The organism is Kineococcus xinjiangensis, from assembly GCF_002934625.1.
Lineage (GTDB): Bacteria > Actinomycetota > Actinomycetes > Actinomycetales > Kineococcaceae > Kineococcus_A > Kineococcus_A xinjiangensis.
The window spans coordinates 226,947-342,289 of the sequence record NZ_PTJD01000001.1; the positions used below are offsets into that span (position 1 = coordinate 226,947).

Below are 115,343 nucleotides of genomic sequence, written 5' to 3' on the forward strand. Positions count from 1 at the left end.
GTCGGTGCGGCGGCCGCTGCGCTGGGCCCACGCCGTGAAGGTCCGCGCCGCCGCCGAGCGCCGCGCCAGGGTGGAGCGGGCCAGTCCCCGCCGGGAGCCCTCGGCCAGCCAGGCGCGGAGGACGGCGAGGTCCAGCCGCGCCAGCGCCTCCGCGGACCCCTGAGCGCCGCCGGCCGCCCGCGCGGCGTGCCCGAGCAGGTCGCCCACGTCCCCGAGGTAGGCGCGCACGGTGTGCTCCGAGCGCCCCCGCTCGGCGCGCAGGTGCTGCGCGAACGCCTCCAGCAGCTCGTCCTGCGCTTCGGGGCTCCGCTCGGGCATGGCTGCACAGTAGGCACCGGCGCCCGCAGGCAGGGCGCAGCGGCCCTCCCGGCGAGCCCCGCGCTCCCTCCGCAGGCGGTGGCGGCCCGCCCCGGTCACGGCCGCCGCTGCGGCGCGGACCGCCGCCACGCTCCGTCGACCGGGGCGGCGATCCCGGCGAGGTGCAGCCGTCCCAGTGCCGCCTGCACGCAGGCCACGTCCAGTCCCGCCGAGGCCGCCAGCGCCTCCGTCGACGCGGCCGCCCGCGACGGCAGCACCTCCGCGACCCGGCGGTCGGCCGGGGACAGCCCGTCGAGGTCGTCCTGCCGTCCCGTCCGCGGCGGCGGCAGGTGCTCCCCCACCGGCCCGAGCAGCTCCGCCGCCTCCGCCGCGTCGGTGACGCAGACCGCCCCGCGCTCCCTCAGCAGCCGGTGGCAGCCCGCCGAGGCCGCCGAGGTGACCGGCCCGGGCACCGCGCCGACCGGGCGCAGCAGCCGCTCCGCGCGGTCGGCGGTCGCCAGCGCGCCGGAGCGCCACGCCGCCTCGACGACGACGGTGCCGCGGGTGGCCGCTGCGATGAGGCGGTTGCGCTCCAGGAAGCGCCACCGGGTGGGGGCGCTGCCGGGAGGGACCTCGCTCACGAGCGCCCCCGTCTCGGCGATCCGTTCGAGCAGCGCGGTGTTGCCGCGGGGGTAGAGCCGGTCCACCCCACCCGCCAGCACCGCGACGGTCGGGCCGCCCGTGGCCGCGGAGGCGCGGTGGGCGGCGGCGTCGATGCCGTAGGCGCCGCCGCTCCAGACGGCGAAGCCGCGCTCCCCCAACCCCGCCGACAGCTCCGCGGCCACGTGCTCGCCGTAGGCGGTGGCCGCGCGGCTGCCGACGAGCGCCGCCCCGGTGGTGGCGGCCGCCGCGAGCTCCAGGGGCCCGCGCACCCACAGGCACAGCGGCTGGCCCAGCGGTCTGCCGTCGGTGGCGGTCGCGGTGTCGAGGTCGGCCAGGCCCCGCGGCCACTCGGGGTCATCGGGGACGAGCAACCTGCCCCCGAGGCGGCGCAGCAGGCGCAGGTCCGCACCGGGATCGGCGCCCTCCAGCCGCAGCCGCCAGCGCTGCGCCCCGTGCCCGGCCAGCACCGCCTCCAGCGCGGCGACCGCCCCGCACTCGGCCACCAGCCGCGACGCCTGCGCGTCCCCGGGCTCCGCGAGCCTGCTCCACGCCGCCCGGGCCGTGCGCTCGTCGTCCAGGGCGACGCGCAGCGGACCGGGGACCTGCCGCAGCGGGCGCACCGGGGCACGCGGGCCGGCCGGCACGGTGGCGCCCGGGCTCACCGCACACCGCCCTCGGCGCCGCGCAGGGCGAGGGCACGCCCGAGGTCGTCCCCGTGCGGTGCGCTGCGGCCCGCGAGGTCGGCCAGCGTCCACGCGACCCGCAGCACCCGGTCGTAGCCGCGGACGGTGAGCGCTCCGCGGTCCAGGGCCCGGTCGAGGTCCGCCGTCACCGCGGGCGCCAGCCGCAGCCGGCCGCGCAGCTCCGCCCCGCGCAGCTGCCCGTTGGCGGTGCTGCCGGTCCCGGCGAGACGGGCGGCGGCAGCGGCCCGGGCTGCCGCCACCCGCGCCGCGACGACCGCGGTGGGCTCCCCCGCCGCGCCGCCCACCTGCGCCCTGGTCACCGGCCGCACCGCCACCCGCAGGTCCACCCGGTCCAGCAGCGGCCCGGACAGCCGCGCGGCGTAGCGGCGCCGGGCGTCGGGCGTGCAGGTGCAGTCCAGCCCCTTCCCGCCGGCGCGGCCGCACGGGCAGGGGTTGGCCGCCAGCACGAGCTGGAACCGGGCGGGGAAGCGGGCGGTGCCGCGGGAGCGGTGCAGGACGAGCTCGCCGTGCTCCAGGGGCTGCCGCAGCGACTCCAGCACGCGACGGTCGAACTCCGGCGCCTCGTCGAGGAAGAGCACGCCCCGGTGTGCGCGCGAGGCGGCACCGGGGCGGGGCAGGCCGCTGCCCCCGCCGATGACCGCGGCCACCGACGCCGTGTGGTGCGGGTCCTCGAAGGGGGGCCGGTGCACGAGGGTGGCCGCGGCGGGCAGCGTGCCGGCCACGGAGTGCACGGCGGTGACCTCGAGGGCGTCGGCCTCGGCGAGGTCGGGCAGCAGGCCCGGCAGGCGGGCGGCGAGCATGGTCTTGCCGACCCCGGGCGGCCCGGTGAGCAGGAGGTGGTGGCCCCCCGCGGCCGCCACCTCCAGGGCGAGGCGGCCCTCGGCCTGCCCGACCACCTCGCTGAGGTCCGCGACGACGCGCCCGGGGGCCGCGTGGTCGTTCCCGGCCGCGCGGGGGGCGCTCTCGTCGGCGGGCTCGGGCGGCGGGTCCCCCCGGTGCTCGGCCACGAGGTCGGCGAGGCGGCGCACGGGCAGCACCCGCACGCCCGGCACGAGGGCGGCCTCGTCGGCGTTGTCGTGCGGCACGACGACCCGCTCGCAGCCGGCGCGCGCCGCGGCGAGGACGGCGGGCAGGACCCCGCGGACCGCCCGCACGCTGCCGTCGAGGCCGAGCTCGCCCAGGTGCACGACGCCGGAGACGGCGGCGGGCGGCACGGTCCCCGCGGCGGCCAGCACCGCCACCGCCACCGCGAGGTCGAAGCCGGAGCCCCGCTTGGGGAGGGTGGCCGGCGAGAGGTTGACGGTGATGCGCCGCGGCGGCAGCGTGCAGCCGGAGTTGGCGGTCGCGGCGCGGACGCGGTCGCGGGCCTCCATCAGCGAGGCGTCGGGCAGGCCGACGAGCACGAAGGCGGGCAGGCCCTGGGCGATGTCCGCCTCGACGTCGACGACGTGGCCCTGCACGCCGACGAGGGCGACCCCGAGGGTCCGGGCGAGGGCCACGTCAGCCCACCGCCCGCAGGTGCTCCACGACGGCGGGACCGCGCAGCGGGCGCAGCACCGCGACGACGTCGAGGCGGACGTCGCGGGGACGGACGCCGTGGGCGCTCATCCACGCCGCGGCGAGCCGGCGCAGGCGGGCCACCTTGACGGGGGTCACCGCCTCGAGGGGGTGGCCGGAGGCGAGGCTCCGGCGGGTCTTGACCTCGCACACGACCAGGCAGTCGCCGTCACGGGCGACGATGTCCAGCTCCCCGTGCTCGCAGCGCCAGTTGCGCGCCAGCACCGTCATGCCCGCCTGCTGCAGGTGCCGCACGGCGACCCTCTCGCCGTACCCGCCCACCGCGTCCTTCGCGCCCACGCGCACCACCTCCGCGAGGAGGCTGCCGCCGCGGGGCGGGCACCGGGCCGCCGCGCACGTCCGCTGTGGACGCAGTGCGCGGCGGCGCGGGCTGTGGAGCAGTGGGTGCCGGCGGCCGGGCGCGGGCGGCGGTGCCCGCTCCCCGGGGTCAGTGACCGCGCAGCGGCGGTTCGGGCACCTCGATCTCGCTCTTGGACAGCTCCTCGACGTTGACGTCCTTGAACGTCACCACCCGCACGTTCTTCACGAAGCGCGCGGGGCGGTAGACGTCCCAGACCCAGGCGTCGGCGAGCCGCAGCTCGAAGTAGGTCTCCCCGTCGGCGGTGCGGACCTGCAGGTCCACCTGGTTGGCCAGGTAGAAGCGCCGCTCCGTCTCCACGACGTAGGCGAAGAGACCGACGACGTCGCGGTACTCGCGGTAGAGCTGCAGCTCCATCTCGGTCTCGTAGTTCTCGAGGTCCTCTGCGCTCACCCGGCCATCATGCCTGCCGGGCAGGCCCCGTGCCCAACCCCTCCCCGGACGTCTCGCCCGCCGCCGCCCGGACGGTGGCTGCGCGCGGAACGGCGGCGCGGGGTCCGGGCAGCCGCCAGCTGCGCCGGTGCAGGTCGCAGGGGCCGTGCTCGGCCAGGGCGGCGAGGTGCCCGGGAGCGCTGTAGCCCTTGTTGCCGTCCCAGCCGTAGCGGGGCTCGGCCAGGGCGTGGCGGACCATGATCTCGTCGCGGGTGGTCTTGGCGAGCACGCTGGCCGCGGCGACGGAGGCGCACGCGAGGTCGGCCTTCACCCGCGTCACCACGGCCGGGCCCGGTTCCTCCCCCGCGCAGGCGTCGAGGAGGGTGGGCTGCCCCGGCGGGCTGAGCCAGTCGTGGGAGCCGTCGAGCAGCACCACGTCGGGCCGGCGCGGCAGCTGGGCCAGCGCCCGCCGCCCGGCCAGCCGCAGCGCCGCGATGATGCCGACCGCGTCGATCTCGGCCGCCTCCGCGTGCCCGACGGCCCAGGCCGCGCCCCAGCGGCGCAGCGCGGGGACGAGGGCCTCCCGCGCCTGCGGTGCCAGCAGCTTGGAGTCGCGCAGGCCCACGGGCGCGCTGCGGGTGCCGGCGTCGACGAGGACGACCCCGACGGTGACCGGGCCGGCGAGGGCACCGCGCCCGACCTCGTCCATGCCGGCGACGAGCAGCGACCCGGCGCGCAGCAGGCGCCGCTCCTCGCGCAGGGAGGGCACCACGGAGCGGGGGCCGGAGGTGTTCACCGGACCCCCTGCGTCCCCCCGACCTCGGCGAAGACGTCCTCCTGCCCGCCCAGCCACGCCCAGTGGTCGACGGGCCAGATGACGGTGAAGGCGCGCCCCGTCACGGCGTCCACGGGGATGGTGCCGCCGCCCTCGAGGTCGGGGTGGAAGCGGGAGTCCTCGGAGCGCTCGCGGTGGTCGCCCATGACCCACAGGCGTCCCTCGGGGACCTCCACCTCGAAGGTCCGGCTGCTCGCCGGGTCGCCGGGGTGGACGTAGGGCTCCTCGACGGGGACGCCGTTGACGGTCATGCGGGCCTGGTCGTCGCAGCACATGATGCGGTCGCCGGGCAGGCCGACCACGCGCTTGATGAGGTGCTCGTTGGAGTCCTCGGGCAGCAGGCCGATGAAGGTCAGCGCCCGCGCGAGCGGCCCGCGGTCGCTGGGCGGGGCCGGGTCGAGCCACCCTCCGGGGTCCTCGAAGACGACGATGTCGCCACGGTGCAGCTCGAAGGGACCGGGGGTCAGCTTGCTCACGATGACCCGGTCACCGATCTGCAGGGTGTCCTCCATCGACTCCGACGGGATGTAGAACGCCTGCAGCAGGAAGGTCTTCACGAGCAGGGACACGACCAGCGCCACGACGACCACGAAGACGGTCTCGCGCAGCGCGGTGACGATCCCGCTGTGCCGGGGGCCCTCCTGCTCCGGGGCCGGGGTCGCTCCCGCAGCGGCGGGCTGCGGCTGCACGGGGCCGGGCTCCTCGTTCACCGGCCGCTCCCGCCGTCGACGGTGCGCACGTCGCCCAGCGGCCAGGTGACGAGCACCACGCGGCCGATGACGTCGTCGACGGAGACGGTGCCGCCGCCGGGACGGCCCAGGTGGGCGCGGGAGTCGGCGGAGGCGCTGCGGTGGTCACCCATGAGCCACAGCCTGCCGGGTGGCACCACGACGTCGAACGGCGACTCGCTGGGCGACTCCCCCGCGGACAGGTACGGCTCCTGCAGCGGGCGCCCGTCCACGGTGATGCGGCCGTCGTCGTCGCAGCAGACGACGTGCTCTCCGGGCAGCCCGACGACGCGCTTGACGAAGGCGACCTCGCCGGGGCGGAAGCCGAGCAGGGCACCCGCCCCGGCGCCGACGCGGGCGAGGCCGGTGGGCTCGCCGGGCGACGGGGCGAACGTGCCGGCGCCGTCGAAGACGACGACGTCACCGCGGCGCACGTCCCCGCCGCGGGTGTCGATCCGGGAGACCAGGACCCGCTCGCCTGACTGGAGGGTGGGCGACATCGACCCGGAGGGGATGGAGAACGCCTGCACCGCGACGGAGCGCACGACGAGGGAGAGCAGCAGCCCGACGAACAGCACCGCGATGATCCGCCGCGCGGTGGGCGTCCAGTCGACGGAGGTCTCCTCGGAGCGCACCACGGACAGCGGCGGCTCCGCGGTGCTGGTGCGGCCCGGGTCTGCGGCCTCTGACGTCACGGGACTCCTGCTGCGTGCTCGGCGCCCGGCCGGGAGGCGGGACGTGGACGGGCGGGGCGGGGCACTCGGGGCACGGGACGGCGACGGGCCGCAGTCCGCGCTCTCGCGCGTCCTGCGGCCCGGCCGGTGGTCCGCTCCTGCGGTCAGCGGCCCGCGGGAGTGGTCCGCTTCTCCTTGATCTTGGCGGCCTTGCCGCGCAGGTCACGCAGGTAGTACAGCTTCGCGCGGCGCACGTCGCCGCGGGTGAGGATCTCGACCTTCTCGATGATCGGCGTGTGCACCGGGAAGGTGCGCTCCACGCCGACGCCGAAGCTCACCTTGCGGACGGTGAAGGTCTCCTGCACGCCACCGCCGGTGCGGCGGATCACGACGCCCTGGAAGACCTGGACGCGGGAGCGGTTGCCCTCGACGACCTTCACGTGCACCTTCACGGTGTCACCGGGACGGAAGTCGGGAACGTCGCTCCGCAGGCTGGCGGCGTCGATGCTGTCGAGGGTGTGCATGCTCGCTTCTCCCCCGCGGGCGCCACAGGTCCCCCGCGTTCGTCGTCTGGTCACGTCGGCTGTTCCGGTGCAGCGCACACCCCCCGTGGCAGGGGCGCACCCCCGCAGGGCGCGGGGACCGGATCGACGCGGTGTCGGTGTAGATCGCTGCGCCGGGCGCAGCGAAGGCGTTCGACGGATCAGTCTGCCACAGCGGGGGGATGCTCCCGGAACCCTCCGCCCGCATCCGGGGAGAAGCCCTCCTCGGCGAGGACCCGCAGGTCCGCGGCGTCGCAGCGGGCCGCGTCCAGCGCGGCCACGATGTCGGGGCGGCGCCGCGCGGTCCGGCGCAGGGCCTCGTCGCGCCGCCAGCGGGCGACGAGGCCGTGGTGGCCGGAGGTGAGGACGGCCGGCACGTCCAGGCCCCGCCAGGTCGCGGGCTTGGTGTAGGCCGGGTGCTCCAGGAGGCCGGAGTGCGCGGCGGCGTGGCTCTCCTCCTCGACGCTGGCGGCGTTGCCGACCACCCCGGGCAGGAGCCGCGCGACCGCCTCCACGATCACGAGGACGGCCACCTCGCCCCCGTTGAGGACGTAGTCGCCGAGGGAGACCTCGCGCACGCGCACCCCGCGGGAGGCGTAGTGCTCCACGACGCGGGCGTCGATGCCCTCGTAGCGCCCGCACGCGAACACCAGCCAGGGCTCCGCGGCCAGCTCCACGGCGGTGGCCTGGCGGAACACCTCTCCCGCCGGGCTGGGCACGAGCAGGACCGGGCCCTCGGGGCGGGCGTCGCCGGGCGGGTCGGCGAGGACGGCGTCGAGAGCCTCGCCCCAGGGCTCCGGGCGCATCAGCATGCCCGCGCCGCCGCCGTACGGGGTGTCGTCGACGGTGCGGTGCCGGTCGTGGGTGTGCTCGCGCAGGTCCCGCACCCGCAGGTCCAGCAGGCCCTCCTCCCGGGCGCGGCCGATGAGGGACAGCGACAGCGGCTGGAGGTACTCGCCGAAGATGGTGACGACGTCGACGCGCACGCGGCTCAGGCGTCCTCTCCCGCTGCCGGCTGCCCGTCCGGGTCCGGGTCCGGGAAGAGGCCACCGGGAGGGTCGAGGACGACCCGGCCCCCGGCGACGTCGACCTCGGGGACGAGGGCGCGCACGAACGGGACGAGGACGTCGTCCCCGCCGCCGCCGGGCCGCACGACCAGCAGGTCCTGGGCGGAGCCGGTGAGCAGGTCGCGGACGGTCCCGAGGGAGCGCCCGGCCGTGTCGACGGCGCTGAGGCCCGCGAGCTGGTGGGGGTACCAGGCGTCCTCCTCCGCCTCGTCCTCGGCCTCGTCGGCGCCGACGAGGAGGAGGACGTTGCGCAGGCTCTCCGCCCCGCTGCGGTCCTCGTGCCCGGCGAAGCCCACCAGCAGGGTGCCCTGGTGGTCGCGCAGCGAGGTCACGGTGAGGGGCCCGGCTCCGGCCGGGTCCGTGCGCAGGGTGCTGCCCGGCGCGAGACGGCGCGCGGGGTCGTCGGTGCGGAGCTCGACGGTCACCTCGCCGCGGATGCCGTGCGGCCTGCCGATCCGCGCGACGACGTAGTCCACGGCCTCTCTCCTCCTGCTCGTCCCGGCACCGGGTCCCGGTACCGGGGGTGGTCGATCTCGGTCCCGGTCGGCCCGCACGCGGCGCCGGACCCGGACGCGGCACGCGCCAGGGTCCTGCCGTTGCCGGCGGGACCCTGGCGCGTGCGGTGGCCCCGTGGGGGCCGGTGCGGCTCAGCGGCGGCGGTCGACGTCCACGAGGTCGACGCGCACGGGCTCACCGTCGGCGAGGGCGGTGACCACCGTGCGCAGCGCTTTGGCCGTGCGGCCGGAGCGCCCGATGACGCGCCCGAGGTCCTCGGGATGGACGCGGACCTCGAGCAGGGCACCGCGACGCAACGCCTTCGACGTCACGCGGACGTCGTCGGGGTGCCCGACGATGCCCCGCACCAGGTGCTCCAGGGCGTCGGCGAGCACGGGCTCAGCTCTCGGAGGTCGCGGCGTCGCCGGCGGGGGCCTCGGCCGCCTCGGCGGGCGCGGCTGCGGCCGGGGCGGCGTCCGGGGCGGTGGGGCGGGTGCGCGGCACGGGAGCGCGGTAGGTGCCCTCGGCGCCCGGCAGGCCCTTGAACTTCTGCCAGTCGCCGGTGACCTTCAGGATCGCGAGGACCTGCTCGGTGGGCTGCGCACCCACGCCGAGCCAGTACTGCACGCGGTCGGACTTGACCTCCATGAGGGAGGGCTCGCTCGTCGGGTGGTACTTGCCGATCTCCTCGATGGCGCGACCGTCGCGCTTGGTGCGGGAGTCGGCGACGACGATGCGGTAGTACGGCGCGCGGATCTTGCCCATGCGCTTGAGGCGGATCTTGACAGCCACGGTGGGGGGATTCTCCCGGTTCTGGTCTGGGGTGAGCGTCGCCGTCCAGGGTGGGGACTCCGGGCGGGTGGCTCTCGGACGCGACCACCAGGGTGAGAGGGTCCCCGGCGCTCGAGTGCTCCAGCATTGTGCCAGACACGGCGCAACCTGGGCTGCACGGGCGCCCGCTCAGGGTCCGGGGTGCACCCGTCCGCGCAGGACGACCGCCACCGGCCGGCGCAGCGCGCCCACGTCGAGGCGGGGATCGGCCGGGCAGACGACGAGGTCGGCGCTCGCGCCCTCCGTCAGCGACTCCGCGCCGAGCCACTCCCGCGCCGCCCAGGTCGCGGCGTCGAGGGCGGCCACGGTCGGCAGGCCGGCGGCGACCAGCTCGGCGACCTCGTCGACGATCAGCCCGTGCGGCAGGACGCTGCCGGCGTCGGTGCCCGCCCGCACCGGCACCCCTGCCTCCCAGGCGTCGCGCACCGTGGCGTAGCGGCGGGCGTGCAGGTCGCGCATGTGGGCCGCGTAGCGCGGGAACTTCGCCTCCCCCCGCTCGGCGATGCCGGGGAAGGTGGCGATGTTGACCAGCGTGGGCACGACGGCCACACCCGCGGCGGCCGCCCGCTCGATGGTGGCGGCGGTCAGGCCCGTGGCGTGCTCGATGCCGTCGAAGCCCGCGTCGAGCAGCTCCTCGACGCCCTCCTCGCCGAACTGGTGGGCGGTGATCCGCGCCCCCTCGGCGTGGGCGGCCTCCGCGGCGGCGCGCAGGGTCGCGGCGGGCCAGCAGGGGGCGAGGTCACCGGTGTCGCGGTCGATCCAGTCGCCGACCACCTTGACCCAGCCGTCGCCGTAGCGGGCCTGCTCGCGCACGGCGGCGGGCAGCTCCTCCGGCTCGAGCTCGTGCGCCAGCCCCCGCAGGTAGCGGCGGGTGCGGGCGAGGTGCCGCCCGGCGCGCACGATGCGGGGCAGGTCCTCGCGGGCGTCCATCCAGCGGGTGTCGGCGGCGGAGCCCGCGTCGCGCAGCAGCAGGGCCCCGGTGTCGCGCTCGGTGACCGCCTGCGCCTCGGCACTCGCGTCGTCCAGCGCGCCGTCGGGGCCGAGGCCGACGTGGCAGTGCGCGTCGACCAGTCCGGGCAGGACCCATCCGCGCAGCTCGGTGACGTCCAGGCCGGGCGCGGTGGGCCGGGTGAAGGTCAGCCGCCCGCCGACGACCCACGCCTCCGCGCGCTCGTCCTGCGGGGAGACGAGCACGGGTCCGCGCAGGTGCAGGACGTCCACGCCGGCCCTCCGCTCAGCGCCCGCCGAGGAACTTGTCGAAGCCCGGCGGCAGCTGCAGCCCGGACAGGTCGGGCACCTGGTCCTCCGCGTCCTGCTGCGGCAGGCCGAACGCGCTGGTGGCGGCCGCGGTTGTGGCGGCGTGCCGGGCGGCGTCGTCGCGGGCGGCGGCGCTGCGCTCCTGCTCGGCGCGCTTGGCGGGGTTGCCGGACTTGCCCTTGCGGCCCTTCGCGGCGGCCGCGGCGGCGCGCGCCTTCTGCTTCTTGCCGCCGCTGCCGGGGACGCCCGGCATGCCGGGGATGCCCGGCAGGCCGCCGCCGAGGCCCTTGCGCATCTGCCGCATCATCTTCTGCGCCTGGCCGAAGCGCTCCAGCATGTCGTTGACCGCGGAGACGCTCTGCCCGCAGCCGGCGGCGATGCGGGCCCGGCGGGAGCCGTTGATGAGGCGCGGCTGGCGCCGCTCCAGCGGCGTCATGGACCGCACCATGGCCTCGATGCGGTCGAACTCGCGCTCGTCGAAGGCCTCGAGCTGCTGGCGGACCTGCTGCATGCCGGGCAGCATCCCGAGCATCTTCTTGATCGAGCCCATGTTGCGCACGGCCTGCAGCTGCTGCATGAAGTCTTCGAGGGTGAAGTCCTCGTCGTTGGCGAACTTCTCCGCCATCTTCTGCGCCTGGTCGGCGTCGAAGGCCCGCTCGGCCTGCTCGATGAGGGTGAGGACGTCACCCAGGTCGAGGATGCGCGAGGCCATCCGGTCGGGGTGGAACAGCTCGAAGTCGTCGAGCTTCTCCCCGGTGGAGGCGAACATCACCGGCTGGCCGGTGACGGAGCGCACCGAGAGTGCCGCGCCACCGCGGGCGTCGCCGTCGAGCTTGGTCAGCACGACACCGGTGAAGCCGACGCCGTCGCGGAACGCCTCGGCGGTCTGCACGGCGTCCTGGCCGATCATGGCGTCGAGGACGAAGAGGATCTCGTCGGGGTTCGTCGCCGTCCTGATGTCCGCGGCCTGCTGCATCATCTCGGCGTCGATGCCGAGGCGGCCTGCCGTGTCGAGGACGACCACGTCGTAGCCCTGGGAGCGGGCGTGCTCGACCCCGGCGCGCGCCACGGCCACGGGGTCGCCGACGCCGTTGCCGGGCTCCGGCGCGTAGACGTCGACGCCGGCGCGCTCGCCGGTGATCTGCAGCTGGTTGACCGCGTTGGGGCGCTGCAGGTCGCAGGCGACGAGCAGCGGGCGGTGGTTGAGGTTGCGCAGGTGCCGGGCGAGCTTGCCGGCGAGGGTGGTCTTCCCCGCGCCCTGCAGGCCGGCCAGCATGATCACGGTGGGCGGGGTCTTCGCCAGCCGCAGCCGGCGGGTCTCCCCGCCGAGGATGGAGATCAGCTCGTCGTTGACGATCTTGACGACCTGCTGGGCCGGGTTGAGCGCCTGGGAGACCTCCTCGCCGAGGGCGCGCTCGCGCACGGCGGTGGTGAACTGGCGCACCACCGGCAGGGCGACGTCGGCTTCCAGCAGCGCCCGGCGGATCTCCCGGACGGTGGTGTCGACGTCCTCCGGGGACAGCCGCCCCTTCCCGCGCAGGGAGCGGAACGTGGCGGTGAGGCGGTCGGAGAGCGAGGAGAACACGGAGGTGAGCCTATCCGCCCGCACCAGCGAGCGACCGGCCGCGCGGCCGGTCGCTCCTTCCGGGCTCAGCCGCGGCTGCTCTCCCCCGGCCGCTCGGCGGCGTCGGAGAGGGCCGCCACCACCCGCGCCACCCGCGGCGGCGACAGCCGCGAACCGTCCGGCTCGGCCAGGTACAGCACGTCCACCGCCTGCGCGGCGTAGGTGGCCACGTGCGCGGAGCGGATGTCGACACCCTCCTGCGCCAGCGCCCGGCCCAGCGCGTGCAGCAGGCCCGGCCGGTCCCCCGCGCGCACCTCGATCACGGTGGCCCGCTCCGAGGCGCCCGGCAGGATGACGACACGGGGGTGGGCCGCCGGCGCACGCGCGCCCTGCAGCGGCGGGCGGCTCTGCGCGTCGCGGCGCACCAGCCGGTCCAGCAGCGTCACGTCCCCGGCCTCGATCCGGTCCAGGCCCCGCTGCAGCGCCTCCGCCGACGGCGGGTCGCCGCCGGGGGACTCCACCCACCAGGTGTCCACCGCCACCGCCGGCCCGCCCGCGGGGCGCACCGTGCGCACCAGCGCCGAGCGCACCAGCAACCGCTGCCCGGCCAGCAGCCCGGCGAGGTCCGCGAAGAGCCCCGTGCGGTCCGGGGCGACGACGGTGACGACGGAGAAGCCGTCCACCTCCTGCACCCGCACCTGCGTGCCGGCGCCGGCCGCGACCCGCGCAGCCAGCTCGTCCTCCTCCGGCGTGGACGGCGCGGGAGGAGGGGCCGCCTGCCCGCGCAGCTGCGCCCGCGCCCGCGCCACGAGGTCGTCGACGAGGCGCGCCCGCCACGGCGACCACGCCGCCGGTCCCGCGGCCAGGGCATCGGCCTCCGTGAGCGCCCGCAGCAGGGCGAGGACGTCGGCGCGGGAGTCCACGGCGGCGACGAGCTCCTCGACCGTGCGCGGGTCGTCGGGGTCGCGCCGGGTGGACAGCTCGATCAGGGTCAGGTGCTCGCGCACGAGCCGCTCCACGACCGCCACGTCGGGCGCGGGCAGGCCGATGCGCTCGCAGACGCGCCGGGCGAGCGGGGCGCCGGCGGCGGAGTGGTCGTGCTCCCCCGGGCGCTTGCCGATGTCGTGCAGCAGCGCGGCGAGCACCAGCAGGTCGGGGCGGGGAGCGTCACGCAGGAACGGCTGCGCGCGCACCGCCGTCTCCACCAGGTGCCGGTCGACGGTGAAGCGGTGCACCGCGTTGCGCTGCGGCCGGTTGCGCACCGCCGTCCACTCCGGGATCCAGCGCTCCACGAGGCCGGCGAGGTCGAGGGCGTCCCAGGCCGGCGCCAGGGCTGGACCGGAGGCCAGCAGCTCCAGCAGCGACTCGCGCGCCGCCGCGGGCCACGGCTGCGGCAGGGCGGGGGCCGCCTCGACGAGGTGGCGCAGGGTGACCGGCGACAGCGGCAGCCCGGCCCGCACGGCCGCGACCGCGGCCCGCAGCGGCAGCACGGGATCCTCCGCCGGGGAGACCCGCCCGCCGAGGACCACCTCCCCGTCGTGCTCGACGAGGCCGTGCTCCAGGGCGCGCAGCCGCGGCTTGCGCGGCCCGGGGCGGAACCTGCGCGGGGGCAGGGCCTGGCGCGCGCGGCGCGCCGTGGTGTCCAGCGCCTGGGAGACCACCCTCGCGGCCTGCGCGACGGCGGCGAGCAGGGCGTCGGCGTCGGCGTAGCCGCAGACGACGGCGGTGGCGTCCTGCTCGGCCAGGAGGAGGCGGTCACCGGGACGGCCGGAGCAGACCTGCAGGCCGTCGCGCACGTCGAGGAGCAGCTCGTGGGCCTCGTCGACGTCGCCGTGGGGACGGTCGGTGAGCCAGCTCGCCACGAGGGCGCGCAGGACCACGGCGTCGCGCAGGCCGCCGCGGGCCTCCTTCAGGTCCGGTTCGAGCAGGTGCGCCAGTTCGCCGTGCCGGGCGGCGCGCTCGGCGAGGGAGCCGAGCAGCTCGGGCAGCCGGCGCCGCATGCCCGCCCGCCAGTCGTCGAGCAGCGCGGCGCGGGTTCGGGCGACGAGGGCCGCGTCACCGGCGACGACCCGCAGGTCCAGCAGGCCGACGGCCGCGGCGAGGTCGTCGCGGGCCACGTCCCGGCACTGCGTGGCGGTGCGCACCGAGTGGTCCAGCCGCAGGCCGGCGTCCCACAGCGGGTACCAGAGGCTCTCGGCGAGGGCGGCGATGTCGGCGTCGGAGCAGCGCCGCCCGTCGTGCAGGAGGACGAGGTCGACGTCGCTGGCGGGGCCGCAGTCGCGGCGGGCCAGGGAGCCGACCGCGGCCAGCGCCACCCCGGCGGGGTCTCCGGCCAGGGTGGGCAGCGCGCCGGCGCCCTCCACCCACACCTCGCGCAGGCGGCGCTCCACCAGCTCCACGAGCTCGAGCCGCCGCTGCGGGCCCGGCCTGCCGGCGCGCACGGCGAGGCTGAGGCGCTCGGTGCGCAGGTCGATGCTCAGGACGGCTCCCCCGTTCCGCTCAGGACGCCTCAGAGGGCGTCGGGACCGCGCTCGCCGGTGCGCACGCGCACGACGTCCTCGACCGCCACCGTCCACACCTTGCCGTCGCCGATGCGGCCGGTCTGGGCGCTCTTGACCACCGCGGCGACGACGTCGGGCGCGTCGAGGTCCTCGACGAGGACCTCCACCCGCACCTTCGGGACCATGTCGACGACGTACTCGGCGCCGCGGTAGACCTCGGTGTGCCCGCGCTGGCGGCCGTAGCCGCTGGCCTCGGAGACCGTCATCCCCTGGATGCCGAACGCCTCCAGCGCGCTCTTCACGTCGTCGAGCTTGTGCGGCTTGATGATCGCGGTGACGAGCCTCATGGGGTGACCTCCGTGTCGTGGGTCGGGGTGCGGGTGGGACTCGTGGTGCCGGCGGGGCGGCTGCCGGGCATGCGGGCCCCGGCGCCGGTGGTGGCGAGGTCGTAGGCGGTCTCGGCGTGCTCGACCTGGTCGATGCCGGCGAGCTCGTCGTCGGGGTGGATGCGGAAGCCGATCGTCTTCTCCAGGAGCAGGCCGAGGGCGAGGGTGACGACGAAGGAGTACCCCAGCACCGCGACGGCCGCCAGCAGCTGCTTGCCGAGCTGGCCGAACCCGCCGCCGAAGAGGAGGCCGTCCACCCCCGCGGGGGCGTCGGCGGTGGCGAGGAGCCCGATGGCGATCGTCCCCCACAGGCCGCCGACGAGGTGCACGCCGACGACGTCGAGGGAGTCGTCGTAGCCGAAGCGGTGCTTCAGCCCGATCGCCGCGGCGCAGAGCGCACCGGCGACGAGGCCGAGGACCATCGCCCCGACGGGGTTGAGCGCCGAGCAGGCCGGGGTGACGGCGACCAGCCCGGCCACGGCACCGGAGGCCGCGCCGAGGGAGGTGGCGTGCCCGTCGCGCAGGCGCTCCACGAGCAGCCACCCGAACACGGCCGTCGCCCCCGCGACCATCGTGTTGATCCACGCCACCGCCGCGACGCCGTTGGCGCCCAGTGCCGAGCCGGCGTTGAAGCCGAACCAGCCGAACCACAGCAGCCCCGCGCCCAGCATCACCAGCGGCAGGTTGTGCGGGCGCATGGGGTCGCGCCCGAAGCCGAGGCGGCGCCCGAGCACCAGCGCCAGCGCCAGGCCCGCGGCACCGGAGTTGATCTCGACGACGGTCCCGCCGGCGAAGTCGACGACGCCCAGCCCGGCCAGCCAGCCGCCCTCCTCGGCGACGAGGCCGTCGAAGGCGAAGGACCAGTGCGCCACGGGCGCGTAGACCAGCGTCATCCAGAGACCGGCGAAGACCAGCCACGCACCGAACCTGGCCCGGTCGGCGATCGCGCCGGAGACGAGGGCGACGGTGACCATGGCGAAGGTCCCCTGGAAGCCCGCGAAGACCACGGCAGGGACGGTGCCGACGAGGTGCTCGGCCTCCCCGGCCGCGTGCCCGGGGGTCGTGCCGTCGTGGACGCCGATGAGTCCGTTCAGGCCCGCGAACTGCAGGGGATCGCCCACCAGGCCGCCGACGAGGTCGTCGCCGAAGGCGATGGAGTAGCCCCACAGCACCCAGAGGACCCCGACGACGGCGAGGGCGCCGAAGCTCATCATCATCATGTTGAGGACGCTCTTGGCGCGGACCATGCCGCCGTAGAAGAGCGCGAGTCCGGGCGTCATCAGCAGCACCAGGGCGGCGCTGGCGAGCACCCAGGCGGTGTCTCCGGTGTCCATCGGTGGGGGCCGACCTTCCGCGGGACCGGCCACGGGCCGGTGGTGTGGAGTCGCTGCGCTGGGGGCGCGGCGCGAGGAGGCCCCACGGTGACGCCGCCGTGTTACCCCGGGCGGGCCGTCGTGTTTCGCGGCGGTGACACGGGGGGCCCTTGCGTGAACTCCGTGTGAACCGCCCCGTCGCCGGCCGGCCCGCCGGGTGGTGCGCTCTGCGGCACCACCCGGCGGGGCTGCGCTCAGAGGGCGTCGGCCCCGTGCTCGCCGGTGCGCACGCGCACCACGTCCTCGACGGGGACCGTCCAGACCTTGCCGTCGCCGATGCGGCCGGTCTGGGCGCTCTTGACGACGACCTCGACGACGTCGGGGGCGTCGAGGTCCTCGACGAGGACCTCGACGCGCACCTTCGGGACCATGTCGACGGTGTACTCGGCGCCGCGGTAGACCTCGGTGTGCCCGCGCTGGCGGCCGTAGCCGCTGGCCTCGGAGACCGTCATCCCCTGGACGCCGTACGCCTCGAGGGCGTTGCGGACGTCGTCGAGCTTGTGCGGCTTGACGACGGCGGTGACGAGCCTCATGCGGACACCTCCGTGCCGTGGGTCGGGGCGCCCTGGGCGGGCGCGGTGCCGGGCCGGGCGGGCCCGCCGGTGCGGCCGCCGCCGAGCGCGGCCAGGTCGTAGCCGGTCTCGGCGTGCTCGGTCTGGTCGATGCCGGCGACCTCGTCGTCGGCATCGATGCGGAACCCGATCGTCTTCTGCAGGACGATGCCGATCACGAGGGTGAGGACGAAGGAGAACGCCAGGACGGCCAGCGCCCCGACCGCCTGCCGCCAGAGCAGGTCCACACCGCCGCCGTGGAAGAGGCCCGCGACCCCGGCCGGTGCGTCGGCGGTGGCGAGGAAGCCGATGGCGATGGTGCCCCACAGGCCGCCGACGAGGTGCACGCCGACGACGTCGAGGGAGTCGTCGTAGCCGAAGCGGTACTTCAGCCCGACGGCCAGGGCGCACAGCACCCCGGCGACGAGGCCGATCGCGATCGCCCCGAGCGGGCTGACCGAGGAGCAGGCGGGGGTGATGGCGACCAGGCCGGCCACCGCACCGGAGGCCGCGCCGAGGGAGGTGGCGTGCCCGTCGCGCAGGCGCTCGGTGAGCAGCCAGCCGAGGACCGCGGCGCTGGTGGCGACGAGGGTGTTCACCCACACGACCGAGGCGGTGTTGTCCGCGGCGAGGGCGGAACCGGCGTTGAAGCCGAACCAGCCGAACCACAGCAGCCCCGCGCCCAGCATCACCAGCGGCAGGTTGTGCGGGCGCATCGGCTCGCGGCCGAACCCACGGCGCTTGCCGAGGACGAGGGCGAGGGCCAGACCGGCGGCGCCGGCGTTGATGTGCACGGCGGTGCCGCCGGCGAAGTCGACGGCCTCGATGCCGTTGGCGATCCAGCCGCCGGTGACGGAACCGTCCTCGGAGTCGAACGCGAACACCCAGTGCGCGACGGGGAAGTAGACGAGGGTGGCCCAGATGCCGGCGAAGACCATCCAGGTGCCGAACCTCGCCCGGTCGGCGATGGCACCCGAGATCAGGGCGACGGTGATGATGGCGAAGACCGCCTGGAACCCGACGAACGCCATCGCGGGCAGGCCGCCGGCCTCCGAGGTGGTGTCCTCCATCAGGCCCCGCAGGCCGAGGAACTCCGTCGGGTTGCCGAGCAGGCCGCCGCCGACGTCGTTGCCGAAGGCGACGGAGTAGCCGTAGAGCACCCAGAGCACGCCGATGAGGGCCATCGCTCCGAAGCTCATCATCATCATGTTGAGGACGCTCTTGGCGCGGACCATGCCGCCGTAGAAGAGCGCGAGTCCGGGTGTCATCAGCAGCACGAGCGAGGCGCTGATGAGGACCCAGGCGGTGGCACCGGTATCCATGGGCGAGGACGACCTTCCACGAGGCCGGCGCGCAGCCGGCGGGGTGAGGGGTCGCGGCGCAACGAGCGCGGCGCGGGGACGGGGAAAAGGTGACGGGCGGTTGTTGCGCCCGGTTCCGCGTCCGGTTTCGCACCGGTGACGAACGACGGCGGCGTGTGAAATCCGCGTTTCGCGGTTCTCACACGCCGCCGTTCCCGTGCCCCGTCGGGGCGCGCCTCAGCTCACGATCGCGTCGACGAACGCCTCCACCTCGAACGGGGCCAGGTCGTCCACGCCCTCCCCGAGGCCGATCAGCTTGACCGGCACGCCCAGCGCCCGCTGCACGGCCACGACGATGCCGCCCTTGGCGGTGCCGTCGAGCTTCGTCAGCACGATGCCCGTGACGTGGACGACCTCGGAGAACACCCGGGCCTGCTGCATGCCGTTCTGGCCGGTGGTGGCGTCCAGGACGAGCAGGACCTCGTCGACCGGCCCGTGCTTCTCCACGACCCGCTTCACCTTGCCGAGCTCGTCCATCAGCCCCGCCTTGTTCTGCAGCCGCCCGGCGGTGTCGACGAGGACGACGTCGGCCTCCATCTCGATCCCGGTCTTCACGGCGTCGAACGCGACGGCGGCGGGGTCGGCGCCGTCGCGGTCGGAGCGCACCGTCGGCACGCCGACCCGATCGCCCCACGTCTGCAGCTGGTCCGCGGCGGCTGCGCGGAAGGTGTCGGCGGCGCCGAGCACCACGTCCTTGTCCTGGGCCACGAGCACGCGGGCGAGCTTGCCGACGGTGGTGGTCTTGCCGGTGCCGTTGACGCCGACCACGAGGACGACGGCCGGGCGCTCCCCGTGCCGCTCCACCTTCAGGCTGCGGTCCATGCCGGGGTCGACGACGCGGATGAGCTCCTCGCGCAGCATCTCCCGCAGCCGCTCCGGCTCCCGGGTGCCGAGGACGCGGACCCGCTCGCGCAGGGAGTCGACGATCTCCGTGGCCGGATCCACACCGATGTCGGCGAGCAGGAGGGTGTCCTCGACCTCCTCCCAGGTGCCCTCGTCGAGGGTGTCGCGGCTCAGCAGCGCCAGCAGCCCCTTGCCGAGGGCGGAGTTGGAGCGGGCCAGCCGCTCCCGCAGCCGAACGAGGCGGCCGGCCGCGGGTTCGGGGCGGTCCAGCGCCGGCTCCAGGACCACCGGCTCGTCGGTGACGGTGTCGGGCAGCTCCACCACGTCGACGGTGCGGGTGGGGCTGTCCCGGGGGACCTCCGCGTCGTCACCGACGCCCGGCAGGTGGCCGGGGGCAGTCGGCGGCGCCGGCGGCAGGGTGCGGCGACCACGTCCCCGCGTGAGGAGGGCGGCGCCGACGCCCACGACGGCGACCGCGAGGAGGACGACTAGGGCGATGATCGGATCGAGGAGCTCCACGTCGGCAGATCCTCGCAGACGCGCCGGCCGGTGTGACCCGCCGCGCCGGGCCCGGACCTCCTCCGCCGCGGCGCGCGATCACCGCCCCGCGTCCGCGGCGGGCGGGTCGGCTCAGCCGGGCAGGTGCGCGGAGCCGGGCTCCTCGGCGGCGGGCCGGCGCGCCTGCACGTGGTGGCGCGCCGTCTCCAGGACGCGCTCAGCGGCGGGCCGGCGCGCCTGCAGCTGGTGGCGCAGCGCGTGCAGGACGCGCCCGGCCAGGGGCCGCGCGAACTCCTCGATCCGTTGCACCGCAGCGTCGATGCGCTCGGCGAGACGGTTCGCGAGTTCGTTCCCGCTGGCCCGCAGGTGCGGCGCGGCGACGACGTAGAGGACTGCCAGCGCGAGGCCGAGGCAGAGCAACAGCGACACGACGAGAGTCCCGATCAGCACCCCCCCAATGTGCAGCGCGGACGGGGCGGAAGCCACTCGACTCGCACGGCGCCGCGGCGCCGTGACCACTTCGTTGCGCAGCGTGTCGACGGCGCCTCCCCCGCAGCCGCCGGCCGGACCGGGGACCCTCAGGCGGGGCTGGCCTCGCGCAGCCGCTGGCTCACCACCGTCGTCACCCCGTCGCCGCGCATCGTCACGCCGTAGAGGGCGTCGGCGACCTCCATCGTGCGCTTCTGGTGGGTGATGACGATGAGCTGGCTGGACTCCCGCAGCTCCTCGAGAAGCGTCAGGAGCCGGCCGAGGTTGGTGTCGTCGAGTGCGGCCTCCACCTCGTCCAGCACGTAGAAGGGGCTGGGGCGCGCCCGGAAGATGGACACCAGCATCGCCACCGCCGTCAGCGAGCGCTCCCCGCCGGAGAGCAGGGACAGCCGCTTCACCTTCTTCCCCGCCGGGCGCGCCTCGACCTCGATGCCCGTGGTCAGCATGTCCGAGGGATCGGTGAGCACCAGGCGGCCCTCCCCGCCGGGGAACAGCCGGGAGAACACCTGCTCGAACTGCTCCGCGACGTCGGCGAAGGCCGCGGAGAACACCTGCTCCACCCGTTCGTCCACCTCGCGCACGATGTCGAGGAGGTCCTTGCGGGAGGAGCGCAGGTCCTCGCTCTGGGCGACGAGGAAGGCGTGCCGCTCCTCCAGCGCCGCGAACTCCTCCAGCGCCAGGGGGTTGACCGTCCCGAGCTGCGCCAGGGCCCGCTCGGCGGCGCGGCGCCGCTTCTCCTGCTCCGCGCGCACGTAGGGCCGCGGCTGCGCGTCGTCCGCCGCGTCGTCGCCCACGACGGGCACCGGCCGGTCGGGACCGAACTCCGCGACGAGCACGTCCGGCTCGATGCCGAGCTCCTCCACCGTCCGCGCCTGCAGCTGCTCGATGCGCCAGCGCTGCTGGGCGCGCGCGACCTCGTCGCGGTGGCGGGAGTCCTCCAGGCGCTGGCGCTCCTCCCGCAGCGACTGCACGTGCTTGCGGGCGGCGCCGACCTCGGCCTCCAGCCCGGCGCGCGCCTGCTCCGCCGCCGTCCGCAGCGTCGAGGCCTCCGCCAGGGACAGGGCGACCGCCGCCAGCGTCCGCTCGGCGCCCGCGCGCACCTCCGCCGCGACCTGCGCCTGGGCCGCGCGGCGCTGCCGCTGCAGCGCCGCCCGCTCCCGCGCGCGCCGCTCCTCCGCCGCCGCCCGTTCCAGGCTCTCGGCGCGCCCGGCCAGGGCGCGCACGCGCTCCTCGGCGGTGCGCAGGGCCAGGCGGGCGTCGGTCTCGGCGCGGCCGGCGGCGCGGGCCGCCTCGGCGAGGCGGTCGCGCTCCTCCGTGCCCACGTCGGCGGGCTCGTCGCCGGCCTCCCCGGCGGCGCGCAGGCGCTCCTCCAGCTCCACGAGGGCGTGGCGGTCGGTGACGAGGCGCTCCTGCACGCCCGCGAGCGTGCCGCGGGCGCGCTCGGCCTCCGCGGCCGCCGAGCGCACCGAGGCGGCGAGCTGGGCGAGCTGCTCGGCGACCGCCGCCATCCTGGCGTCGGACTGGTGCAGCTGCTCCAGGGCGGCCTCCACCCGCTGGGCGGCGCCTGCCTGCTCCTCCTGCGCCGTCCGCACCGCGGCGCGGGCGCCCTCGTGCCGGCGCGCGGCGGCGGCCAGGGCGTCGGCGGCCTCGTCGACGGCCGCCTGCACCTGCAGCAGGCTGGGTGCGGAGGACGAGCCGCCCTCCGCGACGTTGGCGCCGAGGAGGTCGCCCTCGCGGGTGACGGCGACGAGCTGCGGGGAGTCCGCCACGAGCGCCCGGGCCGCGGCGAGGTCGTCGACGACCACGACGTGCCCGAGCAGGCGGGTGAGGGCCGCGCGCAGCTGCGCGGGCGCCTCCACCAGGTCCAGCGCCGCCCGGGCGCCGGCGGGCGGCACGGCGCGCGGGGCGTCGGCGTCGCCCGCGACGAGCATCCGCGCCCGCCCGGCGTCGCCCGCCCTGAGGTGGTCGATGGCGGCGGTGGCGTCCTCGGGAGAGGCCACCGCCACCGCATCGGCCGTGGCGCCGAGCGCCGCGGACACGGCCCGCTCGTAGCCGGGGCGCACGCTGAGCAGGGCGGCCACCGACCCCAGGACCCCGGACAGGCGCTCGCCGGCCGCCAGCAGCGCCCCGGCGCCGTCCTTGCGCGCCAGACCGATCTCCAGCGCCTCCTTGCGGGCGGCCCAGGTGGCGCGCTCGCGCTCGGCGGTGGCCTCCTCCGCCCGCGCTGCCCGCAGGGCCTCCTGCGCCCGCCGCAGCGCCTCCTCCGCGGCCTCATGCTCGGCGTCGAGGCCTTCCTCGCCCTCCTCGACGCCCGCGACCTGCTCCTGCAGCGCCGCCAGCCCGGCCTCGGCCTCCCGGCGCCGCTCCTCCGCCCCGGCCACGGCCGCGAGCAGGCGCTCCACCTCCGCCTCACCGGCCTCCACGCGGCTGCGGCGGGCCGCGACCTGCCCGCCGAGGCGCGCCAGGCCCTCCCTGCGGTCGGCGGCGGCGCGCAGGGCGGTGGCGACGCGCCGGTCCTCCTCCGCGGCGGCGCGGTCCGCCTCGGCGCGGGTGGCCAGCGCGACGTCGAGGGCCTCGCGGGCGGAGCGGGCGGTGGCGGCGAGCTCCGCCTCCTCCGCCCGCACGCGCTGCGCGGACGCCAGCAGCTCCTCGGGGTCGCGGCGGGCGACGTGCTCCTCCGGGGCCTGCGAGAGCAGCCGCAGGCGCTCCGCGGCGAGGGCGCGCACGCCCTCCAGGCGCTCGGCGAGGCCGCCGAGGCGGTGGAAGGTGTCCACGGCCCGCGCCAGCTCGGGCGCCGCGGCGACCGCCTGCTCCTCGGCCGCCGCCAGCCGGGCACCGGCCTCCGCCAGTTCCCCCTCCACCGCGTCGCGGCGGGCCAGCAGCGCGGCCTCGTCGGCCTCCTCCCGCTGCAGCCCGGACACCGCCTGCACGAGGTCGTCGGCGAGGAGGCGGGCGCGGGCGTCGCGCAGGTCGGCCTGCACGACCTGCGCGCGGCGGGCGGCCTCGGCCTGCCGGCCCAGGGGCTTGAGCTGGCGGCGGATCTCACCGACGAGGTCGCCGACGCGCTGGAGGTTGGCCTCCATCGCGTCGAGCTTGCGCAGCGCCTTCTCCTTGCGCCGCCGGTGCTTGAGGACCCCGGCGGCCTCCTCGATGAACGCGCGGCGCTCCTCCGGGGAGGCGTGCAGGACGGCGTCGATCTGCCCCTGGCCGACGATGACGTGCATCTCGCGGCCGATGCCGGAGTCCGACAGCAGCTCCTGCACGTCGAGGAGGCGGCAGGTGGAGCCGTTGATGGCGTACTCGCTGCCACCGGTGCGGAACATCGTCCGGGTGACGGTCACCTCGGAGTAGTCGATGGGCAGCCGGCCGTCGGAGTTGTCGATGGTGAGGCTGACCTCGGCGCGACCCAGGGCGGCGCGCCCGCCGGGGCCCGTGGTGCCGGCGAAGATGACGTCCTCCATCTTCCCGCCGCGCAGCGACTTCGCGCTGTGCTCCCCCATCACCCACGCCAGGGCGTCCACCACGTTGGACTTGCCGGAGCCGTTGGGCCCGACCACGCAGGTGATGCCCGGCTCGAGGCGCAGCGTCGTCGCCGAGGCGAACGACTTGAACCCCTTGAGGGTGAGGGTCTTCAGGTGCACGGGGATCGAGGGTAGTTCCCGCGGCGGACCCTGCCGGACAGCGCGCGCAGCACCGGGCGCGTTCCGCTCGCTCGCGCGGGGTGGGTCAGCGGGGTGGGTCAGCGCTCCACGAACCCGCGGACGCCGCGGGGGCCGTCCCAACGCTCCACCACGCCCTCCACCCGCCCGGGCCTGTCGCCGGCGGCGTCGGGGTGCAGGCGCCGCAGGAGCTCCTCGCACGCGGCCCGCGGGCCCTCGGCGACGACCTCGACGCGGCCGTCGGGGCGGTTGGACGCGGAGCCCGCCAGCCCGAGGGCGAGGGCCTGCGAGCGCGTCCACCAGCGGAACCCGACGCCCTGGACCTGCCCCCGCACCCACGCGGTCAGGCGCACGGCCTCGATCGCCTCCTGCGGGTCGGCCTCCTGCGGGTCGGCCTCCTGCGGGTCGACCTCCAGCGGGGTCGGCTGCTGCGGGGGCGGGGACTCGCTCACCCGGCCAGGCTAGGCGGGGACGTTGCGCAGCCGACACGCCGGTGTCGCGCAGCCGGACGTCCCCGCCCACCGGCAGGCACCCGGGCACGGGGACGTTGCGCAGCCGACACGCCGGTGTCGCGCGGCCGGACGTCCCCGCCCACGCCCACTTGTGCTCCCGCCGGGGGCCCCGCCCGCCCGGACCGCGCCTCACCAGTGCGCGTTGCGGGGCACCGGCTGGCAGCGGGGGCAGGTGAAGGAGGAGCGGTTCATGAAGGCGTCGCGGCGCACCGGCTCCTCGCAGCGCCGGCAGGGGCCACCCGCCCGGCCGTAGACGGCCAGGGAGCGCTCGAAGTAGCCGCTGGCGCCGTTGACGTTGACGTAGAGGGAGTCGAAGCTCGTCCCGCCCGCCGCCAGGGCCGCCGTCATCACCTCGCGCAGCCCTGCCAGCACGTCGGCGACCTGCGCTCGGGTCAGGGACGCGGTGCGCCGGGCGTAGTGCAGGCCCGCCCGCCACAGCGCCTCGTCGGCGTAGATGTTGCCGACGCCGGAGACGAGGGTCTGGTCCAGCAGCGCCCGCTTCAGCCCGGTGGCCCTGCGCCGAAGCCGCAGCGCGAACGCGTCGTCGTCGAAGGCCGGGTCGAGGGGGTCGCGGGCGATGTGCGCCACCGGGGCGGGCAGCGTCCGCGCCCACTCGGCGTCCGGGTGCTCGCCGGCTCCCCCGGCCCCGCCGTCGGGGGCCGGCACCAGGGGGACCACCGCGATGCCGCCGAAGGTGCGCTGGTCGACGAAGCGCAGCTCGTGCCCGCCGTCGGTGAAGCGCCAGCGGGCGCGCAGGTGCTTCTCCTCGGGCGCCGCGGGCTCCTCGACCAGCAGCTGACCGCTCATGCCCAGGTGCACGACGAGGGCCTCGGCGACCCGGTGCTCGCGGTGCAGCGGCAACCACAGGTACTTCCCGCGGCGCGCTGCGTCGGCGACGTCGGCACCGGTCATCCGCAGCACCGCGTCGGCGGCCCCGGCGGCGTGACGTCGCACCGCCCGCTCGTGCAGGACCTCCGCCTCCGCCACGCCGCGGCCGACGACCCAGCGGGCCAGGCCGCGGCGGACGACCTCCACCTCGGGCAGCTCGGGCACGGACGCCTCCCGGGGGGTCGATCAGCCGTCGACGCGGGAGGTGGTGCGCACCTCGGAGGCGGCCTGGGCCTCGCGCAGGGCCTCCACGGCGGCCGCGGCGGCCCGCTGCTCGGCCTCCTTCTTGCTGCGGCCGCTGCCGGAGCCGAGGACGGTGCCCGCCACGACGGCGTCGGCGTCGAAGTGCTTGGCGTGGTCGGGCCCCTCGTCGCGCACGGCGTAGGCGGGCACGCCCAGGCCGGCGGAGGCGGTGAGCTCCTGCAGGGTCGTCTTCCAGTCGTTGCCGGCGCCGAGGCGCTCGGCCGCGTCGATCAGCGGCGTGACGAGGCGCAGCACGAGGGCGCGGGCGGCGTCGAGGCCGCTGGCCAGGTACGCCGCTCCGATGACCGCCTCGAGGGTGTCGGCGAGGATGGAGGACTTGTCCCGGCCGCCGGTGGTCTCCTCGCCCTTGCCCAGGCGGACGTGGTCGCCGAGGTCCAGCTGGCGGGCGACGTCGGCGAGGGCGCGCATGTTGACCACGGCCGCGCGCAGCTTCGCCAGCTGCCCCTCGGGAACGCTGGGGTGGCGGTGGTACAGGGTGTCGGTGACGACGAGGCCGAGCACTGAGTCACCGAGGAACTCCAGGCGCTCGTTCGTCGGCAGCCCGCCGTTCTCGTACGCGTAGGAGCGGTGCGTCAGCGCCTGCACCAGCAGGGCCGCACCGATCCGCAGGCCGAGGCGCTCCTCCAGGCGGGCGAGGTCGTCCCCGCCCGCCTGGGAGTGCCCGGCGTTCGTGCCGACCAGCTCAGAGGTCCTTGACCTTGCGGCCCTTGTACTCGAGGTACAGCGGGGTGCCCGCCGAGTCGGTGACCACGCGGGCCTGGTGCGGGCGGGCGTGCACGACCTGGCCGCGCTCGACCGTGGTGGTCAGGGTGGGCTCCGACGCCTTCCACTGCGCGCGACGGGACCGGGTGTTGCTGCGGGACATCTTCCGCTTCGGAACGGCCACGGTCAGCTCTTCTCTCTCGGGTCGGACGGGTTCTGGGCGTCGTCCCCGGACGGGACGAGCCCCTGCAACGCGGCCCAGCGCGGGTCGGCGTTCTGGTGGGAGTGGTCGGGGTCCTCCGCGAGGTGGGCGCCGCAGTCGACGCACAGTCCCGGGCAGTCGTCCTCGCACACGGGCTGGAACGGCAGGGCGAGCACGACCGCGTCGCGCACCACCGGCTCCAGGTCCAGCAGGTCGCCGTCGAGGCAGTGCAGCTCGTCGTCGTCCTCGGTGCTGGCCCGCTGCTCGTACGTGTAGAGCTCCTGCAGCTCCACCCGGACGTCGCGCTCGAGGTCGTCGAGGCAGCGCACGCACTCGCCCCTGACGCGGCCGGAGGCCGTGCCCGAGACGAGGACGCCCTCCATGACGGCCTCGAGGCGGAGCTCGAGGACGAGGTCGCTGCCCTCGGGGACGGCGATGACCTCGGTGCCGAGGTCGGCCGGGGCGGGCACGGTGCGCTCGACCTTGCGCATCGAGCCCGGGCGGCGGCCCAGCTCGTGCGTGGACAGCACGAGCGGCGCCTTCGGGTCGAGGTGACCCGCCTGCTCCCTCACGAACGCTCCCTCATCGGTGATCCCCCGGTGCGCGGATCGCGGAGACCGCGGAACCGCACCGGCGCTGGACGGCCCCGACACCCGTGGTCGGCTCCACCCGGAGGGGTGGCGCCGCTCACCAGCGTCGAGGCCAACCACCAGCCTAGCCGAGCGGAACGACCTCTCCCAAACCGCAGGCCGGGCGGGTGGCCGGACTCAGGAGCCGCCGTCGCCGGAGCGCGCCGCGGGCTCCTCGGCGGCGGGTGCCTCCGCCTCGTCCCCGCCTGCCTCGGCGCGGCGGCTGCGCAGCCGCTCGCGCCCGCGGGCGGCCTGCTGCAGCAGCCGCTGGACCTCCGACTCGAAGTCGGCGAGCTTGCCGTCGCACCAGTCGTCGGCGTCGCTGCGCAGCCGCGCCGCCTCCTCCCGCGCGCTGGCGACGATGTGCTCGGCGCGCTCGCGGGCGGCCCGCATGACGGCCTGCTGCTCCACCAGTTCGTCGGCGCGGGCGCGGGCGTCGGCGACGACGTGCTCCGCCTCGGCGCGGGCGGCGGTGAGGACGTCGTCGCGGGCGGCGAGGACGTCACCGGCCTGCTGGACCTCCACCGGCAGCAGTCGCCGGATGTCGGAGACGAGCCGCAGCACGTCCTCGCGGTCGACGACGCAGGACGTGGACATGGGGATGCCTCGCGCCCCCGTCACGACCGCCGCGAGCTGGCCGAGCTTCTCGTGGACCTCCACGACTACCTGCCTTCCTCTGGCTGGACTGCCTCTGCTGCCGCTTGCCGCTGCCCGTCGGTCCCGCCGTGGCGCCCCTGCGCCGCGCGCCGCTGCTCCAACCGCTCCAACAGCGCGGGCAGCACGGTGGCCGGGACGAGCCCGGCGACGTCGCCGCCGTGACCGGCGACCTCCTTCACCAGGCTGGAGGAGATGTGCTCGTAGCGGGGGTCGCCCGCGAGGAACACGGTCTCCACCTCCTGGAGGTGGCGGTTCATCAGGGCCATCGGCAGCTCGTAGGCGAAGTCGGTGCCGCCGCGCAGGCCCTTGACCACCACGGGGGCGTCGAGCTCGCGGCAGTGGTCGACGAGCAGGCCGGTGGGCAGCGCGTGGACCACGACCCGCTGCGCCTCGGGGGTGCCGGCGACGGACTCACGGACCATCGCGACGCGCTCGTCGAGGGTGAAGAGGGGGTCCTTGGCGGGGTTGGCCGCGACGGAGACGACGACCTCGTCGAAGAGGCGCGCGGCGCGGAGGATCACGTCGACGTGGCCGACGGTCACGGGGTCGAAGCTGCCCGGGCACACGCAGCGGCGGGCGGGGACCTCGGGCACGGGCAGAACCTAGCAGCGCCGGACCACGCCGCCGCGCTCCGCGGCCCCCGCCCCCACCCGTGCGGGCGCCCCCGCCAGTTCCGGACGGCCGGTTCAGGACGGCCCGGCGGACCACAGCGCCGTCTCCCCGTAGCGGCGGCTGTCCTCGACCTCCCAGCCGGCGGGCCAGGTGGGCTCGGGGCTGCGGCTGCTGCGCTCGACGACGACGAGGGCCCGGGGGGCCAGCGCCGGGGCCAGGGCGGCGAGGACGGCGGCCAGGTCCTGCTCGCCGAGGGGGTACGGCGGGTCGGCGAAGACGAGGTCGAAGCCCGCCGGCGAGGCGGCGGCGAGGTAGCGCTCCACCCTGTCCGCCACGACCCGCACCTCCGGCAGCCCGAGGGCGGCGGCGTTGGCGCGGGCGACGGCCGCCGCGGCGCGGGCGGACTCCACGAGCACCGCGGAGGCGGCCCCCCGGCTGACGGCCTCCAGCCCGAGGGCGCCGGAGCCCGCGTAGAGGTCGAGCACGCGCGCCCCGTCGACCACGTCGAGGGCCTCCAGGCGGGAGAAGAGCGCCTCCCGGACGCGGTCGCTGGTGGGGCGGGTGCCTGCCCCGGGTGGCACCCGCAGGGTCCGTCCGCCGGCGGCCCCGGCCACGATGCGGGTCACGCGCGCTCCAGGAAGCGCCGCTGCTCCGCGCCGACCCGGTCGGCGATCGCGGCGGCCAGGCCGGGGTGCCCGCGCAGCTCGGGGTCCTGCGCGACGACGGCCGTGGCGTCCGCCCGCGCCCGGGTGATGAGGTCGACGTCGTCGAGGACGCTGAGCACCCGCAGGGAGGACCGGCGCCCGGACTGGGCCGCGCCGAGCACGTCGCCCTCCCGGCGCTGCTCGAGGTCCACGCGGGCCAGCTCGAAGCCGTCGGTGGTGGCCTCCACGGCCCGCAGCCGCTCCACCACCCGCGACGCACCGGCGGCCTCGGTGACGAGCAGGCAGGTGCCGGGCAGGCCGCCGCGGCCGACGCGGCCGCGCAGCTGGTGCAGCTGGGAGATGCCGAACCGCTCGGCATCCATGATCACCATCAGGGTGGCGGTGGGGACGTCCACGCCGACCTCGACGACCGTGGTGGCGACGACGACGTCGAGCTCGCGCGCGGCGAAGCGGCGGACGACGTCCTCCTTCTCCTCGGTGGCGAGCCTGCCGTGCAGGACCTCGGTGCGCAGGGCGGCCGTGGCGGGGTGGGCGCGGACCTGCGCGACGACGTCCTCCACCGCCAGCGGCGGCCGCTTGCCGTCCTCGCCCGGGGCGGCGGGGGCGTCCTCGCCGCCGATGCGGGGGCAGACCACGTAGACCTGGTGCCCGTCGGCGGCCTCCTCGGCGATCCGGGCGAAGACCCGGTCGATCCACTCGGGCCGCTGCGCCAGCGGCACGACGTGGGTGCTGATGGGCGCCCGGCCGGGGGGCAGCTCGCGCAGGGTGGACGTCTCCAGGTCGCCGAAGACGGTCATCGCGACGGTGCGCGGGATCGGGGTCGCCGTCATCACGAGCACGTGCGGGGAGGTGGCGGCCTTGGAGCGCAGGGCGTCGCGCTGCTCCACGCCGAAGCGGTGCTGCTCGTCCACGACGACGAGGCCGAGGTCGGCGAACTGCACGTGCTCCTCCAGCAGTGCGTGGGTGCCGATGACGATGCCCGCCTCCCCGCTCGCCGCGGCCAGCAGGGCACGCCGCCGCGCCGCGGCGGGCATCGAACCGGTCAGGAGGACCACCTGGGTGGCCTGCTCCGCCGCCCCGAGCTGCCCGCCGAGCGCGAGGTCGCCGAGCATGGCGGTGATGGAGCGCAGGTGCTGGCCCGCGAGGACCTCGGTGGGGGCGAGCAGCGCCGCCTGCCCGCCCGCGTCGACGACGGTGAGCATGGCGCGCAGCGCCACGAGGGTCTTGCCGGAACCCACCTCCCCCTGCAGCAGCCGCTGCATCGGGCTGGTGGCGGCCAGGTCGGCCGCGATCGCCTCCCCCACGCCGCGCTGGCCGGCGGTCAGCTCGAACGGGAGGCGGGCGTCCAGGGCGGCGAGGAGCCCGTCGAGGCGCGCCGGGCGGGGCGTGGCGGTCTCCCGCGCGGCGGCGTGGCGGCGCTGGGCGAGGGAGGCCTGCAGCACGAAGGCCTCCTCGTAGCGGAAGCGCTCCAGGCCGCGCTGCCACTCCTCCTTCGTGCGCGGCTGGTGCACCCAGCGCAGCGCGTCGGCGGCCGAGGGCAGCCCCTCGCGCTCGGCGATCCCGGGCGGCACCGCGTCGTCGACGTCGCCGAGGGAGGTCAGGACCACCGACAGGGCGGCGGCGACGTCCCAGCTGCGCACCTTCGCCGTGGCGGGGTAGATGGGCATCGGCTGGGCCGCGAACTGCTCCCCCACCGCGTCGGGGGCGTCCTCGGGCAGGGGGCGGTGCTCGGGGTGCACGAGCTGCAGGACCCGCTGGGCGCCGCGCCGGTAGGTCTGCACCTTGCCGGCGAAGAGGGCGCGCGTGCCCACGGGCAGCTGCCGGGCGTGGTGGTTGAGCGGGCCGAGGCCCTTGGCGAAGAACGTCAGCAGCAGTTCCGTGCGCCCGTCGCCGACCCAGACCTCCAGCATCGCCCCGCGCCGGCTCTTCATCTGGCGCGGCCCGGAGACGCGCTGGACCTGCGCCACCACGGTGACGTCGTCGCCCTCGGCGAGGCTGGAGACGGGGGTGAGCTGGCCGCGCTCGGCGTAGCGGCGGGGCAGGTGCCACAGCAGGTCGCGCACGGTGCGCAGGTCGAGCTCCGCCTCGAGCTTGGCCGCGGTCGTGCCGCCCACCCGCGCGGACAGGGGCGCGTCGAGGTCCTCGACCAGCGCGCCGGTTCCCGCTGCCGCCACCGCGTCCTCCACTCCTCCGCGCGAGCCGCCCACCACCCGAGCCCGTCCTCGCCGGGCAGGCTACTGCCGCCCTCCGACCGGGCGCCGCGACGCGAGCGGCGGGGTGATTTTGAGCGCCGTCGGACGCTGGGATACCGTGGACAACCGTGCCCGGTCCGTCCGGGTCGACGCGTGCCCCGGTCCCCCGGTCGGCACGACCCCGTGCTTCCGACCGACATCAGGAGATCCCCGTGGCTGCCACCTGCGACGTCTGCGCCAAGCGTCCGAGCTTCGGCCACTCCATCTCGCACTCGCACCGCCTCACCAAGCGCCGCTGGAACCCGAACATCCAGACCGTGCGCACCGTCGTGGGCGGCACGCCGAAGCGGCTGAACGTCTGCACCTCCTGCATCAAGGCGGGCAAGGTCACCCGCTGACCCCAGACAGCAGCCACGTCGGGGCCGGTCCGCAGCGGACCGGCCCCGACGTGCGTCCGGAGGTCTCGCCGCCCTGACGCCCGAGGCCCGGGAGGCGCCCCGCCCCCCGGGCCTCAGCGCGCGAAGTGGTCCCAGCCCTGCCCGAGGTCGTGCACCGGGCTGGAGTCGACGAGCACCCCGGCCTCCGCGCCGGCCCGCACCTCGCCGATGACGTCGAAGCCGACGGGCAGCGCGGCCTCCGGCGGGAAGCAGGCCAGCAGCGCGTGGTCCTCGCCCCCGGTGAGGACCCAGCGGCGGGCGTCCTCGGCGCCGCAGAACCCGCTGAGCGAGCCGCAGCGGGCGAGCAGGTCGTCCTGCCAGAGCGCCAGGGCGCCCGTCGTGCCGTGCAGGTCGAGGACGACACCGCTGGCGCGGGCGATGCGCCCGGCATCGCGCAGCAGGCCGTCGCTGACGTCCATCAGCGCACTGGCCCCTGCCCGGGCGGCGGCCGGCCCGGCGGCCAGCGCCGGGCGGGGGCGGCGGTGCGCCTCCACGAGCGCGGCGGCGTGCGGGTCGAGCCCCGCGCCGGTCAGCCCGGCCTCCAGCAGCGCCAGACCCGCGGCGGAGAAGCCGATGCGCCCGGCCACCGCGACCCGGTCGCCCGGGCGGGCCCCGGAGCGCAGCACGGGCGCCACGCCGCCGAGGTCGCCGAGGGCGGTGACGGACAGGACCACCTCGCTCGCGGAGGAGAGGTCGCCGCCGACGACCGCGGCCCCGGTGCCCTCGCAGGCGGCCGCCAGCCCGCGGGCGAGGTCGAGGACCCAGCCGACCCGCACGTCCCGGGGCAGGCCCAGCGCCACCAGCAGCGCCGTCGGGCAGGCCCCCATGGCGGCGACGTCCGCGAGGTTCTGCGCGGCCGCCTTCCAGCCGACGTCCATGCCGCTGGACCAGTCGCGCCGGAAGTCACGTCCCTCCACGAGCATGTCCGTGGTGGCCACCACCCGGCGGTCCGGCGCGGCCAGCACGGCGGCGTCGTCGCCGGGGCCGGTGAGGGTGGTGGGGGCGGTGGGCAGCAGCGGCAGGAAGCGCGCGATGAGCGCGTCCTCGTCGAGGTCCCCGACGAGGAGTCCGGGATCGTCGCGGCGAGCCGGCCCGCGGCCGCCCCGGGCGCCGTCGGGGTCGTCGCGGCCCGCGTCGTCTCGAGGCTGCACGCAGCCACCTTAGGACCTGCGCCGACGGGAACCCCGCCGCACGGGACCGGGCGCCCGCGCGCCACCATGGCGGTGCGCGCCCGCTCCGGAGGCGCGGATCCGGGAGGAGCGGTGCCGGGGTGGACGCCGGAACGGCAGCGCAGGGGGGCACCGCGGCGCCGGACCCCGCCCGCCGGCGGCGCGAGACCGCGGCCGGGGTCGCCGTCGTCGCCGTCGTCGCCGCGGCCGCGGCGGTGGCGCTGGTGTCCTCGCGCGGCCCCGACGTGGAACCGGCCCCCGAGGGCTCCAGCCGCGACTGCGCGGACCTGCTGCGGCGGCTGCCGCGGGTCCTCGACGCCGGTGAGCGGCGGGAGCTGACGCTGCCGGGGGTGGCGCAGTGGGAGGGGGTGTCGGAGACGGTCCTGCGCTGCGGCGTGCCACCCCCGGGGCCCTCCGAGTTGCCGTGCCTGTCGTTCAGCGGCCGCGACGGCGTCACGGTCGACTGGCTCCTGGTCGCGCAGAGCGAGCGGGCGAGCCGGTTCGTCAGCTTCGGGCGCACCCCGGCCGTGGAGGTGACGGCGGACGCGACGGGCCCCGACGCCACCGCCGTCCTCGTCGACCTCGGCCCCGCCCTGGCACCGCTGCCGGTGGACCGCCGCTGCCGGTGAGCGCCGGCCGCCGACCCCGCGGGCTGGCGCCGCTCGTGGAGGCGATCGGGGTGCGGGTGCTGCGCCGCGACGAGGTCGTCCTCGCCGCGGCGCGGGCCTCAGCGCAGGCCGACGGGACGGCGTAGCGCCAGCTGCAGCAGGTGGTCGACGAGGGTGGGGTAGTCCATGCCGGTGGCCGCCCACATGCGGGGGAACATCGACGTGGGGGTGAACCCGGGCATCGTGTTGATCTCGTTCACGTAGAGGCGGCCGTCCTCGCAGACGAAGAGGTCCACCCGCGCGAGGCCCTCCGCACCCATCGCCTCGAAGACCCGCACGGCGGTCTCCCGCACCCGCCGGGTGACGTCGGCGGGCAGGTCCGCCGGGCAGCTCAGCTCCACGGCCTCGTCGGCGACGAGGTACTTCGCGTCGAAGTCGTAGAACTCGCGGCCGTCGACCACGGCGACCTCACCGGGCAGGCTGGTCAGCGGCTCGCCGCCGTCGAGGTCCTCCAGCACGCCGCACTCGATCTCCCGGCCGGTGATGGCGGCCTCGACGACCACCTTCGGGTCGTGCCGCTGCGCCTCGGCGACGGCGGCGTCGAGGTCCTCGGGGCCGCCGACGCGGGTGATGCCGAGGCTGGAGCCGGCCCGGGCGGGCTTGACGAACACCGGCCAGCCCAGCGCCTCCACCTCGGCGCGGCACGCGTCGCGCTCGCGTTCCCAGCGCCGGGCGGTGAAGGCGACGTACGGCCCGACCGGCAGGCCCGCCGCGACGAGCAGCGCCTTCATGACCTGCTTGTCCATGCTCGCCGCCGACGCCAGCACCCCGGAGCCGACGTAACGGGTGTCGGAGAGCTCCAGCAGCCCCTGCAGGGTGCCGTCCTCCCCGTAGGGCCCGTGCAGCAGCGGCAGGACGACGTCGACCGCGCCGAGCGCGGCGGGTCCGGCGGGGCGCCCGACGGGCAGCAGCTCGCGCGCGCCGACCTCCTGGGGCAGCGCCACGACGGTCCCGTCGGCGGGGACCTCCGCCAGGCGGGCGCCGCTGAGCGCGAGGGCGGAGAGGTCGCCCTCGACGAGGACCCAGCGGCCGGTGCGGGTGATCCCGACGGGGACGACGTCGTAGCGCTCGCGGTCGATGGCCGAGACCACCCCGGCGGCGGTGACGCAGCTGACGGGGTGCTCGCCGGAGCGGCCCCCGAAGACGACGGCCACCCGCGGGCGCGCCCCGTTCGCGGTGGGGGCCGGGGCGGCGGGGCTGGGGCTGGTGGGCTCGCTCATCGGGCGCAGACCCTACCTGTGGTTGGCTCCCCCTCATGCCCGACGCGCAGCCCGAGCCGCAGTCCGTTCCGCAGCCCCCCGCCGGAGCCGGGGCGGCCCTCGCCGCCGCGTCCTCCGCCGCGCTGTCCCCGGCCACGCTCGCCGTGGTCGCCGGGCGCCCGCCGCGCACGCCGGACGCCGAGGTCAACGTGGGGGTGTCGCTGACGTCGACGTACGTGGGCTCCGCGTCCACGGGTGCGGGCGGGCGCGGGTACGGGCGCTTCGGCAACCCGACGTGGGAGGCGTTCGAGGAGGCGCTGGGCGCCCTGGAGGGCGGTTCGGCGCTGACCTTCGCCTCGGGGATGGGGGCGGTGAGCGCGGTGCTCGGCCTGCTGCCGGCCGGCGCGAGCCTGCTGGTCCCGCACGGCGCCTACAACGGCACCCACGCGCTCGCGGGACTGCTGCGGCAGCGCGGCGTGCTGGGCGACGTCGTGGGTGTGGACATCACCGACCCGGGCGACGTGCGCGAGGCCCTGGCCGCGGCCGGGGCGGGCGCCCTGCTGTGGCTGGAGTCGCCGACGAACCCGCTGCTGGAGGTCGCGGACCTCCGGGCGCTGACGGAGCTGGGCCACGCCGCCGGGGCGCTGGTGGCGGTGGACAACACCTTCGCCACTCCCCTGCTGCAGCGGCCGCTGGACCTCGGAGCGGACGTCGTCGTGCACTCGGTGACGAAGTTCCTGGCCGGGCACTCGGACGTCGTGCTGGGCGCGGTGGTGGTGCGCGATGCGGAGCTGCGGACCCGGCTGCTGCAGCAGCGCACGCTGCACGGTGCGATCCCGGGGCCGCTGGAGGTGTTCCTCGCGCTGCGGGGCCTGCGGACGCTGCACCTGCGCCTGGAGCGCTCGCAGGCCTCGGCCGCGGAGCTGGCACGGCGGCTGGCCGGGCACCGGGCGGTGCGGCGGGTGCGGCACCCCTCCCTGCCCTCGGACCCCGGCCACGAGCTGGCGGCGCGGCAGATGGGCGGTTTCGGCGCGATCGTGTCGGTCGAGGTCGCGGGCGGTGCCGCCGCGGCCGACGCGGTGGTGGACGCGGTGCGGTTGTGGCTGCCGGCGACGAGCCTGGGCGGGGTGGAATCGCTGATCGAGCGGCGCCGGCGCCACCCGAGCGAGCCGGCGGTGGTGCCCGAAGACCTGCTGCGGCTCTCGGTGGGCGTGGAGGACGTCGAGGACCTGTGGCGCGACCTCGACGCCGCCCTGAGTTCGGCGCTGTGACCCCGCGTTCGGCGCTGTGACCCCGCAGCCCTGACCCCGCAGCCCTGACCCCGCGACGGGGCCCGGCCGGAGTTCCCGGCCGGGCCCCGTCCTCGGTTGTCGGACTAGGTCAGGTCGGCGCAGGCCACGGCGTCGGCGTCGTCGGCGGCACCGGGCACCCAACGGACGTTGGCGAACGCGGCCTCCAGCGCGCCCTCGGTGTAGACGAGGAACGGCGTGTTGACGGCCTCGAAGTCCAGCGCCCCGGTGTCGAAGCAGGACAGCGGCACCTTCACCGTCGTCTTGGCCCCCAGCGGAAGGCCGGAGAACAGCGACGTCGCCTCGACCTCGGAGAAGCAGGGCCAGGTGCAGTGCATGCTCAGCACCGTGCGGGCCGTGGGCTTCTGCGTGACGATCGCGTCGAACACGAGCGCTCCCTCGGCCGCGAGCCAGCCGGAGAGGTCGGCCGGTTCCGACTGGAGGTAGAACTGGGCCGGCCCGGTCCCCGTCCACCGCGCCTTGCGGGCGTCCTGCTGGACGTTCACGTCGGTGGTGCGGACGTTGATGTTGGTGTGCGCCACGACCGCGTTGACGTCGTTGCCGACCTCGGTGCCGCCCCAGTTGTCGGGCGAGCCGATGTAGGCCTTGTAGGGGGCGACGTCCTGGCGGACGAAGAGTTCGAGGTCCTCGGTGGCGGGGCCGCTGCCACCGCCGCTGTCACCGCAGCGGGCGGGGGCGTCCTCGGGAAGGGAGCCCAGGTCGGAGCCCTGCCCCTTCGTGAGCCCGTGGCCCAGCGGGAACAGCGGGTCGTAGCCCTCCTGCCCGGCGTTGAGGGGGCTCTGGCAGGCCTCCTTCGGCCAGCTGAAGGACAGCCTGCCCGTGAAGTCGTGCTCGGTGCCGACGAGGACGTCGGCGACGCCGCCGCCCTCGGTTCCGGGCAGCCAGGCGGCGACGAAGGCGTCGGAGCGGTTGAGCTCCTTGTTCATCAGGAGCGGTCGGCCGCCGACGTAGACCGTGATGACGGGCGCGCCCTTGCCGCTGACGCGGTCGAGGGTGGCGGTGTCCTGCGGGTGGAGGCGGGAGAAGTCCAGCGACCGCTTGGCGAGGTCGCCGTTGCCCTCCGCGTACGGGGTTTCGCCGATCACGGCGACGACGGCGTCGTAGGCGGCGGGGTCGACGCCCTCACCGGTGGCGCTGTGGGTGACGTGGGCCTCGCCGAGCGCCTCCTGCAGCCCGCCGAGGATGGAGGTGCCGGTGGGGAAGTCGGCGTTGGAGTTCCCCGTGCCCTGCCAGCTCAGCGTCCAGCCGCCCGTCTGGTTCTGGATGCTGTCGGCGCTCTTGCCGACGACGAGGACCTTCGCGGTCCTCTTCAGCGGCAGCGCGTTCCCCTCGTTCTTCAGCAGGACGAGGGACTTGCGCACGGCCTCGCGGGCGAGGGCCCGGTGCTCCAGTGCGGCGTCCTGCCCGGCGAAGGCGCGCTCGGACGGCTTCGGCGCCTCCATCAGCCCGGCGCGGTGCTTCACCCGCAGGATGCGCGTGACGGCGTCGTCGATGCGGGCCATGGGGATCTCGCCGGACTCCACCTGCGCGATGGTGTTGGCGATGAAGGCCTTCCAGTCGGCCGGGACCATGACGATGTCGATGCCGGCGTTGACGGCCTGCGGGCAGCTGGCGTTGGTGCAGCCGGTGACCTGGCCGATGCCGTTCCAGTCGGAGACCACGAGGCCGTCGAAACCCATCTTCTCCTTGAGGATGCCGTTGACGGCGTAGCGGCTGCCGTGCAGCTTGCCCTCGTCGATGCCGAGCGCCTCGTTCGTCCAGCTGTTGAAGGAGACCATCACGCTCTGGGTGCCGGCGGCGATCGCGCCGTAGTAGCCCTGGGCGTGCACGTTGCGCATCTCGTCCTCGGATGCGGTGGTGACGCCCTGGTCCTTGCCGCCCTCGGTGCCGCCGTCGCCGATCCAGTGCTTGGCGGTGGCGATGACGTGCTCGCCGTCGGGTCCGTGGGCGGAGTTCCCCTGCAGGCCGCGGGTGGCCTCGTAGCCGTAGGCACGCTGGATGCGCGCGTCCTCGGAGAACGACTCGTACGCCCGGCCCCAGCGGTCGTCGCGGGCGACGGCGACGGTGGGCGCGAAGGCCCAGTCCTGGCCGGTGGCGCGGACCTGCTCGGCGGTGGCCTCGCCGATGTCGCGGATCAGGCAGGGGTCGTGGGCGGCGCCGAGGCCGATGTTGTGGGGGAAGACGGTGGCGCCGAAGACGTTGTTGTTGCCGTGGACGGCGTCGATGCCCCACATCACCGGGATCTTCTGGCCGGTGGAGACGGAGGCCTGCCAGTAGGCGTCGGCCAGGGCCAGCCAGTCCGCGGCGGAGGCGTGCTTGTCGCGGTCGGGCCAGGCGCCGCCGCCGTTGAGCACGGAGCCGATGGCGTACTGCCCGACCTCCTCGGGGGTGATGGAGGTGATCTCGGGCTGGGTCATCTGTCCGACCTTCTCGGCCAGGCTCATGCGCGCGACGGTGGCGGCGACCTTGCGCTCGATGGCCTTGTTGGTCTTCACGCGGCTCTGCACGCGCGGCCACTGCTCCAGGTGCGGCAGGACGGCGGGGATCTCCGCGCAGCCGCCGCGGCCCTTCTCGGGAGCGCCGATGACGGGCTGGGTGCTGGTGCGGCGCTCCTGCTGCGGGGCGGCGACGGCGGGCGGGGCCACGGTGCCGGCGCCGAGGAGTGCCAGCGCGGTGACGGCGACGACTGAGCGGGGAGTGCGGCGCGGCGCAGGGCGTCGCGTTCGGGGAAGGGGCATGGGCGGTCCGTCCTCGGGCCGAAGGGAGGCGGCGCACCGTCGCGCCGGTGCGCGGCATCCTGATCCTCCTGGCCTCCGGCGTCAACCCTCCGTGAAAGCGCAATCTCACGCCGGTTCCGCAGGGCGCCAACCGGAAACGTCGATTCGAGATTGCGCTTTCAGCGTCGGGCGACATGCGCCGCCGCCTCCGGCGGGCGTCGGCGTGCGGCACAATCGGGGAACCGTCGCGCCGCCGGGGCCGGTGGTGCGGACGGGGGTGGGTCGTGGCGGCAGGCACGCGGGGCACCGGGGTCCGCCCCGCCCCGACGCTCGCGACCGTCGCCGCGGCGGCCGGGGTCTCCCCCGCCACCGTCTCGCGCGTCGTCAACGGCTCGGCGACCGTCTCCCCCGAGCACCGCGAAGCCGTCGAGCGGGCGGTGGCGCGCCTCGGCTACGTGCCCAACCGTGCGGCGCGCAGCCTGGTGACGCGCCGCACCGGGGCCATCGCCCTCGTGGTGCGCGAGGCGGTCGAGTTCGGCGTCGGCGACCCGTACCTCGCCTCGTTCGTCGTGGCGGCCAGCCAGTCCGTGGTCGGGACCGGGGTCCACCTCGTCGTGATGGTGGCCTCCGACGACAGCGAGCACGAACCCGTCGGCTCCTACGTGCTGTCCGGGCACGTGGACGGGGCGATCCTGCTCTCCGTCCACGCCGGCGACCCCCTGCCCCAGCAGCTGCTGCGGGCGGGGGTCCCCCTCGTGGTCGGCGGGCGGCCCCCGATGGCGCTCGAGGGCGGCTGCTACGTCGACAGCGACAACACCGCCGGCGGCGCCCTCGCCGCGCAGCGGTTCCTCGCCACGGGCCGCCGGTGCATCGCCGCGGTCTCGGGCCCCGCCGACATGACGGCGGCCGCCGACCGGCTCGCCGGCTTCCGCTCCGCCCTGCGCGAGGCCGGCCGCGACACCGGCCTCGTGGAGTACGGGGCGTTCACGCGGTCCTCGGGCGAACGCGCGGTGCGCGAGCTGCTGGAGCGCGAACCCCGCATCGACGCCGTCTTCGCCGCGAGCGACGTGATGGCCCTGGGCGTCCTGCGCGGGCTGCGGGCGGCGGGGCGCCGGGTGCCCGAGGACGTGGCCGTCATCGGCTTCGACGACGTGGACCTCGCCGCCTACGCCGAGCCGCCGCTGACCACGGTGCGCCAACCCACCGCCGTGCAGGCCCGCACGATGGTCGAGGCCGTCCTGGCGCAGATCCGCGGCGAGGGCACCCCCGATCCCGTGGTGCTGCCCACGGAGCTGGTCGTGCGCGACTCCGCCTGACGGCACGGGCCGCGTGGGTGGCGCCGTCGGGGTTCAGATCCCGTCGGTGGTCCGCGGCCTCGAGAGCAGGGCACGGGCGGCCTCGGCAGCCGAGCGGCGGCCCGCGACGACCTCCGCGACCTGCTCCGTCAGCGGCATCTGCACCCCCCGGGAGTGCGCCAGGCCGAGCACGGCGGCGGCGGAACGCACGCCCTCCGCGACCTGCCCGGCGCCCAGCACCTCCTGCACCCCGCGGCCCTGCCCCAGCGCCACACCGGCGCGGTGGTTGCGGGAGAGCGGCGACGCGCAGGTGGCGACGAGGTCCCCGGCCCCGGCGAGCCCGGCGAAGGTCCCGGAACTGGCGCCGAGCGCGACGCCGAGGCGCGCGGACTCGGCCAGCCCGCGCGTGACCACGGCGGCCTTGGCGTTGTCGCCGTAGCCGAGACCCTCGGCGATGCCCACGGCCAGCGCGACGACGTTCTTCACCGCCCCCGCCACCTCCACGCCGACGACGTCGGTGGACAGGTAGGGCCGGAAGGAGGCCGTCGTGCAGGCGTCGGCGACGGCGTGGCCGGTGGTGTCGTCGGTGCAGGCGACGACGGTGGCGGAGGGCTCGCGGCGCGCGACCTCCAGCGCCAGGTTGGGGCCGGAGACGGCCACCAGCCGCTCCTGGGCGGCGCCGGTGACCTCGCGCACCACCTCGGTCATCCGGGCCCCGGTGCCCAGCTCCACGCCCTTGGCCAGGCTGACGAGGGGCGCGGCGGGCGGCAGGAGCGGCGCCCAGCGCACGAGGTGCTCGCGCAGCGCCTGGGCGGGGACGGCGAGCACCACCAGGTCCGCGCCCGCCAGCGCCGCCGCGGCGTCGGTCGTGGCGCGCACCCCCGTCGGGAGCTCGATGCCCGGCAGGTAGACGCTGTTGGTGCGGCTCTCGTGCAGCTCGCGGGCCACCGCGTCCCGGCGCGCCCACACGTGGACGTCGCAGCCGGCGTCGGCGAGCACCAGCGCGAACGCGGTGCCCCACCCGCCGGCTCCGAGGACGGTGACGCGGGTCATGCCGCGCCTCGGGGAGCAGGGGTCATCGGGCGAACCTCCGGAGTGTGCGGTGGACGGGGGACGTGCGGGTGCCAGGATCGGGCCGTGAGCGCCGTTCCCGCCCCCGCGAGGCCCTGCGGGGCCCCTCCCGGCCGAGAGGGGTGGACGCTGGTGCTGCCGGTGAAGGGCGGACCGGCGGCGAAGTCGCGGCTGCGGCCGCCGCCGGGCGTCGACCGCGAGGACCTCGCCCTCGCCATCGCCCTGGACGCGGTGGCGGCGGTGGCGCGCTGCCCCGCAGTCTCCGCCGTCGTGGTGGTGACGCACGACGACCGGGTGGTGCGTTCGTGCGCGGGCGCCGGCCCGCGGGTCGCGGTGCTGCGGGAGCCCGCACCGGGCCGGGGGCTGGCGGCGGCCGTCGCCGACGGTGTGGCGGTGGCCGGCGCGGGACGGGTGGCGGTCCTGCTGCCCGACCTGCCCGCGCTGCGCCCGCACGACCTGACCGCGGCCCTCGACGCCGCCGGGCGCGCCCTGCACGCCCCGCAGCCCCCGCCGATGGTCTTCGTCGCGGACGCCGACGGCACCGGGACGGTCCTGCTGGCGTCGAGGTCGGCCCGGGAGCTGCGCCCGGCCTTCGGCCCGGCCTCGGCGGCCGCCCACGCCGCCCTCGGGGCCCTCGCGCTCGACGTCGCCGCCCCGCGCCTGCGGCGCGACGTGGACACCGCGGAGGCCCTGCAGGAGGCCGTGGCGGCGGGGGTGGGCCCCCGCACCGCCGACGTGCTGGCGGGGGCCGCCAGCCGCGTCTGAGGCCCGCGGGCACCAGGTCCCCGGCCGCCCCGGGGCGCCGGGGAGCGGCTCAGGACGCGGCCTGCAGGTCGCGGTCGTACGTCGCGCCGAGGGAGTCGAGCTTCGCCTGGAAGTGCTCGTACCCGCGGTCGATGAGGTCGATGCCGTAGACGCGGGAGGTGCCCTCCGCGGCCAGCGCCGCGATGAGGTGGCTGAACCCGCCGCGCAGGTCCGGCACGACGATGTCGGCCCCGCGCAGCTTCGCCGGGCCGGAGATGACCGCGGAGTGGCGGAAGTTGCGAGCGCCGAAGCGGCAGGGGCGCCCGCCGAGGCACTCCTTGTAGACCTGGATGACCGCGCCCATCTCGCGCAGCGCGTCCGTGAAGCCGAAGCGGTTCTCGTACACCGTCTCGTGGACGATGGACAGGCCGCTGGCCTGCGTGAGCGCCACCACGAGGGGCTGCTGCCAGTCGGTCATGAAGCCGGGGTGGACGTCGGTCTCCAGCACGATGGAGTCCAGGTCGCCGCCCGGGTGCCAGAACCGGATCCCGCCCTCGTCGATCTCGAAGGCGCCGCCGACCTTCCGGAAGACGTTGAGGAACGTCATCATCTCCGGCTGGCTGGCGCCCTCGACGTAGATGTCGCCGTGGGTGGCCAGCGCCGCGCACGCCCAGGAGGCGGCCTCGATGCGGTCGGACAGCGCCCGGTGCTTGAACCCGGTGAGCCGGTCGACCCCCTCGATGCGGATGACCCGGTCGGTGTCGACGCTGATGATCGCGCCCATCTTCTGCAGCACGGCGATCAGGTCCATGATCTCCGGCTCGATGGCCGCGTTGCGCAGCTCCGTCACGCCGACGGCGCGCACCGCCGTGAGCAGGACCTGCTCGGTGGCGCCCACGCTCGGGTAGGGCAGCTCCACGTGCGTGCCGTGCAGCCCGTTCGGGGCGGTCAGGCGGATGCCCATGGGCTGCTTCTCCACCTGGGCGCCGAACGAGCGGAGCACGTCCAGGTGGTAGTTGATGGGGCGGTCCCCGATGCGACACCCGCCGAGGTCGGGGATGAACGCCTCGCCCAGGCGGTGCACGAGGGGGCCGCAGAGGAGGATCGGGATGCGGCTGGCGCCGGCGTGGGCGTCGATGTCGGCCATCCGGGCGCTCTCGACGTTGCTCGGGTCGAGCAGGAGCTCGCCGTTGCCGTCGTTCTTCACCGAGACGCCGTGCAGCTCCATCAGCCGGGTGACGACGGCGACGTCGCGGATGTCCGGGACGTTGCTCAGGCGGCTCGGCTCCTCACCCAGCAGCGCGGCGACCATCGCCTTGGAGACGAAGTTCTTCGCCCCTCGCACCCGGAGAGAGCCCCGCAGCGGGATCCCGCCGCGCACCGTCAGCACGTCTGCCATGTCCACATCCTCGTCCTGTTCCCCGGCGCTCACCGGCACCGGCGCGGTCGGCGTGTCGACCGCCGTCCGGATGCCGGTGGGCACCGGGGGTCGTCGTCGTCCAGCGGACGACGGTACTTCAGGACTTCTTGGCTGCGCGACGCGCCGGCGTGGCGGCCGTCTTGGTGGCGGCCGTCTTGGTGGCCGCGGTCTTCGTGGCGGCCGTCTTGGTGGCCGCGGTCTTCGTCGCGGCGGTCCTGGTCGCGGGCGCGGCCTTGGTGGCGGTCTTCGTCGCCGTCTTGGTGGCGGCGGCCTTGGCCGGGGCCTCCTTGGCCGCGGCGGCGCGGGTGCCGGTGGCGCGGGTGGTGGCGGTCTTGGCGGGAGCGGTCTTGGCGGCGGTCTTCGTCGCGGCCGTCTTGGTGGCGGCGGTCTTCGTCGCGGCGGTCTTGGTGGCGGCCGTCCTGGTGGCCGTCCTGGTGGCCGCGGTCTTGGCCGGCGCCTCCTTGGCCGCCGCGGCGCGGGTGCCCGCGGTCCGCGTGCCCGCCGCGGCGCGGCCGGTGGTCTGCTTGGCGGCGGTGGTGCTGGTCGGCGCGGCCGCGGGGGCCGCGGGGGCGGCGGCAGCACGCGTCCGGGCCGCCCCGGCCGCGTTGCGCTCCTTCAGCGTGGCGGCCAGTGCGCGCAGGGCCTTGGTGTCGGCCACGACCTCCTTGAAGGCCGTGCCCGGACGGAACCGGGGGACGGAGGTCTTCTTGATCTTGACGGCCTCACCGGTGCGCGGGTTGCGGCCGGTGCGGGCGTTGCGCGCCTGCTTCTCGAACGTCCCGAAACCGCTGATGGCGACCTTGTCGCCCTTCGCGACCGTCAGGGTGATGGTCTCCACGATGGCCTCGACGGCCTCGGTCGCGGCTCGACGTCCCCCCAGGCGCTCCTCGAGCGCCTCGACCAGCTGGGCCTTGTTCACGGTGTCCTCCTCGTCGCGGACTGCTCTGCATGAGGCCGAGCGCGAGCCCGGACGAAGAGAACGGTACGGCGCGCGATCAACGCCGTCCACCGCAACACGCACGGGAGTCGTTGTGCCGCAGTCGGTCCGCAGAGCCGGATGCGGCGTCCCGCCGCCCGCCGCAGGCCCCGACAGGCGGGGGCGCCGCTGCGGCCGGTGCCCGTAGAACCGTTGCGGCACAACGGCTCCGGCACGCCGGAGGGGCCCGGCCCCAGAGGTGTCACCACCTCCGGGGCCGGGCCCCTCCCCCGCCGCGCCGAACCGCTCAGGAACGCTCGAGCACCGGCAGCGTCTTCGGCTTCCAGGACGGGCGCTGCGCCTCGAAGGCCGTGATGTCCGGCTCGTGGCGCAGCGTGAGGCCGATGTCGTCCAGCCCCTCCATCAGCCGCCAGCGGACGTAGTCGTCGACCTCGAACGGGACGACGAGGTCGGCCACCGAGGCGGTGCGCTCGACGAGGTCGACCGTCACCTCGGTGCCCGGCCGCTCCTCCAGCGCCTGCCAGATCCGCTCGATGTCGGCCTGGGCGACCGCGCCGGTGAGCAGCCCCTGCTTGCCGGAGTTGCCGCGGAAGATGTCGGCGAAGCGGGGGGCCAGCACCACGCGGAAGCCGTAGTCCTTCAGGGCCCACACGGCGTGCTCGCGGGAGGAGCCGGTGCCGAAGTCGTTCCCGGCCACGAGGACGGACCCGTTGCGGTACGCCTCCTGGTTCAGGACGAAGTCGGGGTCCCCGCGCCAGGCGGCGAAGAGGGCGTCCTCGAAGCCCGTGCGCGAGACGCGCTTGAGGTAGACGGCCGGGATGATCTGGTCGGTGTCGACGTCGCTGCGGCGCAGCGGGACGCCGACACCGCGGTGGACGGTGAACTTCTCCATGTCCAACTCCTTCGGGGGATGGCTCGTCGGTGGGGGCGGCGGCGCGTCAGCCGACCAGCTGCGGCGCCGGGGTCCCGCCCTGCGCGGCGCCGTCGCCCGCCGGGGGCAGGTCGGCGGGCGAGGACAGCGTCCCGCGCACGGCGGTGGCGGCGGCCACGAGCGGGGAGACCAGGTGGGTGCGCCCGCCCTTGCCCTGCCGGCCCTCGAAGTTGCGGTTGGAGGTGGACGCCGCGCGCTCACCGGGGGCGAGCTGGTCCGGGTTCATGCCCAGGCACATGGAGCAGCCCGCGAAGCGCCACTCCGCCCCGAAGTCCTTGAAGACCCGATCCAGGCCCTCGGACTCGGCCTGCAGGCGCACCCGCGCCGAGCCGGGGACCACGAGCACGCGGACGTTCTCCGCCTTCGAGCGGCCGCGGACGACGTCGGCGGCCGCGCGCAGGTCCTCGATGCGGCCGTTGGTGCAGGAGCCGAGGAAGACGGTGTCCACGGGGATCTGGCGCATCGGGGTGCCCGCCTCGAGGCCCATGTACGTCAGGGCGCGCTCGGCGGCGTGCCGCGCGCCCGGGTCCTCGATGTCGGCCGGCACGGGCACGCTGCCCGACAGCGGCACGCCCTGGCCCGGGTTGGTGCCCCAGGTGACGAAGGGCTCGATCTCCTCGCCCTGCAGCACGACCTCGGTGTCGAACTCCGCGTCCGGGTCGCTCGCCAGCGTCCGCCAGTCCGCCACGGCCGCGTCCCAGTCGGCGCCCTGCGGGGCGTGCGGGCGGCCCTTCAGGTACTCGAACGTGGTGTCGTCGGGCGCGATCATGCCGGCGCGGGCACCCGCCTCGATGGACATGTTGCAGATGGTCATCCGGCCCTCCATGGAGAGTGCGCGGATCGCCTCGCCCCGGTACTCCAGGACGTAGCCCTGCCCGCCGCCGGTCCCGATGCGGGCGATGACGGCCAGGATGACGTCCTTGGCGGTCGTGCCCGGCTTGAGGCGGCCGTTGACGGTGATGGCCATCGTCTTGAACGGCTTCAGCGGCAGCGTCTGGGTGGCCATGACGTGCTCGACCTCGCTGGTGCCGATGCCGAACGCCAGCGCGCCGAAGGCGCCGTGGGTGGAGGTGTGGGAGTCCCCGCAGACCACCGTCATGCCGGGCTGGGTCAGCCCGAGCTGCGGGCCGACGACGTGGACGATGCCCTGCTCCGCGTCGCCGAGGGAGTGGATGCGCACCCCGAACTCGGCGCAGTTCTTCCGCAGCGTCTCGATCTGGATGCGGGAGGTGCGGTCGGCGATGGGCTTGTCGATGTCCAGCGTCGGGGTGTTGTGGTCCTCCGTCGCGATGGTCAGGTCCACCCGGCGCAGGCCGCGCCCGGCCAGGCGCAGGCCCTCGAACGCCTGGGGACTGGTGACCTCGTGCAGCAGGTGGAGGTCGATGTAGAGCAGGTCGGGCTCGGCGCCCTGCCCGCGACGGACGACGTGTGCGTCCCACACCTTCTCGGCCAGCGTGCGGCCCATCGGTTCCTCCTGCTCGTCGGTGTGCCCGTGTCCGGCTCCCGGTCCGCGGACGGGCGGTGTGCTGCCCGTCCATCGGCCTTGCATCTCGCAAAATGAGACGCCAGTATCGCTACGTGGACAAGAGTAGCGGAGTCGGCGTGCTCGACAAGGCCGTGGTGGTGCTGTCCGCTCTGGAGGCCGGGCCGGCGACCCTGGCCCAGCTCGTCGCCGCCACCGGGCTCGCCCGGCCGACGGCGCACCGCCTGGCCGTGGCGCTGGAGCACCACCGGATGGTCTCCCGCGACCTCCAGGGGCGCTTCGTGCTCGGGGCCCGCCACGCGGAGCTCGCGGCCGCCGCGGGCGAGGACCGCCTGGTGGCCGCCGCCGGCCCGATCCTCACCGCGCTGCGCGACTCGACCGGCGAGAGCGCACAGCTCTACCGCCGCAACGGCGAGCACCGGATCTGCATCGCGGCCGCCGAGCGCCTGCACGGCCTGCGCGACACCGTGCCCGTGGGGGCGTCCATGACGATGCTCGCCGGGTCGGCGGCGCAGGTGCTGCTGGCCTGGGACGACCCCGAGCGGCTGTCGCTGGAGCTGCAGCAGGCGCGCTTCGACGCCTCGACGCTCAGCGCGGTGCGCCGCCGCGGCTGGGCGCAGAGCGTCGGCGAGCGCGAGCGCGGCGTCGCCTCGGTCTCGGCGCCGGTGCGCGGGCCCTCCGGGCGAGTCGTCGCGGCCGTCTCGGTCTCGGGTCCCATGGAGCGGCTGAGCCGCACCCCGGGCCGCCTGCACGCCCCGGCCGTGCTGGGCGCCGCGGCCGTCCTCACGGAGGCGCTGCGCCCCACGGCCCCGGCCGGGGGCTGACCCGCCGGGAGCAAGCCGCCGCAGCCCGGGCCGCACCCAGCGCACCGCCGAAGCACCGCCCGTTCGCCGGGCGGCCGTTCGGCTGAGTCGGGCCCGAACCGCCGCGGCCGCGGCGCCCGGCGCCCCACGGTGGTCATGCGACGGGATCGACGACGCCTACGAGCACGCCCACCGCGACGACCAGGGACTGGACCCGCTGCACGCCGACGTCCGGGTGAGCAAGTGGACGTACGCGGCCGACTTCGCCAAGGGCCTCCTCGCGGGCGACCTGTGGCGGGAGGACTCTCTGGCGTGGCTGGCGGGCAACCTCGCCTCGGGCGGGGCCAGCGTCATCCCGGTGGTGGGGTGGATCGCCGGCGCGGTCGCCGACGTGCGCGACGCCATCGGCTCCGCGATCCACGCCGACTGGGTCGGCTCGGGCCTCAGCGCGCTGGGCGTCGTCCCCTACGCCGGAGACGCCGTCGCGATCCCCGGCAAGACCGCGCGATTCGTCCAGCGCAACCTCGACAAGTCCGACGAGGTGCTCCGCTTCGTCGCGGAGCTGGACGACGTCCCGACCGCCGTCAAGGTCGAGACCAGCAAGCTGATCCTGAAGGACAGGTGGGACGTCCTGCGGGACGAGGGCTTCAGCGACGCGACGATCCTCGCGCTGAAGAGCGGGCGCGGCAGCATCGACCAGGTGCTGGAGACCGTGGGACGGGCGACGCGCACCGTTCGGGGTTCTGGCTTCAAGGCCACCGGAAGCGCAGGCGTGCAGGCGCTCGAGGCGGCCTTCGGAGCGTCGACGAAGGGCGTGGACAAGCAGGTCTGGTTCTCGTCGAAGACCTTCCTGGGCAGGGGGCGACGCGGACGTCTTCGTCAACGGCATCGCCCACGAGTCCAAGGTCGGTTTCGTGCAGTTCTCGACGTCGATCCAGAACCAGATCAAGAAGGACGCCCACCTCGTGGCGAGCGGTCAGATCCAAGGCGCCCACTGGCACTTCTTCGCCAGCTCGGGATCGGACTCGCTCGGAGCCGATCCCCGGGTGATCGATGTGCTGGTGCAGAACGGCATCCCGTTCACGGTGCACATCCCGTGATCATCCGGGGTTAGGGTTGCGGCCGTGGTCAGCTACGTGTCGATGACGCGCCCGGAGGCCAGGACGCTGCTGCAGTCCTTCCTGGCCCACATGCCCGAGCGGCTGGCGGCGCTGCGCGAGCAGTACCCCGGCAGCGCGGGGCCGGCGGACGTGCTCGACCTGACCCCGGCCTCCCTGGTCCCCTTGTGGGACTGGGCCGCCCCCCGGCTGTCCTGGCGCGCGGGCCTCCACCGCGCGCCAGGACAGCCGCGCACGCCACTGGCTCCACTGGAGCCGGCGGATGACCTGCCCGAGTGGTTCGACCCTCGCGCGGCGAACTGGGCGAGCTTCTCCGCGGAGGCGCTGTGGCTGATCGACGGCCTGGGCCGCTACCTGGGGGAGTGCCTCGTCAACACGGTGGCGGGAGCGAGGTGGGAGGTGGGCAACGCCCGCACGAAGGGCTACGCGCACCAGAACCATCCGGTGGTCGGCGGACTGCCGATCGGCGATCCCGTCCAGCCGATGTGGTCGGTGGGGATCGTCGCCGCGCGCGCTCTCCCCCTCGCCCGGACCCTCCTCGCTGGCGGACCTCTACGAGGCGTGGACCTCCCGACCCTGACCTCAGGCGCGCAGCAGCCCGACGCCCAGGGACACCAGGCCGGCGGTGAGGCAGAGCACGCCGGGCCAGAGGAGCAGGATCCAGCGGCTGGGACGCTCGCGTCCCCGCCCGGCCGCGGACAGGAAGAAGGCGGCGGGGACGAGGATCGCCGCGAGCGGCACCCCCTGGCGGGCCAGGACCTCCGCGCCCGGCCCGAGCACCGCGCGGTCGACGAGGAGCTGGCAGAGCACGCCGAGGATCACGAAGACGCCGGCGTGCGCGTGCCCCGCCCGGAAGGATCGGTGCTGGAAGTCGGTGGCCGGCACGCTCCCGCGAGTGACCCGCAGCACGAACGCGCCGCCGTAGGCGACCGCCACGAGCGTCAGGAGCAGGATCCCCGCCGTGTGGGCGGAGGCCGCGCTCACGAGGCCACCCGCAGGCGCTGGGCGGCCCGCTCGCGCCCGCGGCCGACCGGGACGGCGCCGAAGGCCGCAGCCAGCCCGAGGCCCGGCGCCGCGACGTAGACGGACTCGTGGTGACCGGCGGGGACGACGAGCGTCTCGTGCCAGATGCCGACGGCGTCGCCGGCCCGGCGCGCCCGGGCGTTGAACTCCCGCCACGCCGCCCGGTGCAGGCCGCCCTCGGCGTGGGCGTAGGCCTGCAAGGAGGCCAGGTCGCGCCAGTACTGCACGACGAGCGGGCCGCCGGGACCGAGCGCGCTCGTGGCGTGCAGCATGCCGAGCTCCGGACGGCGGGCGAGCTCCTGCAGCATCGGCGGCATGGCGCGCAGCACCGGGAGCCAGGCGCCGATCCGCAGGGGGCGGTTGATGCGCATGCCGATCAGGAAGACGACGAGGTCGCCGTCGTGGTCGTGGGTGGTGGGAACGGGCCGGGCGCTCATCGCCGTCTCCTCGCGCATGGTTGGATAGTGCAGGTATCCACTATTGGATAGTGCCGCTATCCAGTCAAGGGGGCGACGTGCGCATCTCGGAGCTGAGCCGCACCAGCGGGGTGCCGATCGCGACGATCAAGTACTACCTGCGCGAGGGGCTGCTGCAGGCCGGGCAGGCCACCGGCGCCACCCGCTCCGAGTACGGCGAGCCGCACCTGCGCCGCCTGCGGCTCATCCGCGCCCTCGTCGACGTCGGGGGCCTGCCCCTGGCCAAGGTGCGCGAGGTCCTCGCCTGCGTCGACGACCCACCCGCCTCCCTGCACTGCGCCCTCGGCACGGCCCACGACGCCCTCGGTGCCGCACCGCCCGACGCCCGGGGCGCAGACCTCGCCGAGGCCGTCGTCGCCGGGGCCGGCTGGCGGGTGGACCGCGCCTCCCCCGCCTTCGCCCAGCTCGGCGCCGCACTGGCGGCGCTCGTCGACGCGGGCTTCCCGGCCGGGCCGGCCGCGCTGGAGCGCTACGTCCGGGCTGCGGTCGACCTGGCCACGGCCGAGGTGGCTGACGTGCCCCGCACGGACACGGCTGCCGCGGTGCAGTTCGTGGTCCTGGGGACGATCCTCTACGAGCCCGTGCTGCTCGCCCTGCGCCGGCTCGCGCAACAGCACGCCTCGGCCACCACCCTCGGCTGACGGCACGCGCACGGGGCTGCGGCGGGGCCAGGGCCGGCCCGGCGGGGACGTCGCGCAGGCGACACGCCGGTGTCGCCCGACCGAACGTCCCCGCGCCACCTGGGCCCAGCCCGGCCCGGCGGGGACGCTGCGCAGGCGACGCGCCGGTGTCGCCCGACCGAACGTCCCCGCCACCTGGGCCCAGCCCGGACCGGCGGGGACGCTGCGCAGGCGACGTGCCGGTGTCGCCCGGCCGAACGTCCCCGCGCCACCCCGCACGACCGGGCCCGGACACGACGAAGGCCCCCGCTCATCCTGAGCGGGGGCCTTTCGACGTAGCCCCGACGGGATTCGAACCCGCGCTACCGCCTTGAGAGGGCGACGTGCTAGGCCGCTACACAACGGGGCCCCTAGCGTCACAGAATCCCCCGCCCGAAGGTGGGAGATCACCTGACGTAGCCCCGACGGGATTCGAACCCGCGCTACCGCCTTGAGAGGGCGGCGTGCTAGGCCGCTACACAACGGGGCCCTAGCTTCGACCGATGTCGAGTCGGCATGACCCGAGGAATCCGAAAGGATCCTCGACCGTGCGCTGGGGTACCAGGACTCGAACCTAGACTAACTGAACCAGAATCAGTCGTGCTGCCAATTACACCATACCCCATGGTGATCACCCGTAGGTGATGGCCCGTCCGGATTCCTCCGCCCGAGCCGTCGAGAACTCTACCGCACTCTCGCCCCCCCACCTGCACCGGCACGGGGCCGGTGCAGGTCGGGGGGCGAGAGCCCCCTGCCGGGCGGGCCTCAGCCCAGCCGCGCCCGCAGGGCCCGCAGCCGCCGCAGGGACGACTCCCGGCCGAGGATCTCCATCGACTCGAACAGCGGCGGCGAGACGCGCCGTCCCGTGACGGCCGTGCGCAGCGGCGCGAAGGCGAACTTCGGCTTCACGCCGAGGCCGTCGACCACCGCGGCGCGCAGCGCGGCCTCCAGTGCCGGGGTCGACCACTCCGCCAGCTCCTCCAGCGCCCCCACGGAGGCGTCGAGCACGTCGGCCGCCTCCGGGCGCAGCGCCGCGACGGACTCCTCCTCCAGCACCAGCTCCTCGTCGGCGGCGAAGAGGAACCCGAGCATGCCCGGCGCCTGCCCCAGCAGCGTCATGCGCTCCTGCACGAGCGGGGCCGCGGCGGCCAGGCGCTCCAGCTGCTCCTGCGCCGGCTCCGCGGGCAGCACCCCGGCCGCCTGCAGGTAGGGCACCAGCCGGGCGCGGAAGTCCTCCGGGGCCAGCATCCGCAGGTGCGCCGCGTTGATGGCCTCGGCCTTGGCCTGGTCGAAGCGCGCCGGGTTGGCGTTGACGTCGGCCACGTCGAACGCGGTGACCATCTCCGACAGCATGAAGACGTCGCGGTCCTCCGCGATGCCCCAGCCCAGCAGGGCCAGGTAGTTCAGCAGCCCCTCCGGCACGAAGCCGCGGTCGCGGTGGTGGAAGAGGTTGGACTCCGGGTCGCGCTTGGACAGCTTCTTGTTGCCCTCGCCCATCACGTAGGGCAGGTGCCCGAAGACCGGGACGTGCGCGGCGACGCCGATGTCCAGCAGCGCGTCGTAGAGGGCGAGCTGACGGGCGGTGGACGAGAGGAGGTCCTCCCCGCGCAGGACGTGCGTGATGCCCATCAGGGCGTCGTCGACGGGGTTGACGAGCGTGTACAGCGGCTCCCCGTTGGCCCGGACCAGCACCGGGTCCGGGAAGGAACCGGCCTTGAACTCCACCCGCCCGCGGACGAGGTCGTCGAAGGCGTAGTCGCGGTCCGGCACGCGCAGCCGCAGCGTGGGCTCGCGGCCCTCCGCGCGGAACACCTCGACCTGCTCCGGGCTCAGGTCGCGGTCGAAGTTGTCGTAGCCCAGCACCTTCGGCCGCCCCGCCGCCTCGTGGCGGGCCTCGATCTCCTCCGCGGTGGAGAAGCTCTCGTAGAGGTGCCCGGCCGCGCGCAGGCGGGCGATGACGTCGGCGTAGAGCTCCCGGCGCCGGCTCTGCCGGTACGGCTCGTGCGGGCCGCCGACGTCGACGCCCTCGTCCCAGTCCAGGCCCAGCCAGCGCAGCGCCTCGACGATCTGGGCGTAGCTCTCCTCGGAGTCCCGGGCGGCGTCGGTGTCCTCGATGCGGAAGACGAGCCGGCCGCCGGTGTGCCGGGCGTAGGCCCAGTTGAACAGCGCCGTGCGGATGAGACCGACGTGCGGGGTCCCCGTGGGCGAGGGGCAGAAGCGGACGCGCACCTGCTGGGAGGCGGGGGCGGTCTCGGGCGCGGGAGCGGATGCGTTCGTCATGGCCGCCCCAGCCTAGAGCCCGCTCCCGGCCCCCTCACCGTGGCGGCTCAGCGCGCGACGAACGGGTTCTCCAGCACGCCGATGCCCTCGACCTCGACGCTCACGCGCTGTCCCGCCCGCACGGGGCCGACGCCCTCGGGCGTGCCGGTCATGATGATGTCGCCGGGCAGCAGCGTCATGGCGGTGGAGACGTGCGCCACGAGGCTCGCCACGTCCCGGACCATCAGCGAGGTCCGCCCGTCCTGCACGAGCTCCCCGTCCAGCCGGGTGGTGATGCGCAGGTCCGCGGGGTCGAGCTCCGTCTCGATCCACGGGCCGATCGGGCAGAAGCCGTCGGCGCCCTTGGCCCGCCACCACTGGCCGTCGCTCTTCTGCCGGTCGCGGGCGGTCACGTCGTTGGCGACGGTGTAGCCGAAGACCACCTCGGGCACGCGCTCCACCGGGACGTCGCGGCAGAAGCGGCCGATGACCACGGCGAGCTCGCCCTCGTAGTGCACCTCGCCCGCCCAGTCCGGGATGGCCACGGGGTCGCCGGGGCCGGCCACGGAGGTGTTCGGGGCGAGGAAGACGAGGGGCTCGGCGGGGACCTCGTTGCCGAGCTCGGCGGCGTGGGCGGCGTAGTTGCGGCCGATCCCGATCACCTTGCTGCGGGGGATGACGGGGGCGAGCAGCCGGGCCTCGGCCAGCGGCACCCGCTTGCCGGTGGGGCTCAGCGGCGTGTGCAGCGGGTCGCCCGCGACGACGAGGAGCTCCTCCTCCCCCGGCCCGCCCTCGACGACGGCGAATCGGGGGTCTTCTCCGGTGGTGAACCTGGCGATGCGCACGGCGCCCACCGTAGCGAGGTCCGCGCACGCCGCCCCCGCCGGTGCGACGCGTCGGGCCGGGGATCCGGCGTCGGGGCCGAGCCGCCGGTGGCGGGCGCTCACCCGAGGGCGCTCACCCGCCACCGGGGCGCGGGAGCGGCCTCAGCGGCGGGCCACCCCGGCCTTGAGCAGGCCGTAGGTCAGGCCGTCGACCATGGCCTCCCAGCTGGCCTCGACGAGGTTGGGCCCCACCCCGACCGTCGTCCAGGAGCGGCGGCCGTCGCTGGTCTCGATGAGGACGCGGGTCACCGCGTCGGTGCCGTGCGCGGCGTCGAGGATGCGGACCTTGAAGTCGACCAGCTCGAGGGTCGCCAGCTCCGGGTAGGCCGGCAGCAGCGCCTCCCGCAGGGCCGCGTCGAGGGCGTTGACGGGGCCGTTGCCCTCCCCCGTGGCGATGATCCGGCGGCCGCCGGCGTGCACCTTCACGGTCGCCTCGGAGACCCGGACGCCCTGCGCGGGCGACTCCATGATGATCCGCCAGCTCTCCACGTCGAAGAACGCCGGCCGCGCCCCGTCGGCGTACTCCCGCAGCAGCAGCTCGAACGAGGCGTCCGCGGCCTCGTAGGTGTAGCCGCCCGCCTCGTCCGCCTTGACGCGGTCGGTGACCCGGGTCAGCAGGTCCCGGTCGCCGCCGAGGTCGACGCCGAGCTCGCGGCCCTTCAGCTCGATGCTGGCCCGCCCGGCCATGTCCGAGACGAGCATCCGCATGTCGTTGCCGACGAGCTGCGGGTCGATGTGCTGGTAGAGGTCGGGGTCCACGCGGATCGCGGAGGCGTGCAGCCCGGCCTTGTGCGCGAACGCGCTCGCCCCGTAGTACGGCGCCCGGTTCATCGGCGGCACGTTGGTGATCTCGGAGACCGTGTGGGCGATGCGGGTGGCCTCGCGCAGCGCCCCCGGCGGCAGCGCGGGGATGCCGAGCTTGAGCTCCAGGTCCGCCACGATCGTGAGCAGGTCGGCGTTGCCGGTGCGCTCGCCGTAGCCGTTGAGCGTGCCCTGCACGTGCATCGCCCCGGCCGCCAGCGCCGCGAGGGAGTTCGCCACGGCACAGCCGGTGTCGTTGTGGCAGTGGATGCCCAGCGGTGCCGCGGTCGCCTCCCGCACCGCCGCGACGATCTCGCCCACCTGCGGCGGCAGCATCCCGCCGTTGGTGTCGCACAGCACGACGACCTCGGCTCCCGCCTCCACCGCCGTGCGCACCACCCGCAGCGCGTAGCCGGGGTCGGCGAGGTAGCCGTCGAAGAAGTGCTCCGCGTCCAGCATCACGCGGCGGCCCTCGCCGGTGAGGAAGGTCACCGTGTCGGTGACCATCGCGAGGTTCTCCTCCAGCGTCGTGCGCAGCGCCGCGGTGACGTGGCGCGCGTCGCTCTTGGCCACGAGCGTCACGACCGGGGCCTCGGAGTCCAGCAGCGCCCGCACCTGCGGGTCGGACGCGGCCGTCCCGCCGGGCTTGCGGGTGGAGCCGAACGCCGCCAGGACGGCGCGCTGCAGCGTCAGCTCCTTCGCCGCCCGGGCGAAGAACTCCGTGTCCCGGGGGATCGCCCCGGGCCAGCCGCCCTCGATGAACCCCACGCCGAGCTCGTCGAGCTGCTGGGCGATCTGCAGCTTGTCGTGCACCGAGAGGGCCAGGCCCTCCTGCTGCGCGCCGTCACGGAGGGTCGTGTCGTACACGTCGAGCCGGCGGCGGCTCGGCGTCGGGCCGTTCTCGGCCGGGGGGTTGTCGAGCGGGGAGTTCTCAGACAAGGCGCCGCATCCATCCGTGGGTGTCCTCCGCGCGCCCGTACTGCAGGTCCAGCAGGGCCGTGCGGATGCTCTGGGTGACCTCGCCGATCTCGCCGCCGCCGTGGACGAGCTCGCCCTCGCGGCTGACCAGGCGGCCGACGGGCGTGACGACCGCGGCGGTGCCGCAGGCGAAGACCTCGGTGATGCGCCCGGACTGCACGCCCTCGCGCCACTCGTCGATGCCGATGCGGCGCTCCTCGACCTTGCGGCCGGCGTCGGCGGCGAGCTGCAGGATGCTCGAGCGGGTGATGCCCTCGAGGATGGAACCGGACAGCGCGGGCGTGACGATGCTGCCGTCGTCGTGGACGAAGTACAGGTTCATCCCGCCCAGCTCCTCCACCCAGCGGTGCTCCGCCGCGTCGAGGAAGCACACCTGGTCGCAGCCCTGGGCGACGGCCTCCTGCTGCGGCAGCAGGCTGGCGGCGTAGTTGCCGCCGCACTTGGCCGCCCCGGTGCCGCCGGGGGCGGCGCGCGTGTAGTCCTCGGACAGCCAGATCGAGACCGGCTTCAGCCCGCCGGAGAAGTAGCTGCCTGCCGGGGAGGCGATGACGAGGTAGCGCACCTCGCGGGCGGGCCGCACCCCGAGGAACGCTTCCGTGGCGATCATGAAGGGGCGCAGGTAGAGGCTGGACTCCCCGCCGGTGGGGACCCACGCCTCGTCGGCGCGCACGAGCTGCTCGACGGAGGCGAGGAAGGCGGCCTCGGGCAGCTCCGGCAGAGCCAGGCGCCGGGCGGAGCGGGCCAGGCGCGCGGCGTTGGCCTCCGGGCGGAAGGCCCACACGCTGCCGTCGCCGTGGCGGTACGCCTTGAGCCCCTCGAAGATCTCCTGCGCGTAGTGCAGCACCGCGGCAGCCGGGTCGAGCGTCAGCGGCGCGTAGGGGACGACGGCGTCGTCGTGCCACCCGGCGTCGGCGGTCCAGGTCGCCGTCGCCATGTGGTCGGTGAAGTGGTTGCCGAACCCGGGGCTGGCGAGGATCTCCTCGCGGCGGACCTGCGCTACGGGCGTGGTCGAGGGCCGGAGGGCGAATTCGAGGGCTGTGCTCGTGGCGCTCATGCGCATCTCCTTCTCGACGTCTGGCGGGCGCCGTCGCCCGCCGCCTTCGGCACGTGGGTCCGTCCGGATCCGGTCCGGGGGCACGTGGTCCTGCCGACGGTATCGCCTGCCGCCGGGGCCCCGGCGGGGCCCGCGGCGGGCGGTGCCGCCGGACGGGTGCGGGTCCGGCGGCACCCTGCGCGACGCGCTCGGCCGCCGGACCCGGTCAACCGCGTCAGGAGGCCAGGGCCGCCAGGGCGTCGCCCACCTCGGCGGTGCGGCGCGGGCCGCTGATCTCGCCGGAGGCGCGGCGGCCGAGGTCGGTGGCGACGGCGCCCTGCACGCGGGCGGCGGCGTCGTCGAGCCCGAGGTGCTCCAGGAGCATCGCGACGCTGAGGACGGCGGCGGTCGGGTCGGCCTTCTGCTGCCCGGCGATGTCGGGGGCGGAGCCGTGCACGGGCTCGAACATGCTCGGCGTGGTGCGGTCGGGGTTGACGTTGCCCGACGCGGCGAGGCCGATGCCGCCCGTGATCGCCGCTGCCAGGTCGGTGAGGATGTCGCCGAAGAGGTTGTCGGTGACGATCACGTCGAAGCGCGCGGGGTCGGTGACCAGGAAGATCGTCGCGGCGTCGACGTGCAGGTAGTCCACCGTCACGCTCGGGAACTCCGCCCCGACGGCCTCGACGGTGCGCCGCCACAGGTGGCCGGCGTGGACGAGGACGTTGTGCTTGTGCACCAGCGTCAGCTTCCGGCGGGGCCGGGCCGCGGCGCGCCGGAAGGCGTCGCGCACGACGCGCTCCACGCCGTAGGCGGTGTTCACGCTGACCTCGGTGGCGATCTCGGCGGGCGTGCCGACCCGCAGGGCGCCGCCGTTGCCGACGTAGGGGCCCTCGGTGCCCTCGCGGACGACGACGAAGTCGACGGTGCCGGGGTCCGCGAGGGGGGTGGCCACGCCCGGGTAGAGCACGGACGGGCGCAGGTTGACGTACTGGTCGAGCTCGAAGCGCAGGCGCAGCAGCAGGCCGCGCTCCAGCACCCCGCTGGGCACGCCGGGGTCGCCGACCGCGCCGAGCAGGATGGCGTCGTGGCGGCGGATCTCGGCCAGCACCGAGTCCGGCAGGGTCTCCCCCGTCGCGTGCCAGCGGCGCGCCCCGAGGTCGTACTCGGTGGTCTCCACCTTGGCGGGGCCGCCGTCGAGGACCGCGCCGAGGACCTTCAGGGCCTCGGCGGTGACCTCGGTGCCGATGCCGTCGCCGGGGATGACCGCGAGGGAGAGGGTGTCAGCCATGGGAGCGCAGCCTAGCGCCCGCCGGCGGCCGCGGTCCCACCATCCGGTCGGGTCGTCCCACGATGCGGACGCGCTCGGGGCACCGCCTCCACCCCCGGTCGCACGCCCGGCTCCCACCCGGGGCCGACGCGGACCCGGCCCGGCCGTCCCTACGCTCGGGCGGGTGCAGCACCCCTCCCCCGCCCGGGCCGTGCTCGACGGTCTGCGCGGGCACGCCCTCGCCGTCGACGCCGCCCTGATGGCGCCGCTGATCCTCACCGCGGCGGTCGTGGACGGCCACAGCGGCGAGCACCTCGTCGTCACCCTCGGTCTGACCGCGCCGCTGATCTGGCGGCGGGCGGCTCCGGTGACCAGCGCGGCGGTCGTGGCCGCGTTCGCGCTGCTGGAGGTGCTCGCCCTGGACGCCTTCCTCGTCGGCAACGTCGCCGTCCTCTTCTCCGTCTACGCCCTCGCCGCCCACGCCCCGCGCTGGGCTGCGGCCGGCGGCCTCGTCGTCGCCCTCCTCGGGGCCGGCCTCGCGGGGGTGGTCTTCTTCGGCGACAGCAGCGGGAGCGTGTTCGTCACGACGGGGATCATGTCGCTGCTGGCGGTCGTGGCCGCCGTCCTCGGCCTCGCGCGCCGCACCCGGCTCGCCCACGCCGACACCCCGGCACCGGCCCCGCCCGGCACCTCCGCGGGGCGGACCGCGCCCCCGCCGCCCGAGTGGGACTTCGAGGTGCGGCTGGCGGAGGCGGTGTCCTGGCTGCGGGGGCACCCGCTCGTCGTGGACGCGGTCATCGCCGGCGCACTCGCGCTGCTGCTCGTGCCCACCGGCGTCGCGATGGGCAGCGACGGCGGGCTCTTCCTCTCCGCCGCGCTGGTCGTCCCGCTCGCCTGGCGGCGGATGGCACCGGCCGCCAGCGCCGCCTGCGTCGCGGCGGCGGCGCTGCTGGAGGTGGTCCTCAGCTCCCAGTTCCTCCCCGCCAACGTGGCCGTGCTGGTCGCCGTCTACTCCCTGGCCGCCTACGCGCCGCGCTGGGCGCGCTACGCCGGGCTGGTCACCGCGCTCTTCGGGGCGCTGCTGGCCGCCGTGCGCTACGGCCCCGACACGGCCACCGACCTCATCCTCCTGGTCCTCCTCGCCGTCAGCGCGGTGGCCGCCTACGCCCTCGGCATCGTCCGGCGGGCCCGCCTGCAGCACCTGGAGCAGCTCGCCGAGCGCGCCCGGCTGCTGGAGGTCGAGCGCGAGAACGAGTCGCGGCTGGCGGCCACCACCGAGCGCCAGCGCATCGCCCGCGAGATGCACGACGTCGTCGCCCACTCCCTCTCCGTGATCATCGCCCAGGCGGACGGCGGTCGCTACGCCGGGCGCAGCGACCCGCAGGCGGCGGTGGCCGCCCTGGAGACGATCGCCGGCACCGGTCGGCAGGCCCTCACCGACATGCGCTCGCTGCTCGGGGTGCTGCGGCAGGACCCCGGCAGCGAACTGCTCCCCCAGCCCGACGCCACCCAGATCCCCGCCCTGGTGGAGTCCGTCCGCCGCAGCGGCCTCGACGTCGACGTCAGCGTCGAGGGTGAACCGCGCCCCCTGCCGCCCGGCCCGGGCCTCGCCGCGTACCGGATCGTGCAGGAGTCGCTGACCAACGTCCTGAAGCACTCCGGGCCCGCGAGCAGGGCCGCCGTGCTGGTGCGCTGGGAGGCCGACCGGCTGCGGCTGGTGGTCATCGACGACGGCCGCGGGGCCGCGGCGGCCGGCCACGGCCGCGGCTCCGGCCAGGGCATCCGCGGCATGGCGGAGCGCGCCCACCTGCACGGCGGGCGCCTCAGTGCGGGGCCGCGCCCCGGTGGCGGCTTCGAGGTCCAGGCCGAGCTGCCCTACCCTCGCGGCTCGTGACGGCCACCCCCTGCGACCCCGCCACCGGCGCCCCCGTGCGGGTCGTCCTCGTGGACGACCAGCAGCTCGTGCGGGCGGGCTTCCGGATGGTGCTGGACTCCCAGCCGGACCTCACCGTGGTCGCCGAGGCCTCCGACGGCGCCGAGGCGGTGGAGCTGCTCCGGCGCACCGCCGCGGACGTGGTGCTGATGGACGTGCGCATGCCGCGCATGGACGGCATCGAGGCCACCCGCCGCATCGTGGCGGCGCCCGGGCCCGCCGGGCACGCCCCGCGCGTCGTGGTCCTGACCACCTTCGACCTCGACGAGTACGTCGTCTCCGCGATCGCCGCCGGGGCCAGCGGCTTCCTCCTCAAGGACGCCCCGCCGGAGGAGATGCTCACCGCGGTGCGCACCGTCCACGCCGGTGACGCGGTCATCGCCGCGAGCTCCACCCGCAGGCTGCTGCAGCACGTCGGGCCGTTGCTGCGCGCCGAGGGCGGGGGTGGCAGCGCCCGGGTCCCTCCCGACCTCACCCCCCGGGAGCTCGAGGTGCTCGTGCTGATGGCCCACGGCCTGAGCAACACCGAGATCGCGGAGCGGTTCGTGGTCTCCGAGGCGACGGTGAAGACGCACGTCGGGCGCGTCCTCGCCAAGACGGGTTCCCGCGACCGCGTGCAGGCAGTGGTCCTGGCCTACGCCTCCGGCCTGGTGCAGCCGGGCGAGGTCCTGCGCGACGCCGCGTCCTGACCCGGCCCGGCGCCCCCTGCTCGCAGCCCCCTCGGCCCGGCCCGGGCGACGGCACGGCCGGGACTCCCAACGGGTGAGCTGCGCCGCCACGGCTCAAGGGCCTCGCGCGCCCCTGCCGATCCCCGGAGAGTGTCCGAGTCGGCGACGGCGGCGGGGCGCGTCTCCCGGCCGGGCCGGGCGGGGCGCGCCCCGGCGCTGCTGTGCGCCGTCGCCGCGCTGACCGCGGCGCTCGCACTGCTGCCGCTGCCGGTGTCCGCACCGCTCCTCGCGGCCCAGTTGCTGGCCTTCGCCGCCCTGGCGGTGAAGCTGCGCGAGCGCCGCCGGCAGGGGCGCCGCGCCGACCGGGGTGTCTGGCCGGCGCTGGTGGCGGCCGCCGCCCTGGCGATCACCGCCGAGGTCGGGGGCAGCGCGCACCGGGGCGCGCTGCCGGTGTCGCTGACGATGACGGCGGCCTTCCTGCTCGTGAGCCACAGCCAGCTGCAGCTGCTGCGCCAGCGGGTGCGCAGCCTGGCGGGCGCGGCCCGTCTCGACATCGCCGCCTCCACCACCTCCGCCTCCGCCATCGCGGTGGCGCTGCTGATGCCGCGCCTGCAGGAGAGCACGGACCTGCCCGCCGGGGCGGTGCTCGCCCTCCTCGTCGCCGCGGTGGCGGGGGTGGCGGTGCTGCTCCAGGCCACCGCGTGCGCGGTCCTGACCGCCCGGGCGCCCGACCGCCGGATCCTGCTGGTCGGCGGCGGCGCCCTCCTGCTGCTCGTGCCCGACGCCGTCGACGTGCACCTCCTCGCAACGGGACCCGGCGCGGTGCTCCCGACGGCGGTGCACGGCGCCGCGACGGCCCTGGCGCTGGCGGCGTGGGCAGTGGCGTCGCGGATGCCCCGGCCCGCGCCCGCCCCGCGACTGGACGAGAGCGCCGGTGCGGTGGCGATCGGACCGGCCCTCATCGTGCCGCTCTGCCTGGCGCTGCTGTGGTGGGACCACGTCCGCGCGCTGCCCACCCAGGCCGTGGCGCTGGCACTGGCCACGCTGGTCCTGCTCTCCCTGAAGGCCACGACGGTCGTGCACCGGCTGGCGCAGCTGAACTCCACCCGCCGGCAGGCGCTGACCGACCCCCTGACGCACCTGGGCAACCGGCGCGCCCTGACGGCCCGGCTCCACGAGCTCGAGGGCGGGGACGAGCCGTTCTCGCTGTCGCTGGTCGACCTCGACGGCTTCCGGGAGGTCAACGACACCCTCGGGCACGAGGCGGGCGACGAGCTGCTGCGGCAGGTCGCGGCGCGCCTGCGCGAGGGCTGCGGCGCCGACGACCTCGTGGTCCGGCAGGGCGGCGACGAGTTCGCGCTCCTCTCCCCTGGCAGCACCCTGGAGGCGGCGACCGAGCGCGCGCAACGCCTCCACGACCTGCTGCGGGTGCCGTACCTGCTGGAGGGCAAGCGGGTCCACGTGGGCGGCAGCCTGGGCGTGACCGCGAGCCCGGGCCGCGGGCCGGTCGCCGACGTGCTGCTGCGCCAGGCCGACGCCGCCCTGCACGCCGCGCAGGCGGGCGGCGGCGGGGCCGTGGCCTACTCGGCGGAGCTGGACGAGGCCCGGCAGCGGGCGGCGGAGACGGTGGCGCAGCTCCTCGACGCGGTGGGCTCCCCGCGCCGCCGCGGCGGCCCCGGCCCGGGCGGGCGGATCGTGGCGCACTACCAGCCGCAGATGGACCCGCTCACGGGCGCCGTCGTGGGGGCGGAGGCCCTCGTCCGCTGGGAGCACCCCACCCGCGGGGTGCTCGCGCCGTTCCACTTCCTCGCCGCCGCCGAGGAGCACGGCCTGATGCCCGCCCTGACGGAGCTGATGCTGGAGGACGCGCTGACCAGGGTGAAGCAGTGGCGCGAGCTGGGCTGCGACCGGATCTCCGTCAACGTGTCGGCCACCTGCCTGCGCGACGACCGGCTGGTGGCGACGGTGCGTGCGGGCCTCCTGCGGCACGGCGTCCCGGCCTCGTCCCTGGTGCTGGAGATCACCGAGACGGAGATCATCGAGGACCTCGCCACGAGCAAGCGGGTGCTCGCGGAGCTGGTGGAGCTCGGGGTGGGGGTCAGCATCGACGACTACGGCACGGGGTACTCGTCGCTGGCCCACTTGCGCGACCTGCCGGTGGAGGAGCTGAAGCTGGACCGCTCCTTCACCGCAGAGCTGGTCACGGACGCCCGGACCCGGGCCATCGTGCGCACGACCGTCGACATGGCTCACAGCCTCGGGCTGCGGCTCGTCGCCGAGGGCGTGGAGGACGCCCGCACGCTGGAGGTGCTGCGCCTGCTCGGGGTGGACCAGACGCAGGGCTACTTCCACAGCAGGCCGGTGCCGCCGGCGGAGCTGTCCGCCTGGTTGCGCGAGAACGCGGCGGCCCGGCCGCGGGTGCACTGAGGGCACGACAGCTCGGCCAGGAAGACTAGACGTGACGCACGGTAGTGGGCATTGTGTCCGACGCCCCCTCCTGCGGTCGGGCAGCCTGCAGTGCCGCAGGGTCCTCGCGTGAAGGAACCCCCATGCCCCGACGCCCCGCCTGGGGGATCGCGACGGCCGCCGCCGCAGCGATCGCCCTGCCCCTGCTCTCCTCCCTCCCCTCCGAGGCCGCCGGCCCTCCCGCGGAGCGGCGCGACCTGCGCACCTACGTGGTGGACGGCGCGCGCACCAGCGCTGATCGCTCCGCGGTCGCCGCGACGGGCGCGGCGATCCTGGAGGCCGACCACGCCCGGGTCGTCGTCACCGCCACGACGAACGAGGCGCGCGCCCTGCAGCGCCTCGGCTTCGAGGTGGAGGAGCGGTTCTCCACCCAGGACTTCCCCGCCGCCGACGCCGCCTACAGCACCTACTCCGAGATGAGTGCCCGCGTCTCGGCGGCCGTCTCCCGGTACCCGTCGCTGGTGTCGCGGACCTCCATCGGCAGGTCCTACGAGGGCCGTGAGCTGTGGACCGCGAAGATCTCCGACAACGTCGGCACCGACGAGAACGAGCCCGAGGTCCTGTTCACGTGCAACCAGCACGCGCGGGAGCACCTGACGGTGGAGATGTGCCTCTACCTGCTGGACGAGTTGACGTCGAAGTACTCCACCGACAGCCGCATCAAGAACCTCGTCGACGGCCGCGAGGTCTGGATCACCTTCATGGTCAACCCCGACGGGGTGGAGTACGACGTCGCCACCGGGCAGTACCGGATGTGGCGCAAGAACCGGCAGCCGAACTCCGGCTCGAGCTACGTCGGCACGGACCTGAACCGGAACTGGGCCTACAAGTGGGGCTGCTGCAACGGCTCCTCGACGAGCCCCTCCTCCGACACCTACCGCGGCCCCAGCGCCTTCTCTGCGCCGGAGACGCGCGCCCTGTCGAACTTCGTCACCTCGCGGCGCGTCGGCGGGGTGCAGCAGATCAAGTCCCACCTGGACTTCCACGCCTACGGCGAGCTCATCCTGTGGCCCTACGGCTACACCGCCGCCGACACCGCGCCCGGCCTGACCACCGACGACCAGAGCACCTACGCCACCCTGGGCCGGCAGATGGCCGCCACCAACGGCTACACCGCCGAGCAGGCCAGCGACCTGTACGTCACCGACGGCGGGATCGACGACTGGCTGTGGGGTCAGGAGCGCATCTTCACCTACACCTTCGAGATGTACCCGAAGGACTCCGCCGGTGGGGGCTTCTACCCGCCGGCGAGCGTCATCGGCCGTGAGACCGCCCGCAACCGGGAGGCGGTGCTGAGGTTCCTGGAGGCCTCCGACTGCGTGTACCGGGTCATCGGGAAGCAGTCGCAGTACTGCGGCGGGACCGGCGGCACCGAGACGGTCCTGTTCGGCGACGACTTCGAGTCCGCACGGGGGTGGACGGTCAACGCCGCCGGCACGGACACGGCGACAGCGGGGCAGTGGACGCGCGCCAACCCCGAGCAGGTGGACTCCAGCGGCGCCAAGCAGCTGGGCACCACCACCAGCGGCTCGTTCGACCTGGTCACCGGCCCCCTGGCGGGGACGTCGGCCGGCGCCCACGACGTGGACGGCGGGACGACCAGCGCGCAGTCACCGGCCATCGCCCTGACCGGCGGCCGCTCCTACCGGCTGACCCTGAACTCCTACCTCGCGCACGGGTCGAACTCCTCCAGCGCCGACGGCCTGCGGGTGCGCGTCGTCGGCTCCGGCGGCAGCAGCGTGGTTCTGGACCGCCGCGGCTCGGCCACCGACGTGGACGCCGCCTGGGCGGCGACGACGGCCGACCTCAGCGCCTTCGCGGGGCAGAGCGTCCGGATCGTCGTGGAGGCCACCGACGCCTCGACCGCGTCCCTGGTCGAGGCCGCCGTGGACGACGTGCGGGTGATCTCGGTCTCCTGAGAGCGGCCGACCGGCGCCTCGGGCGGTGCCCGACCGGGCACTGCACGAGGCGCCGGCGCGTCGGGCCCCCGGTCTACCGTGGCGGCGGGGCGTCGCCCCGCCGAGCTCCGCCCAGCGAGCCCCCTGGAGGCCGGGTGCCCCTCTCCGCACCGCCGTCCGAGGTGGCGCTGCTGCGGCTGGTCGCGCACCGGCTCGCCGGTCCTCCTGCGCCCACCGCCGCCGAGGCGGTGCGGGAGCTGGGCGCGGTCCAGGCGCAGGACCTCCCCGGTGCCCTGACCTCCGTGGCCCTGCGCACGGCGGTCCGCGACCGCGGCCCGGTCGAGGCGTCCCTCGACGCGGGGGAGGTGGTCCGCGCCTGGCCGATGCGCGGCACCCTGCACCTGGTCGCGGCGGCGGACCTGCCGATGGTCCTGGAGCTGACGGCGGAGCGGACCCTCGCCGGCACGGCGCGGCGGCGCGCGGAGCTCGGCCTGGGCGACGCCGAGCTCGCCCGCGCCCGGGAGGTCGCCGAGGAGGCGCTCCCCGGCGGCGGGCTGCGACGCGACGACCTGCTGGGCGCCTGGGCGGCGGCGGGCCTGGCGGTCGGCGCCGGCCGCGGCTACCACCTGCTGCTGCACCTCGCGCTGCGCGGGCTGCTGTGCTTCGGCCCGCTCGCCGCCCGGCGCGCGGCGAGCGGGAATCCGGAGCAGCTCGTGGTCCTGGCCGAGCGGTGGATCCCGAACCCCTCGCGGGTCTCGCGCGAGGAGGCCCTGGCGCGGTGGGCCGAGCGCTACTTCCGCTCCCACGGCCCGGCGACCGCCCGCGACCTCGCGCGCTGGGCGGGGCTGACCGCCGCCGACGTGCGCGCGGGGATCGCCGCGGCCGGCGACCGGTTGTTGCGCCTGGACGTCGAGGGCGTCGAGCACCTCCTCGACCCGGCGACGCCCGACCGCCTGGCGTCCTGCCGGGCGCAGGCCCGCGGCCTCCTGCTGCTGCCCGGCTTCGACGAGCTCGTCCTGGGCTACGCCGACCGCAGCGCCACCGTCGCCCCGGAGTTCGCCGAGCGCATCGTGCCCGGCGGCAACGGGGTGTTCCGCGCCACGGTCGTGGACGACGGCCGGGTCGTCGGCACCTGGCGGCACCGCGGCAGTGGCGGGCGCCGGAGGATCGAGGCGACGCCGTTCACGTCGTGGCGCGCGGGTGTCGCCGAGGCCCTGGAGGCTCTGCACGCGGAGCTGCCGTAGGGGCCGCCGGAGGGTGCGTTCCTCACGCTCCGCAGCGGTGCCGATGCGCCTCGTGACGCGCTTGGCAGAAGTGGTCCGGGGGTGAAAGGTTCACCCCATGTTCACGCACGTTTCGCCCGGGTCTCACGTACGGCAGCTCTCCTCCGAGCCCCTCCTCCGCGTCGCCGTGGCGGGCTCGGCCGTCGTCGCCGTGCTGGGTGCGGCGGCCGCCGTCGTGCTGCACCACGAGACGCCGGCGTCCCGGTTGCTCCACCTCGACCTGGAGCGCGGCGTCCCGGCCGCCTGGTCGGCGCTGCTCATCATCGCCGCCGCGACGGCGGCGCTCGCCCAGCGGCACGTCAGCGTCTGGTGCGCCGCCTTCGGCGGGCTCCTGCTCTTCCTGGCGGCCGACGAGGTGCTCGTCATCCACGAGACGATCGAGCACAACACCGGCGTGGACTGGCAGATCCTCTACTCCCCGCTCGCCGTCCTGGGCCTCGTCGTGGGGGTCATGCTGGCCCGCGCGCTGCGGGCCCGGAACCGGCTCTCGTTCCAGCTGCTGCTGCTCGGCGGAGCGTGCTGGGTCACGTCCCAGTTCCTGGAGGCCATCCAGTGGAACGGTGACGTGAAGGCCACCGGGTACGTCTACCTGATGTTCACCGAGGAGGTCCTGGAGATGACCGGGACGATCCTCTTCCTCGCCGCCATGCTCGTGCTGCGGAACCGCGCCACCGCCCGCAGTGCGGTCGGCGCCGGCCGGGCCCGGCCGGTCGCCACTGGCGCCCCGCTCGTCTGACGGACCCAGAGCGCGAGGCCCGCCCCCGCTGCATCCACCCACGGGTGGACGCAGCGGGGGCGGGCCTCCGTCTGCGGCACCAGGGAGCGCGCCGGCGGAGATCCACTCGCGGGCCGACGCGGCGCCCACGGCCCCGCACCTAGCGTCTGCAGCACGCCACCGCGTCGTGCGGTGAGCGGGAAGTGTTGCGACGCAGGAGGTCCGCATGCCCCCCACCGTGTCATCGCCGGGGTCGGCGCCCACGGCCGCTCTCACCGAGGACTCCGCGGCCGTGCGCGCCGTGGGACTGCGCAAGGTCTACGGCCGGGGCGAGGCGGCCGTGACCGCCCTCGCCGGGGTGGACGTCGCGTTCGGCCGGGGTGCCTTCACGGCCATCATGGGCCCGTCCGGCTCGGGCAAGTCCACGCTCATGCACTGCCTCGCAGGGCTCGACACCGCCACCTCCGGCCAGGTGTGGCTGGGCGGCACGGAGCTCACCGCGCTGCGAGACCGCCAGCTCACCGAGCTGCGCCGCGACCGCATCGGCTTCGTGTTCCAGGCGTTCAACCTCCTGCCGGTGCTGACCGCGGAGGAGAACCTGCTGCTGCCCCTGGAGCTGGCGGGGCGCCGCCCGGACCGGACGTGGATGCGCGACGTCGTCGAGCGCCTCGGCCTCACCGAGCGCCTCTCCCACCGGCCCGCGGAGCTGTCGGGCGGGCAGCAGCAGCGGGTCGCCGTCGCCCGTGCGCTGCTGTCGCGGCCGGACGTGGTGTTCGCCGACGAGCCGACCGGCAACCTCGACTCCCGCGCGGGGGCGGAGGTGCTGGACCTGCTGCGCAGCAGCGTCCGCGAGACCGGCCAGACGGTCGTCATGGTGACCCACGACCCGGTGGCGGCCTCCTACGCGGACCGCGTCGTCCTGCTCGCCGACGGGGAACTGGCCGGGGAGCTGCTGGACCCCACGCCGGACGACGTCCTGGAGGCCCTCGCCGGGCTGGCCGCGGTCGGTCGCCTCGCCGCAGCCGGGAGGGGCTGAGCCGTGCTGCAGCTCACCTGGGCGCAGCTGCGCGCCCACACCGGCAGGCTCGTCGCCTCCGGGCTCGCCGTCGTCATCGCCGTCGCCTTCGTGGTGGCGACGCTGACCCTCAACGCCAGCACCCGCGCGAGCATGCTGCAGGCGGTGGGTGCCCAGTACGTGGGCAGCGACGTGGTGGTGCGCTTCGACCCCACTGCGGCGGCGCCGGTGGAGGAGCTCTCGACCGGTGACGGCACGGACGGGGCGACCGCACCGGGCGAGGACCCGCAGGCGCAGGCGCTGCGGTCGGCCGCCGCCCGGCTCCAGGCGCTGCCCGGGACCGCGGCCCTCAGCCTCGACACGAGCGCCCACTCCACCGCGCGCATCGAGGGACGGCAGGGCAGCCACTTCGTGGCCGTCGAGTCCGTCGCCGCACCCGGCCCGCTGCGCTGGCAGCGGACCTCCTCCGGCCGGCTCCCCGAGCGCGCCGGCGAGGTCGCCGTCTCCGAGCGCACCGGCGCAGCGGTCGGCACCACGATCGTCCTCGACGTGCCGGGCCCGGTCGAGGAGGCCCCCGACGGCGGCACCACCCAGGGGACGCGCCCCCACGAGCTGCGCGTCGTCGGCGTCGTCGACCTGCGCGGGGACCCGTCGGCGGGTTTGGGCGGGCGCCTCTTCGCCCTGGAACCGGACGTGCGGACCGCCGGCGGCACCCCCGACGCCGTGCGCCTCACCGCGGCCGCGGGGACGGATCCGGACCGGGTGCGCGTGGAGGCCGCCCGCGCCCTGGCCGGCGCGCCCGTCACCGTCCTCTCGGGGGAGGAGACCGCCGAGGAGATCGCCGCCGCGTACACCGGGGAGGCGGCGGGGCTGGCCGCCGTCCTGCTGTCCTTCGCGGCCGTCGCGGTCGTCGTCGCGGGCCTGGTCATCGCCAACACCTTCGCGGTGCTGCTGGCGCAGCGGACCCGGGAGCTGGCGCTGCTGCGCTGCGTGGGCGCGCACTCGCGGCAGGTGCGGCGCGGGGTGCTGGCCGAGGCTGCGGCGATGGGCCTGGTGGCCTCGGTGCTGGGGATCGCCGGCGGCATCGGGCTGGCCGCCGTGGTGTCCGCGGTCGTGGCGGGCACCGACTCCCCCATCCCCCTGGGCACCGTCGTCGTGCCGCCGTCTGCGGTGGGGATCGGCCTGCTGCTCGGGGTCGGCGTCACGGTCGTCTCCGCGCTGCTGCCCGCGCGGGCGGCGACCCGGGTGTCGCCGCTGGCGGCGCTGCGGCCGCTGGACCCGGCGCCGCTGCGCTCCGGGGGCGGGCTGCTCCGGCTGGTCGCGGGACTGCTGCTGTTCCTGCCCTCGACCGCGGCGCTGCTGCTGTTCGCGGCGGTGGGGCAGCTCGTGCCGGCGGTGGGCGCGGGCCTCGGCAGCTTCCTGGGGGTGCTGCTGCTGGCCCAGCGGGCCGTGCCGCCGGTGGTGGCGCTGGCCGGGCGCCTCGTGGGGCCGGTGGGTGGAGTTCCCGGCCGCCTCGCCGCGGGCAACGCGCTGCGCAACCCGCGGCGCACCGCCGCGACCGCGACGGCGCTGCTCATCGGCGTGACCCTCACGACGACGATGGTCGTGGGCGCCTCCTCCACGCGGGCCACCGCGGACGGCCAGCTCGACGCGATGTACCCCGCGGACGTGGTGGTGGAGTCCCCGGAGGGGCTGCCGGGCGGGCTGCTGGAGCGGGTCCGGGCGGTGGACGGGGTGGACGCGGCCGCCGCCGTGCTGCGCGGGGACGTGACGGGCGGCCCGTTCGAGGGCTGGACCGCCTACGGCGTGGAGGCGGCGGAGGTGGCGCCGGTGCTGCGCTCCCCCGCCGGCGCGCCGCAGCCCGAGCCGGGCGTGGCAGTGCTGTCGCGTCAGGCCGCGAAGCTCGTCGACGTGCGCGACGGCGGCACGGTGAGCGCGGGCTCACCGGCCCGGGAGTTCCGGGTCCGGATCGATCCCGAGACGGAGACGTTCCTCGTGCTCACCGCCGCCGACCTGCGCGGCCTCGACCCGGACGCGACGCCGGCGGCGCTGTGGGTGCGCCTCGACGACGGCCTGGACGCGCAGGCGCAGACGGAGCTGGTCATCGAGCTGGAGTCGCTCGTCGGGACGGCCGATCCGGGCGCGATCGTCCACGGCGTGGTCACCGAACGGGCCGCGCTCGACGGCGTCCTCACCACGATGCTGCTCGTGGTGACGGGCCTGCTCGCGGTCGCGGTGGTCATCGCCCTCATCGGGGTCGGCAACACCCTGGCGCTGTCGGTGGTGGAGCGGCGGCAGGAGTCGGGGCTGCTGCGGGCGCTGGGCCTGACCCGCCGGCAGCTGCGCGCGACCCTCGCCTGGGAGGCGGTGCTGGTGTCCGGGGTGGCGGCGGTGCTGGGGGTGGCGCTCGGCACGGCCTACGGCCTGCTCGGCACGACGTCGGTGTTCGGCCTGTCGGGTGAGGTCGTGCTGGACGTGCCGTGGCTGCAGGTGGGCGGGGTGGTCGTGGCCGCCACGGCCGCGGGGGTGCTCTCCTCGGTGCTGCCGGCGCGGCGGGCGGCGCGGGTCTCCCCCGTCGTGGCGCTGGCGGCCTGATCCGCCGGCGGGGCCGCCTCGGCTGAGAGGGGTGGTCCCGCCCGCGGATCGAGGGAGCGCTCCGGACCGACCGTGGTCGGGCCGGCTGGGCGGCGATGACCGTTCTTCGTGCGGCGCCGGACCGGGTGCTCGGTGAGGTGCAGCGCCGCCACCGTGACGTCGTCGACCTGGACGCGGACCTGTACCACGTGCTGCCCCTGAGAGCGTCTACGACCGGACACGGTGTCGGACGGGGAAGCATGCACGCTCGGGAGCGTGGTGGACGACCTCGACGTCGTGCGGGAGCTGGCCGCCGGACGACCCGATGAGGAGGGCGAGAAGGCGGAGGTGGTCGTCTGGCACGACCTGGCGCACGTCATCGGCGTGCTGCAGCGACTCGCGGCGCTCCACCTTCCCCAGCCTTGACACCGTGACCGCGTCAACGGCGTGTGGTGGGTCCGCGTCGGCTCGTACAGCGTCGCGAGACCCACCGCGTCATGCCCGACAGCGGATGAAGACCCGAGACCAGAGCCCTGGCGATCGACAGGTCACTGCGCGGCGTCGCCGCCTGCTGCGAGGTCGCGCTGGCGCTGCTCGTGCAGGCGGGTCGCCTCCTCCGGTGTCAGTGGAGGCTCGGTGATCCCCTGGCGGGCGAGCCGGTCGCGGTGGGCCTGCGCAGCCTCCTCTGCGGGCACAGGGCCGATGCACAGCCAGGTGGCGCCCTCGGGGAGGGTGTCGGCCTCTGGAGGTGGGCAGGGCGGCACCGGGCCGTTCTGCGGAGGGACGCCGGTGGCCGGGGCACTCGCGGTGCCCGGCGTCGCGGTCTGCGAGTCCACCTCCGCCGCGGGGTCCTGTGCGCTGGCTGCCGGCGCGGGTGAGCTCGACTGAGCGCCAGGCACGTTGCTCGGACTGTTGCACCCGCTCAGCGCGATCAGCGCGAGTGCCGGCAGCAGGGCGCGACGCATCTTCTGCATGCGCCTGAGGTGGTGCGGCACGGACGCGGAGACGAGCATCCACCCATCCTCTCGGCTCCGACCCCGTGTCCGCTGAACACGCGCTGCGGGACTGGATCAGGTCATCCCTCCGAGCGGAGAAGACCTCCGACGGGTCGAGGATCGCGCCGTCATCGCGCCGACTGCGGACGTTCGGAGGGGCGGGTCGCGTGGCTCAGTGATCGTCTGGATGGCTGAGGACGCCCTGCAGCATCTGCTGGTGCTGAGGATGTGCGCAGGTGCAGCTCGGCGCCGGACCCGCACCGGCCAGGGGCAGCCGGGAAGCGGGCTCCCTGTCATGGTCGCGGACGTCGATGCGCAGCTCCTCGCGCAGCTCTCGGCGTAGGGTCTCCACCTCGGACTCTCCCGGTTCCAGGTGTCCTCCGGGCAGAGCCCAGGCCTTGGGGTAGGCGCGGCGTCGGGCGCTGCGCAGGGCGAGCAGCACGCGGTCTGCCTCGATCAGGTCTCCAGCGACCACTCGGTGCACCAGCGAAGACAACCAGAGGATCGCGGCACGTCCACGCCGGTTCATGCCGGGGCCCGCGCTGCGGCGGTGGCGGACGTCGGTCGGCTGATCGATCGAGGCTCGGTGGCAGCATGGTGCGATGCCGTGGTGGGCGCCCTGGAGGCGGCAGGAGGATGCACCGGCCGTCGCCGCGTCCGCACCTTCGGCGGGGCCGCCTGCCGACCCGCTGGACCTGCTGGGTACGGGCGGGCATGGGGAGCGGGTGCTTCCGGTGCCGTTGCAGGCCGGGGACCTCGTGCGCCCCGATGGAGGAGAACTGCACGAACCGGTGCTGTGGCTGAGCCGGGGCCCGGCCGAGCCCGGGGCGTGGGCGGCGCTGCGGGCGGAGCACGCCCGGACGGGGCTGTGGCCGTTGTTGTTGCACGGCCTGGGTGAGGGCGAGGACGAGCGACGGCCGTGGGTCGCGGGGGAACTGAGCCCGCCCGCGGAGCGGTCGACCCCGGGAGATCACTCCGCGGAGGCGGTGCTGAGCACGTGGTGGGAGTGGCACGGCTGGGAGGACTGGGGCGATCCCGATGTCCTGCAGTCCATGGCCCCCTACGACCGGCGGTGGCCGGGTCTGGCGCCGGCGCTGCCGCTGCGCGATGACCCCGACCGGGTGGCTGACGCCCGTGCCGAGGAACTGCGCCGAACGCTGCGTCCTGCGCCACGGCTGGGGCTGGTGGCCGCCGAGCGCGGAGCCGAAGCCCTGACCGCCGTCGGCTGGGGCGGGCCGATGCAGTTCGTGGACGACATCGCCGAACTCTCGGCGGTGGTGCGCTCCTGGGAGGAGCGCTTCGGCGCTCGGGTCGTCGGCGTGGGTTTCGCCCACCTCCACCTCAGCGTCGCAGCGCCTCCCCGGACCTTCGAGGAAGCGCTGCCGATCGCAGCCGAGCACGTCGTCTCTCACGACGAGAACACCGACCTGCACCTCTGCGCCCGCTCCCTCGTCGACGCGCGCTCCTGGTCCTTCTGGTGGGACTGACCCGCCCCGGCTGCACCATCCTCGTCAGCGTGCTGCGGTTGCTCGACGCGGCGTGGGGACGCTTCCTCGAGGAGCGGGGACGCTGGAGCAGTTCATCCGAGCAGGCGACCTGCCGGAACTGCTGGCCTCAGCCCGCAGTGAGGTGGACGAGTCGATGGATCGCCGCCCCTGCGTGCGCGACGGCTGACGAGCCGCGCTCGCTCATCGGGGAGGGCTCAGGCGGCGTGGTCGCGCGCAGCCGGCGTCACGACCGGCAGATCGGTTCGCCTGGCAGACTTCGGCGATGGCTGTCCACCACCCTGCGACGATCGTCCCCACCAAGCTGGAACTGCTGCAGGCATGGGTACCCCACCAGCCGTGGCTCGGCGGCGCCGACGTCTCCACCGTCACCAGGCTCGGCTCCTACCGCTTCGACGACCCCGACGGCGAGGTCGGGATGGAGACGCACCTGCTCTCCACCGACGACGGCCGGGTCCTGCAGGTGCCGCTGACGTACCGAGGTGCTCCGAGGGTGGGGGCCGAAGGCTCGCTGATCACCACCATGACGCACACCACGCTCGGGAACCGCTGGATCTACGACGGCTGCCACGACCCCGTCTACGTGACCGCCCTGGTCAGGGCGATCCTCACCGGCGGCCGCCACGCCGACCTGTACGCCGCCACCGACGGAGGACTGGTGCTGGAACCGGCGACGACACACGTGCGGGGCAGCGGATCCTGGTCCTCGGCCGACGTCCCGGCTCTGACGGCGCCGGTAGTCAGCCACCACGGGACGACGACGACCATCCACGCCGGCGTCAGGCTCACCCTGCCCCGGGTCCTCGTCGCCACGACTCCGGCGGCCGACGCGTCGCTGAGCGGGACGTGGCCCGGCCAGGAGACCCCCGTCGTGCTCGCGACCGTGGACGGCTCATCCTGACCGGACGTGCGAGTGGTGTTGCGGTCATCGCTGTGGTGCAGCGTGATCGGACACCCCGGATCGCGCACTGAGTACATCGATTGCGGATGTTCGGCCGTCGGTGATCGTGCAGTCTGTCCCGATGGTGACGATCTTCGTGCACGGTGCCGGTCGTGGGGGTGCCGCCGCGTGGTCCGCCCAACGCGATGCACCGGGCTTCGCCGGGGCGGTGTGGCTGGACTGGCGGGAGCAGGTGACCACGCCCGGCCCACTCGCGGCGGACTTCGTGGACAGCCAGCTCGAGGCGATCCTCGCCCGTGCATGGACGTCCCTCGACGTGGTGGCTCACTCCGGTGGAGCGCTGGCGGCGCTGCTGGCCGCCCAGCGATCGCCGGGCCGGGTTCGCAGCTTGGTGCTGCTGGAGCCGGCCTGCTTCGCCCTGGCCCGTGGCCGCGCGGCGGTGGAGGAGCACGTCAGCGCCATGGCCCCGGCCCTCGCCCGCGCCGGCGACCCCGGCGTCGACGACGTGGAGTACGCCAGGCGCTTCTTCGCCGCCCTGGGAGCACCCGCGCCACCGGCCGAGACGCCGGAGCATCTGCTGGCGCTGCGACGGCTGCGCACGGTACCGGCCCCCTGGGCGGTCGACCTGGACCCGACGGTGGTCGAGCAGACGCCGACGCTCGTCATCACCGGGGGCTGGCTACCGCTGTACGAGGAGACAGCCCAGGCCCTGGCGGAGCTCAGCGCCAGGCACGAGGTGCTCACCGGCCACGGTCACCGCCCCCAGGACCACCCCGACGCCAACGCCCTCATCCGCGCCTTCCAGGCGGCTCCGTGAACGCACGCAGGTCGGAAGACGCGTGCGTCTGCGGCCGCTCGTGATCCCGACCGCCAGCGCCATGAGCTGGCAGCAATCGTGTCGCAGTCCGCCTCTGGCGTTGGGGAGGATGGCGAGGTGGATCCCGTGCTCGCCGCTCGCGCCGTGGTCGATCACCGCTACCCCGAGGCGGTGGCAGCGGTCTTGGCCGGTAGCAGCGCCCGCGGAGAGGCCACGCCCACCTCAGACCTTGACATCGTGGTCGTCCTCAACGGCAGCGGCGGATCTTTCCGCGAGACGCTGCTGCACCAGGGGCAGGTGGTGGAGGTCTTCGCCTACACCGGCGATGAGGTGCGCCGATGGTGGGACATCGACGCCACCGCCGGCCGCTGCACCCTGGCCCACATGTGCGCCCACGGCCTGCTGCTGCACGGCGAGCAGACCGGGCAGCGCATGCAGCACGACGCCCGCGTCTTCCTCGCCGCCGGACCACCGCCTGTCAGCGGCGAGGAGTTGCTGCTGCGTCGCTACCGCCTGACCGGGGCCGTCGACGACCTCCGCGACGCCACCGACCCAGGTGAGCGGCAGGTGATCGCCGCCGCGGTGCTTCTGGAGGCGGCGGAGCTGCACCTGATCACTCAGCGGCAGTGGCGCGGGCAGGGCAAGTGGCTCCTCCGGCGCCTGCGCGCCGCAGCCCCAGCCCTGGCCGAGCGGCTGCTGCAGGCGCACCACCACGTCACGAGCACCGGCGACGCACAGCCGATGGTGGACGCCGTGGAAGGCGTCCTACTCGACAGCGGGGGACGCCTGGCCGAGGGCTACCGACGCGGCTGAGCGCCGCCCTCACCGACCCTGCCGCCTCCGCGAGGACAGTCCGCTCTTCGACAGTTGAGGACGTTCGCCGGCTGTCATGATCGCGCACTCAGCGCGGCGTGGGCGTGCGTTGCGTCAGACCAGACGCAGGACGCGGTCCTCCAGGTCGTCGAGGTCCTGCAAGGTCAGGACGGTCTCGGTGAGGGGGAGGCCGGCGTGCGGCCATTCCAGCGCGATGCCCACCCGCCCGTCGCGGGGCAGCTCGTCGATCCAGTAGGAGGCATCGACGCTGAAGGCGTCGTCGCCGCTGTTGTGCATCGCCCCGCGGGTGTGCGCCGGGCCGGCGTGGTCGTTGACGGTGACGTGGAGGTGGGGGAAGGAGTAGGGGTTGTCCTTGGTGGGGCCGGGGTAGCGGCGCACTCGGCCGTAGGACCAGCTTCGGGCGTCGTTGGCACGCTCACCCACTGCGCGGTACGCGAGCATCAGGTGCAGCCCACTGGGGTAGGCGACGACAGCTCGTAGGCCAGCGGCGATGTCAGGGGCACGGCTGAGGATGAGGGGGCCGTGCACGATTACCCCGAGGTCGTGGGGTGGTCTCCCGTGCCAGCTGTGCTCCTCCATGACACGAGCATGGCAGTCATGCGGAAGGCACCTGGTTCCTTGATCTCCGGGTGCGGCGACTGCCCGTCCGACCTGGCGAGGTGTCACTGGTCGCTCATGATCGCGCCCCATCAGCGGCAAAGGCGGACGTTTCGCGCTGGAGCCGGTCATGGGGCGTTCGGCTCGTGGGGAGCCATCCACTCCGGGGTGCCGGAGGTGAAGGACACGGTGCTCCAGTACTCCTGCTGCTGAAGCGTCAGGCCGGTGTCGGTGGGCTTGCCCGGTGGGCTGAGGAACACGTGGAAGGTGCGGGAGTCGACCTCCGCGCTGGTCATGATCTCCCAGTCGGTGCCCACGCTGTGGCGGCAGGTGGCGAGGTCGCCGACGCAGATGGTGACCCCTGGGCCTTCGGAGTCGATGGTGATGAGCGGGTGGCCGTTGGAGACGTTGGCCTGCATCGTCCCGATGTGCGGCGGTAGCTGCTCGGGCACGACGAACGCGTCCGGGTAGCGCCGCATCGACTCCCGGATCTGGCCGCGCCAGTCATGGCTGTCGATGCCGGGACGATCGGGGGCATCGTCTGGCAGTGGCACGGGCAGCGGCAGCGTGAACTCACCGGCGGTGAAGTCCTCCGGGCTCGTGGTGGCGGTCGTGGTGGAGGGGACGGCCGGCATCAGCTGGCGGGTGCTGTCGTCGGTGCCTGGTAGCGCCAGGATTAGTGCGGTCGTGGCTACAGCGGTGGAGGTCGCTGCCGCGCTCCAGGCCAGGCGGTGACGACGCCTGGCTCGCACCGCGCCGGTCAGTGCTGCCTCTGGCAGCCACGCTGCTGCCTGCACCTCGCGGGTGTCGTCGTGCATGCGCTGCCGCAGCTGCTGCTCGAAGTCGATCATCGTGCCGCCTCCCGTGCCTTGTCCTCCACGCTCATCAGCTGCCGTAGCCGGCTCAGCCCGCGAGAGCAGTTGCTCTTCACCGTCCCCGCCGAGCAGCCCAGCTCCTCAGCGATACGGGCCTCGGACCAGTCCTCGAAGTAGCGCAGCACCACCACCGCACGCTGACGCGGCGGCAGCTGACGCAGCAGCGCCTCGACCCCGGCGCGCTGGGCCCGTGCCTGCGTGCCATCGCTGACCGGCTCGTCGTGCCACTGCTGCAGCTGGACCTCACGCACGCGACGGCTACCGATGCGCCAGCGGTCGGTGATGCGACGCGCCATCACGACTCGGGCGTAGGCGTGGGGGTCCTCCACCCGCCGCCAGTGCCGGTACGTGCGCTCCAGCACGTCCTGCACCAGGTCCTCGGCAGCGCCTCGCTCCCCGGTCAGCAACAGCGCCGTGCGCAGCAGCTGCGTCGTGCTGCCCCGGACGAACTGCTCGAACGAGTCCTCCACCAGGCTCCTTCCATAGCGCCTCGCCAGTACAAGACGACGCCGGAAGCACTCCGGTTGTCACCTGGACGAGACAAGCCCACAACGCCAGTGCCACTGCATGGTCAAGCGTCCCTTGCACCTCGCCGACCGCTCGCTCATCGACAATTGAGGACGTTCGCCGGCCGTCATGATCGCGCACTCAGCGCGGCGAAGTCGGATGCTGAGCTCAACACGCATCGGGGTCGGTGGTGCAGGGTGAACGGTGACTACATGTGGCAGCCAGCTCCTCCGGGACAGTCCCTGGTGTCTTCGATGCGGAGAGCGCCTCACCTGAGCATGATCAGGAATGGAGGTCGCTGATGGGCACCCCGCTGATCGGCGCGTTGAACGTCCGAGCCATCTACGCGTATGAGGTGGAAGACGCTTCAGCCCTCCCGGGACTGCGCATCCTGGGGGCGGTGATGGGCCTGCACGGCATCGCCATGAACGGTGGACTGGTCGTCGGAGGCATCGAGAACCTCTTCTTCAACGAGAGGATGCACGCGGTCGACGATGCGATCGAGGGCTTCCGATGGCTCGGGCTGGCAGACGTCGCCGCGCTCGTCGCCCGTGCCCGGGACGAGTACCTGCGCTTCCGCCCAAGCGGCTGGGAGGACATCTCCGACGAGGACGCGCTCATCTGGGACCAGCTCGACACCGCGTTCTTCGAGATCGCCGCCGATGAACGACTCGAGACGGCGGTGCCAGCCCGCCTGCAGGACATCGCGCCGGAGCTGCAGCCGTCCTGACAGCTGCAAGATCACCTCACCACGGCGGGGCGTGGCACGAGCGCTCATGATCACGCTTCATCAGTGGCGAAGTCGGAAGTTCGTGGGCTGCCCCTCGCCCCTTCCTGACTCGTAGCCGATCATGCTGGTGTGCGATTGCTGAGGGTGTCGACGGCCCTGCTGGTTCTAGTCGCTGGAACATCGTGCAGCTCGCTGTCCTGCACGGATGTCGGGGCTGACAGTGGGGTGACGTTCGACTTGTCGGCGTTGCCCACCGTCGGGGCACCTTGGGAGGTCACTGCCTGCATCCAGGAGGTGTGCGATACCCGCATCGTGCAGCCGGCAGACGGGACTTCCCCCTTCTTCCGCGCTGACGCCTTGACGGAGGACGCGGTTCAGGCGCGGCTGCAGGTCTTGGATGCCTCCGGGGGGACGGTGATGGACGACACGGTCGGTGTGACTCCTGTCCGCTACCAACCCAATGGGAAGGGCTGCGAGCCGATCGTGTGGCAGGCAGAGATGCTCGTCGGGGCAGACGGCGTCCTGCGGCAGGTCAAGGCAGCCTCATAGACCAGCGGGGCTTCCAGCCCGGCACCTACACCTGACGCATGTGACCGGACATCCGCAGATCGGCAATTGAGAGCGTTTGCCGGCTGGTCATGATCGCGCCAGTAGCTCGTCATGGGAGTGCGTCGCGGTGGTGGCTTACGGGTGGATGAAGGTGGATCTGGCCTAGAGAGCCGAGGGCCTGTGTCACGGTGCTGCGAAGAGGTTGACTCTCGAGGACCCCGGCCCAGCGATGGCCGGGTCTGGCCGTGGATGGAGGAGCGAAATGGCGGAAAGTCCTGCTCGCCGTCCGGTGTCATGGATTCTGGGGACTGCGGTCGTGAGTGCGGCCGCTGCGGCGGCGTGGCTCACCTTCCCGGCGGATGACTCGACCTGGCCGATGCCTGGCGTGCTGCTGACCACGGTGGCGCTCACTGTGGTCGCCAACCTGCGGATCGGTGGCTGGCTCTGCGTTCCGGTCGTCGTCGCTTCGGTCTTGGTCGGCCTCACGGTGGCCTTGAAGTACCACGGCTACTGGCAGGGGGACATGGGTTCTGTCATGTTCCTCATCGGCACCTACCTGACCGCGGTTGCAGTGGTCGCGAGTGTGCTGACGACGATCGTGAAGTACTTGTTCAAGAGCCAGCCTGCATCGTGAAGCGAGGATCACCGCTCGCGGATGCACTCCTCGGCGAGCGAGGACGCTCAGCAGCCTTCATGATCGCGCCCGCAGCGCAGCAATTGTCGATGTGGCTGAGCGATTCCTGGCTGTGGTCGCATGCGGGCGGCAGGGTGGGGTGGTGACCTCGACATCCCCACCCGAGGCGGTGGGCCCGTCTTCCGGTTCACCACTGCCTCCGCAGGTGCAGGCCACCCTGGCCGCACTGGTACCCGACGACGCCCTGACGGAGTCCTACCAGGGTTGGTCGAGGTCGCCAGGTCACCTGGACTACGACTGGGCCGTGGTGCCCAGGTCCGCGGTCTGGCACCGCCTCGGCTTCGACCCACCCACCCTGCCCAGCCTGGCCGGCGACGCCGTGCGGGAGCACTTCGCGGTGCACGGCCGCTACGGCAAGCCCTCGGAGTCGAGGCGGTCCGGCGACGCGTGCGCGCTGCCGGTCGCCGTGTTCTACCTGCCGGTGGACCTGCCCTGGGAGAAGGCGCAGTCCGGCGACGCTCTCTCCCGGGGCGCCACCTTCCTGTGGCTGCACGAGCCCTACGCCGGCCACCCATGGACGGCCGCGGTTCGCTGCCGCAACGAGCGCGATGACCGACGCAGCTTCACCGTCGTTGAAGTCGCCGGTGTCCACCTCGGGGTGCAGGTGGACACCTACGGCCTGGCGCAGCTGTCGTGGACCCTGCGCCGAGGAGGCCGCGACGTACGCGCCATAGTCACCACCAAGCGCGATCCCAGCGCAGCCGTCCAGATGCTCCTCCACGACGGCGTCCTGACATGACTCAACCAGCTTCCAACGACGTCGCCCATACATCCGCAAACCGACATGAGAGCAAGATCATCCAGCCGCCGAGGCCCTCCACCCGCGCCTACGGAACTGGGCGCTCCCCTGGCGAGGCGGTTCGCCCGTCGCCGGCCGCGAGATCCCGGCCCTCGCTCCGGTCGCCGATCTGCAACGTGGTGCCGCCCGGCCCGAACCACAGCGTCCGCTGCGGGAAGGGGATGGTCATGCCGGCTGCGTCGAGGGCCCGCTTGACGGACATGGCCACCGCACTGCGGACGCGCCAGCGGCTCGCCATGTCCGCCGGGTGCCAGTAGCGCACCACGAACTCGATCGAGGAGTCGGCGAAGGCGTTGACCCACACGCTCGCGCCGGGCTTCTCGGCGACGCCCTCCGCGGCCCGGCAGGCCTCCAGCAGGACCTGCTGCGCCTGCTCCAGGTCGGTGTCGTAGGCCAGGCCGACGGTCAGGTCGGTGCGGCTGAACGGCGTGCGCGTGTAGTTGATGATCGGGTTCTTCAGGACCTCCGCGTTGGGCAGGTACACCCGGAGCCCGTCGTAGGTGGTGAGGACGACGGTGCGCAGGTTCACGTCCTCCACGACGCCCTCGTAGTCGCCGCTGCCGACCTGCTCGCCGATCCGGAAGGGCCTGCGCAGCTGCAGCAGGATGCCGGCGATGAGGTTCTGCAGGATGTCCTGGGCGGCGAAGGCGATGGCGATGCCGCCGACGCCGAGCGCCCCGAGCAGGGGGCCGATGCGCACACCCAGGATGCCGAGGGCGTAGACGGCCCCGAAGCAGACGACGAGGATGCTGAGGAAGCGCCCGAGCAGCCTGCCGATGTGGCGGTCGGCGTCGCCGCGGTCGACGGCGCGGACGAGGATCCAGCGCAGCAGCGCCGCGGCGGCGATGGCCGCGACGAACACGGCTGCCGAGCGCACCCCCTCGTGCCAGGTGATGTCGCCGGTGACCAGCTCCTCCTCCGCGGCCTGCAGGGCGAGGAGGGACAGCGCGCCCGTCACGTCGCCGGACCACCCGATGCCGGGTGGACCCGCGGACGAGGGATGGGCGGATGGTGGTGGCGCGGCATGGGCCCAGGATGCCCGGGCGGCACCCCGGTGGCATCCCGCCGGGCGCGGGCGCTGCCGCGGGCACCCGTGGGCGGTCCAGCCGATCCGCTGCCGGGCGGTCGCGACTCAGGCGGCGCGCTCGACGCCGTCCGGGTGGGTGCGGCCGGCGGCCTCGGCGACCACCGGGTCGCAGGCGGCGGCGAGGAGGAACCGGACGAGGAGGTGCGCCAGTGTGTCGTGCCCGCCCGTGGCCAGGGCGGCCGACATCGTCGCGGCGGGGCCGCTGAGCACGGCGCCGACCTCCGCGACGCGCGCGCGCCCGTCCTCGGTCAGCTCGAGGTGCAGGACGCGGGGGGCCCGGTCGCGGCGGCACTGCACCAGCTCCGCCCGCTCCAGGCGGGCGGCGACCGCCGACGTCGTCGCAGCCGCGAGCCCGGCCGAGCGGGCGATCGCAGCCAGCGGCTGCCCGTCGCCGCCCTCGGCCAGTTCCCGCAGGACCGCCCAGTCGGTCAGGGCGAGGCCGAACTCGGCGAGCAGCTCCTCCTCCTGCCGCGCCACGGCCAGCCCGGCGATGCCGAGGAGGCGGGACACCGGCATCGCCGCCAGGGCAGCGCGACGAACGTCGAGCTGCTGCACCGAGGTGATCGGCGTGAGGGCGAAGGCGATCACCGTGGCAACATCGGCAGGTCCGCCCCGCTGCTTGAGCCTGTACGGCCGGCCGGTGCGTCCCGGCTGCGGACGCACCGGCGCCCCGGCGCGGACACGGGGTCCGCACCGGGGCGCCGGTGGAGGGTGCAGCGCCGGGTCAGCGCGCGGCGGTGCCCTCGACGTAGTCGGAGTCGTCGGACTTCACCCACGACATGAGCTTGCGCAGCTCGCGGCCGGTGGCCTCGATGGGGTGCTGCTCGCCCTGCTCGCGCAGCTTCTTGAACTCCGGCGCGCCGGCGTCCTGGTCCTCGATGAAGCGGCGGGCGAAGGAGCCGTCCTGGATGTCCTTGAGGACGTCCTTCATGCGCTCCTTCACCGAGGCGTCGATGACGCGCGGGCCGGAGACGTAGTCGCCCCACTCGGCGGTGTCGGAGACGCTCCAGCGCTGCTTGGCGATGCCGCCCTCGTACATGAGGTCGACGATGAGCTTGAGCTCGTGCAGGCACTCGAAGTAGGCGACCTCGGGCTGGTAGCCGGCCTCGGTGAGGACCTCGAAACCGGCCTGGACGAGGGCGGAGGCGCCACCGCAGAGGACGGCCTGCTCGCCGAAGAGGTCGGTCTCGGTCTCCTCGGTGAAGGTGGTCTTGATGCCGCCGGCGCGCAGGCCGCCGATGGCCTTGGCGTAGGCCAGCGCCAGCTTCCAGGCGCCGCCGGTGGCGTCCTGCTCCACCGCGACGATGACGGGCACGCCGCGGCCGTCGACGTACTCGCGGCGCACGAGGTGGCCGGGGCCCTTGGGGGCGACCATGACGACGTCGACGTCGGCCGGGGGCTTGATGTAGCCGAAGCGGATGTTGAAGCCGTGGCTGAAGAACAGCGCCTTGCCGGCGGTGAGGTTCGGCTCGATGTCCTGCGCGTAGACGCCGCGCTGGAGGTGGTCCGGCACCAGGATCATGATGACGTCGGCCTCGGCGGCGGCCTCCGCGGGCGTCACGACGCGCAGGCCCTCGTCCTGGGCCTTCGCGCGGCTCTTCGAGCCCTCCTTCAGGCCGACGCGGACGTCGACGCCGGAGTCGCGCAGGGACAGCGCGTGCGCGTGGCCCTGGCTGCCGTAGCCGATCACGGCGACCTTGCGGTCCATGATGTCGGCGAGGTCGGCGTCGTCGTCGTAGAACATCTCAGCCACTTCGGGCTCTCCTCAGGTGTGGGCCATCCCGGGTGGTGTCCAGCTCCGTGCTGGCCCGGGTCCGGTTCGGGTGGTCGTGGTCCGTGCGGGTGCGCGGACGGTCGCGCGTCGGGCGGTGCGGTTCGGGCGGTGCGGTGTCAGGCCGTGCGGTGTCAGGCCGTGCGCAGCGCACGGTCGGAGATCGAGCGGCCGCCGCGGGCGAGCGCCACGGTGCCGGACTGCACGAGCTCCCGGATGCCGAAGGGCTCCAGGATCCGCAGCAGCGCGGCCAGCTTCTCGGAACTGCCCGTCGCCTCCACCGTGACCGCGTCGACGGAGACGTCGACGACGTGGGCGCGGAAGAGCTGCACCGCGTCGAGGACCTCGCCGCGGGTGGTGGCGTCGGCCCGCACCTTCACGAGCATCAGCTCGCGCTCGACCGAGGCGACGGAGTCCAGCTCGACGATCTTGAGCACGTTCACCAGCTTGTTGAGCTGCTTCGTGACCTGCTCCAGCGGCTGCTTCTCCACGTCCACGACCACGGTCATGCGGGAGATGTCCGGCCGCTCGGTCGGGCCGACGGTGAGCGACTGGATGTTGAAGCCGCGCCGGGCGAACAGGGAGGAGACGCGCATCAGCACGCCCGGCTTGTCCTCCACCAGGACCGACAGGGTGTGCTGGCTCATCAGGAGATCACCTTCTCGGTCCCGGAGTCGTTGGAGTACAGGTCGCCGTCGACGTCGCGGTCCCAGTCCGGGCTCATGCCCCGGGCGTACTGGATGGCGTCGTTGCTGACCCCGGCGGCCACCATCGGCCACACCATCGCGTCCCGGTGCACCCGGAAGTCGACGACGACGGGGACGTCGTTGATGGCCATGGCCTTCTCGATGGTCGCGTCGACGTCCTCGGGCCGCTCGCAGCGCAGGCCCACGCAGCCGTAGGCCTCCGCCAGCTTCACGAAGTCCGGGATCGCCATGCCGCGCCCGGAGTGGTCACCGGAGTGCAGGTCCGTGTTGGAGTAGCGCTCGGAGTAGAAGAGCGTCTGCCACTGCCGCACCATGCCGAGGCTGGAGTTGTTGATGATCGCCACCTTGACGGGGATGTCGTTCAGGGTGCAGGTGGCGAGCTCCTGGTTGGTCATCTGGAAGCAGCCGTCGCCGTCGATTGCCCACACCACGGCGTCGGGCCGCCCGACCTTGGCGCCCATCGCCGCCGGCACGGCGTAGCCCATGGTCCCGAGGCCGCCCGAGTTCAGCCAGGTGCGGGGCTTCTCGTACTGCACGAACTGCGCCGCCCACATCTGGTGCTGACCGACGCCGGCGACGTAGAGGGCGTCGGGGCCGGCGATGGCGCCGATGCGGGAGATCACGTGCTGGGGGGCGACGGTGCCGTCCTCGGCGTCGGCGTAGCCGAGGGGGTAGGTGCGCTTCCAGCCGTTCGTCTGCGCCTGCCAGTCGGCGATGTCGAGCGCGGCGCCGTCGGCCAGCTCGGCCTCCAGGGCGCGCACGAGCTCACCGGTGATGAGCTTCGCGTCGCCGACGATCGGCACGTCCACGACCCGGTTCTTGCCGATCTCGGCGGGGTCGATGTCGGCGTGGATGACCTTCGCGTCCGGGGCGAACGAGGACAGCAGCCCGGTCACGCGGTCGTCGAAGCGGGCGCCGAGGGTGATGAGCAGGTCGGCCTTCTGCAGGGCGGTGACGGCCGCGACCGTCCCGTGCATCCCCGGCATGCCGAGGTTGACCGGGTGCGAGTCGGGCAGCGCACCGCGCGCCATCAGCGTGGTGACCGCGGGGATGCCGGTGAGGTCGGCCAGGGCGAGCAGCTCCGGGGAGGCGTCCGCCTTGATCATGCCGCCGCCGACGTAGAGGACCGGCCGGCGGGAGGCCAGGATCAGCTTGGCGGCCTCCTTCACCTGCTTGCCGTGCGGGCGCACCGTGGGCCGGTAGCCCGGCAGGTCCACCTTCTCCGGCCACTCGAAGGACGTCGTGGCCTGCAGGGCGCTCTTCGCGACGTCGACGAGGACGGGGCCGGGACGCCCGGTGGCGGCGATGTGGAAGGCCTCGGCGATGACCCGGGGGATCTCCGCCGCGTCGGTCACGAGGTAGTTGTGCTTCGTGATCGGCACCGTGATGCCGGAGATGTCAGCTTCCTGGAACGCGTCGGTGCCGATGGCGGAGGCGCCGACCTGACCGGTGATCGCGACCATCGGGACGGAGTCCATGTTCGCGTCGGCGATCGGCGTGACGAGGTTGGTGGCCCCAGGGCCCGAGGTCGCCATGCAGACGCCCACCTTGCCGGTGGCGACCGCGTACCCCTGCGCCGCGTGCCCGGCGCCCTGCTCGTGGCGGACGAGGATGTGGCGCAGGTGCGGGGAGTCCATCAGCGGGTCGTAGGCGGGCAGGATCGCCCCGCCCGGCAGGCCGAAGACGGTGTCGACGCCGACGGCCTCGAGGGAGCGGATGAGGCTCTGCGCCCCGGTGAGGACGGCTACGGGGAGCTTCGGGTCGAGGGGCAGCGCGCCGGGGCGCTGCTCGGGGGCCGGGGCGGTGGTGGGGCTCTGGCCTGCGCTGACCTGTCCGGTGCTGCGCTCGGCGGTGCCACCGTCGGCGGCGCTGCTGTGCTGAGCGGTCATCTCGGGTGCTCCTGTCGCGGTGTCGGCGTGCGGCTCTCGGGACGGTGGGCGCCCGGCCGCTCGGGGCCGGACGCGAAAAGACCCCTCCGCCCGCGGGCATGACGAGGGGTCGCGCGCACGGCCGGGATGTCAGCCGGCGCGCTGTCCGAGTACTACGAGGAGCTGCACCCGCACACCGTATCCCGCGCCGGCGCGGGATGTCAGCCGAGCCCCAGATTCGTCTCACATCGTGGACGAGTCGTCCAGAAGGCGGACACGGCCCCGCAGGGCCGTGCCCGCCCGGACGTCAGAGGCAGACCGCGCCGACCGAGGCCGACTGCACCGTGCGCGCGTACTTGGCCAGCACGCCGCGGGTGTAGACCGGCGGCAGCGGCTGCCAGCCCTCCCGGCGCGCCGCCAGCTCCGCCTCGTCAACCAGCACGTCCAGGCGCGCCGCGGCGACGTCGAGGCGGATGCGGTCCCCGTCGCGCACGAACGCGATCGGCCCCGCGTCGACGGCCTCCGGGGCCACGTGCCCCACGCACAGGCCCGTCGTGCCGCCGGAGAAGCGCCCGTCGGTGAGCAGCAGCACGTCCTTGCCCAGGCCCGCGCCCTTGATGGCGGCGGTGATGGCGAGCATCTCCCGCATCCCGGGGCCACCCTTGGGGCCCTCGTAGCGGATGACGACGACGTCGCCGGCGGTGATGCGGCCGTCCTCCAGCGCATCCATCGCCGCGCGCTCGCGGTCGAAGACCCGGGCGGTGCCCTCGAACACGTCGGAGTCGAATCCGGCGCTCTTCACCACCGCACCGCCCGGCGCGAGGCTGCCGGACAGGATCGTGATGCCGCCGGTGGCGTGGATCGGGTTGTCCAGCGCCCGCAGCACGACGCCGTCCGGGTCCGGCGGGGCGATGTCGGCCAGGTTCTCCGCCATCGTCCGCCCCGTCACGGTGAGGCAGTCGCCGTGCAGGAGCCCCGCGTCGAGCAGCGCGCGCATCACCACCGGGATCCCGCCGATGCGGTCCATGTCGGCCATCACGTGCCGCCCGAAGGGCTTGAGGTCGCCCAGGTGCGGCACGCGGGCGCCGATGCGCTGGAAGTCCTCCAGCGTCAGGTCCACCTCGGCCTCGTGGGCGATCGCCAGCAGGTGCAGGACGGCGTTGGTGGACCCGCCCAGCGACATCACGACGGCGATGGCGTTCTCGAACGCCTCCTTGGTGAGGATCTGCCGCGCGGTGATGCCCTTGCGCAGCAGGTTCACCACGGCCTCCCCCGACGCGCGGGCGTACCCGTCGCGGCGGCGGTCCGGTGCGGGCGGGGCGGCGCTGCCCGGCAGGGACATCCCGAGCGCCTCGGCCGAGGCCGCCATGGTGTTGGCCGTGTACATGCCGCCGCAGGCGCCCTCACCGGGGCAGATGGCCCGCTCGATGGCGTCGACGTCCTCGCGCGACATCAGCCCCCGCGCGCACGCCCCGACCGCCTCGAAGGCGTCGATGATCGTGACCTCGCGCTCGCTGCCGTCGGACATCTTCGCGTAGCCGGGCAGGATGGAGCCGGCGTAGAGGAAGACCGCGGCGAGGTCGAGGCGGGCGGCGGCCATCATCATCCCGGGCAGCGACTTGTCGCAGCCCGCCAGCAGCACGGAGCCGTCGAGGCGCTCGGCGCTCATCACCGTCTCGACCGAGTCGGCGATGACCTCGCGGCTGACGAGGGAGAAGTGCATGCCCTCGTGCCCCATCGAGATGCCGTCGGAGACGCTGATCGTGCCGAACTCCATGGGGAAGCCGCCGGCCTCCCGCACCCCCACCTTCACCTCCTTGGCGAGGCGGTCGAGGCTGAGGTTGCACGGGGTGATCTCGTTCCAGCTGCTCGCGACGCCGATCTGGGGCTTGGCGAAGTCCTCGTCGCCCATGCCGACGGCGCGGAGCATGCCGCGGGCCGCGGCGCGCTCGAGGCCGTCGGTCACGTCGCGGCTGCGGGGCTTGATGTCGACGCCGGGGTCGGCGCCGCCGTTCGTCGGGGTGCCCTGCCCGGGTGCTGCGGAGGTCTCGGAGCTCACGGTCGGAGTCTAGGTGCGCCGGGCGCGGCGGGGGGCGCACTCCCCCGCTCAAGGTGGACACCGCGTCTCGGCATGCGGACCGCCCGGCGGTCCACCCGCGGAGACCGGCCCCCCAGCGGCCACCGCGGGTGTGACCGGCGGCTCCCGGGGTACCGCAGGGACATGACGCACCACGACAAGCCCGAGGAGCACTCCGACGACCACGGCGCCACCACGGCGTCCACCGACGCCGAGGGCCGCGACCAGGACGCCGACCCCGGCAGCCTCAACCCCCGCGACCTGCGCGGGCAGCACACCGGCGACGGGGCTCGCGAGGACGAGGGCGAGCCGGACGCCGACCCCGGGCAGCTCAACCCGCGGGACTGACGCGCGCGCCCGGTGCGCAGGAGGGAGCGGCGGTGGTGGGGGGACGCAGACCGAAGGTCAGCGGCGCCAGGGTCGCAGCCAGCGGCACCTGGACCGACGACGAGGGGGTGCGCGCCCCCGCGGGCGAGGTCCACGCCTGGGAGCCGGGCACGAACCAGACGGTCTGCGGGCTGCCGCTGCACCGCGCGGGACTGACCCGCTTCAGCCACGTCCCCTGGTCCGAGGTGCAGCCCGACACGGGCGGCGTCGCCGACGAGGTGGGCTGGGTGTGCCCGCGCTGCTCCGCGGCCGCGGGGGGCCGGGCGGAGCGGCGCTGGCAGCGCACCGACCCCCGGCCCTGAGCTCAGGGCCACCGCGCATCGCCTGCTCCCGCGGACCCCGACCGGGGTCCGCGGGAGCAGGCGATCCTCACGTGCGGGCGACCTCAGCGGCGCGGCTGCGCGGGGTTGGTGGGAACGCCGTGGGACGGCGGGTTCATCGGCGGGGCGCCGCTCTCACCCAGCAGCGGCCCGCTGGGCGCGCCCGCCGTCTCGGGCGTCGCGGCGGTGGGGTCCCCGCCGGACGGCTCGGCCCCCTGTGCCAGCTGCCCGGCCCGGGCGCGCAGGATCGTCAGGACGGGCTCCCTCGCCCCGTGCTCCTCCTCGTAGGCGATGAGCGTGCCCAGGGCGTCCGCGTCCAGCGAGCGGATGCGGTCGCCGAGAGTGGCGACGGGCAGGTGGTCGTAGTCCGGCAGCGGCAGCGCCGCGCGGTCGTCGGTCACGGGACCTCCTCGGAAGCGGTTCCTCTGGCATGCCCGGGTCCGGTGGGCTCGGGCCGGTCGTGCTGCACGGGGGCCTGGGCGACCCGCACTCCTCCCGTACCCGCGACCGAGGGGATCGACGCACGTCCGTGGCGGCGATGTTGCGCGGCGCTCACCCGGCACCGACCGCGCTGTGAGGGCGGCGTGCGGCAGCGGTAACAGAAGGCGCACCACCCCGAAACACGCTCTTCCTACCGTGGCGGCACGCCCGGGCGGCCCCCGTCCCCGGCCTCGCCCCCACCCCGAGGAGCCTCATGGCCACCACCACGGACTCCCCCGCCACCGCCGCGGTCGGCACCGTCGCCGCGCCGCGCCCCGGCCGCTGGATCGACGACTTCGACCCCGAGGACAGCGCGCAGTGGGAGACCACGGGCAGGCCCGCCGCCCGGCGCAACCTCGCCCTGTCGATCGTCGCGGAGTTCCTCGGCTTCTCGGTGTGGCAGCTCTGGACGATCGTGACGCCCAGCCTCGGCCGCGCGGGCTTCGACCTGACCGCCAACCAGATGTTCTGGCTCATCGCCATCCCGAACCTGGTGGGCGCCACCCTGCGCTTCCCGTACACCTTCGCGGTGCCGCGCTTCGGCGGCCGGAACTGGACGATCGTCTCCGCCCTGCTGCTGCTCGTGCCCTGCGCCGGCCTCGCGTGGGTCGTGCAGAACCCCGACACGCCGTTCTGGCTGATGTGCCTGGTGGCCGCCACGGCCGGCGTCGGCGGCGGCAACTTCGCCAGCTCGATGGCGAACATCTCCTTCTTCTACCCCGAGCGGGAGAAGGGCGCCGCCCTCGGCCTCAACGCCGCCGGCGGCAACCTCGGCGTCGCCGTCGTCCAGCTCGCCGTGCCGCTCGTCGTCATCTCCGGCGCCGGCATCGCCCTGGAGCGGGCGGGCATCGTCTTCATCCCGCTGGTGGTCCTGTCCGCGGTCCTGGCGTGGAAGCACATGGACAACCTCTCCAGCGCCAGGGCCGACCTCGCCGGCTACGCGGCCGCGGTGAAGGACCGCCACACCTGGATCGTCTCCTTCCTCTACATCGGCACGTTCGGCTCGTTCATCGGTTACGCAGGGGTCTTCCCCACCCTCATCGGCAGGCAGTTCCCGGAGATCGCCTTCACCTGGTCCTTCATCGGCCTGCCCGGCGTTCCGCTCACCCTGGCGTTCCTGGGGGCGCTCGTGGGTTCCCTCGCCCGCCCCTACGGCGGACGGGTCGCGGACCGCCTCGGCGGCGCGCGGGTCAGCATCGCCGCCTACGCGGTGATGGTGGCCGGAGCCCTCGGGGTCGTCGCGGCGCTGCGCAGCCACAGCTTCGCGCTCTTCTTCGGCTCCTTCATGGTGCTCTTCATCGCCACCGGGATGGGCAACGGCTCGGTCTACCGGATGATCCCGGCGATCTTCCGGGCCGGGGTGGACACCTCCGACCGCCTGGCCCTGACCATGGCCAAGCGCGAGGCGGCCGCCTGCATCGGCATCGCGGCGGGCATCGGCGGCTACGGCGGTTTCCTCATCCCCCGCGGGTTCGCCATGTCCCTGACCCAGTTCGGCTCCCTCGCCCCGGCGCTGCTGGTCTTCATCGGCTTCTACGTCGTCTGCATCGCCGTCACCTGGTCCTGCTACCTGCGCCGCACCGGCACCCGCTTCGCCGACGCGGTCGTCTGAGCGGCACCGCCCCGCCCCGGAACCCCCCGTGCGAGAGGGAAACCCCATGAGCCCCACCCACCGCTCCCCCGCCCCCGTGGAGGTGTGACCAGATGACCGCGACCACCGACCGCCCCACGACCACGCCTGCGACTGCGACCGCCCTGCCCGCCCAACGCGGCCGTGCCCGCCGCCGCCTCGTCGTCGTCGGCAACGGCATGGCCGGCGCCCGGGCCGTGGAGGAGATCCTCGCCCGCGGCGGCGCCGAGCAGTTCTCCGTCACGATGTTCGGCGACGAGCCGTACGGCAACTACAACCGGATCGCGCTGTCCCACGTGCTGGCCGGGGAGGAGGAGGAGCACGGCATCTTCCTCAACGCCCTGCCCTGGTACGCCGACAACGGCATCGACCTGCGCGCCGGTGTGCGCGCGACGTTCGTCGACCGGCACGCCCGCCTCGTGCACGACGACACCGGGGCCCGGACCCCGTACGACGTGCTGGTGCTGGCCACCGGCAGCTCCCCGTTCTTCCCGGCCATGACGGGGCTGCGTCGCGAGGACGGCTCGCTGCTGCCGGGGGTGTTCGGGTTCCGCACCCTCGACGACACGCGGGCGATGCTCGCGGAGGCGGGGCTGCACTCGCGCGCGGTCGTCATCGGCGGGGGCCTGCTCGGGCTGGAGGCCGCCCACGGCCTGCAGAAGCACGGCCTGGACGTGGACCTCGTCCACTCCCCGAAGCACCTGATGAACCAGCAGCTGAACGCCGAGGCCGGTCGCGTCCTGCAGGGACGGATCGAGGCGCTCGGCATCGGGGTGCACACCGCCGCCCGCACCGTCGCCCTGACCGGGGAGGAGCGGGTGAGCGGCGTGCTGCTCGCGGACGGGCGCGAACTGGCGGCGGACATGGTCGTCGTGACCGCGGGGATCCGCCCCAACGCGGAGCTCGCCGCCCGCTCCGGCCTCCTCGTCGAGCGCGCCGTCGTCGTCGACGACGCGATGCGCTGCACCGGGGACGACGGCGAGGACGCTGGCGAGGTGTACGCGGTCGGCGAGTGCGTGCAGCACCGCGGCGAGACGTACGGGCTGGTCGCACCGCTGTGGGAGCAGGCCTCCGTGCTGGCCGACCGCCTCACCGGCACCGACCCCGCCGCGGAGTACCACGGGTCCCGCACCGCGACGAAGCTGAAGGTGGCCGGCGTCGACGTGGCCGCGATGGGCCTCAGCGAGCCGGAGCGGGTGGACGACGAGTTCGTCGTGTTCTCCGAGCCGCGGCGCGGGATCTACTCCAGCGCGGTCGTCCGCGACGGCCGCCTCGTCGGCGCCACCCTCGTCGGCGACGTGCGCAAGGTGGCGTTCCTCCAGCAGGCGTTCGACCAGGGTCTGCCGCTGCCGGAGGAGCGGGTCCAGCTGCTGTTCGACATGGGCACCCCCTCGGAGGAGACGGGGGCCGCGGAGCTCGACGACTGCGCGCAGGTCTGCAACTGCAACGGAGTCTCCAAGGCCGCGATCGTCGACGCCGTGCGGGGCGGCTGCAGCACCGTCGGCCAGGTCGTCGACGCCACCCGCGCGGGCAAGGGCTGCGGTTCCTGCAAGAGCCTCGTCGCGCAGATCACCGAGTGGGCCGCGGGCGGTGACCTCGCCGTCGACGAGTCGGCGAACTGGTACGTGCCGGCGATCCCGATGGACAAGCAGCAGCTCACCGCCGCCATCCGCGAGCGGGACCTGCGCTCGGTCTCCGCGGTGTTCCGCGAACTCGCACCGGCCGGCGCGGAGGACGCGAAGTCGAAGATGGCGCTGACCTCGCTGCTGCGGGTGATCTGGCCCGGCGGGGTCGTGGAGGAGCGCGACGCGCGCTTCGTCAACGACCGCGTCCACGCCAACATCCAGCGCGACGGCACGTTCTCCGTCGTGCCGCAGATGAAGGGCGGGGTGACGACTCCCGAGCAGCTGCGGCGGATCGCCGACGTCGCGGACCGCTACGCCGTGGGGATGGTGAAGGTCACCGGGGGCCAGCGCATCGACCTCCTCGGGGTCCGCAAGGAGGACCTGCCGCGGATGTGGGCCGACCTGGGGATGCCCTCGGGCTACGCCTACGGCAAGAGCATGCGCACCGTGAAGACCTGCGTGGGGACCGACTTCTGCCGCTTCGGCCTCGGCGACTCCACGCAGCTCGGCATCGACCTCGAGACCCGGTTCCAGGGCCTGGAGTGCCCCGCCAAGCTGAAGCTCGCCGTCGTCGGCTGCCCCCGCAACTGCGCCGAGGCGTACGTGAAGGACGTCGGCGTCGTGGCGGTCGGCGCCGGCCGCTGGGAGATCTACGTCGGCGGGGCCGCGGGGGCCTCCGTGCGCAAGGGCGACCTGCTCGCCACGGTGGACAGCCCCGAGGAGGTCATCGCCCTCTCGGGCCGGTTCATCCAGTTCTACCGGGAGTGGGCGGGCTGGCTGGAGCGCACCTACGACTTCGTCCCCCGCCTCGGGATCGAGCGGGTCCGCAAAGTCGTCGTGGAGGACTCCGACGGCCTCGCCGCCGGTCTCGACGCCCGGCTCCAGGAGGCCGTCGGCGCCTACGTCGACCCGTGGAGCGAGGGCCGCGAGCCGGTCGTGCCGGGGCAGTTCCGCCCGTCGCTGCCGCTGGTGGACCTCCCCCTGGTCCCCCGCCGGCCCGGCGGCGCACCCGGCGGCGTCCTCCCCGACGTGCACAGCAGCAGCGACGCCACCGCACAGGTGGCGGAGGAGGTGGCCCCGTGACCACGACCCAGTCGCCCGCGCGCGAGGTGCGCGTGGGCCACCTCGACGAGGTCCCCGCCGGCGAGGGACGCGCCTACGTCGTCGACGGCGAGCAGGTCGCGGTGTTCCGGCACCGCAGCGGCCGGGTCAGCGCGGTGCAGGCGGTGTGCCCGCACTCCGGCGGCCCGCTGGCCGACGGCCAGATCGACGAGGACGTCGTCGTCTGCCCGCTGCACCTGTTCGCGTGGGACCTCGCCACCGGGGAGTCCCGCAACGGCCAGCCGCCGCTGCGGGTCCACCCCTGCCGCGTCGCCGGCGACGGCTCGGTCGTGGTCGGCGCGTGCTGAGCCGGGCGCCTCGCCAGGCGCGCGCCTGGCGAGGAGGCCGCGGCGCTGGGCCGGACGGGAGCGCCCGCTGCTCCGATCGGACGCCTCCCGGGCAGGCAGGTGGCATCCTTGACGCATCCCCGTGCCGGTGACTGGAGGTCCCGCGTGCCCAGCACCCCCGAGTCTCCCCCCGCGGCCGCGGCCGACGACGACCTGTCGGCAGCCCCCTACCCGCTGCACCTCGACGTGCGCGGGCGCCGCGTCGTCGTCGTGGGCGGCGGGCCGGTCGCCCTGCGGCGGACAGAGGGGCTGCTGCGCGCCGGGGCGGACGTCCTCCTCGTGGCGCCGCAGGTCTGCGAGGGACTGGGCGAGCACGCGCGCTCGGGGTCGCTGACGTGGCGGCAGGGCACCTGGCGCGCCGACGACCTCGACGGCGCCTGGCTGGTGCACACCGCCACGGGTGAGCGGGACGTGGACGCCGCCGTCGCCGCGGCCGCGGAGGAGCGGTGCCTGTGGTGCGTGCGCGCAGACGACGCCGCCGCCTCCGCCGCGTGGACCCCCTCGGTGGTGCGCCGCCACGACGTGACGGTGTCCGTGACCGCCGGGGGCGACCCGGGCCGCGCCCGGGCCCTGCGCGGCGCGCTGGCCCTGGCCCTCGACACCGGCGCCCTGCCCCTGCGCCGCACCCGCCGCGGCGCGGGGCGGGTCACGCTCGTCGGCGGCGGCCCCGGCGAGCAGGACCTGCTGACGCTGCGGGGACGCAGGGCGCTGGCCGAGGCGGACGTCGTCGTGGTGGACCGCCTCGCGCCCACCTCGGTGCTGGCCGAGCTGGACGAGGACGTGCAGGTCGTCGACGTCGGCAAGACCCCCGACCACCACCCCGTGCCCCAGCACGAGATCAACCGCATCCTCGTCGAGGCCGGCCGCGCGGGGCTGCGCGTGGTGCGGCTCAAGGGCGGCGACGGCTACGTGCTCGGTCGCGGCGGCGAGGAGGCCGCGGCCTGCCGCGAGGCGGGGGTGGAGGTGGACGTGGTGCCCGGGGTCACGAGCGCCTTCGCCGTGCCCGCGGCGGCGGGGATCCCCGTCACCCACCGGGGGCTGTCCCGCTCCGTCACCGTCGTCTCGGGGCACGAGGACCTCGACCACGAGACGCTCGCGCGGCTGGAGGGCACCCTCGTGGTGCTGATGGGCGTCTCGACCCTGCCCGCGCTGGCCGCCGGGCTGCTGGCCCGCGGCAAGGACCCGGCCACGCCGGTCGCCGTGGTGGAGAGCGGCTGGACCCCGCGGCAGCGCACGACCCGCGCACCGCTGGCGCAGATCGCCGCCGTGGCCGCCGAGCGCGGCGTGCGGGCGCCCGCGGTGGTGGTCGTGGGGGCCGTGGCGGCGCTGGAGGGGCCGGTGCTCGCGGGCCCCGGCGCCGGGCCGGCCGGGGCGCAGCGGTGAGCGCGACCGCCACGGAGCCGGGCGTCGACGCGCGCCAGCTCCTCGGGGTCACGATCGGCGTCACCAGCGACCGCCGCTCCGACGACCTCATCGCCACCTTCACCCGCCGCGGCGCGCAGGTGCTGCACGCCCCGACGATGCGCCTCGTGCCGCTGGCGGAGGACGAGCAGCTCCTCGCCGGCACGCACGACGTCATCGCCGACCCGCCGGACATCGTCCTCGTCACGACCGGCATCGGCCTGCGCGGCTGGGTGGAGGCGGCGGACTCCGCAGGCGTCGCACCGCAGCTGCTGGCGGCGCTCGGCCGGGCCCGCATCCTGGCCCGCGGCCCCAAGGCGCGCGGGGCGATCCGCGCCGCGGGCCTGAGCGAGGAGTGGTCGGCCGCCTCGGAGCAGACGGTGGAGGCGGTGCAGCACCTCCTCGCCCAGGGCGTCGCGGGCCGCTCCGTCGTCGTCCAGCTCCACGGCGCCGCCGACCCGGAGGAGGTCCTCGGCCCCCTGGCCGCGGCCGGCGCCCGGGTCCGCGGGGTGGCCGTGCACCGCTGGCTGCCTCCCGAGGACCCCGCGGCCGTGGCGCGCCTGGTGGACGCCGTGGCCGGCCGCCGCCTCGACGCGGTGACGTTCACCAGCGCGCCCGGCGCCTCGGAACTGCTGCGCGTCGCCGCCGAGCTCGGCCGGGGCGAGGAGCTCGTGGCCGCACTGCGGGAGCGGGTCGTCGCCTGCGCCGTCGGCGACGTCACCGCCGAGCCGCTGCGGCGGGCCGGCGTCGAGCCGCTGGTGCCCGACCGGTGGCGGCTGGGCGCCCTCAGCCGCACCCTCAGCGCCCACCTCGCCGCGCACCCCCTGCACCGGCTGCCGACGTCGGCGGGCACGCTCGTCGTCCGGGCGCAGCACGCGCTGCTCGACGGGGAGCTGCTGGAGCTCAGCCCGGGGCCGTTCACGGTGCTGCGCCGCCTGGCGGAGGCCGCCGGTGGGGTGGTGACGCGCGGGGACCTGCTGCCGCTGCTGCCCGGCGCCGGCGACCCCCACGCCGTGGAGGTGGTGGTCGGGCGGCTGCGCGCGGCCCTGCCCTCCCCCGCCCTGGTGCGCACCGTCGTCAAGCGCGGATACCGCCTCGACGTGGTGGACGCCCCGTGAGCGGTGGGCCCCCCGTCCTCGTCGCGGTCTCGCACGGCACCCGCTCCCCGGCCGGGCGGCGCTGCATCGCCGAGCTGCGGCTGGCGATCGGCGCCCTGCGGCCGCAGGTGCAGGTGCGGGCCGCCCACGTCGACGTCCAGCGCCCGGAGCTGGCCCCCGTGCTCGCCTCCCTCGCGGCGGCGGGCCGGCGCAGCGTGGCCGTGCCGCTGCTGCTGTCCACCGGCTTCCACGTCCGCCACGACGTCCGCGCCGCCGTGGAGGCGACCGAGGGCCTGGCGGTGGCCGCCGCGGCGCTGGGGCCCGACGACGCGCTGCTCGACGTCCTCGACGACCGGCTGGCGGAGAGCGGCGCCGGCCCGGACGACGCCGTCGTGCTGGCCGCGGCCGGTTCCTCCAGCGCCCGGGCCACCCGCGACGTGGAGGCGGTGGTGACGGCGCTGGCCGCCCGCCGCGGGGCCCCGGTCCTGGCGGGGTACCTCTCCATCGCGCAGCCGACGGTGCCCGAGGCGGTGCGCCTGGCGCGGGCGACGGGCCGCGAGGTGAGCATCGCGAGCTACCTGCTGGCCCCCGGGGTCTTCACCGAGCGGCTGGGGCAGGCGGGGGCGGACCGGGTCTGCGCCCCGCTCGGCGCCGACCCGCGCATCGCCGCGCTCGCCCTGGCCCGCTACGACGCGGCCCTGCAGCAGGCGGGCTGGAGCGGGGTGGGGGCGGCCGCGGGCTGACGCCCCCACTCCCCGGGCACCCCCGCGCTGCTCAAGGGGCCTCGCCGGGGTGCCGATGTGCCGAGAGACGTCGCTGGTCCGCGGAGACGTCCCTCCCCAGGCACTAGGAGCCAGGTCGTGAACCCCGTCATCCGCTTCGTGGTCAACCGCAGGGTCGGCACCCGCATCCTCATCGTCGTCGTCCTGCTGGCGACCGTGGCGGTGGCCGTCACGGGTGTGGCGCTGCGGGCGCTGACGTCGACCAACGCCACGGCGCACAGCGTCTACGACCAGAACCTCAAGGGCCTGTACGCCCGCGGCCACGTCCACCAGGAGCAGCTGAAGTCGCGCATGCTCATCGCGAACTACACGCTCTCCCAGGACCCGGAGACGCGGGCGGAGTTCCAGGAGAAGATGGCCGAGACGGACGCCGACCTCGACGCCGCCGCCGCGGAGTACGAGGCGCTGGGCATCGACACCCAGAAGGCCGACTGGGACGTCTTCAGCACGCAGATCGCCGAGTTCCGCCGGATCCGCGACGAGCAGCTGGTCCCGCTCGCCGACGCGGGGAACCTGGTGGAGTACCAGCACGTGCGCGACGAGGTCCTGCAGCCGGAGATCTCCGAGATGGCCGACGCCCTCGACCGCGTCGAGGAGTACGAGGTCGCCGAGGCCGCTGCGGGTCTCGCCGCCGCCGACGAGGTCTCCGCCAGCGCCCGCAGCACGAGCATCCTCGTCCTCGCCGGCGGGCTGCTCGTCGCCGTCGGCGCGGCGCTCTTCGTCTCCCGCACGATCGTCGGTGCCCTGCGGCGCGTCGCGCACGCCATCGACGGGATGGCCGAGGGCGACCTGACCCGGCCGGTCGAGGTCGACAGCACCTGCGAGCTCGGCAGCATGGCGGAGTCGCTGCGCCGCGCCCAGGGCGCGATGTCCTCCGCGGTGCGCGAGATCGCCTCCTCCGCCGACTCCCTGGCCGCCTCCTCCGGGCAGCTCACGAACGCCTCGGCGCAGATCGCCGCCTCCGCGGAGCAGGTCTCCGCACAGGCCGGGGAAGCGGCCTCCACCGCCGCCTACGTCTCCTCCAACGTGCAGACGGTCGCCGCGGGCAGCGGGGAGATGGGCAGCTCCATCGCCGAGATCGCGCACAACTCCGCCGAGGCCGCCCGGGTCGCCGCCGAGGCGGTGCAGGTGGCGCAGGTCACCACGGACAGCATCACCCGCCTCGGGCAGTCCAGCGCCGAGATCGGCGACGTGGTCAAGGCCATCACCTCCATCGCGGAGCAGACCAACCTGCTCGCCCTCAACGCCACCATCGAGGCCGCCCGCGCCGGGGAGGCCGGCAAGGGCTTCGCCGTCGTCGCCGGCGAGGTCAAGGAACTCGCGCAGCAGACCGCGCGTGCCACCGAGGACATCTCCGCGCGCGTCGCGGCCATCCAGTCCGACACCAACGGTGCCGTGGAGGCGATCAGCCGCATCAGCGGGACCATCGAGCGCATCAGCGCGATCCAGACGACGATCGCGGCCTCCGTCGAGGAGCAGACGGCCACGACGAACGAGATGAACCGCAACGTGGCCGACGCCGCCGGCGGCTCCCAGGAGATCGCCCGCAGCATCGAGGGCGTGGCCGGGTCCGCGAAGGTCACCACGGAGAACGTGCTGCAGGCCCAGCAGGCCGCCCAGGAACTGGCGCGGATGTCGGGCACCCTGCAGGCCGTGGTCGCCCGCTTCCGCTGCTGACCCTCCGGCGTCGTCCCGCCGACGGCGCCGGGGGTGGACGGGCCGGGGTCCGGGTTCAGCCGGGGGCGACCCCGGCGGCGAGGGTGCGGGCCGGCGCGCCGTAGAGGTAGCCCTGCGCCCGGTCGCAGCCGAGGCCGCGCAGCGCGACGTGCTGCGCGGCCGTCTCCACACCCTCGGCGATGACGGTCTTGCCCAGCGCGTGCGCGAGCGTGGTGACGGCCTCCACGACCGCGGTGCCGCCGCACCCGGTGCCCGAGGTCAGGTCGATCACGAAGCCGCGGTCGAGCTTCACCGTGTCGACGGGCAGCCGCTGCAGCGAGGTCAGCGAGGTCCAGCCGCTGCCGAAGTCGTCGAGCGCGACGCCGATCCCCCTGGCCCGCACCGCCTTCAGCACCTCGCCGGTGGCGTCCAGGTCGTCCGTCGTCACGCTCTCCGGCACCTCGACCTCCACCCGGGAGGGTGCGATGCCGCTGGCGGCCAGTGCCGCGTCGATGTCGTCGAGCAGCCCCGGGTGCGCCAGCTGCCGCGCGGAGAGGTTGATCGTCACGTACGGGGCGTCCTCCCCGTCCACGCCCGCCCAGCCCGCCGCGCCCGTCATGGCGGCCGTCAGCACCCAGGCCCCCACGTCGACGATGAGGCCGCTCTCCTCGGCCAGCGGCAGGAACTCCGCCGGCAGCAGCACGCCCCGCTCGGGGTGGAGCCAGCGCAGCAGCGCCTCCGCGCCCACCGTGCGCCCGGAGGCGACGTCGATCTGCGGCTGGTAGTGCAGCTGCAGCTCCCCCTCGCCCAGGGCGCGGCGCAGCGCCACCTCCAGGTCCAGGCGGTCCCGGTTGCGCTGGTGCAGGTCCTGGTCGAACACCTCGAGGCGGTCCCTGCCGAAGCGCTTCGCCTCGTAGAGCGCCGTGTCCGCCTCGGCGAGCAGTTCCACCGCGCTGAGCGGGTGCCGGCCGCTGCTGGCGCCCATCGTGGTGGTCACCGGGGTCTCGCGCCCGGCCAGGCGGTAACCGCCCCGCAGGGCCGTGCGGATGCGCCTCGCGAGCGCGGTGAGCTCCGCGCGCGCAGCGGCCGCCGGCGGTGCGAGGTCCTCCGCCAGGACGACGAACTCGTCACCGCCGAGGCGCGCGACGACGTCGGCCGGCCGCACGGCGTGGCGCAGGCGCGCGGCGACCGCCTGCAGCAGCTCGTCACCGGCGGGGTGGCCGAGGGCGTCGTTGACCGCCTTGAAGTGGTCGACGTCGCAGAACACGACCCCGACGTGGGAGTCCTCCCGCTGGGTGCGGGCCATCGCGCGTTCCAGCTCGGCGGTGAGGAAGCGCCGGTTGGGCAGGCCGGTCAGCGGGTCGTGGAGGGCGTCGCGGCGCAGCCGGTCGGCGAGCTCGCGCTGCTCGGTGACGTCGCGCCAGTTGATGACGACGCCCGCCACGGCGGGATCGGCGAGGTGGTTCGTGGCGCGCACGTGCACCCACCGCCAGTTCCCGGCGGCGTGGCGCAGCTGCAGCTCCAGCTCCACGGTCTCCCCCAGCCCCTCGGCCTCCAGCTGCTCGAACACCGTCTGCGCGAGGTCGAGCTGGTCGGGGTGGACGGCGGCGAAGACGTCCTCGCCGAGGACGTCGCGTCCCAGCACGCGCTCCGCGGCCGGGGTGACGTAGGAGATCCTGCGGTCCGCGCCGACGACCGTGACCACGTCGCTGGCGTGCTCCACCAGTGCCGTCAGCCGCTGCTCGCTGCGCTTGGTGGTCTCCGCCTGCTCGTGCTCCGCCGTCGAGTCGCGCCAGTGGACGACGAGGAGGTCGCCGGAGACGCGGATCCCGTGGGAGTACCAGCCGCCCCGCCAGTGCTCCTGCCCCTCGCGGACGGCCCCGGGCAGCTCGACGTCGCGGGAGCGGCCCTCCTCCAGCGCCTGCCGGAACTCCACGAAGAGGCTGTCGCGGACCTCCGGGACGAGCTCCAGCATGCGTCTGCCGGCCAGGGGCCCGAGCCCCACGAGCTGCACGGCGCGCTCGTTGGCCCGCAGGTACTCGAAGTCCACGACGGCGCCGCTGCCGTCGCGCACGGCGCGGCAGGCGACCCACGGGTCGCCGTCCGACCACACCGCGTCGAGGATCGCGGCATCGACCGCCCCGAGCGGATCCGAGCCCACCCCGGGGACGCTACCGGGGCGACCGGCCCGGGACCAGAGCCGCGCCGGCGCCGTCTCGGTCCGCGGGCGTCGGCGGTGGCGGTGGCGGTCCTCAGCCGCCGCTGCCCGCCCGGATGACGTTGCGCGGCGGCTCACCCGCAGCCAGGCGGCGCACCTGCTCGGCGAGCAGCCGCAGCGCCCGAGGCCGGAAGGCCGAGGTGTTGCCGCCCACGTGCGGGGTGATGACGACCTGCGGGGCCCGCCACAGCGGGTGCTCCAGCGGCAGCGGCTCCGGGTCGGTGACGTCGAGCGCCGCCCACAGCCGGCCGGTGGCCAGCTCCGCCAGCAGCGCCTCGGTGTCCACCACCGGACCCCGCGCCACGTTGACGAGCAGGGCGCCGTCGGGCATGGCGGCGAGGAAGGCCGCGTCCACCAGGCCGCGGGTGCGCTCGGTGAGCGGGCAGGCCAGCACCACCAGGTCGTGCTGCGGCAGCAGGTCCGCGATGCCGTCGACGGAGTGCACCTGCACGTCGCCCTCCCGGCGGGCGCGCGTGCCGACGGCCGTCACGGCCACCTCCAGCGCGGCCAGGCGGGAGGCGGTCGCGCGCCCCACCCCGCCCCACCCGACGACGAGGGCGCGGCTGTCCGCCAGGGCCCGGCGGGCGCCGGCGCGCCAGGTGCCCTCCGCCTGCGCGCGCACGTCGGTGTCGATGCCGCGGCGGGAGGTGAGGGCGAGGGCCACGGCGAGTTCGGCGGTGGAGGTGTCGTGGACGCCGCCGGCGTTGCAGAACGTGACGTGCTCCGGCAGGCGCTCCAGCACCCCGTCGTAGCCGTTGCTCAGCGACTGCACGAGCCGCACCCCCGGCACGGCCGACAGCGCGTCGAGGGCGTCGGGCGGGCTCATGTACGGCGGGACCACCACGTCCGGGGCGGGTTCCGGCGCAGGGCCGGCCAGGTCCCACACCACGCCCGTCACCCCCGGCGGCAGCGGGCCGAGGTCCGCCAGCCAGGACGGGTCGGGCAGGGAGACGACGAGGGGACCGGGCACGCGCAGCACCGTAACGGCCCGCGCAGCGGCGCAGGAGGGTGCGGGTGGGCGGCGTCGGTCGCAGGATGGGTCCATGCCCCCTCCGCTGAGTTCCGGCAGGCTCTTCCCCGGCAGGCCCGGTCCCGGTCGGCGCGGCCCGGCTGCCGCCCTGGTGGCGATGCTGGCGCTGGCCGCGGGCGCCGGCTGCACCGCGGAGCGCACCCCCACCGCCTCCGCGCCCTCACCGGCGCCGCCGTCGCCCTCGTCGTCCGGCCCGGAGCAGCCCACCCCACCGGAGTCGCCCACCGCCTCGCCCGAGCCCGGCGCCCTGCCCGCCGGGGTCCCCGGCCGGCCGCAGGACATCGCCACCGGCCTCGACGTGCCGTGGGACGTCGCCGTCCTCCCCGACGGCACGGCGTTCGTGACCCTGCGCAACCAGGCGCGGGTGCTGCGGGTCGGCCCCGGCAGCGTCTCGGCGGTCCCCGCGCCCGGTCCCGACGGAAGGGTTCCCGACGTGGCGGCGGAGGGCGAGGGCGGACTGCTCGGCATCGCGCTGTCGCCGCAGTTCGAGCAGGACAACGAGGTGTTCCTGTACCTCACGACCCGCCAGGACAACCGGGTCGTGCGGATGACCCACCGCGACGGCCGGCTCATCAACCCCGAGGTGGTGCTGTCGGGCATCCCGCGGGCGAAGGTCCACAACGGCGGCCGGATCCGCTTCGGGCCCGACGGGATGCTCTACGTCGCAACGGGCGACGCGGCGGACCGCACCGCCTCGCAGGACCCGCGGAGCCTGGGCGGGAAGATCCTGCGGATGACGCCCGACGGGCAGGCACCGGAGGACAACCCCACTCCCGGCTCCCTCGTCTACTCCCTCGGGCACCGCAACGTGCAGGGCCTGGGCTGGGACTCCGCCGGGCGCCTCTACGCCTCCGAGTTCGGCCAGAACGAGTTCGACGAGCTGAACCTCATCCGCCCCGGCGCCAACTACGGCTGGCCCGAGGTCGAGGGCGCGGACGACGGCGGGGGCCGCTTCGAACTGCCGCTGCAGACCTGGACGCCGGAGGAGGCCTCACCCAGCGGGATCGCCGTGACGGACGACGCGGTCTGGGTGGCGTCGCTGCGCGGGGAGCGGCTGTGGCGGGTGCCGCTGACCCCCGACGGGGCCACCGGCACGCCGGAGCCCTACCTGGAGGACACCCTCGGGCGCCTGCGCTCGGTGGACGTCGGCCCCGACGGAACCCTGTGGCTGCTCACCAGCAACACCTTCCGGGGCGAACTGCGGCCGGGCGACGACCGGCTCGTCAGCCTGCCCCTGCAGTGAGGCGGCCGTCGTGCCCGGCGCCCGGGAGCGCACCCTCGTCGTCTGCGCCGCGTTCGACGCGGACCTGGAGGCGGGCCTGGGGCGGCTGCAGGGATCGTTGCGGCAGGCGGGGGTCCGCGTTCCGCACCCGCCCCGGCACCGCCCGCACCTGACCCTCCTGGGCGGGGCCTGCCCGGAGCCGGAGACCGCGCGGGTCCTGGACGCCGTGGCGGGCGCGGCCGCCGAGACGGCGCCGGTCGAGGTCGTCCTGGACCGGGCCGGCACGTTCCGCGGCGGGGCGGTCCTGTGGGCCGGTCCCGGCGACACCGCCGCCCTCGCGCGCTGGCACGGCGACGCCGTCGCCGCCGTCGAGCGCCACGGCGTCGTGAACGAACTCGGCACGGCCCGGCCCGGCCGGTGGGCTCCGCACTGCACGCTGGCCCGGCGCGTCCGGGACGTCCCGGCGGCCGTGCGCACCGTGGAGGCCGGTCTCCCGCTGGCCGGGCGGGTGGTCGCCCTCGTCGTCCTGGAGGTGGGCGGCGCGGGCGACCTGCTCTCCGTCGCGTTGCGCCATTGACCCCACGATCCGCTGAGCGGCTGCCAGGATGCCGCGGTGGACTACGTGGACACCTTCATCACCGTCGCCGAGGACTGCGCCGCCCAGACGGGCGTCGTGCCGAAGCCGCGCGGCGGCAGGGACACCGTCGCCGTCCTGCAGCACCGGATGATCTCCGCGGCGCCGTACCGCCTCACGCAGGGCGACGTCCTGTTCTCCACGTGGCTGCTGCAGCAGGGCGTCGACCCCGCGACCGTTCCCCCGGAGGACCCCCGCCGGGCGGAGTTCTTCGCGGTGGACCGCGCCTGCCTGCGCGCCTCCCCGCTGCCGAAGACCCACGGCTGGGGCCTGCACTTCGACGCCGAGGGCCGCGTCGCGCTCGTCGCGGTCGACGACCCCCGCTACGCGGACCTGCACGACAGCGCCGGCAAGGTCGTGAAGGCGATGCGGTCGAGCCGGGCCCGCTGAGGCGCGGGCCCGCTCCGCGGCCGCCTGCTCGGGGCCCGACACGTCGAAGCCGACCGCGCTGGCCCGTCCTCCGTCCGCGACGATGGAGGACGCCACCTGCTTCGCCGCGTCCTCGCGGAGGTCCCCCCACCCACACGTGGGCGCCCGCGGCGGCCAACTCGCGGCTGAGGGCGGCTCCCAGCCCGCTGCCGGCACCGGTCACGAGGGCGACCTCGCCGTTCAGGCCGACCACTGCCTCCTGCGCGCGCTCGACGGGCACCGCCCCGAGCGGATGCCGTGCCCTGCGGGCACCGACAGTGGTGATCGGGATCCGCTGCGGCGCGCGGGAACCGCGGCGGGGCGCCGCGGGCCGGCGCCCCGAGCACCCCGCCGCGGCATCGTCGGTCAGCAGCGCGGGTAGAGGCCGTCCGCGCGCAGTTCCGGGTCCTGCGGCCACAGCTCCGTCGCCACACCCTCGCCCGGGAGGAAGCCCACGATGCCGCCCTGGAAGAGCTGGACGACGGCACCCGGCGGGAGTTCGAGCTCGGGGAAGGCGCCCTCGTGGGTCACGGGGAAGCCGAGGCAGCCACCCTCCCAGCCGGCCCGCCCGTAGGCGTTGCGGATCTCGCCCACGACCGGGTGCGCACCGGAGTCGGGCGACCAGTAGATCGAGCCGCCCTGGAAGACGTTGTAGGCACCGCGCCCGTTCGGGGTGCGGACCTCGTCGGTCACGGGGAAGCCGAGCCGACCCTCCTCCCAGCCGAGGGTCCCGTAGCGGGCGTGGATCGCACCGCGCACCGCGCGCGCCCCGGTCTGCGGTGACCAGTACACGGTCCCGCCCTGGAAGACGTTGTAGGCACCGCGCCCGTTGTCGGTGCGGGTCTCGTTCGAGACGGGGAAGCCCAGGGGGCCGTTCTCCCAGCCGTGCCGCCCCCAGGCGGCGCGGACGTCCCCGTGGACCTCCCAGGAGCCGGTCGCCGGGGACCAGTAGATGGAGCCCCGCTCGAACTGGACGTAGGCACCACGCCCATCGGGAGTGCGGATCTCGGGGGTGGTCGGGTGCCCGAGGAGACCGCCTGCGCCGCCGAGGGATTCGTAGCGGAGGCCGATGTCCCCACCGACCCTGGGGTCGGCCTGGGCGGGGGCGGCCGCGGTCACGACGACCGCGAGGGCAGCCACTGCTCCGGCCGCGCGGAGCTTCCACGAAGTCATGCGTCGACCGTAGGCAGCCGGCCGCGCTGCCCGGCGCGGAACGTCACCCGGGCCCACCGGGCGGCCCAGCGGCCATCACCCGAGGAGACGCACGAGGTGCCGGAGAGGCACGGCTGCCGACCTGGCGGGCAGCTCGGCAGCGGGGAGGGCCCGTGGCCGCGTCCGGCCCGTCCGCGGGCTCCCCGTCAGCGTCCGCCGCCCCGCAGCCGGGCTCTGTCGGTGCCGTGTGGTCGGGTGTGCACCGCGCCGCCCCGCGGTCGCGCGGTGGGGAAGCCTGCGCGACCGCGGGGACGGCGACCAGTTCCCCACCCCCGCGAGCGCATGGCGCCCCGGACGGCGAGGGCCCGCACCGGGGTTCCGGTGCGGGCCCTCGCGCTGCGTCGTCGGCCGTCAGCTCGCGCCGACGCGCTCCAGCACCAGCTCGCGCACGCGCGCCGCGTCGGCCTGCCCGCGCATCTCCTTCATGACCGCGCCGATGAGCGCACCGGCCGCCTGCACCTTCCCGCCGCGGATCTTCTCCGCGACGCCCGGGTTGGCGGCGATGGCCGCGTCGACGGCTGCGGTGAGCGCGGAGTCGTCGGAGACGACCGCCAGGCCCCGCTTCTCCACGACCTCCGCCGGGGAACCCTCACCGGCCAGGACGCCCTCCAGCGCCGTGCGGGCGAGGCGGTCCGTCAGCGTCCCCGCGTCCACGAGCCCCTGCAGCTCGGCCACCTGCTGCGGGGTGACGGGCGAGGAGGCCAGGTCGATGCCCTCCGCGTTGGCGCGGCGGGCGATCTCCCCCGTCCACCACTTGCGGGCGCTCACCGGCGAGGCCCCGGCCGCGACGGTCGCCTCGACCAGGTCCAGCGCCCCGGCGTTGACGACGTCGCGCAGCTCCAGGTCGGAGAAGCCCCACTCGGACTGCAGGCGCCGGCGCCGGGCCGCCGGGGGCTCCGGCAGGGTCGCGCGCAGCTCCTCCACCCACGCCGGGTCCGGCGCGATGGGCACCAGGTCCGGCTCGGGGAAGTAGCGGTAGTCCTCCGCGTCGGACTTCTCCCGACCCGACGTCGTCAGGCCCGTGTCCTCGTGCCAGTGGCGGGTCTCCTGCACGACGCGCTGCCCGGCGCGCAGCAGCCCGGCGTGCCGGCCGATCTCGTAGCGGACCGCGCGCTCCACCGAGCGCAGGGAGTTGACGTTCTTCGTCTCCGAGCGGGTGCCCAGCGGCGCGTCCGGGGAGGGGCGCAGCGACAGGTTCACGTCGCAGCGCATCGAGCCCTGCTCCATCTTCACGTCGGAGACGTCGAGGCTGCGCAGCAGGTCCCGCAACGTCGCCACGTACGCCTTCGCCACCTCCGGTGCGCGCCGGCCCGCGCCGGTCAGCGGCCGGGTGACGATCTCGATGAGCGGGATGCCGGCGCGGTTGTAGTCGACGAGGGAGTACTCCGCGCCGTGGATGCGCCCGGTGGAACCGCCGACGTGGGAGGACTTCCCGGTGTCCTCCTCCATGTGGGCGCGCTCGATCTGCACGCGGTAGGTGAACGCCTCCCCCGTGCCGTCCTCCGACGCCGGGACGTCCACGTCGAGCCAGCCGTCGAAGGCGATCGGCTCGTCGTACTGCGACGTCTGGAAGTTCTTCGGCATGTCCGGGTAGAAGTAGTTCTTCCGCGCGAACCGGCACTGCGACGCGATGGTGCAGTTCAGGGCCAGGCCGATCCGGATCGCCGACTCCAGCGCCTTCGCGTTCAGCACCGGCAGCGAACCGGGCAGGCCCAGGCTCACCGGGTCCACCTGCGTGTTCGGGTCCGCGCCGAACTCGGTCGGCGCGGCGGAGAACATCTTCGTCACCGTCGACAGCTCGACGTGGACCTCCAGGCCCATCACCGGGTCGAACTGCGCGACGGCCTCCTCGAAGGGGACGTTGCCGATCTCCGTGGTGCTCATGCGCGTGCCTCCGTCGTGCTGCTCGCGGTCGCGGCGGTCGCCGGCTGCTCGGGGACCCGGGCCAGCAGCGGCGCACCCCAGCGCTGCAGGAGCAGCGCCTCCAGCGCGGCGCCCACCCGGTACAGGCGCTGGTCCTCGCGGGCGGGGGCGAGGATCTGCAGGCCCACGGGCAGCCCGTCCTCGTCCGCCAGGCCCACCGGCAGGGACATCCCCGGCACGCCGGCGAGGTTGGCGGGGATGGTGGCGACGTCCCCGGCGTACATCGCCAGCGGGTCGTCCAGCTTCTCCCCCAGCCGGTACGCCGTCGTCGGTGCCGTCGGGGAGACCAGCACGTCCACCTGGCCGAAGGCGGCGTCGAAGTCCCGCTGCACGAGCGTGCGCACCTTCTGCGCGCTGCCGTAGTAGGCGTCGTAGTAGCCCGCCGAGAGGGCGTAGGTGCCGAGGATGACGCGCCGCTTGACCTCCTCGCCGAAACCGGCGGCCCGGGTGGCGGCCATCACCTGCTCGGCGGTGACGCCGTCACCGTCGGGGACGACGCGCAGGCCGTAGCGCATGCCGTCGTAGCGGGCGAGGTTGCTGCTCGCCTCGCTCGGCATGATCAGGTAGTAGGCGGGCAGCGCGTGGGCGAAGTTGGGGCAGCCCACCTCCACCACGTCCGCGCCCGCCTCGGTCAGCAGCGCCACGGCCTCGTCGAAGCGCGCCCGCACGCCCGCCTGGTAGCCCTCGCCGCCGAGTTCGCGCACCACGCCGACGCGCACGCCGCGCAGGTCCCCCGAGGCGCCCTCGCGGGCGGCCGCGACCACCTGCGGCGCCGGGCCCGGCAGCGACGTGGAGTCGTGCGGGTCGTGCCCGGCCATCACCTCGTGCAGCAGCGCCGTGTCCAGCACGGTGCGCCCGCACGGGCCGGCCTGGTCGAGGCTGGAGGCCATCGCCACCAGCCCGTAGCGCGAGACCCCGCCGTAGGTCGGCTTCACGCCGACGGTCCCGGTGACGGCGGCGGGCTGGCGGATCGAGCCGCCGGTGTCGGAGCCCACCGTCAGCGGCACCTCGAACGCCGCGAGCGCCGCGGCGGAACCCCCGCCGGAACCGCCGGGGATGCGGGTGTGGTCCCACGGGTTGCGGGTGGGGCCGAACGCGGAGCGCTCCGTGGTGGAGCCCATCGCGAACTCGTCCATGTTCGTCTTGCCGACGATGACCATCCCGGCGGCCTTGAGCTGCCGCACCACGGTCGCGTCGTAGGGCGAGACCCAGCCCTCGAGGATGCGGGAACCGCAGGTCGTGGGCATGCCCGTGGTGGTGAGGACGTCCTTGACCCCGACCGGCACCCCGGCCAGCGGGCCGAGCTCCTCGCCGCGGCCGCGGCGGGCGTCGACCTCCGCGGCGTCGGCGAGGGCCTGCTCCCCGGCCACGTGCAGGAAGGCGTGCACGCCCGCGTCCGCGTCGCCGTCGACCTGCGCGATGCGGTCCAGGTGGGCGCGGGTGGCGTCGACGGAGGACACCTCCCCCGCCTGCAGCGCCGCCGCGAGGCGGGAGGCGTCCCAGCGCGTCAGGTCCGCGGCGCTCACGCCTCCTCCCCGAGGATCATCGGGACGCGGAACCGGCCGTCCTCGACCTCCGGGGCGGCGGCGAGGGCCTCCTCCGCGGTCAGGGACGGCACGACCACGTCGGGGCGGGTGACGTTGCGCAGGGGCATCGGGTGCGACGTGGCGGGCACGTCGTCGCCGACGACCGCGGCGACCTGCTCGACGGCGTCCAGGACCGCGCCGAGCTGGGCCGCCATGCGGTCCAGCTCCTCCTCGGTCATGTCGATGCGCGCCAGTCGCGCCAGGTGGGCGACCTCGGGACGGGAGATGTCGGACACGGGGATCGAGTCTAGGCCGGACCCGGCGCGGGCTCCCCGGCGGCGTCGGCCCGCACCAGCAGCTGCGTCTCGGCCAGCTCCCGGTAGAGCGGCGACGTCACGAGCAGCTCCTCGTGGGTCCCGCGCGCCAGGACCCGGCCGCCGTCGAGGACGACGATCTGCTCGCAGTCCACGACCGTGGAGAGCCGGTGCGCCACCACCAGCAGGGTGCGCTGCGCCGCGGCCGCGTCCAGGGCCTGCTTCAGCAGGGCCTCGTTGCGGGCGTCGAGGCTGGCGGTGGGCTCGTCCAGCAGGAGCACCTCGGCCCCGGCCAGCAGCGCCCGGGCGATCGCGAGGCGCTGGCGCTGCCCACCGGAGAGCAGCACCCCCGCCTCCCCTACCTCCGCGTCGAGGCCTGCGGGCGAGCGGGTGGCGAGGTCGGACAGGCCCACCGCCGCCAGCACCTCCTGCACCTGGGCGTCGGAGGCGTCGGGGCTGGCCAGCACCAGGTTGGCGCGCAGCGTCCCGGCCAGCACCGGGGCGTCCTGCTCGACGTAGCCGAGCCGGGCGCGCAGCCCGCCGAGCGGCAGGTCCCGCACGTCCACGCCGTCGAGGCGCACCGCCCCCGAGTCGACGTCGGCGAAGCGCTCCACGAGTCCCAGCGCGGTCGACTTCCCGGCCCCCGACGGCCCCACCAGCGCGGTGCGGGTGCCGCGCGGCACCGCGAAGCTCACCTCGTGCAGCGCCCGCTCCCCGCCGGGGTGGGTGAACGTGACCGCGTCGAACTCCACGGCGGGAGCGCCGTGCCCGGCCGTCGGCGGCGCCGCGGCGCGCGGTTCGTCCCGCTCCACCTCCAGGCGCATGACCTCGTCGATGCGGGTCAGCGCCGCGATGCCGGACTGCAGGACCGTCCACACCCCGAAGATCTGCCCGAGCGGGAAGATCAGCGTGAAGAGGAGCAGCACGAAGGTCACCAGCTCCGCGACGGTGGTCGAGCCCGCCGCCACCCGGGCACCGCCGACCCCCAGCACGGCGATGAACGCCCCCTGGAAGGCCAGGCCCATGAGCGGGGAGACCGCCGCCCGCACCCGCGCCGCGCGCACCGAGGCGTCGCGGGCCTGCCGGGCCGCCTCCGCCACGACCGCCAGCTCCCGCTCCGTGGCGCCGCTGGCGCGGATGGTGCGCAGGGAGGACAGCACGCGGGCCACCGCCGCGCTCATCGCGCCGACCCGCTCGCGGCTGGCCAGCTCCACCGCCGACAGGCGCCGGGTCGCCACCAGGCCGGTGGTGATGCCCGCGGCGACCGCCGCCACGGTCACGCCCAGCAGGACGGGGTCCAGCACCCCCATCAGGACCAGGGCGCCCGCGGCGGTGAGGACCACGCCGACGATGTCGAAGAGCCCCGAGGTCACCACGGAGGAGAGCGCGGTGGTGTCGCCGCTGACCCGGGACAGCAGGTCCCCCGAGACCCGGCGGTCCCGCTCGGCCACGGTGATGCGCAGCAGGTGCCCGGCCAGTGCCCTGCGCACCTGCAGCACCACCCCGGCGCCGGCCCGCTCCAGCAGGAACTGCTGCAGTCCCCCGGCCACCGCGGCGATCAGCAGGACGGCGACCAGCGCGGCGACCCACGGGCCCAGCGCCTCCCCGGCGCGCACCGCCGCGACCACCTGCCCGACGAGCAGCGGTTGCAGGAGCGTGGCCGCCGCGGCCAGCAGGGACAGCAGCACGGCCACGGCCAGGGCGCCGCGGTGCCGGCGCAGGTGCGGCAGCAGCATCCGGCCCGCCGCCCGGGGGCTCAGCGGGGCGGGCGCGGGGGACACGGCGGGTTCGGGACGGGTGGGTTCGGGACGGGTGGGTTCGGGACGGGCCGCCGTCCCCGTCGCGGTGGAGTGCTCGTTCGCCACTCCTCGACTCTGCGCCCTGCCCCCGTTCGCGGCGTCAGCCTCTCGTCGAGAACTCGTGCCCCGCAGGACCCGAGCCGGGGCGGGTGGCGGCCACGGAGAGCGCGTAGCCGAGCAGCGCGACCTCGCCGTCCGCCCAGTCCAGCTCCGGCGTGCGGGAGAAGCCGAGCCGCTCGTAGAGGCGGTGGGCCGCGTGCATCGCCGGCAGGCTGCACAGCACCACCCGCCGGGCTCCCGCCTCGGCCGCCTCCGCCACCGCGCGCCGGGTCAGGGCCTCCGCCACGCCCCGGCCGCGCGCGCCCGGGTCGACCGCCAGCATCCGCAGCTCCGCCTCGCCGGGACCCGCCATCTGCGCCCACGGCGTGCCGGCGAGGGCGTAGGTGATCGTGCCGACCACGGCGCCGGCGGCGTCCACCGCCACCAGCAGCCGGGCGTCGCGGGCCCGGCCCGCCGCGTCCCGCAGCTTCGCGACGTACGCCTGCGCCGTCGGGTCCTCGTCGAGGTACCCCTCGACCCGGTAGGCCTCCTCGCAGAGCCCGCCGACGGCCTCGAGCTCCTCCGGGCGCGCCGCCCGCACGGTGATGCTCACGGGGCCCCCGCCCCCGCGTCGTCGCCCGCGCCGTCCTGCGCTCCGGCTTCCGCGCCGGTCTCCGCATCGGCGGTATCGGCGGTATCGGCGGCGACCTCCTCGGGAGCCACCGCGGCCGGGCCCGACTCCAGCAGCGCCCGGAAGCCGTCCTCGTCGAGGACCGGGACGCCCAGCTGCTCCGCCTTGTCCGCCTTGGTGCCGGGCGCCTCACCGACGACCACGAAGGACGTCTTCTTCGACACGCTCCCCGACGCCTTGCCGCCGCGGGCGAGGATCGCCTCCTTCGCCTCGTCCCGGCTGAAGCCCTGCAGCGAGCCGGTGACCACGACCGTCAGGCCCTCCAGCGTGCGCGGGACCGACTCGTCGCGCTCGTCCTCCGTGCGCACCCCCGCCTCGCGCCACTTGGTCAGGACGGCCTGGTGCCAGTCGACGGCCAGCCACTCCCGCAGCGCCTCGGCGATGACGGGGCCGACGCCCTCCGCCGCCGCCAGCTCCTCCGCGCTCGCGGCGCAGATGGCGCCCAGGCTGCCGAAGCGCCCGGCCAGGGCGCGGGCCGCCGTCGGGCCGACGTGCCGGATGGACAGCGCCACCAGCACCCGCCACAGCGGCTGGGCCTTCGCCTTCTCCAGGTTGGCGAGCAGCCGACGGCCGTTGGCGGACAGGCTGCCGTTCTTGTTCGTGAACAGCGGCACCCGCAGCAGGTCGTCCTCGGCGAGGGAGAACAGGTCGCCCTCGTCCTCCACGACCCCCGCCGCCAACAGCGCCGTGGCGGCCTCGTAGCCGAGCGCCTCGACGTCGAACGCCCCACGACCGGCGACGTGGAAGAGGCGCTCCCGCAGCTGCGCGGGGCAGGAGCGGGAGTTCGGGCAGCGGATGTCCTTGTCGCCCTCCCGCTCCGGGCGCAGCTGCGAGCCGCACTCCGGGCAGTGCGTCGGCATCACGAACTCGCGCTCGCCGCCCTGGCGCAGGTCCACCACCGGGCCGAGGACCTCGGGGATGACGTCACCGGCCTTGCGCAGCACCACGGTGTCACCGATGAGCACCCCCTTGCGGCGCACCTCGTCGGCGTTGTGCAGCGTCGCCAGGCTGACGGTGGACCCGGCCACCAGCACCGGTTCCATGAACGCGAACGGCGTCACCCGGCCGGTGCGGCCGACGTTGACCCGGATGTCGAGGAGCTTCGTCATCACCTCCTCCGGCGGGTACTTGTAGGCGATGGCCCAGCGGGGCGCGCGGCTGGTCGAGCCGAGCCGGCGCTGCAGCGCGATCTCGTCGACCTTGACGACCACGCCGTCGATCTCGTGCTCCACGTCGTGGCGGTGCTCGCCGTAGTGCGCCACGTAGCCGAGCACGCCGTCGAGGTCCTCGAACACCCGCACCCGCGAGGAGACGGGCAGCCCCCAGGCGGCCAGCGCCTCGTACGCCGCGGACTGCGACGGCGGCTCGAAGCCCTCCCGGGCGCCCACGCCGTGCACCAGCACCCGCAGCGGCCGGGTGGCGGTGATGCGCGGGTCCTTCTGCCGCAGCGACCCCGACGCGGCGTTGCGGGGGTTGGCGAACGGCGCCTTGCCGGCCGCGACGAGGCCCGCGTTCAGCTCCTCGAAGGCGCCGACCTCGAAGAACACCTCGCCGCGCACCTCCAGCACGGCCGGGACCGCCTCGCCGGTGAGCCGCTCCGGGACGTCGTCGATCGTGCGCACGTTGAGGGTCACGTCCTCGCCGGTGCGCCCGTCACCGCGGGTGGCGGCCAGGACGAGCCGGCCGTCCTCGTAGAGCAGGTTGATCGCCAGGCCGTCGATCTTGGGCTCGCACAGCAGGTGGGCGCCCTCGCCGCCCTCCCTGCCGACCCGCTGGTGCCACAGCCGCAGCTCCGCCTCGTCGAAGGCGTTGTCAAGGCTGAGCATGCGCTGGCGGTGGTCGACCGGGCGGAACTCGGTGGAGAAGGTCCCGCCGACCGTCTGCGTCGGCGAGTCGGGAGTCCGCAGACCGGGGTGCTCCTCCTCCAGCTCCCGCAGCTCCCGCTCCAGGCGGTCGTACTCGGCGTCGGACATCACCGGCGCGCTGCGGACGTAGTAGGCGAAGCGGGCGGCGTTGAGGCGCTCGACCAGCTCCTGCCAGCGGTGCCGCGCCTCGGCGGGCACGGGCGCCTGCTCCTCCGCCGACGCGGCAGCGCCGGACAGCGCCTCGGCCGCGGACTCGGCTGCGGACTCGGTCTCGGCCACCTCGGTCTCGCTCACGCCCGCCATCTTGCCGCCCACCACCGACGCCCACCCGGCAGGCGCCGCGCGGACCGGCGGCCGGTGCCGTCAGCCCGGGGTCACGAGGGACCGGCGCAGCACGAACATCTCCAGGTCGTCGCGGCGCGGCAGGCCGAAGCGCTCCTGCCCGTACGGGAACGGCACCCGCTCCCCCGTCTCCGCGAAGCCGCGACGCCGGTAGAAGGCCAGCAGCTCCTCCCGCTGGCGCAGCACCGTCATCTCCATCGCCGTGCAGCCCCACTCCTGCCGCGCCCGCCGACTCGCCTCGGCCAGCAGCGCGCTGCCCAGCCCGCCGCCCTGCCGACGCGGGCGCACCGCGAACAGGCCGAAGTAGGCCACCCCACCACGCCGCTGCAGGTTGCAGCAGCCCAGCAGGCCGTCGTCGTCGGACTCCGCGAGCAGCACCACCCCCGCCGGGTCGGCCAGCAGCTCGGCGATGCCCTCGGGATCGGTGCGCTGACCGTCGAGCAGGTCGGCCTCCGTCGTCCAGCCCTCCCGGCTCGCCTCCCCCCGGTAGGCGGACTCCACGAGGGCCACCACGTCCGGCACGTCCGCGACGTCGGCGTCGCGGAAGCGCACGAGGGGGCTGGGCACCACGGGAACGAGCGCTGCGGAGAGCGCCACGGCGCACGCGGGCACCGCTGAGGTCGTCATGGCGACATCTTCCGCGAAGCGCCCGCCGCGACGTCAAGCGAGCGCACGTCCGGAGCAGTCGCCCCCGTCAGCCGGCCGCCGCCTCCTGCAGCGCCGACGCCACCTCCCGCAGCCGCCGCAGCCGCCCCTGCACCGCCGCCGGCGCCACGTCCACCAGCCCGACGGCGGGGGTCGGCACCACCTGCGCCAGCTCCGCCGCGGGCAGCCCGACCCGCCGCCACGGCACCCGCACGGCGTCGACGAGGGCACCCACCGCCGGGACCTCGCCCTGCGGGGGGAGCACCCCCGCCCACAGCTGGACCCCGCCCTCCACGGTCGCGGCCACCGACTCCCAGCCGCTCGCGCCGAGCCCGGCCACGTCGACCGCGACGGCCCCGGTGCCGGCACCGCGCAGCAGCGCCCAGGGCACCTCCTCGCCCGCGACCCGCACCGCCGTGAACGCCCCCGCCCCGCGCGCCGCCGCCAGCACCGCCCGCAGGCCCTGCTCGACCTCCTGCCGCTCCACCGCCCGAAGCCGCCCGTAGCCGCTGGCCGTCGGCAGCCTGCCCGCCAGCACCGCCGGCAGCACCGGCTCGTCGACCTGCACGACCGGCCGCGCCCCCGGCACGAGCCGGCGCAGGTCCCGCACGTGCGCCGCGACGCCCTCGGCCAGGGACGCCACCACGTCCCGGCGCGCCCCCGGGTCGGCCACCGAGCGCTCGCCCCGGGTCAGCTCGATGCTCGCGGCCAGCAGCCACGGCCCGGCCACCTGCACCTTCAGCGGGCCGGAGTAGCCGTCGGCGGCCTCCGCCAGCTCGTCCAGGTCCGCCCGCAGGAAGCTGCGCGCCCGCTCCACGTCCCGGCCGGGGCGGTCCACGAAGCGCCAGCCCGACGGCTGCAGGTCCACCGCCAGGCCCTCCAGCAGGCACGCCCCGCGGCCCACGGCATCGGCGCCCGCGCCGCGCTGCGGCAACTGGGGCAGGTGCGGCAGGTGCCCGGACCCGAACTCCCCGAACACCATCGCGCACGCCTCGCGGGGGTCGGCGCCCGGCAGCGGGCCCAGCCCCGTCGCCCGGCCCGCGAGATCCCCGCGCGTCAACGGGGAAGTCGACCCGGATGGTGATCGCGGGGACGACGGGAGGGGGAGGCTCTCGTCACCGATCGTCGGATGGGCCGCCTGGTCGCCGTCGGA

108 protein-coding genes and 3 tRNA genes (1 of these 111 only partly in view) are annotated in these 115,343 nt (G+C 75.3%); 38 read left to right on the forward strand and 73 right to left on the reverse strand.

Annotated elements, in window-relative coordinates; all coding sequences use genetic code 11:
* From CLV92_RS01050 to CLV92_RS01205, 32 genes are all read right to left on the reverse strand, one after another.
* Positions 1-318, reverse strand: the 5' portion of a protein-coding gene (locus CLV92_RS01050) for a tyrosine recombinase XerC (RefSeq protein WP_104431254.1). Its footprint begins 624 nt before the window's first position; only the first 318 of its 942 coding nucleotides appear in the window; its start codon is at positions 316-318; its stop codon lies off the left edge, out of view.
* 95 nt (positions 319-413) lie between these two features.
* On the reverse strand, positions 414-1,622 hold the full coding sequence (gene dprA, locus CLV92_RS01055; RefSeq protein WP_211290748.1) for a DNA-processing protein DprA: 1,209 nt from the start codon (positions 1,620-1,622) through the stop codon (positions 414-416).
* A complete protein-coding gene (locus CLV92_RS01060) occupies positions 1,619-3,163 on the reverse strand; it encodes a YifB family Mg chelatase-like AAA ATPase (protein ID WP_104430917.1) in 1,545 nt (514 codons plus the stop codon). The genes dprA and CLV92_RS01060 overlap by 4 nt, the downstream gene beginning before the upstream one ends.
* A 1-nt stretch (position 3,164) precedes the next feature.
* Positions 3,165-3,521: a YraN family protein gene (locus CLV92_RS01065; protein WP_104430918.1), complete on the reverse strand. Its 357-nt coding sequence runs from the start codon at positions 3,519-3,521 to the stop codon at positions 3,165-3,167.
* Positions 3,522-3,669: 148 nt separating this feature from the next.
* The gene (locus CLV92_RS01070) at positions 3,670-3,993 is read right to left on the reverse strand and encodes a DUF2469 domain-containing protein (protein WP_104430919.1); all 324 of its coding nucleotides are present in this window, start codon (positions 3,991-3,993) and stop codon (positions 3,670-3,672) included.
* A gap of 7 nt (positions 3,994-4,000) precedes the next feature.
* A complete protein-coding gene (locus CLV92_RS01075; protein ID WP_211290750.1) occupies positions 4,001-4,768 on the reverse strand; it encodes a ribonuclease HII in 768 nt (255 codons plus the stop codon).
* Positions 4,765-5,517 (reverse strand): signal peptidase I, encoded by a 753-nt coding sequence (gene lepB, locus CLV92_RS01080; protein WP_211290751.1) that lies wholly within the window; start codon positions 5,515-5,517, stop codon positions 4,765-4,767. The genes CLV92_RS01075 and lepB (CLV92_RS01080) overlap by 4 nt, the downstream gene beginning before the upstream one ends.
* Positions 5,514-6,230 (reverse strand): signal peptidase I, encoded by a 717-nt coding sequence (gene lepB / locus CLV92_RS01085; protein WP_170112703.1) that lies wholly within the window; start codon positions 6,228-6,230, stop codon positions 5,514-5,516. The genes lepB (CLV92_RS01080) and lepB (CLV92_RS01085) overlap by 4 nt, the downstream gene beginning before the upstream one ends.
* 143 nt (positions 6,231-6,373) lie before the next feature.
* Positions 6,374-6,733 (reverse strand): 50S ribosomal protein L19, encoded by a 360-nt coding sequence (gene rplS, locus CLV92_RS01090; protein WP_104430920.1) that lies wholly within the window; start codon positions 6,731-6,733, stop codon positions 6,374-6,376.
* 179 nt (positions 6,734-6,912) lie between these two features.
* Positions 6,913-7,737 (reverse strand): tRNA (guanosine(37)-N1)-methyltransferase TrmD, encoded by an 825-nt coding sequence (gene trmD / locus CLV92_RS01095; protein ID WP_104430921.1) that lies wholly within the window; start codon positions 7,735-7,737, stop codon positions 6,913-6,915.
* 5 nt (positions 7,738-7,742) lie between these two features.
* Positions 7,743-8,294: a ribosome maturation factor RimM gene (gene rimM, locus CLV92_RS01100; RefSeq protein WP_104430922.1), complete on the reverse strand. Its 552-nt coding sequence runs from the start codon at positions 8,292-8,294 to the stop codon at positions 7,743-7,745.
* Positions 8,295-8,465: 171 nt separating this feature from the next.
* A complete protein-coding gene (locus CLV92_RS01105) occupies positions 8,466-8,708 on the reverse strand; it encodes an RNA-binding protein (protein WP_104430923.1) in 243 nt (80 codons plus the stop codon).
* A gap of 4 nt (positions 8,709-8,712) precedes the next feature.
* Positions 8,713-9,105 (reverse strand): 30S ribosomal protein S16, encoded by a 393-nt coding sequence (rpsP, locus tag CLV92_RS01110; RefSeq protein WP_104430924.1) that lies wholly within the window; start codon positions 9,103-9,105, stop codon positions 8,713-8,715.
* Positions 9,106-9,273: 168 nt separating this feature from the next.
* The gene (locus tag CLV92_RS01115) at positions 9,274-10,365 is read right to left on the reverse strand and encodes an amidohydrolase family protein (RefSeq protein ID WP_104430925.1); all 1,092 of its coding nucleotides are present in this window, start codon (positions 10,363-10,365) and stop codon (positions 9,274-9,276) included.
* Between the two features lie 13 nt (positions 10,366-10,378).
* Positions 10,379-11,986: a signal recognition particle protein gene (gene ffh / locus CLV92_RS01120; protein ID WP_104430926.1), complete on the reverse strand. Its 1,608-nt coding sequence runs from the start codon at positions 11,984-11,986 to the stop codon at positions 10,379-10,381.
* Between the two features lie 65 nt (positions 11,987-12,051).
* Positions 12,052-14,478: a [protein-PII] uridylyltransferase gene (locus tag CLV92_RS01125; RefSeq protein ID WP_425433552.1), complete on the reverse strand. Its 2,427-nt coding sequence runs from the start codon at positions 14,476-14,478 to the stop codon at positions 12,052-12,054.
* Positions 14,475-14,813, reverse strand: coding sequence for a P-II family nitrogen regulator (locus tag CLV92_RS01130; protein ID WP_104430927.1), 339 nt, complete (start codon positions 14,811-14,813; stop codon positions 14,475-14,477). Before CLV92_RS01130 ends, CLV92_RS01125 begins: the two co-directional genes overlap by 4 nt.
* Entirely contained in the window at positions 14,810-16,186 is a 1,377-nt protein-coding gene (locus CLV92_RS01135) for an ammonium transporter (RefSeq protein WP_104430928.1), read from the reverse strand. The genes CLV92_RS01130 and CLV92_RS01135 overlap by 4 nt, the downstream gene beginning before the upstream one ends.
* 233 nt (positions 16,187-16,419) lie before the next feature.
* A complete protein-coding gene (locus tag CLV92_RS01140) occupies positions 16,420-16,758 on the reverse strand; it encodes a P-II family nitrogen regulator (protein WP_104430929.1) in 339 nt (112 codons plus the stop codon).
* A complete protein-coding gene (locus CLV92_RS01145; RefSeq protein ID WP_104430930.1) occupies positions 16,755-18,098 on the reverse strand; it encodes an ammonium transporter in 1,344 nt (447 codons plus the stop codon). Before CLV92_RS01145 ends, CLV92_RS01140 begins: the two co-directional genes overlap by 4 nt.
* A 216-nt stretch (positions 18,099-18,314) precedes the next feature.
* Positions 18,315-19,499 carry a signal recognition particle-docking protein FtsY gene (gene ftsY / locus CLV92_RS01150; protein WP_104430931.1) on the reverse strand — a complete coding sequence of 395 codons (1,185 nt, stop codon included), beginning with the start codon at positions 19,497-19,499 and terminating at the stop codon, positions 18,315-18,317.
* A 111-nt stretch (positions 19,500-19,610) separates the two neighbouring features.
* A complete protein-coding gene (locus CLV92_RS01155) occupies positions 19,611-19,928 on the reverse strand; it encodes a hypothetical protein (RefSeq protein ID WP_146099368.1) in 318 nt (105 codons plus the stop codon).
* Positions 19,929-20,056: 128 nt separating this feature from the next.
* On the reverse strand, positions 20,057-23,608 hold the full coding sequence (gene smc, locus CLV92_RS01160) for a chromosome segregation protein SMC (RefSeq protein WP_104430933.1): 3,552 nt from the start codon (positions 23,606-23,608) through the stop codon (positions 20,057-20,059).
* 98 nt (positions 23,609-23,706) lie between these two features.
* On the reverse strand, positions 23,707-23,988 hold the full coding sequence (locus CLV92_RS01165) for an acylphosphatase (RefSeq protein WP_104431260.1): 282 nt from the start codon (positions 23,986-23,988) through the stop codon (positions 23,707-23,709).
* Between the two features lie 279 nt (positions 23,989-24,267).
* Positions 24,268-25,191: a bifunctional DNA-formamidopyrimidine glycosylase/DNA-(apurinic or apyrimidinic site) lyase gene (mutM, locus tag CLV92_RS01170; RefSeq protein WP_104430934.1), complete on the reverse strand. Its 924-nt coding sequence runs from the start codon at positions 25,189-25,191 to the stop codon at positions 24,268-24,270.
* A 21-nt stretch (positions 25,192-25,212) separates the two neighbouring features.
* Entirely contained in the window at positions 25,213-25,971 is a 759-nt protein-coding gene (gene rnc, locus CLV92_RS01175; protein WP_104430935.1) for a ribonuclease III, read from the reverse strand.
* Position 25,972: 1 nt separating this feature from the next.
* A complete protein-coding gene (gene rpmF, locus CLV92_RS01180) occupies positions 25,973-26,176 on the reverse strand; it encodes a 50S ribosomal protein L32 (RefSeq protein WP_104430936.1) in 204 nt (67 codons plus the stop codon).
* A 2-nt stretch (positions 26,177-26,178) separates the two neighbouring features.
* Positions 26,179-26,766 (reverse strand): YceD family protein, encoded by a 588-nt coding sequence (locus CLV92_RS01185; RefSeq protein ID WP_211290752.1) that lies wholly within the window; start codon positions 26,764-26,766, stop codon positions 26,179-26,181.
* Positions 26,767-26,961: 195 nt separating this feature from the next.
* On the reverse strand, positions 26,962-27,483 hold the full coding sequence (locus CLV92_RS01190) for an ATP synthase subunit B family protein (protein WP_104430937.1): 522 nt from the start codon (positions 27,481-27,483) through the stop codon (positions 26,962-26,964).
* A gap of 2 nt (positions 27,484-27,485) precedes the next feature.
* Positions 27,486-28,073 (reverse strand): pantetheine-phosphate adenylyltransferase, encoded by a 588-nt coding sequence (coaD, locus tag CLV92_RS01195; protein ID WP_245886312.1) that lies wholly within the window; start codon positions 28,071-28,073, stop codon positions 27,486-27,488.
* A gap of 93 nt (positions 28,074-28,166) precedes the next feature.
* Positions 28,167-28,718 carry a 16S rRNA (guanine(966)-N(2))-methyltransferase RsmD gene (rsmD, locus tag CLV92_RS01200; RefSeq protein WP_104430938.1) on the reverse strand — a complete coding sequence of 184 codons (552 nt, stop codon included), beginning with the start codon at positions 28,716-28,718 and terminating at the stop codon, positions 28,167-28,169.
* Complete coding sequence (locus tag CLV92_RS01205; protein WP_104431263.1) at positions 28,715-30,931, reverse strand: ATP-dependent DNA helicase RecG; 2,217 nt, start codon at positions 30,929-30,931, stop codon at positions 28,715-28,717. The genes rsmD and CLV92_RS01205 overlap by 4 nt, the downstream gene beginning before the upstream one ends.
* A 230-nt stretch (positions 30,932-31,161) precedes the next feature.
* Between CLV92_RS01205 and rpmB the strand changes: the two genes are divergently transcribed.
* Positions 31,162-31,347 (forward strand): 50S ribosomal protein L28, encoded by a 186-nt coding sequence (rpmB, locus tag CLV92_RS01210; RefSeq protein WP_104430939.1) that lies wholly within the window; start codon positions 31,162-31,164, stop codon positions 31,345-31,347.
* Between the two features lie 113 nt (positions 31,348-31,460).
* Here rpmB and CLV92_RS01215 read toward each other — a convergent pair whose 3' ends face one another.
* Positions 31,461-32,537, reverse strand: a complete 1,077-nt coding sequence (locus tag CLV92_RS01215; RefSeq protein WP_104430940.1) for a thiamine-phosphate kinase — start codon at positions 32,535-32,537, stop codon at positions 31,461-31,463.
* 119 nt (positions 32,538-32,656) lie between these two features.
* Here CLV92_RS01215 and CLV92_RS01220 point away from each other — a divergent pair, with 119 nt between their 5' ends.
* Together CLV92_RS01220 and CLV92_RS22715 are read left to right on the forward strand one after the other, a co-directional pair.
* Positions 32,657-33,184, forward strand: coding sequence for a DUF3515 family protein (locus CLV92_RS01220; RefSeq protein WP_104430941.1), 528 nt, complete (start codon positions 32,657-32,659; stop codon positions 33,182-33,184).
* Positions 33,181-33,309 carry a hypothetical protein gene (locus CLV92_RS22715; RefSeq protein ID WP_281256879.1) on the forward strand — a complete coding sequence of 43 codons (129 nt, stop codon included), beginning with the start codon at positions 33,181-33,183 and terminating at the stop codon, positions 33,307-33,309. Before CLV92_RS01220 ends, CLV92_RS22715 begins: the two co-directional genes overlap by 4 nt.
* On the opposite strand, the gene CLV92_RS01225 is transcribed toward CLV92_RS22715, so the two are convergent.
* Positions 33,283-34,443 carry a D-alanine--D-alanine ligase family protein gene (locus CLV92_RS01225; RefSeq protein ID WP_104430942.1) on the reverse strand — a complete coding sequence of 387 codons (1,161 nt, stop codon included), beginning with the start codon at positions 34,441-34,443 and terminating at the stop codon, positions 33,283-33,285. The two genes, CLV92_RS22715 and CLV92_RS01225, sit on opposite strands and share 27 nt — an antisense overlap.
* A 35-nt stretch (positions 34,444-34,478) precedes the next feature.
* Here CLV92_RS01225 and CLV92_RS01230 point away from each other — a divergent pair, with 35 nt between their 5' ends.
* A complete protein-coding gene (locus CLV92_RS01230) occupies positions 34,479-35,693 on the forward strand; it encodes a trans-sulfuration enzyme family protein (protein ID WP_104430943.1) in 1,215 nt (404 codons plus the stop codon).
* 104 nt (positions 35,694-35,797) lie between these two features.
* Here the strand turns inward: CLV92_RS01230 and CLV92_RS01235 are convergent, their stop codons facing one another.
* On the reverse strand, positions 35,798-38,470 hold the full coding sequence (locus CLV92_RS01235; protein WP_104430944.1) for a glycoside hydrolase family 3 protein: 2,673 nt from the start codon (positions 38,468-38,470) through the stop codon (positions 35,798-35,800).
* A gap of 263 nt (positions 38,471-38,733) precedes the next feature.
* Here CLV92_RS01235 and CLV92_RS01240 point away from each other — a divergent pair, with 263 nt between their 5' ends.
* Entirely contained in the window at positions 38,734-39,765 is a 1,032-nt protein-coding gene (locus CLV92_RS01240) for a LacI family DNA-binding transcriptional regulator (protein ID WP_211290753.1), read from the forward strand.
* A 33-nt stretch (positions 39,766-39,798) separates the two neighbouring features.
* Here CLV92_RS01240 and CLV92_RS01245 read toward each other — a convergent pair whose 3' ends face one another.
* Positions 39,799-40,797: an NAD(P)H-dependent glycerol-3-phosphate dehydrogenase gene (locus tag CLV92_RS01245; protein WP_104430946.1), complete on the reverse strand. Its 999-nt coding sequence runs from the start codon at positions 40,795-40,797 to the stop codon at positions 39,799-39,801.
* 84 nt (positions 40,798-40,881) lie between these two features.
* Between CLV92_RS01245 and cofC the strand changes: the two genes are divergently transcribed.
* Positions 40,882-41,580, forward strand: coding sequence for a 2-phospho-L-lactate guanylyltransferase (gene cofC, locus CLV92_RS01250; RefSeq protein WP_104430947.1), 699 nt, complete (start codon positions 40,882-40,884; stop codon positions 41,578-41,580).
* A 49-nt stretch (positions 41,581-41,629) separates the two neighbouring features.
* Here cofC and murA read toward each other — a convergent pair whose 3' ends face one another.
* From murA to leuC, 4 genes are all read right to left on the reverse strand, one after another.
* The gene (gene murA / locus CLV92_RS01255) at positions 41,630-42,958 is read right to left on the reverse strand and encodes a UDP-N-acetylglucosamine 1-carboxyvinyltransferase (protein WP_104431264.1); all 1,329 of its coding nucleotides are present in this window, start codon (positions 42,956-42,958) and stop codon (positions 41,630-41,632) included.
* A 118-nt stretch (positions 42,959-43,076) separates the two neighbouring features.
* Positions 43,077-43,898, reverse strand: coding sequence for an HU family DNA-binding protein (locus CLV92_RS01260; RefSeq protein WP_104430948.1), 822 nt, complete (start codon positions 43,896-43,898; stop codon positions 43,077-43,079).
* 304 nt (positions 43,899-44,202) lie between these two features.
* On the reverse strand, positions 44,203-44,808 hold the full coding sequence (leuD, locus tag CLV92_RS01265; RefSeq protein ID WP_104430949.1) for a 3-isopropylmalate dehydratase small subunit: 606 nt from the start codon (positions 44,806-44,808) through the stop codon (positions 44,203-44,205).
* Between the two features lie 46 nt (positions 44,809-44,854).
* Positions 44,855-46,312 carry a 3-isopropylmalate dehydratase large subunit gene (gene leuC, locus CLV92_RS01270; protein ID WP_104430950.1) on the reverse strand — a complete coding sequence of 486 codons (1,458 nt, stop codon included), beginning with the start codon at positions 46,310-46,312 and terminating at the stop codon, positions 44,855-44,857.
* Between the two features lie 113 nt (positions 46,313-46,425).
* Here leuC and CLV92_RS01275 point away from each other — a divergent pair, with 113 nt between their 5' ends.
* A complete protein-coding gene (locus tag CLV92_RS01275) occupies positions 46,426-47,154 on the forward strand; it encodes an IclR family transcriptional regulator (RefSeq protein WP_104430951.1) in 729 nt (242 codons plus the stop codon).
* A 214-nt stretch (positions 47,155-47,368) separates the two neighbouring features.
* Positions 47,369-48,247 (forward strand): hypothetical protein, encoded by an 879-nt coding sequence (locus CLV92_RS20835; RefSeq protein WP_146099369.1) that lies wholly within the window; start codon positions 47,369-47,371, stop codon positions 48,245-48,247.
* 586 nt (positions 48,248-48,833) lie between these two features.
* Here the strand turns inward: CLV92_RS20835 and CLV92_RS01300 are convergent.
* Positions 48,834-49,235 (reverse strand): hypothetical protein, encoded by a 402-nt coding sequence (locus CLV92_RS01300; protein ID WP_104430956.1) that lies wholly within the window; start codon positions 49,233-49,235, stop codon positions 48,834-48,836.
* On the reverse strand, positions 49,232-49,729 hold the full coding sequence (locus tag CLV92_RS01305) for a DUF4188 domain-containing protein (RefSeq protein WP_211290754.1): 498 nt from the start codon (positions 49,727-49,729) through the stop codon (positions 49,232-49,234). Before CLV92_RS01305 ends, CLV92_RS01300 begins: the two co-directional genes overlap by 4 nt.
* Before the next feature lie 59 nt (positions 49,730-49,788).
* Here CLV92_RS01305 and CLV92_RS01310 point away from each other — a divergent pair, with 59 nt between their 5' ends.
* Positions 49,789-50,391: a MerR family transcriptional regulator gene (locus CLV92_RS01310; RefSeq protein ID WP_104430958.1), complete on the forward strand. Its 603-nt coding sequence runs from the start codon at positions 49,789-49,791 to the stop codon at positions 50,389-50,391.
* 315 nt (positions 50,392-50,706) lie between these two features.
* On the opposite strand, the gene CLV92_RS01315 is transcribed toward CLV92_RS01310, so the two are convergent.
* From CLV92_RS01315 to CLV92_RS01350, 8 genes are all read right to left on the reverse strand, one after another.
* Positions 50,707-50,779: transfer RNA gene (locus CLV92_RS01315), tRNA-Glu, on the reverse strand.
* A 47-nt stretch (positions 50,780-50,826) separates the two neighbouring features.
* Positions 50,827-50,899 (reverse strand) — tRNA-Glu (locus CLV92_RS01320).
* Positions 50,900-50,962: 63 nt separating this feature from the next.
* A tRNA-Gln gene (locus tag CLV92_RS01325) sits at positions 50,963-51,034 on the reverse strand.
* Between the two features lie 140 nt (positions 51,035-51,174).
* The gene (gltX, locus tag CLV92_RS01330; RefSeq protein WP_104430959.1) at positions 51,175-52,689 is read right to left on the reverse strand and encodes a glutamate--tRNA ligase; all 1,515 of its coding nucleotides are present in this window, start codon (positions 52,687-52,689) and stop codon (positions 51,175-51,177) included.
* A 47-nt stretch (positions 52,690-52,736) separates the two neighbouring features.
* Entirely contained in the window at positions 52,737-53,513 is a 777-nt protein-coding gene (locus tag CLV92_RS01335; RefSeq protein WP_104431265.1) for a fumarylacetoacetate hydrolase family protein, read from the reverse strand.
* A gap of 141 nt (positions 53,514-53,654) precedes the next feature.
* Positions 53,655-55,220 carry a citramalate synthase gene (gene cimA / locus CLV92_RS01340; RefSeq protein WP_104431266.1) on the reverse strand — a complete coding sequence of 522 codons (1,566 nt, stop codon included), beginning with the start codon at positions 55,218-55,220 and terminating at the stop codon, positions 53,655-53,657.
* A gap of 64 nt (positions 55,221-55,284) precedes the next feature.
* Positions 55,285-56,385: a branched-chain amino acid aminotransferase gene (locus tag CLV92_RS01345; RefSeq protein WP_104430960.1), complete on the reverse strand. Its 1,101-nt coding sequence runs from the start codon at positions 56,383-56,385 to the stop codon at positions 55,285-55,287.
* Between the two features lie 214 nt (positions 56,386-56,599).
* Entirely contained in the window at positions 56,600-57,652 is a 1,053-nt protein-coding gene (locus CLV92_RS01350; RefSeq protein ID WP_104430961.1) for a 3-isopropylmalate dehydrogenase, read from the reverse strand.
* Between the two features lie 163 nt (positions 57,653-57,815).
* Here CLV92_RS01350 and CLV92_RS01355 point away from each other — a divergent pair, with 163 nt between their 5' ends.
* The 9 genes from CLV92_RS01355 to CLV92_RS21230 all read left to right on the forward strand — a co-directional run bounded on the left by CLV92_RS01355 (position 57,816) and on the right by CLV92_RS21230 (position 70,609).
* On the forward strand, positions 57,816-59,525 hold the full coding sequence (locus CLV92_RS01355) for a sensor histidine kinase (RefSeq protein ID WP_245886313.1): 1,710 nt from the start codon (positions 57,816-57,818) through the stop codon (positions 59,523-59,525).
* Entirely contained in the window at positions 59,522-60,253 is a 732-nt protein-coding gene (locus CLV92_RS01360; protein ID WP_104430962.1) for a response regulator, read from the forward strand. The genes CLV92_RS01355 and CLV92_RS01360 overlap by 4 nt, the downstream gene beginning before the upstream one ends.
* 129 nt (positions 60,254-60,382) lie before the next feature.
* Positions 60,383-62,659 carry a putative bifunctional diguanylate cyclase/phosphodiesterase gene (locus CLV92_RS01365; protein WP_104430963.1) on the forward strand — a complete coding sequence of 759 codons (2,277 nt, stop codon included), beginning with the start codon at positions 60,383-60,385 and terminating at the stop codon, positions 62,657-62,659.
* A 122-nt stretch (positions 62,660-62,781) separates the two neighbouring features.
* Entirely contained in the window at positions 62,782-64,617 is a 1,836-nt protein-coding gene (locus CLV92_RS01370) for a M14 family metallopeptidase (RefSeq protein ID WP_104430964.1), read from the forward strand.
* Positions 64,618-64,751: 134 nt separating this feature from the next.
* The gene (locus CLV92_RS01375) at positions 64,752-65,840 is read left to right on the forward strand and encodes a winged helix DNA-binding domain-containing protein (protein WP_211290755.1); all 1,089 of its coding nucleotides are present in this window, start codon (positions 64,752-64,754) and stop codon (positions 65,838-65,840) included.
* Between the two features lie 97 nt (positions 65,841-65,937).
* A complete protein-coding gene (locus tag CLV92_RS01380; RefSeq protein ID WP_104430965.1) occupies positions 65,938-66,615 on the forward strand; it encodes a hypothetical protein in 678 nt (225 codons plus the stop codon).
* Positions 66,616-66,820: 205 nt separating this feature from the next.
* On the forward strand, positions 66,821-67,630 hold the full coding sequence (locus CLV92_RS01385; RefSeq protein ID WP_104430966.1) for an ABC transporter ATP-binding protein: 810 nt from the start codon (positions 66,821-66,823) through the stop codon (positions 67,628-67,630).
* Positions 67,631-67,633: 3 nt separating this feature from the next.
* Entirely contained in the window at positions 67,634-70,204 is a 2,571-nt protein-coding gene (locus CLV92_RS01390) for an ABC transporter permease (protein WP_104430967.1), read from the forward strand.
* 255 nt (positions 70,205-70,459) lie between these two features.
* On the forward strand, positions 70,460-70,609 hold the full coding sequence (locus tag CLV92_RS21230) for a hypothetical protein (RefSeq protein WP_158257089.1): 150 nt from the start codon (positions 70,460-70,462) through the stop codon (positions 70,607-70,609).
* A 122-nt stretch (positions 70,610-70,731) separates the two neighbouring features.
* Here CLV92_RS21230 and CLV92_RS01395 read toward each other — a convergent pair whose 3' ends face one another.
* Both CLV92_RS01395 and CLV92_RS01400 read right to left on the reverse strand, forming a co-directional pair.
* Positions 70,732-71,196: a lipoprotein gene (locus CLV92_RS01395; protein ID WP_104430968.1), complete on the reverse strand. Its 465-nt coding sequence runs from the start codon at positions 71,194-71,196 to the stop codon at positions 70,732-70,734.
* A gap of 154 nt (positions 71,197-71,350) precedes the next feature.
* Complete coding sequence (locus CLV92_RS01400) at positions 71,351-71,707, reverse strand: NUDIX domain-containing protein (RefSeq protein ID WP_104430969.1); 357 nt, start codon at positions 71,705-71,707, stop codon at positions 71,351-71,353.
* Positions 71,708-71,912: 205 nt separating this feature from the next.
* Here CLV92_RS01400 and CLV92_RS01405 point away from each other — a divergent pair, with 205 nt between their 5' ends.
* The 4 genes from CLV92_RS01405 (at position 71,913) to CLV92_RS01420 (ending at position 75,214) form a co-directional block, all read left to right on the forward strand.
* Positions 71,913-72,665: a DUF4253 domain-containing protein gene (locus tag CLV92_RS01405; protein WP_158257090.1), complete on the forward strand. Its 753-nt coding sequence runs from the start codon at positions 71,913-71,915 to the stop codon at positions 72,663-72,665.
* Between the two features lie 283 nt (positions 72,666-72,948).
* Positions 72,949-73,584 (forward strand): CG0192-related protein, encoded by a 636-nt coding sequence (locus CLV92_RS01410; RefSeq protein ID WP_104430971.1) that lies wholly within the window; start codon positions 72,949-72,951, stop codon positions 73,582-73,584.
* A gap of 121 nt (positions 73,585-73,705) precedes the next feature.
* The gene (locus CLV92_RS01415; protein ID WP_104430972.1) at positions 73,706-74,401 is read left to right on the forward strand and encodes a hypothetical protein; all 696 of its coding nucleotides are present in this window, start codon (positions 73,706-73,708) and stop codon (positions 74,399-74,401) included.
* Positions 74,402-74,518: 117 nt separating this feature from the next.
* Positions 74,519-75,214 carry a nucleotidyltransferase domain-containing protein gene (locus tag CLV92_RS01420; RefSeq protein WP_146099370.1) on the forward strand — a complete coding sequence of 232 codons (696 nt, stop codon included), beginning with the start codon at positions 74,519-74,521 and terminating at the stop codon, positions 75,212-75,214.
* Positions 75,215-75,328: 114 nt separating this feature from the next.
* Here the strand turns inward: CLV92_RS01420 and CLV92_RS01425 are convergent, their stop codons facing one another.
* The 3 genes from CLV92_RS01425 to CLV92_RS01435 form a co-directional block, all read right to left on the reverse strand.
* Positions 75,329-75,658, reverse strand: a complete 330-nt coding sequence (locus tag CLV92_RS01425) for a hypothetical protein (protein WP_158257091.1) — start codon at positions 75,656-75,658, stop codon at positions 75,329-75,331.
* A 302-nt stretch (positions 75,659-75,960) separates the two neighbouring features.
* Positions 75,961-76,683: a hypothetical protein gene (locus tag CLV92_RS01430; RefSeq protein WP_104430975.1), complete on the reverse strand. Its 723-nt coding sequence runs from the start codon at positions 76,681-76,683 to the stop codon at positions 75,961-75,963.
* Positions 76,680-77,177 (reverse strand): SigE family RNA polymerase sigma factor, encoded by a 498-nt coding sequence (locus tag CLV92_RS01435; protein ID WP_211290757.1) that lies wholly within the window; start codon positions 77,175-77,177, stop codon positions 76,680-76,682. Before CLV92_RS01435 ends, CLV92_RS01430 begins: the two co-directional genes overlap by 4 nt.
* Positions 77,178-77,515: 338 nt before the next feature.
* Here CLV92_RS01435 and CLV92_RS01440 point away from each other — a divergent pair, with 338 nt between their 5' ends.
* The 4 genes from CLV92_RS01440 (at position 77,516) to CLV92_RS01455 (ending at position 79,926) form a co-directional block, all read left to right on the forward strand.
* The gene (locus tag CLV92_RS01440) at positions 77,516-77,944 is read left to right on the forward strand and encodes a DMP19 family protein (protein ID WP_104430977.1); all 429 of its coding nucleotides are present in this window, start codon (positions 77,516-77,518) and stop codon (positions 77,942-77,944) included.
* Positions 77,945-78,169: 225 nt separating this feature from the next.
* Positions 78,170-78,493, forward strand: a complete 324-nt coding sequence (locus CLV92_RS01445) for a hypothetical protein (RefSeq protein ID WP_104430978.1) — start codon at positions 78,170-78,172, stop codon at positions 78,491-78,493.
* A gap of 316 nt (positions 78,494-78,809) precedes the next feature.
* Positions 78,810-79,127 carry a hypothetical protein gene (locus CLV92_RS01450; RefSeq protein WP_146099372.1) on the forward strand — a complete coding sequence of 106 codons (318 nt, stop codon included), beginning with the start codon at positions 78,810-78,812 and terminating at the stop codon, positions 79,125-79,127.
* 205 nt (positions 79,128-79,332) lie between these two features.
* A complete protein-coding gene (locus CLV92_RS01455) occupies positions 79,333-79,926 on the forward strand; it encodes a hypothetical protein (protein WP_104430980.1) in 594 nt (197 codons plus the stop codon).
* Positions 79,927-80,014: 88 nt separating this feature from the next.
* On the opposite strand, the gene CLV92_RS01460 is transcribed toward CLV92_RS01455, so the two are convergent.
* From CLV92_RS01460 to ilvD, 6 genes are all read right to left on the reverse strand, one after another.
* A complete protein-coding gene (locus CLV92_RS01460) occupies positions 80,015-80,944 on the reverse strand; it encodes a mechanosensitive ion channel family protein (RefSeq protein WP_158257092.1) in 930 nt (309 codons plus the stop codon).
* Positions 80,945-81,118: 174 nt separating this feature from the next.
* Positions 81,119-81,661, reverse strand: coding sequence for a MarR family winged helix-turn-helix transcriptional regulator (locus CLV92_RS01465; protein ID WP_104430982.1), 543 nt, complete (start codon positions 81,659-81,661; stop codon positions 81,119-81,121).
* A 136-nt stretch (positions 81,662-81,797) separates the two neighbouring features.
* Positions 81,798-82,826 carry a ketol-acid reductoisomerase gene (gene ilvC / locus CLV92_RS01470; protein WP_104430983.1) on the reverse strand — a complete coding sequence of 343 codons (1,029 nt, stop codon included), beginning with the start codon at positions 82,824-82,826 and terminating at the stop codon, positions 81,798-81,800.
* Positions 82,827-82,978: 152 nt separating this feature from the next.
* Complete coding sequence (gene ilvN / locus CLV92_RS01475; RefSeq protein WP_104430984.1) at positions 82,979-83,491, reverse strand: acetolactate synthase small subunit; 513 nt, start codon at positions 83,489-83,491, stop codon at positions 82,979-82,981.
* Entirely contained in the window at positions 83,491-85,440 is a 1,950-nt protein-coding gene (locus CLV92_RS01480; protein ID WP_104430985.1) for an acetolactate synthase large subunit, read from the reverse strand. The genes ilvN and CLV92_RS01480 overlap by 1 nt, the downstream gene beginning before the upstream one ends.
* A 286-nt stretch (positions 85,441-85,726) precedes the next feature.
* The gene (ilvD, locus tag CLV92_RS01485; RefSeq protein ID WP_342762175.1) at positions 85,727-87,406 is read right to left on the reverse strand and encodes a dihydroxy-acid dehydratase; all 1,680 of its coding nucleotides are present in this window, start codon (positions 87,404-87,406) and stop codon (positions 85,727-85,729) included.
* A 234-nt stretch (positions 87,407-87,640) separates the two neighbouring features.
* Between ilvD and CLV92_RS01490 the strand changes: the two genes are divergently transcribed.
* Positions 87,641-87,844, forward strand: a complete 204-nt coding sequence (locus CLV92_RS01490) for a hypothetical protein (protein ID WP_104430987.1) — start codon at positions 87,641-87,643, stop codon at positions 87,842-87,844.
* A 35-nt stretch (positions 87,845-87,879) separates the two neighbouring features.
* Positions 87,880-88,185: a hypothetical protein gene (locus CLV92_RS01495; RefSeq protein WP_104431269.1), complete on the forward strand. Its 306-nt coding sequence runs from the start codon at positions 87,880-87,882 to the stop codon at positions 88,183-88,185.
* A gap of 83 nt (positions 88,186-88,268) precedes the next feature.
* On the opposite strand, the gene CLV92_RS01500 is transcribed toward CLV92_RS01495, so the two are convergent.
* Positions 88,269-88,604 carry a DUF8129 domain-containing protein gene (locus tag CLV92_RS01500; protein WP_104430988.1) on the reverse strand — a complete coding sequence of 112 codons (336 nt, stop codon included), beginning with the start codon at positions 88,602-88,604 and terminating at the stop codon, positions 88,269-88,271.
* A 293-nt stretch (positions 88,605-88,897) separates the two neighbouring features.
* Here CLV92_RS01500 and CLV92_RS01505 point away from each other — a divergent pair, with 293 nt between their 5' ends.
* From CLV92_RS01505 to CLV92_RS01535, 7 genes are all read left to right on the forward strand, one after another.
* Positions 88,898-90,295 carry an MFS transporter gene (locus tag CLV92_RS01505; protein ID WP_104430989.1) on the forward strand — a complete coding sequence of 466 codons (1,398 nt, stop codon included), beginning with the start codon at positions 88,898-88,900 and terminating at the stop codon, positions 90,293-90,295.
* Positions 90,296-90,387: 92 nt separating this feature from the next.
* On the forward strand, positions 90,388-93,021 hold the full coding sequence (gene nirB / locus CLV92_RS01510) for a nitrite reductase large subunit NirB (protein WP_104430990.1): 2,634 nt from the start codon (positions 90,388-90,390) through the stop codon (positions 93,019-93,021).
* Positions 93,018-93,347, forward strand: coding sequence for a Rieske (2Fe-2S) protein (locus CLV92_RS01515; RefSeq protein WP_245886315.1), 330 nt, complete (start codon positions 93,018-93,020; stop codon positions 93,345-93,347). The genes nirB and CLV92_RS01515 overlap by 4 nt, the downstream gene beginning before the upstream one ends.
* A 192-nt stretch (positions 93,348-93,539) precedes the next feature.
* Positions 93,540-94,769, forward strand: coding sequence for a uroporphyrinogen-III C-methyltransferase (cobA, locus tag CLV92_RS01520; protein WP_104431271.1), 1,230 nt, complete (start codon positions 93,540-93,542; stop codon positions 94,767-94,769).
* Positions 94,766-95,905: a uroporphyrinogen-III synthase gene (locus tag CLV92_RS01525; RefSeq protein ID WP_104430991.1), complete on the forward strand. Its 1,140-nt coding sequence runs from the start codon at positions 94,766-94,768 to the stop codon at positions 95,903-95,905. The genes cobA and CLV92_RS01525 overlap by 4 nt, the downstream gene beginning before the upstream one ends.
* Positions 95,902-96,627 (forward strand): sirohydrochlorin chelatase, encoded by a 726-nt coding sequence (locus CLV92_RS01530; RefSeq protein WP_104430992.1) that lies wholly within the window; start codon positions 95,902-95,904, stop codon positions 96,625-96,627. The genes CLV92_RS01525 and CLV92_RS01530 overlap by 4 nt, the downstream gene beginning before the upstream one ends.
* Before the next feature lie 117 nt (positions 96,628-96,744).
* Positions 96,745-98,343 carry a methyl-accepting chemotaxis protein gene (locus CLV92_RS01535; RefSeq protein WP_146099373.1) on the forward strand — a complete coding sequence of 533 codons (1,599 nt, stop codon included), beginning with the start codon at positions 96,745-96,747 and terminating at the stop codon, positions 98,341-98,343.
* Between the two features lie 55 nt (positions 98,344-98,398).
* On the opposite strand, the gene CLV92_RS01540 is transcribed toward CLV92_RS01535, so the two are convergent.
* Both CLV92_RS01540 and CLV92_RS01545 read right to left on the reverse strand, forming a co-directional pair.
* Positions 98,399-100,483 carry a putative bifunctional diguanylate cyclase/phosphodiesterase gene (locus CLV92_RS01540; RefSeq protein ID WP_104430994.1) on the reverse strand — a complete coding sequence of 695 codons (2,085 nt, stop codon included), beginning with the start codon at positions 100,481-100,483 and terminating at the stop codon, positions 98,399-98,401.
* A gap of 91 nt (positions 100,484-100,574) precedes the next feature.
* Complete coding sequence (locus tag CLV92_RS01545) at positions 100,575-101,510, reverse strand: 2-hydroxyacid dehydrogenase (protein ID WP_245886316.1); 936 nt, start codon at positions 101,508-101,510, stop codon at positions 100,575-100,577.
* A gap of 73 nt (positions 101,511-101,583) precedes the next feature.
* On the opposite strand from CLV92_RS01545, the gene CLV92_RS01550 reads away from it, so the two are divergent.
* Genes CLV92_RS01550 through CLV92_RS01560 form a run of 3 tightly spaced genes read left to right on the forward strand, consistent with a single transcriptional unit; the run spans position 101,584 to position 103,816 of the window.
* Entirely contained in the window at positions 101,584-102,813 is a 1,230-nt protein-coding gene (locus CLV92_RS01550) for a PQQ-dependent sugar dehydrogenase (protein WP_245886317.1), read from the forward strand.
* A gap of 10 nt (positions 102,814-102,823) precedes the next feature.
* The gene (locus tag CLV92_RS01555) at positions 102,824-103,369 is read left to right on the forward strand and encodes a 2'-5' RNA ligase family protein (protein ID WP_104430996.1); all 546 of its coding nucleotides are present in this window, start codon (positions 102,824-102,826) and stop codon (positions 103,367-103,369) included.
* 36 nt (positions 103,370-103,405) lie between these two features.
* A complete protein-coding gene (locus CLV92_RS01560) occupies positions 103,406-103,816 on the forward strand; it encodes a DUF6157 family protein (RefSeq protein ID WP_104430997.1) in 411 nt (136 codons plus the stop codon).
* A gap of 384 nt (positions 103,817-104,200) precedes the next feature.
* Here the strand turns inward: CLV92_RS01560 and CLV92_RS01570 are convergent, their stop codons facing one another.
* The 9 genes from CLV92_RS01570 to CLV92_RS01610 form a co-directional block, all read right to left on the reverse strand.
* Complete coding sequence (locus CLV92_RS01570; RefSeq protein WP_104430999.1) at positions 104,201-105,007, reverse strand: LGFP repeat-containing protein; 807 nt, start codon at positions 105,005-105,007, stop codon at positions 104,201-104,203.
* Between the two features lie 390 nt (positions 105,008-105,397).
* A complete protein-coding gene (gene gatB / locus CLV92_RS01575) occupies positions 105,398-106,930 on the reverse strand; it encodes an Asp-tRNA(Asn)/Glu-tRNA(Gln) amidotransferase subunit GatB (RefSeq protein ID WP_104431000.1) in 1,533 nt (510 codons plus the stop codon).
* Positions 106,927-108,495, reverse strand: coding sequence for an Asp-tRNA(Asn)/Glu-tRNA(Gln) amidotransferase subunit GatA (gene gatA / locus CLV92_RS01580; RefSeq protein WP_104431001.1), 1,569 nt, complete (start codon positions 108,493-108,495; stop codon positions 106,927-106,929). Before gatA ends, gatB begins: the two co-directional genes overlap by 4 nt.
* Positions 108,492-108,791, reverse strand: coding sequence for an Asp-tRNA(Asn)/Glu-tRNA(Gln) amidotransferase subunit GatC (gatC, locus tag CLV92_RS01585; RefSeq protein ID WP_104431002.1), 300 nt, complete (start codon positions 108,789-108,791; stop codon positions 108,492-108,494). Before gatC ends, gatA begins: the two co-directional genes overlap by 4 nt.
* 11 nt (positions 108,792-108,802) lie before the next feature.
* Entirely contained in the window at positions 108,803-110,674 is a 1,872-nt protein-coding gene (locus CLV92_RS01590; RefSeq protein ID WP_211290759.1) for an ABC transporter ATP-binding protein, read from the reverse strand.
* Between the two features lie 34 nt (positions 110,675-110,708).
* Complete coding sequence (locus CLV92_RS01595; RefSeq protein ID WP_104431003.1) at positions 110,709-111,260, reverse strand: GNAT family N-acetyltransferase; 552 nt, start codon at positions 111,258-111,260, stop codon at positions 110,709-110,711.
* A complete protein-coding gene (gene ligA / locus CLV92_RS01600; protein WP_104431274.1) occupies positions 111,257-113,506 on the reverse strand; it encodes an NAD-dependent DNA ligase LigA in 2,250 nt (749 codons plus the stop codon). Before ligA ends, CLV92_RS01595 begins: the two co-directional genes overlap by 4 nt.
* Positions 113,507-113,566: 60 nt before the next feature.
* The gene (locus CLV92_RS01605) at positions 113,567-114,172 is read right to left on the reverse strand and encodes a GNAT family N-acetyltransferase (protein ID WP_104431004.1); all 606 of its coding nucleotides are present in this window, start codon (positions 114,170-114,172) and stop codon (positions 113,567-113,569) included.
* A gap of 67 nt (positions 114,173-114,239) precedes the next feature.
* Complete coding sequence (locus CLV92_RS01610) at positions 114,240-115,250, reverse strand: uroporphyrinogen decarboxylase/cobalamine-independent methonine synthase family protein (RefSeq protein WP_170112705.1); 1,011 nt, start codon at positions 115,248-115,250, stop codon at positions 114,240-114,242.
* Between the last annotated feature and the right edge of the window lie 93 nt (positions 115,251-115,343).

Excerpts from the sequence above, each read along its gene's own strand:
- rplS (WP_104430920.1), bottom strand. The coding sequence starts at position 6,733 with ATGCACACCCTCGACAGCATCGACGCCGCCAGCCTGCGGAGCGACGTT.
- CLV92_RS01130 (WP_104430927.1), bottom strand. The coding sequence starts at position 14,813 with ATGAGGCTCGTCACCGCGATCATCAAGCCGCACAAGCTCGACGACGTG.
- CLV92_RS01135 (WP_104430928.1), bottom strand. The coding sequence starts at position 16,186 with ATGGACACCGGAGACACCGCCTGGGTGCTCGCCAGCGCCGCCCTGGTG.
- CLV92_RS01140 (WP_104430929.1), bottom strand. The coding sequence starts at position 16,758 with ATGAGGCTCGTCACCGCCGTCGTCAAGCCGCACAAGCTCGACGACGTC.
- CLV92_RS01145 (WP_104430930.1), bottom strand. The coding sequence starts at position 18,098 with ATGGATACCGGTGCCACCGCCTGGGTCCTCATCAGCGCCTCGCTCGTG.
- CLV92_RS01225 (WP_104430942.1), bottom strand. The coding sequence starts at position 34,443 with ATGAGCGAGCCCACCAGCCCCAGCCCCGCCGCCCCGGCCCCCACCGCG.
- CLV92_RS01230 (WP_104430943.1), top strand. The coding sequence starts at position 34,479 with ATGCCCGACGCGCAGCCCGAGCCGCAGTCCGTTCCGCAGCCCCCCGCC.
- CLV92_RS01235 (WP_104430944.1), bottom strand. The coding sequence starts at position 38,470 with ATGCCCCTTCCCCGAACGCGACGCCCTGCGCCGCGCCGCACTCCCCGC.
- CLV92_RS01245 (WP_104430946.1), bottom strand. The coding sequence starts at position 40,797 with ATGACCCGCGTCACCGTCCTCGGAGCCGGCGGGTGGGGCACCGCGTTC.
- murA (WP_104431264.1), bottom strand. The coding sequence starts at position 42,958 with ATGGCAGACGTGCTGACGGTGCGCGGCGGGATCCCGCTGCGGGGCTCT.
- leuD (WP_104430949.1), bottom strand. The coding sequence starts at position 44,808 with ATGGAGAAGTTCACCGTCCACCGCGGTGTCGGCGTCCCGCTGCGCCGC.
- leuC (WP_104430950.1), bottom strand. The coding sequence starts at position 46,312 with ATGGGCCGCACGCTGGCCGAGAAGGTGTGGGACGCACACGTCGTCCGT.
- CLV92_RS01305 (WP_211290754.1), bottom strand. The coding sequence starts at position 49,729 with ATGCGCGAGGAGACGGCGATGAGCGCCCGGCCCGTTCCCACCACCCAC.
- gltX (WP_104430959.1), bottom strand. The coding sequence starts at position 52,689 with ATGACGAACGCATCCGCTCCCGCGCCCGAGACCGCCCCCGCCTCCCAG.
- CLV92_RS01345 (WP_104430960.1), bottom strand. The coding sequence starts at position 56,385 with ATGAGCGCCACGAGCACAGCCCTCGAATTCGCCCTCCGGCCCTCGACC.
- CLV92_RS01350 (WP_104430961.1), bottom strand. The coding sequence starts at position 57,652 with ATGGCTGACACCCTCTCCCTCGCGGTCATCCCCGGCGACGGCATCGGC.
- CLV92_RS01370 (WP_104430964.1), top strand. The coding sequence starts at position 62,782 with ATGCCCCGACGCCCCGCCTGGGGGATCGCGACGGCCGCCGCCGCAGCG.
- CLV92_RS01380 (WP_104430965.1), top strand. The coding sequence starts at position 65,938 with ATGTTCACGCACGTTTCGCCCGGGTCTCACGTACGGCAGCTCTCCTCC.
- CLV92_RS01385 (WP_104430966.1), top strand. The coding sequence starts at position 66,821 with ATGCCCCCCACCGTGTCATCGCCGGGGTCGGCGCCCACGGCCGCTCTC.
- CLV92_RS01395 (WP_104430968.1), bottom strand. The coding sequence starts at position 71,196 with ATGCTCGTCTCCGCGTCCGTGCCGCACCACCTCAGGCGCATGCAGAAG.
- CLV92_RS01400 (WP_104430969.1), bottom strand. The coding sequence starts at position 71,707 with ATGAACCGGCGTGGACGTGCCGCGATCCTCTGGTTGTCTTCGCTGGTG.
- CLV92_RS01410 (WP_104430971.1), top strand. The coding sequence starts at position 72,949 with ATGGCTGTCCACCACCCTGCGACGATCGTCCCCACCAAGCTGGAACTG.
- CLV92_RS01415 (WP_104430972.1), top strand. The coding sequence starts at position 73,706 with ATGGTGACGATCTTCGTGCACGGTGCCGGTCGTGGGGGTGCCGCCGCG.
- CLV92_RS01430 (WP_104430975.1), bottom strand. The coding sequence starts at position 76,683 with ATGATCGACTTCGAGCAGCAGCTGCGGCAGCGCATGCACGACGACACC.
- CLV92_RS01440 (WP_104430977.1), top strand. The coding sequence starts at position 77,516 with ATGGGCACCCCGCTGATCGGCGCGTTGAACGTCCGAGCCATCTACGCG.
- ilvN (WP_104430984.1), bottom strand. The coding sequence starts at position 83,491 with ATGAGCCAGCACACCCTGTCGGTCCTGGTGGAGGACAAGCCGGGCGTG.
- CLV92_RS01480 (WP_104430985.1), bottom strand. The coding sequence starts at position 85,440 with ATGACCGCTCAGCACAGCAGCGCCGCCGACGGTGGCACCGCCGAGCGC.
- CLV92_RS01490 (WP_104430987.1), top strand. The coding sequence starts at position 87,641 with ATGACGCACCACGACAAGCCCGAGGAGCACTCCGACGACCACGGCGCC.
- CLV92_RS01505 (WP_104430989.1), top strand. The coding sequence starts at position 88,898 with ATGGCCACCACCACGGACTCCCCCGCCACCGCCGCGGTCGGCACCGTC.
- nirB (WP_104430990.1), top strand. The coding sequence starts at position 90,388 with ATGACCGCGACCACCGACCGCCCCACGACCACGCCTGCGACTGCGACC.
- CLV92_RS01550 (WP_245886317.1), top strand. The coding sequence starts at position 101,584 with ATGCCCCCTCCGCTGAGTTCCGGCAGGCTCTTCCCCGGCAGGCCCGGT.
- CLV92_RS01570 (WP_104430999.1), bottom strand. The coding sequence starts at position 105,007 with ATGACTTCGTGGAAGCTCCGCGCGGCCGGAGCAGTGGCTGCCCTCGCG.
- gatB (WP_104431000.1), bottom strand. The coding sequence starts at position 106,930 with ATGAGCACCACGGAGATCGGCAACGTCCCCTTCGAGGAGGCCGTCGCG.
- ligA (WP_104431274.1), bottom strand. The coding sequence starts at position 113,506 with ATGGCGGGCGTGAGCGAGACCGAGGTGGCCGAGACCGAGTCCGCAGCC.
- CLV92_RS01605 (WP_104431004.1), bottom strand. The coding sequence starts at position 114,172 with ATGACGACCTCAGCGGTGCCCGCGTGCGCCGTGGCGCTCTCCGCAGCG.